The organism is Bradyrhizobium sp. Leaf396 (assembly GCF_001424605.1).
GTDB lineage: Bacteria > Pseudomonadota > Alphaproteobacteria > Rhizobiales > Xanthobacteraceae > Bradyrhizobium > Bradyrhizobium japonicum_C.
The window spans coordinates 112341-224236 of the sequence record NZ_LMQJ01000064.1 but is presented as its reverse complement, the minus strand read 5'-3'; the positions used below and the strand labels follow the sequence as shown (position 1 = coordinate 224236).

Below are 111896 nucleotides of genomic sequence, written 5' to 3'. Positions count from 1 at the left end.
GGTGTTGTTGCCCGACAGGCCGTTCGGAAGAACGAAGAGATTCGAAACCTGCGGGGTGCCGTACCCCGTAGCAACCCGTCCGCGGAACAGCCACTCGTTTTCGAGATTGTAGAGGAGCGCCAACTCCGGCGCGGCATTTTGAAACTGCCTGTCCGCCGACGTGAGAGTTGTGGTGGTGATGCCGGTGGGACCTGAGTATGCATAGGCCGTGTTTGTTCCCTTCAGCAGCGTCGTCTCCCAACCAACGGCAGCGACCGCCGTCAGCGAGGTCGTCAGCCTGAGCTCTTCCCTGGCACGCACACCATAATTGGTCGTTTCGCTGAGGAGATTGCTCGAGAGCCTGCCGAGCGTAGCATTGCCCCCAGGCATTACGTTCCGCGTGTCGCTCGACGCCGTCAGGGTGTTGAAGAACGCGCCGAAGAACGCGGTCGACTCCAGGCCGAAAATCTCTCCACGCTTGGTGAGATCACTCATGTAGTTGTACGATGGAAAATCTCCGATCGCTGCCGTCGTCCCGGTTGGCTGAGTGATGTTCCGGTCGTCGAAGACGAACTGATTGCGCCAAGTCAGCGTGTTGTCAAAATCGTGCTCCCATCGACCGCCGACGATGGTGCGGCGATCGTTGCGGCCTAGCCCGGCCTGGACGGCCGTTTCCGTGTCGGTTCCGGCGGTTGAGTTGAAACCATTGTTGAACAGCCTGACCGTACCGCATCCGGGCGCGGCGGTGGCGCCGGTCGCGCACCCCTGCTGGAAGGGGTTTAGGTAGTACTGGTTCAGCGACTGCCGGATCGGCAGCCGCGCACTGAGATCGTTGTTGATGATCTTGACCGTGAAGCGATCGTCCAGCGTTGCCTTGAGCGTGCCGAGGAAGTTGACGGTCTGCGTATTGAACCAGCTGTTGCCGATATAGCCGTCACCACGCACATCGCTTGCAAACAGCGAACCCTCGAAATTCCCGACCTTCTTGCCGGCTGCCAGGTAGTTGTTGAGATAGCCGTAGCTGCCGCCGTCGACGCCATATTCGACACCGTCGATCGTGCCGCCGGGCCGTGTCCGAAAATTCAGCGCACCGCCTGTTGCGTAGTTGCCATAGAGCGCCGAGGAAGGGCCGCGGATCACGTCGATCGCAGCATAGGCGTGGGGATCGATCAGGTCGCTCCGCGACAGTCCATCCGGCTGCGTGACGGGGAAGCCGTCTTCGAAGATCACGAGATTGCGGATGGCGAAGCCGTTCCGCGCGTTGGACCCCCGAATTGAGATGCCGAAATCGCGAGGACCGTTCCCCTGCTTGATCGAAATGCCCGGGCTGTCCCGCAAGACATCGCTGACCGAGAACGCGGGGCGATTGTCGAACTGGCTCCGATCGATCGTCGTCGCAGTCTGGCCGGCGGGCGATTGATTGAGGCCCTCCCGCGCCGCGCCGGCAGACATGGCCGGATTTTGGGCCGGCGCGCTGGCGGTCGGGTTCTGCGCGACGGGTCTCGCGGCGCGCCCGGCCGCAGCTGAGCGCAGCCGCGATGGCCGGGGCGCCGGCTTGGGGCGCGAAGCCTGCGGCGCCTCAACGGTGACCGTGGGAAGCGGTTCCGAGGCGCCTTGGGCAAGCGCGTCTGCACCGATCGAAGACACCAGCCCGCAAAGCACGGGCAAGCCCGCGCGGCTGATCGCACGAATGCGTAACATGTCTTGAATTCCTGACATCCGGCACATCGGCCGGTCCATTGAACACGCCACCGGCGCGGCAACGGCGCGCGCCAATGGTTCGGTTGGTCGCTACGTCAGGAAGACTGAGGCGGTGCGCGAGCTTGGGCGCTCGAACCCTCGTAGGCAGTGATGGCGGACGCATGCGCCGGATGCCACACCACACGCTCGGCATGGCGGACAGGAACCGCGAGTGCTTCATGCGTAGGCGAATCGAGCGTCGCGTTGGCCTGGGCCAGGCAGCACAGGGCGCACGCGCCGGCATGCGCAGTGGGCGCACTGGTCCGATCGTTCGGGCCGCCCTGCTCGCTCGCGCTGTGGCAGATGACGGCGGCAGAGAGCGGATCGGCAACAGCCTGACCCGCCACCAGGCAAGCGGCAATCGGCGCCAGCACCTGCATCACCAGGGCCAGCAGGACCAGAGGTAGGAACTTTTGCAGCCGTGCGCGCATCCGCCGAACCATTTGTTCGTGGCCTGACTAAACACCGCGATGGCACGCGAGTCGAGACCAGTTCCGCAGCCCACTTGGCCCAGGACAAATGTCGCGAGAGCTGCGGTCGGGGTCCCCAGCTGCGGGCCGAGGATCCGGCATGAGGCAGCCAAACGCCCCGCGCCATCCACAGATTTCTTATATCTGTCATATACTTAGTCGACTCGAAGCCCGATCATTTCGTCAACTGCTCTTATTTTGAACATTCGTTGCCGAAAATGATGACAAGTGAGAAAAGTTGATCTAGCATCCCTCTTGCTCAGGCTGGCCGCGAGGTCGAAGTCTGGTGGTCCAAGTCTCGGGAGGAGCCCCTGGCGCGCAAAACGCAGCGTCGCCCCGTCAATCAAGAGCAAATCTTAAGATCGGGGATAATAGGGTCGACACAATTTTCGAGCGGGGCCAGGGCCCCGCTCTTTTTTTGTCCGCGAGGCTGAAGTGACGATGAATGCCTCCTCCAATTCCAATCCGATCGAACTCAGCTTCGAACGCCGATCTCCCGCTCCTGGTCTATCAATCAACGCCCGCTCGACGAGCACCCGGAGGCGCAGCCGACGTTTCGGCACGGAGGGCAGCGATCCCGGTGAAAGGGAGCGATGCTCGCGCTGAGCATCGAGGACATCTTCGATTTCGCTGGCTTGCTCGGGATACGCTGCGCGAGCTTCCCGGCGATGAATGATCGAGCGAGATCGCACAAGGCTGGGACACATTGCTCGCCGACATCGACGACTTCGCCGCTGCTCCCGCCTGGCGCTTTGCGCTGCAACCAGCACAAGCTGCGGCGATGTCGCGGCTGATTGCAGATTGAGTGCCAACAACTCTTGTGCGAGACTTTCGGTGATCGGTCGCGCAGGCAATGACGCGCCGACGAGATAATACATGGGAGCGAGCGATGTCCGGGACGAAAGATTTCTCGACGACGAGGCGCGATCTTCTTCAGGCGGCAGCGACCGCCGGCGCCGCAACTGCCTTGCTCGGCAGCATGGGCATAACCCCCGCACTTGCAGCCGCAGTCGGACGAAGCGAGAAGCCGCTGAAGGCAGCGTTCTCCAATGCGGGCCTTCAGGCCACCTGGTGCGCGCAAGGCAAGCAGGCCGCGGAGTTCTGGGGTAAGCTCTTCAACGTTGAAGTCACATGGTTCGACGGCCAGCTCGACGCAGTGAAGCAGCGCGCGGCGATCGACAACATGGCCTCGCAGAAATGGGACTTCGTCGCAATCCAGGCCTTCGGCATCGGGACCCTCACCCAGCCGGTGCAGAAGATGATCGACGCCGGGACGCCGGTGATCGACATGGACACGCTGATCGCGCCGCTCGACCAGATCAACGTCCACTCCTTCCTCGCCCCCGATAACGAGTTCATGGGAGCCTCGGTCACGCAGGCGCTGTGCAACGCCATGGGCGGCAAGGGCAAGATCATCATGACGCAGGGCGCGCTCGGCCACACCGGCGCGCAAGGCCGCGCCAAGGGCTTCAACACGGTGGTCAAGCAATTTCCGGGCATCGAGGTGCTCGACACCCAGCCGGCCGACTGGGACGTCTCCAAGACCGCCCGCCTCTGGGAAACGTACCTGACCAAATACCCGCAGATCGACGCGGCGTTCTTCCACAATGACGACATGGCGCTCGCGGCCGCCAACATCATGAAGGCGCGGGGCCGCACCAATATCCTGATCGGCGGCGTCGATGCCATGCCGCCGGCGATCCAGGCGGTGAGCGAGGGCCGCATGTTCGCGACCGTGCGCAATCCGTCCTGCCGCATCCATGGCGGCGCGATCATTGCGGGCGTGTCGGCCGTGGTCGGCGGAGAGAAGAGCGGACAGGGCATCCCGAAGAACGTCGTCACCGATGGCCCGGTCGTCACCAAGGCCAACGCCGCCGGGATGCAGTGGATGCAGGATCACTTCCTGATCTAAGCCTCCAAGATCTGAACCTTCATGCCTGAGGGACAACAGCCCATCCTGGAACTGCAAGGCATCACGAAGAGCTTCGGCGGGGTCGAAGCGCTTCGTGGTGTGGACTTCGCGCTCTGTCCCGGCGAGATCCAGGGTCTCGTCGGCGAAAACGGCGCAGGGAAAAGCACGCTGATGAAGATCATCGCCGGCGTGCATACCGAGTTCTCCGGCCGCTTCCTGGTGGACGGCCGGGAGACACATTTCCGCTCCGCGCGCGATGCGCACGCGGCCGGCATTGCCATGGTGCACCAGGAACTCAGCGTTGCCCCCGACCTGACGGTTGCGGAGAACGTCTTCCTGGGCAACCAGCCGACCAACCGCCTCGGCCTCGTGCAATGGCGGCGGATGGCGCGTGAGGCAGGCGAGCAGCTCGCCCGCTTCGGCATCGACGTCGATCCGATGTCCAGGCTCGGCGACCTTCCGATCGGGCTGCAGCAGCTGATCGAGATCGCGCGCGTGCTGTTCTCCGGAGCCCGGATAGTGATCCTGGACGAGCCGACCTCCGCCCTCTCTCCGCCCGAGGTCGAGCGGCTGTTCGCGACGCTCAAGCGGCTGCGCGAGGAAGGCACCTCCATCGTCTTCATCTCGCACTTCATAGAGGACATCCTGCGCGTGTCGGACACCGTGACCGTGTTCCGCAACGGACGGAAGGTCGCGGAGACTGCGAGCGCCGCGACCAGCAAGAGCGCGCTGATCGAGGCCATGATCGGCCGCGGCGGCGAAGCGCTCGAGCACAGTTACGCCGACGACCTGATGCTACCGCGGCCGAGCGAGAGCGCAGTGATCCTGAAGGCCGAGCAATTGTCGCTCGGCCGCAGCCTCAACGATGTCTCCTTCGAGGCCCGCGCCGGCGAGGTGCTCGGCATCTACGGTTTCATGGGCTGCGGCCAGCAGGAGCTGTCGCGCATCCTGTTCGGCAAGCTGAAGCCGGACGGCGGCACACTCGCCGTCGAGGGTACGCCGAAGACCTTCGCCAGCACGGCGGCGGCGCGGCGTGCTGGCGTAGCACTGGTGCCCGAGAGTCGGCGCGACATGCTGTTTCACCAGGAGCCGGTCTACAAGAACATCTCGATCAGCATTCTCGACCGCATTTCGTCCCTGCTGCTCAAGCCAGGGCAGGAGCGCGACATCGCCAAACGCCAGGTCGAGCAGTTGCAGATCAGGCCGCCGGTGGTCGGTCTCGATCTTGGCATGCTCTCTGGCGGAAACCAGCAGAAGGTCGCCCTGGCGAAATGGCTGACCTATCCGCCGAAACTCCTGGTGCTGTGCGAGCCGACCCGCGGCATGGATGTCGGCGCCAAGAACGACGTCATCAACATCGTCCGCGACCTCCGCACAAAAGGGCTGGCGATCATCGTGCTGTCGACCGAGCCGGAAACGGTGCTGTCGCTGGCCGACCGCATCCTCGTGCTCAAGCGCGGCGCATTGGTGCGGGAGTTCAGGAACGAGCCGGTCAGCAAGGACCGCCTGCTAGAGGCGGCGTGACGGAGAAGCACATGAGCAGCGAGACGGCTTTGGCGACAGGACCACGGGCGCGGGGCCTCGCGCCCTTCTTGCGCTCGCAGATGCGCAACATCGCCCCGTTCCTGACGCTGATCTGCCTCTTCACCTTCTTCGCCTTCGCCAGTCCCTCCTTCGCCACGCTCGACAATCTCGGCAACATCCTGACGCAGGTATCGATCACCGGCATCATCGCCGTGGGCCTCACCTTCGTGATCCTCTGCGCCGAGATCGATCTTTCGATCGCCGCCATCGCCAACGTCACCGGCATCGCGGTGGCCTACTTCACGCTGCAGGAATCCTACGTCAACATCGCCAACGTGCCGCTGCCCGGCGCGGTTGCGATCCTGCTGTCGATCCTGCTCTGCGCCCTGCTCGGCCTTGTCAACGCGCTGGGGCTGACCGTGATCGGAATTCCCTCCTTCATCATGACCTTGGCGATGATGCAGATCGCCGCCGGCATCTCCGCGCTGTTGGTGCGCGGCCAGATCGCGTACAAGGTGCCAAGCCTGATCACGACTCTCGGCTCGGGCTCGATCGGCGGCATTCCTTGGCTGGTTATCATCGCCGCGCTGATGCTGCTCGGCGGCCATCTGGTGCTGACCTACACGCGCTTCGGCCGCTACGTCTACATGGTCGGGGGCAACCGCGAGGCCGCCGAATATTCCGGCCTCAACGTCAAGCTGATCCTCGGCGCGGTGATGGTGATCTCGGCGGTCTGCTCGGGCATCGGCGGCATGCTCGGCGTCGCCCATTTCGGCAGCGCGCAGCAGAACGAGTTCGACACCTACCTGCTCGACTCCATCGCCGCGGTCGTCGTCGGCGGCACCAGCCTGTTCGGCGGCCGCGGCGGCATCGGCAACACCATCGTCGGGCTTTTCGTTCTCGGTGTTCTCAACAACGGCCTCGACCACGTCAACATCGACAGCTTCTTGAAGATCCTGATCCGCGGCCTGATCCTGCTGGCCGCGCTGATCATCAATGTCTACGCGCAGCGCTTGAGGGAGAAAGCCGCGGAATAGACGGACGCCAAAGCAAAAGTGCGAAAACAACCCCATGCACAGTAGCCGGGCTCATGGAATCAATGGCTTGCCCGGCGCCTCGCGAGAACTGCGGATTTAGCGAAGTGAACTTTGACTCGTCGGGCAAAACAGGGTTATGTTGCCATCATGGCGGTTGCTCCGATCAGTCGTGGCTTACCCCGTGTGGCGGCAGGAGAGCGATCCGGCATCCTTACCGTCGCGTGGGGAGACGCGGAGCCACTCTCAGCCTTTCGTATCCTCGGCTTCTCGTATCGATGCCAGTCGCGAGAAGCGGAAATTGCAGTGGCTGGCGCCGCCCGCCAGCGTCCGTGTCCTTTCCAGGCGAATGCCTCGCGTGGCGTAGGCATCGAAGTCGAGGCCACAGATGTTCGGCAGAATCTCCGTGTCGCCATGGCGCGTTGCGAGCTTGCAGAAGCCGCAAGCCTTGTAGTCGATGCCGAATTCAAACTCGTCACCTGGCCCCGGCTCTACGAAATCGTAGACGAAGTCGTCCGGAAACTCCTTCTCATGGCTCTCCGTGGTGCTCCTCGCGGCCTGCTCGCGCAGCAACACCTGGTTTTCGGGCGACATGAACTGACGTCCCAAGGCAAGGCGCTCTGCTTCCGGCTCGGTGAGCAATTGTGCCGCGCAGGTTTCCCGCTCGATCTCACCGATCACCGGCACCGGCACGCCGTGGCGCCGGAGCACCCGGCTGATGGCCATGAAACCGGTCAGGCGCATGAAGAAATCGCTCATGCGGCTGGCTGCACCGCCGACATAGGGCATCTGGGTGAGGACGATCCCAAATTCGTCCATCACCTCCCGCCTGATCTCATGGACATCGGAGAGATGCGTGCGCTCGCGCAACATCGGCTCGGCAATGTCGAGGCGACCACGCATGGTCGCCTCCATTGCTTCCCGATGCTTCTGGTAGAAGGGATGGATCTCGGCCATTGAACACCTGACATGATGGCTCGTTGCGACAATCGGCCGTGCCGACTTTCACTCTGCGGCGATCGCCTCGATCTCCAGCAGCCATTTGCTGTCGACGGTTTGCGCAATCATGACCGTGAGCGCGGGTTCGTGTCCCGCCAGCATCCTGCGGCGAACAACGCGATTGGGCACGACCTGACCGAGATCCGTCAGGAAGGTGGTGACCTTGACCAGATGCCTGACGCCGAGGCCGGCAGCGGCGAGCACCTCGATGACGTTGCGCCAGGCCTGCTCGCATTGCGCTTCGAAACCTTCGGGCACGCTGCCGTCGGACGTCTCCGGCACTTGACCGCTGACAAACAACAGCCGTCGATGCTGACTGATTTCAAACCCCATGCTGTAACCACCGGCGGGAGCATGGACCGTTGCGGGATTGTGGCTGACAATGTGAGCGGCGGGCATAGGGTTTCTCCGGATTACGGGTCGACCGTAGCCGGCGGAAGCGCCGCGGCGCAAAGCATCATTCCTGCGATTCAGCGCAAGAAAATCTATTGCAAGGGCACAGTTCATCGGTGTCAAACTGCGTTGCGATGACCTACGCCCTTCCCCCGCTCAACGCGCTTCGCGCCTTCGAGGCTGCCGCCCGGCATCTCAGCTTCAAGCTCGCCGCGCACGAGCTGCACGTGACCCCGGCCGCCGTGGGCCAGCAGGTGAAGGCGCTGGAGGCTCGCCTCGGCGTCCAGTTGTTCGAGCGGCTGCACAAGCAGCTCATCCTCACCGCCGCAGGCCAGGCTTACCTGCCCGGAATATCCGAGGGCTTTCGCCACATCGCGGAGGCGACCTCGCAATTGAAGCCGGCAGGTGCAGTGCAGCTTCATCTGGGAGTTCACGGCGCCGTCGAGCTGCGCCGCCTGGGGTTGGCGGAGTTTCGCAGCGCGCATCCGGACATCGGCCTGCGGGTGCTGCAGCCCGCCGGCCTGCATGAACTCGTCGAGGGCAAGGTCGATCTGTTGATTGGCCGCGGTCTCAGCCACCATCCCGGTTATCGCTGCGACCGGATCGATGGGAGATCGGGCCTCGGTGATTGGCTGGTTGCGCCCGAAGGTGCCGCTGATTGCCCTGAGATCGTCAGCTTCCGCGAATGGCTGCGCTCTCTGCCGGCCGACATCCCGCGCCCAAGCCAGCTTCGTCCTCGTCTGGTCGACGTCGGCAGACGTTGAACTCTCAGCCGGACAGCTCCGGCATCCAGTCCCTCAGTTTCGCGCAGCTCCGGCGACGTCAGCGATCGTTGGAAACGCAATCATCGCCCGCGCCAGGCGCACTGCCCGCGCCTCGCAATCGCGCGCGCCTGGGGGTCATCGTTGTTGTGAGCAAAACTGAATTCATTGAGGATTTCGGACCGAAATGACTTTGAGCTACCGTCGCGCCGACATTTGACGCGCGGGCAAAACAGGGACAAGGATGCATCCTGGCGGGGGTAGCTAAGCTGCAGGATCGAAGCGTTCGGCGAGATCGCCGGTCCCACGCATTCAAACGTCACGACGGCGAGAGCGATTGGGTTCGAATATCCTGGGCGGTCTTCTGAAGCCGCACGAGATAGCGCTTCTTTGCGGCTGCCTCCGTGAGCGTGCCGGAAATCAAGTTGATGCTGACCGCGGCAACGACGCTGCCGGCTTGATCGCGGATTGGAACGGCAATGCCGCAAATGGCCGGATCGAGTTCGCCATCGACCCAAGCGTAGCCTCGCTCTCGCGTCAATTGCAGTTCATGCGCAAGACGCTTGGCATCCGTGATCGTGCGCGGTGTGACTGACTTAAGGGGCGTGCTTGCGAGATAGCGGTCTCGCTCGTCCAAGGGAAGGTTCGCCAGAAGGACACGCCCGAGCGACACGAGATGCGCGGGAAGACGGCTGCCGATGCCCAGATTGGCGGACAGAATGCGCCGCGCCGGAAGCCTGAGAGCGTAGACGATGTCGCTTTCATCGAGCACGGCAAGCGCGCAGGACTCGCCGATGTCGTTGCGCAGATCTTCGAGCGCCCGCTGAGCAAAGCCCCAGAACGGCAATGCGTTGAGATAGGACAATCCGAGACCCAACGCACGAGGCCGCAGGCGGAAGTAACGGCCGTCGGCTTCGCAATATTTCAACGTGACGAGGGTACTGAGCATGCGTCGCGCCGTCGCGCGGTTGAGTCCTGCATGAGCTGCAGCTTCCGAAAGCGTGTGACGGCCCGGTGATCGACCGAGCGCCTCAATCAAGGCAAAACCTCGTTCGATCGCGCGGACATAGCCGTCACTCTCCTTCGGCATTTTTCGCAGCCTCCTCTTGCGGAAGCAGACGGGCTTCGCGCATAGTAGTTCATAAACAGATAAATTCGTTCGCTAGGCGAACATACGGAAGGAGATGCGATGACGCAAGCGCCCACGTTCGAGACCGATTTCTGGAAAGACGCCAACTTGCGAAAGGTGTGGGACGAGATCGTGCCTGGCGAACCTCGCAAGACGATTCCGTACAAGCTGACGTTGGAAGCCATCCAGCTCTACTGCCGCTCGGTCGGGGAAGATCACCCGCTTTACTTCGACGAGGCTTACGCCAGGAAAACCCCGTATGGCGGCTTAATCGCCCCGCCGTCGATTCACATTCTGCTGATGTTCGCCTGCACGCCGAACGACGATTGGATGCGAACGCCGGGCACCATCAATGCCGGCCAGTCCTGGAGCTACAACAAGCCGGCTCGGCCTGGCGATATGATCACCCTGCATGCGCGCGCATTGGACAAGTTCATCAAGCGCGAGCGCCTCTTCGTCGTCCACGACAACGTGTTCTTCAATCAGCATGGCGAAGTCATCTGTTCTGGCCGCGGACAGACCATTCGTCCCGCCTGATTGCAGCGATAGACAAGGAAACTCGGCATGACCACCAGCTTCGACACTCTTTCCGTTGGCGACACGATCGACGGTCCGAAATTCGACGTGTCACGTGAATCGATCCGCCTGTTCTGCGATGGCTCGCTCGACTACAACCCTCTGCATCTCGACGACGACTACATGAGGAACAACTTCGGCAAGACTAATTTCGGCGGCATCATCATGCACGGCATGAACAATTTCGGGCTGATCACCCGCATGCTGACCGATTGGGCCTACCCAGCCGGCGCCATTCAGCGACGCTTGGAGACGCGCTGGCTCAAGCCGGTCAAGCCGGGCGACACCATTCAACCGGTGGGGGTGGTGAAGGCGAAGCAGACGACGCAGAAATCCCGCTGGGTGCTGATCGACGTACTGGTCCGCAATCAAAGAGCCGAACACGTCGCGGCGGGCGAAGCCATGGTCGAGTTTCCGCTGTCTGATTCGATCGCGGCCTGACGAGGCGCGCGGGCGGCGAATGCCGCTGCGCTCACCGCATCGGCACGTTTCGTAGCCGGTCGTCCGGCCCTGCCAAGCCTTGGCACAACAAAAAACGATGAGCGTCGTTCGAACGCTAGACGGGAGGAAAACATGAACTGGGTTGCAAGGAGCTGGCTCGCTCTGGTGCTGACGCTGCTATCGCTCTCGAATTCGCTTGGCGAGGCATCTGCCCAGCAGTTCCCGCCGAGCCAGATCAAAATCGTCGTGCCCTTCCCGGCCGGCGGCACCACGGACATTCTCGCGCGTTTCATCGCACAACAGCTTGGTGAGAAGCTTGGGGTACCGACCATCGTGGAAAATCGTGCTGGCGCGTCCGGTACCATCGGCTCCGAGATGGTTGCAAAATCACCGGCTGACGGCAGCGTGCTGCTCATCGCCGCCACCCACCACGTCATTAATCCGAGTCTGTTTCGCAAGCTGCCGTATGACACGCAAAGCGCATTCTCGCCGGTGGCGCTGGTCGCGAGGGCTCCCAATGCGCTCGTGGTCTCCAAGGATTTCCCCGCCAAGAATGTCGCCGAACTGATCGCAATGGCGAAGAAAGATCCCGGCAAACTGTCGTTTGGCTCCTCCGGCATCGGCGGCGCCAATCATTTGTCCGGAGAACTCTTCAAGCAAATGGCAGGCATCGACATCGTACACATCCCCTACAAGGGAGCGGCGCCGGCTATGAACGACCTGCTTGGCGGCCATATCCCGATCATGTTCGACACCCTGCCGACCGTGCTCCCGGCCGCCTCGGCTGGCAACATTCGCGTGCTCGCCGTTACCAGCATGACGCGCGCGGCGTCGCTTCCGGACGTGCCCACTCTCGATGAAGCTGGCGTCAAGAATTTCGAGGCGACGGCATGGTTCGGCATGTACATGCCCGCCGCGGACGGTAGCACTGCCTACTCTCGGATGGTCGAGGTCATGGGCGATCTTTTGGCCAGTCCGACCATCGCTGAGAAATTCGCAACGCAGGGAGTCACTCCCGGCACATTGGCGGGCACGAATTTCAGCCGGTTCGTACACGCCGAGATCAACAAATGGGCGGCCGTTGTCAAGGCGGCTAATGTGCCTCTCGAATAAGGCAAGAGGCAGAGCGGGGCGATCGTTGGCCCGTTGCGGTTCCAGCCAAACGATCCGGAGTCTTCCCCGCGGAAAGCCTGGATTGCTTCACTACGCTCGCAACGACGGACTGCAATGATGCGCCAGGGCGTCAGGACAGCTCCGGCATCCAGTCGCTCAGTTTTCGCGCAGCGCCGGCGACGTCAGCGATCGCCGGAAACGCCTTCGTCTCCATCATCATTGCCCGCGCCAGCCGCACCGCCCGCGCCTCGCAGGTCGCGCGCGCCTGCGGGTCTTCGATCAGCTCGAAGTCGATGTTGTGGGCGAGACCGAAGATGCGGCGGATGACCTTGGCCGCGGCGAAGCCGACCGTGTCGGCAAACAGGCGCTGCATGTAGGCCTGCCGTTCGGCTTCCAGCCGTGCCGCCCCCTTCTCGCCCGCGAAGAGCGAGACAGGATAGCCATCGCCTTCCGCGCCGGCGCGCCAGAGATCGAGGAACTTGCGGGCGAACTCATTCCAGACCTGCTCGACGGTCTCCAGCAGCCACGTCTCGAACGCACGGCGATCGCCCGGTGCGCGCTCATGGCCGCTTGATGCAAAGTAGGCCATCAGCAGGTTCGCCAGCACGGCGCCGACATCGAATCCCATCGGACCGTAGAACGCAAATTCAGGGTCGATCACCCTCGTCTCGTTCTCCGTCACCATGATGGAGCCGGTGTGGAGGTCGCCATGAAGCAGCGCTTCAGGGCTTGCCATGAACTTCAGCTTCAGGCGGGAGACCGCAATATGCAGGTCCATGTCTTCGCGCAGCTCAGCGGCCAAGCCGTCGAGATAGGGCGTAGTCCAGCGGTTCTGCTCGGCGATGCGGTAAGGATCGGTGAAGATCAGGTCCTCTGTGATCTTGCACAGCGCGTGGTTGCCGGCAAAGGCAGCAATGCCCTGCTTCTTCTCGGCTGCGGACAGCGCGAGGTCGGACGTGAAGAACAAGGTCTGCGCCATGAAGGTGGTGATGTCGTCCACGAACCGCGGATATTGCGTCGCCGCAACCAGCCCCTTGCGCATGATGATGTGCGGCTCGAGCAACTCCATCACGGTCAGGGCCAAGGGTTCGTTGTGATGCAGCAGCGACGGCACGAGACCGGGCGCGAGCTCGGCCTGCCGGGACAGAGCGAGATATTCGTAATGGGCCCGCGACAGCGGCAAGGGCCAGCTTTCGCCGACCAGCCGGACATAAGGCAGTGCCTGCTTCACGGCGATACCGGCGCGCGCCCCCTTGACGATAAAGACGAGGTTGAGATTGCCGTCGCCGACCTCCGTGATCTCCCAGGAGGACGGATCGCCGCCGAGCAGCGCCTTGAGCTCCAAAATCCCCGCGAGATAATCCCGCAGGTCGGCTTCATGTAGAATCCGATAATCCCCTGCCCGGTCCCCGGTCATGACGATCCCATCCCACCTATGGACCGGATCGTTACTCCCGACGCTGGGAAGCTCGAGCCGATCCCGGCCATTCTTTTGACCGGATCGTAATCGCAATCGACGCGGTCTGCCACCCGCCTGTCGCTGGGCGCACTCCAAGAGCAGCCACCACACCACACCGTCCGCGGATCGGCCCAGCAACGGCTCCATGCAGCGACCATCGTGGGGTCAGCGAGCTAGACGCGCTGGGACGCTTGGTCGCGAGCGGGCCGATCTAAAGGAACACAAGCGGGCCGAGACAGTTTTGCGTGTCTGACCTTTCGAAGGAGTTGCCAGATGCGCCGCGGAATGCCCTCCATGACTGCCCTTTTGGCCATGCTGGCCATTGCAGGATATCAGAACCGCGACAAACTGGCTGAGCTGATGAAGGGCGCAGGGGGTGGCGGCTCGTCCGCAGGCGGTCAGCAGCCGCTCGGAGGAATGCTCGGCAATCTCGGCGGCATGCTCGGAGCGGGCGGAATCGGCGGCCTCCTCAACGGCGGGATTGGCGAGCTCCTGGAGCGGTTCAACCAAAATGGGCAGGGCGAGGTCGCCGATTCATGGGTGAAGCCCGGGCCTAACAAGGACATTTCCTCCCAGCAGCTCAAAGAAGCCGTCGGCAGCGACGTCCTGGAGAAGCTTGCACAACAGACCGGGCTTTCTCAGGACGATATCGTCGCACGGCTGTCCCGCGAGCTTCCTTCCGCAATCGACAAATACACGCCTGACGGGCGTCTGCCCGAGGCATAGAAGCAGCGGCTCAACTCAGAAGAGGTCTACACATGAGTATTCTTTGGACCATCATCATTGGCTTTCTCGCCGGTGTGATCGCCAAGTTCATCATGCCGGGCGACAATGAACCTTCCGGCTTCATCCTGACGACCATCCTCGGCATCGTCGGCGCGTTCGTTGCCTCCTACCTCGGGCAAGCGCTGGGCTGGTATCGTCCAGGCGAAGGGGCCGGTCTGATCGGTGCGGTGGTCGGCGCCATCATCGTGCTGTTTGTCTACGGTCTCTTCGCCGGGCGGCAACGTCGAGCGATCTAGGACTGGCGCGAGCTGCTGGCAGGCCCGCTCTCAGCGGAATGCCTGCCGGACAGCTCGCGTCGCTGCGATGCCGCTGCTGTCGCGAACTTGCCGCGCCTCTCAAATGCGCTGCGCCAGCCAGATGGTGTGACCGCCGCAATCGGGGTCTTCTATCACGTACGACACCGTGCGGAATCCGTTGCGGTCGAGCAGCGATCGATACTCGGCGGGATCCAAGCTGGCATGATAGAGCGGCTCGCCGCCGAGCGCGCCGATCGCCTCGCCCCGGGCCGGACCGCTCGTGAACATCAGCGCCGCCTCAGGCCTTGCATGGTCGCGGAAGATCGGAAACATGCGGCGCTGGTCGTCGAAACAGAGGTGAAAGAAGCTATCCCAGGCAAGGATGCCGCAAAAATTCCGGCCCATCGCAAGCTGGCGCATGTCTGCGACGATCCATTCCTGCTCGGGGAAACGCCGTCGGGACGCATCAATCATGGCCGAAGAGGACTCCCGTGACGGGATGATCAAGCCCGATCAGATACTCCGCCAGCGGCTCCGCCGAGCCGCAGCCGAGATCGAGAACTGAGCCGGCAGGCGGCAGCAGCGCACGAAAACGGTCAAGCCAAGCTCGTTCGAACAGACTGCTTTGGGCGCGACTCTCGATCCAGTCCAAGGCCTTGCGCTGGTAGAGATCGATGATATCCGCTGCGGCTTCCGATGCCATCCAGGAGCTCCAGCGCTTCGGCCGAAGCTAGAAGGTTTCCCGCTCCAGGAAGCTGGAACCGATGTCGGCCTTTCTCTTGATGGGATCGTAATCACAATACACGCTGTCCGCCACCAGCGTGTAGCTGGCGTAGACGCTGTATTTGTCGGTCTTGACCGAATTCAGGCCGATCACCGAGGTGCTCTTGCCGCCGTTCCATTTGAACGGCGTCGAACTCTTCGCCTGCTCGCAGGCCATCACGGCCTCGTTGAAGACGTAGCCCTCGACGAAGGCCTTCAGGGTGCGAACCTGCACGGCCATTTTCCATTCGAAATAGCCGACGGCACCAAGTCCGGCGACGATCAGGACCAGAAGCGCGACCACGATACGCTGAAAAGTCATTGGTTTCCCCGAACAAACTAATCGCAAAATTCTAGGCGAGTAACGCGATCAAGCAAAGTCTATCGCCGAGCTACTCCACCTCTCCCCGACGGGGAGAGGTGACACTAGAACGGCATTCCCATCAATTTCGACAGGCGCTCGATCGAGAGGTAGCCGGCATGATAGGCCGCGACGCCGACCCCGTAGATGATCGCCGAGATGATCGTGGTCCAAATCAGCTTGCGGCCCATCCGCGTCAGGATCGGCGCGCCAGGATCGGTCCCGGGTGCGCCGACGCCATCTTCGTGCTGGCTGCGCACGCCGAACGGCAGCGTTACGAACAGCGCGACCCACCAGATGACGAAGTAGATCGCGAGCGCGGTGGAGATCTGGATGGCCATGGGGCGGCCTTACGCCTGCTCGATCTCGACCAGCGCGCCGGAAAAGTCCTTCGGGTGCAGGAACAGCACCGGCTTGCCGTGGGCGCCGATCTTCGGCACGCCGTCGCCGAGCACCCGCGCGCCCTCCTTCACCAAGGTGTCACGCGATGCGATGATGTCCACGACCTCGTAGCAGACATGGTGGATGCCACCGTCCGCATTGCGCTCGAGGAACTTCGCGATCGGCGAGGACTCACCAAGCGGCTCGATGAACTCGATCTTGGTGTTGGGCAAGGTCGCGAACACGGTGGTGACGCCGTGCTCGGGCAGCGGGACGGCCTCCGAAATCTCGGCCCCGAACGCCGCGCCATAGATCTTCGCAGCCTTGACGGCATCCCTGGTTGCGATCGCGACATGGTTGAGCCGGCCCAGCATCTTGTCTCCCTCCCCTTACACTGTCAGTACATGTACCAGACAGGGGGGCTTCTTGCCCCAATGTTCGTTGATCACGGCCCGGACCGCACGTCGCACCGACTCGGCCAGAGCATCCGGATCCCGCCGTCGCGCCCTTGGCAGCCCCTCGATCGTGGACATCACGGCGTCAAAGACGAGGTCGTCGAAAGTCTCGCCCGACCTGTTCTTCTCGGGGATGCCGACCAGATCGACTTCGGGCTCGTCGGCCAGCTCGCCCTGCCCGGTCATGGCGATGGCGACGAAGGCGCAGCCGGAAAAAGCCATGCGGCGCCGCTCGACCACGGCGCGGGACTTGGAGTCCTCCAAAATCGTGCCATCCTTGTAGAGACGGCCGGAAGGCACCTCGCCGACGATGCCGGGATCACCGGGACCGAGCTTGACGAGGTCGCCGTTGCGGCACACCAGCACGCGCGGCACGCCGGCGGCGCGCGCCAGCTTTGCGTGCTCGTGCAGGTGCAGGGCCTCGCCATGGACCGGAATCAGGAGCTGCGGCTTCACCCAGGAAATCAGGTCGCGCAATTCCTCGCGGCGGGGATGGCCGGAGACGTGGACCAGGGCGTCGCGGTCGGTGATGATCTCGACGCCCTGGAGCACCAGATTGTTGACGATCGAGCTGACGGCCTTCTCGTTGCCCGGAATGGTGCGCGAGGAAAAGATGACGCTGTCGCCGCGGTTGAGCGTGATCTCGGGATGGTCGTCGTTGGCGATGCGGGCCAGCGCCGCGCGCGGCTCGCCCTGGCTGCCGGTGCACAGCGCCAGCACCTTGTCCTGCGGAAGATGGCCGTAGACCTCGGGCGAGCGGAAATTCTGCACGTTCTCGAGATAGCCGGTCTCGCGCGCGACCTGCACCACACGCTCCATGGCGCGCCCGACCACGACGACCTCGCGGTCGGCAGCTTTCGCAGCGTCGGCCACGGCCTTGATGCGGGCGACGTTGGAGGCGAAGGTCGTCACCGCGACCCGCCCCTTGGCCGTCTTCACGAGCTCGATGATGGTCCGGGCGACGTCGGCTTCCGATGGCGAGCGGCCGTCGCGCACGGCATTGGTGGAATCGCCGATCAGGGCGAGCACACCCTGCTCGCCCAGTTCGCGCAGCCGCTTCTCGTCCGTCGGGGGCCCCAGGGTCGGGGTGGGGTCGATCTTCCAGTCGCCGGTGTGCAACACGATGCCGGCATCGGTGTGGATCGCCAGTGCATGCGCTTCGGGAATCGAATGCGCGACGGGAATGAACTCGACGTTGAACGGGCCGACATCGACGCGACCGCCTGATGGCACCACGGTGACCGGGATCTCGGGCGCGTTGCGCTCGGCAGCGCATTTGGCCTCGAACAGCGCAGCGCTGAACTTGGTGGCGTAGATCGGGCATTTCAGCTTGGGCCAGAGGTCGATGATGGCGCCGAAATGGTCCTCATGGGCATGGGTCAACACCAGACCCATCAAGTTCTTGCGCTCCTTCTCCAGGAAGGCGATGTCCGGCATGATCAGATCGATGCCCGGCAGATGCTCCTCGTCGCCGAAGGACACGCCGAGATCGACCGCGAGCCAGGCGCGCTGGTGACGGTTGCCCAGGCCGTAGATCGACAGGTTCATGCCGATCTCGCCGACGCCGCCGAGCGGCGCAAACACCAATTCTTCCGGCCTTGCCATCACGCAGCTCCCACGGAGGCAACGGGACCGAAGAACACCTCGCCCGCAGCCACCGGCACAAGGCGGCCTTCGGGGGTGCGAACGATCAGGCAGCCGGTGTCGTCGATAGTGTCAAAAACGCCTTCCAGCGTCATGGTTCCCGTGTGGATCGAGACCTTCTCACCGAGGCCGGCAGCGCGCTCCAGCCAGAGCTTGCGGATCTCGGCGAAGCCGCGGCCATTGTCCCAGATGCCGCGGAACTCGACCCAGGCATCCGAGAGGGCCGAAAACAGCTCCTCGGCGCTGATCTGCACGCCGAGCGCGGCCAGCGACACCGCCGGGGTCGGCGTGCCCTCGGGAGCGGCAACCACGTTGGTACCGATGCCGACGACGACAGCGAGGCCGCTCCCGACCGCCTCGGCCTCGAGGCCAATGCCGACCAGCTTCTTGCCGCCGGCGAGCACATCATTCGGCCATTTCAGGACGTAGCGGGGCCTGTCAGGACCGAACCGCAATGCGGCCTCGAGGCTCACCTTTTCCAGCGCCGCCTCTTGCGCCAGACCCGCCGCAAAACCGATCGTGGCGGCGACCGCAGGCGCAATGTCCAGGACTTCGAGGACGCTGGCTGCGAGATTGCCCCTCGGCGCGATCCAGGCGCGCTGGCGGCGGCCGCGGCCGGCGGTCTGCTCAGATGTCACGAACCACATCGGGCCGCGTTCGCCGGCGCGGGCGCGCTCGATCGCCTCGGTATTGGTCGAGCCGGTCCGATCGAACGCCGCGAGCTTGTAGCCCGCGGACAATGCGCGAGGACCGAGCGCGAAAGCCATCCTAGAACAGCGACTTTGCCGCGGCCGAGGCGACGCTCACCACGGGACCCGCAAACAACGCGAACAGCAGGTTGAACAGGCCCGCGACCGCCAGCACCGTCCGCACCTCGATGCGCACCGGATCGACCTGGCCGGCCGGCTCGTCGAAGTACATCGTCTTGACGATGGCGAGGTAGTAGTAAGCACCCACCACGCTGGTCAGCACGCCGATGACGGCGAGCGTGAACAGGTTCGCCTTGATGGCCGCGACGAAGACGTACCATTTGGCGAAGAAGCCGGCGAGCGGCGGAATGCCGGCGAGCGAGAACAGCAGCATCGCGAACATGAAGGCGAGCAGCGGATTGGTCCGCGACAGGCCGGCGAAATCGGTGATCTGCTCCACGGCTTGGCCGTTGCGCTTCATGGCGAGGATGATGGCGAACGAGCCGAGCGTCATCGCGACATAGATCACGATGTACATCAGCACGCCCTGCGCGCCCTCGACCGTGCCGGAGGCGAGGCCGACGAGGGCAAAGCCCATGTGGCCGATCGAGGAGTACGCCATCAGGCGCTTGATGTTGGTCTGGCCGATCGCGGCGAAGGAGCCGAGCGCCATCGAGGCGATCGAGACGAACACCAGGATCTGCTGCCATTGCGAGACGATGCCTGGGAATGCGGTCAGCGTGACGCGGGTGAAGACGGCGAGCGCGGCCACCTTCGGCGCGGACGCGAAAAAGGCGGTGACCGGGGTCGGCGCGCCCTCATAGACGTCCGGCGTCCACATGTGGAACGGCACGGCCGAGACCTTGAAGCAGAGGCCGACGAGCAGGAAGACGAGGCCGAACACCAGGCCGACATTCGAGACCGTCGCGGCCGCGGCAATCCCGGTGAAGCTGACCGTGCCGGTGAAGCCATAGACCAGCGAGGCTCCGTAGAGCAGCATGCCCGAAGACAGCGCGCCGAGCACGAAATACTTCAGGCCGGCTTCGGTCGACTTGGCATTGTCACGGTTCGAGGCCGCCACGACGTAGAGCGCGAGCGACATCAGTTCGAGGCCGAGATAGAGCGAGATCAGGTCGCCGGCCGAGATCAGCACCATCATGCCGAGCGTCGAGAGCAGCACCAGGATGGCATATTCGAAGATGCGGCGCGAGGGGTCGGACAGGAACTCGGTCGACAGCACCAGCGTCACCGCCGAGCCGATCAGGGCCAGGATCTTCATGAAGCGGGCGAAGTCGTCGACGATGAAGCTGCCGCCGAATGTGACCTGCTTGCCCGCGGGCTGCATGTAGACGAGCGCGCCGACCACGATCAGGAGCACCACCGCCAGAGAGGTGACGGTGCTGGTCGACCCCTGCCCGCGAAAGGCTCCGAGCATCAGAAGCGCCATCGCGCCGACCGCGAGCACGAGCTCGGGCAGCACCGGCGCCAGTTGATAACCTGCAATCACAAAGTTCATGGCGATATCCTGACCTGCCCGTTTACTGGAGCAGTGCGGCGGCCTTCACGGCCGTCACGGCGGAGTTGTAGTTGTTGACGAGTTGCTGGACCGAGGCGGCCGACATGTCGAGCACCGGCTTCGGGTAGACGCCAAACAGGATCGTCAGCGCGATCATCGGGAACAGCGTCAGGCACTCCCGGAAGGTGAGATCCTTCATGTTCGCCAACGACGGCTTGACCAACGCGCCGAACACGACCTTGCGGTAGAGCCACAGCGCATAGGCCGCCGACAGGATCACGCCGAAGCTGGCGAAGAACGCGGTCGGGATCGAGACCTTGAAGGTGCCGAGCAGCGTCATGAACTCGCCGACGAATCCGCTCGTGCCGGGCAGACCGACATTGGCCATGGTGAAAACCATGAAGGTCAGGGCATAGAGCGGCATCCGGTTGACGAGGCCGCCATAGGCCGCGATCTCGCGGGTATGCAGGCGGTCGTAGACAACGCCGACGCAGAGGAACAGCGCGCCGGAGACGATGCCGTGCGAGATCATCTGGAAGACGCCGCCGGCGACACCCTGCATGGTGCCGGCGAAGATGCCCATGGTGACGAAGCCCATATGCGCCACGGACGAGTAAGCGATCAGCTTCTTCATGTCCTCCTGCATCAGGGCCACCAGCGAGGTGTAGATGATGGCGATGGCCGACAGCGTGAACACCAGCGGCGCGAAGTCGTGCGAGGCCAGGGGGAACATCGGCAGCGAGAAGCGCAGGAAGCCGTAGCCGCCCATCTTCAGGAGGATCGCGGCCAGGACCACGGAGCCCGCGGTCGGCGCTTCGACGTGCGCGTCGGGCAGCCAGGTGTGCACCGGCCACATCGGCATCTTCACCGCAAACGAGGCGAAGAACGCGAGCCACGCCCAGGTTTGCAAACCGCGCGGCACGGCGGTGTGCATCAGGGTCGGGATATCGGTGGTGCCGCCGTTCCAGTACAGCGCCATGATGGCGAGCAGCATCAGGACCGATCCGAGCAGCGTGTAGAGGAAGAACTTGAACGACGCGTAGACCCGGCGCGGACCGCCCCAGACGCCGATGATGAGGAACATCGGGATCAGGCCGCCCTCGAAGAACAGGTAGAACAGCACGAGGTCGAGCGCCGAGAAGGTGCCGATCATCAGCGTTTCCAGGATCAGGAACGCCATCATGTATTCGCGGACGCGGTTGGTGATCGCCTTCCAGCTCGCGATGATGCAGAACGGCATCACTGCGGTGGTCAGGATCACCAGCGGCAGCGAGATGCCGTCGACGCCCATGTGGTAGGTGATGCCGGTGGCGAGCCAGTTCGCCTTCTCGACGAACTGGAAGTCCGGGTTGGCGGGATCGAAGCGCATGACCAGGATCACCGACACCGCGAAGGTGATCAGCGTGGTCCAGAGCGCGATCCAGCGCGAATTGCGCTTGGCTGCCTCGTCATCGCCGCGGCTGAGATAGACGATCAGCGCGCCGACCAGCGGCAGGAACGTCGTGACCGAAAGGATGGGCCAGGTTGTCATTTACTGGCCTCCAAAGCCGAACATGAACCAGGTGATCAGCCCGGCGGCGCCGATCAGCATGGCGAATGCGTAGTGATAGAGATAGCCGGTCTGGATCTTGACGACGTTGCGGGTGACATCAAGCACGCGCGCCGAGACGCCGTCGGGGCCGAGGCCGTCGATGATGAAGCCGTCGCCCTTCTTCCAGAGCTGGTATCCGAGCCACTTCGCCGGACGGACGAAGATGATGTCGTAGAGCTCGTCGAAGTACCATTTGTTGAGCAGGAACTGGTACAGCATCGGCTGCGTGTTCGCGAGCTCGACCGGCAGGTAGGGACGGCGGATGTAGAACAGGTACGAGACGAGGAAGCCCAGCACCATCATGACCGTCGGCAGGAAGGCGATGGTCTGCGGGATGTGGTGCATCTCCTCGATGATGTGCGGGTTCATCTTCAAGGACTCGCGGAAGAACTCCTCGATGCCGTGACCGGCGAACAGCTCCTTGAACGGCAGCCCTGCGACGAACGAGCCGACCGCGAGCACGCCGAGCGGGATCAGCATCCAGAGCGGAGCCTCGTGCGCGGCCTCGTAGTGATGCTCGTCATGCGGCTCGCCGTGGAAGGTCTTGAAGATCAGGCGCCAGGAGTAGAACGAGGTCAGGCCGGCGGCGACGATCGTCATGAGGAAGCCGTACACCGCGAACGGATTGTGCGAGGCATAGGCCGCCTCGATGATCGCGTCCTTGGAGAAATAGCCGGCTGTGAGCGGGAAGCCGGTCAGCGCCAGGGTGCCGACCACCATCACCGCATAGGTGTAGGGGATCTTCTTCCAGAGGCCGCCCATGTTGCGGATGTCCTGCTCGTGGTGCATCGCGTAGATCACCGAGCCGGAGCCCAGGAACAGCAGCGCCTTGAAGAAGGCGTGCGTGAACAGGTGGAACATGCCGACCGAATAGGCCCCTGCCCCCATCGCCACGAACATGTAGCCGAGTTGCGAGCAGGTCGAGTAGGCGACGATGCGCTTGATGTCGTTCTGGACGAGGCCGATGGTCGCCGCGAAGAACGCCGTGGTGGCGCCGAAGAACATCACGACGGCCTGCGCGTTCGGCGCGAGCTCGAACAGCGGCGACAGGCGCGCCACCATGAAGACGCCGGCGGTGACCATGGTCGCGGCGTGGATCAGCGCCGACACCGGGGTCGGACCCTCCATCGCGTCCGGCAACCAGGTGTGCAGCAGGAACTGCGCGGACTTGCCCATCGCGCCCATGAACAGCAGCAGGCAGGTCAGGGTCAGCGCATCGGCATGCCAGCCCAGGAAGTTGATGGTCTTGCCGGTGAGGCCGGGGGCGGCATTGAAGATCGTCTCGAAATCGGTCGAGCCGACAAGCATAAAGACCGCGAAGATGCCGAGCGCGAAGCCGAAATCGCCGACGCGGTTGACCACGAAGGCCTTGATCGCGGCGGCGTTCGCCGACGGCTTCTGGTACCAGAAGCCGATCAGCAGGTAGCTGGCCAGACCCACGCCTTCCCAGCCGAAGAACAGCTGCACGAGGTTGTCCGCCGTCACCAGCATCAGCATGGCGAAGGTGAACAGCGAGAGATAGCCGAAGAAGCGAGGCCGGTTCGGGTCCTCGTCCATGTAGCCAATGGAATAGAGGTGCACGAGCGAGGACACGGTCGTGACCACCACCAGCATCACGGCGGTGAGCGTGTCGACGCGGAGCGTCCACCAGACCTGGAGGTCGCCGGAGAAGATCCAGGGCAGCAGCTGGATCCTGTAGTCGTGGTGCATGAAGCCCACATCGACCAGCGTCATCCAGGATAGCGCGGCCGAGACGAACAGCAGGGTCGTTGTGATCAGCTCGGCGCCGCGCGAGCCCGCCGCGGGCGGCTCGGCCGGGCCATGACCGTGATCGTCATGCCCGTCGCCGGGCTCGTGATGGGTCTCGTGGATGACCGAGGCGTCCTGATTGATCGTATCGGATGCATGGGCAGGCGCATGCCCGTGGTCGCCGTGATGCTCGACCTCGTCGCCCGAGGGGTTGCGGGCATGCGCCCCGAACAGCGCGATCAGGCCGGCCAGAATGGCGCCCAGCAGAGGCAGGAAAACGATTGCCTGAACCATTTGAGAGCTCAGCCCTTCATCAGATTGACGTCCTCAACCGCGATCGAACCGCGGTTGCGGAAATAGACCACCAGGATGGCGAGACCGATCGCGGCTTCCGCCGCCGCGACGGTGAGCACCAACAGCGCGAAGACCTGGCCGACAATGTCGCCGAGGAAGGTCGAGAACGCCACGAGGTTGATGTTGACCGCGAGCAGGATCAGCTCGATCGACATCAAGATGACGATGATGTTCTTGCGGTTCAGGAAGATGCCGAGAATGCCGAGCGTGAACAGGATCGCGCCGACCGCCAGGTAGTGTCCGAGCCCGATCGTCATTTCACCCACTCCGCCGCATCGGCGTCCGAGAGCCCCTGCCCCGGCGCCACCTTGCGCATCGCCATCGCCATTTCGGGCGTGCGCGCGTTCTGAACGTTGATGTCCTGCCGCTTCACGCTGGCCTTGTGGCGCAGCGTCAGCACGATGGCGCCGATCATGGCAACCAGCAGCACCATGCCCGAGAGCTGGAAGTAGTGGATGTACTTCGTATAGAGCACGAGGCCGAGCGCCTCGGTGTTGCTGACATCGGCCGGGATCGCCGCCGTGATGGTCTTGGAGACGCCGGGATTGATGACCCAGAATCCGACAGTGAGCAGCAGTTCGAACAGGAAGATGCCGCCGATCACGAGGCCGACCGGCAGGTACTCGATGAATCCTTCGCGCAGCTGGAGGAAGTCGACGTCGAGCATCATGATCACGAACAGGAACAACACGGCGACCGCGCCGACATAGACGACGATCAGCATCATGCCGAGGAACTCGGCGCCCATCAGCACGAACAGGCCGGAGGCGTTGACGAAGGCCAGGATCAGGTACAGCACGGAGTGCACGGGATTGCGCGAGACAATCACCATCACCGCCGAGGCGACGCAGACGCCGGCGAAGAGATAGAAGAACAGCGCGGGAAGGATCATGCCCCCACCTCACCGGTACGGCGCGTCGAGCTCGATCGCTTTCGCGATCTCGCGTTCCCAGCGGTCGCCGTTGGCGAGCAGCTTGGCCTTGTCATAATAGAGCTCCTCGCGGGTCTCGGTCGCGAACTCGAAATTCGGGCCCTCGACGATGGCATCGACCGGGCAGGCCTCCTGGCAGAGGCCGCAATAGATGCACTTCACCATGTCGATGTCGTAGCGCACGGTGCGGCGGGTGCCGTCGTTGCGGCGCGGGCCGGCCTCGATGGTAATGGCCTGCGCCGGGCACACTGCTTCGCACAGCTTGCAGGCGATGCAGCGCTCTTCGCCGTTCGGATAGCGGCGCAGCGCGTGCTCGCCGCGGAAGCGCGGCGAGATCGGGCCCTTCTCGAACGGATAGTTCAGCGTCGGCTTCGGCTGGAAGAAGTAGCGCATGGCGAGGAAAAACGCCGAGACGAATTCCGACAGCAGGAGCGAGCGTGCAGTGGCGTTGATATTGATACCCATGACGGCCCTCACTTCGGCGCGATGCCGGCGAATTGCAGCACGCCGGCCACCACGATCACCATCGCGAGCGACAGCGGCAGGAACACCTTCCAGCCGAGGCGCATCAGTTGATCGTAGCGGTAGCGGGGCACGATCGCCTTCGCCATCGCGAACAGGAAGAACATGAAGAACAGCTTCAGCGAGAACCAGATAATCCCCGGCACCCAGTTGAAGGGCGGCAGGTCCACCGGCGGCAGCCAGCCGCCGAGGAACAAGATGGTGGCCATCGCGCACATCGTGACGATCGCGACATACTCGCCGAGCATGAACAGCAGGTAGGGAGTCGAGCCGTATTCGACCATGAAGCCGGCGACGAGTTCGGATTCCGCTTCGACGAGGTCGAAGGGCGGACGGTTGGTTTCCGCCAGCGCCGAGACGTAGAACACCACGAACATCGGAAACAGCGGCCAGACGTACCAGTTCAGGATCGTCAACTGCGGCAGCCCGATCAGGCTGGCAAGGCCACGGGTGTGCTGGGCCTCGACCACGGCGGTGAGGTTCAGCGTGCCGGCGCAGAGCAGCACGGTGATGATGACGAAGCCGATCGAGACCTCGTAGGACACCATCTGCGCCGCCGAGCGCAGCGCGGCCAGGAACGGGTATTTCGAGTTCGACGACCAGCCGGCCATGATGATGCCGTAGATCGACAGCGACGAGATCGCGAAGATGAAGAGGATGCCGACATTGATGTCGGCGATCACCCAGCCGAGATTGGTCGGGATCACCGCCCAGGCGGCCAGCGCGAGCACGCACGACACCAGCGGCGCCAGCAGGAACACGCCCTTGTTGGCCCCCGCCGGGATGATCGGCTCCTTCAGCACGAATTTGAGCAGGTCCGCGAAGGACTGCAGCAGGCCCCAGGGACCGACCACGTTCGGGCCGCGGCGGATCTGCACCGCCGCCCAGATCTTGCGGTCGGCAAGCAGGATGTAGGCGATCGCGACCAAAAGGACGACGAGCACCAGGACGCTCTGCGCGACCATGATGATCAGCGGCCAGAGGAACCCGGTCCAGAATGCGCTTTCGAAAAATTCCATCAGATCACGCTCACTCCGCTGCGGTCAGCATGTGCCCGGAGGCGAGGCGCGAGCACTCCGCCATGACGGCGGATGCACGCGCGACTGGATTGGTCAGGTAGAAGTCCTCGATCAGGGGCTTGAACGGCGCCTTCTCCGGCGTGCCGCCCTTCCCCGCCAGCTTCTTGATCTGGTCGGCGGAGCCGGCCTCGATCTGGTCGAGACGGATCAGATGCGGCACCGCCTTGAAGAGCGCCTGGCGCAGCTGAGCGAGCGAGTCGTAGCCGAGCTTCCTGCCGAGCGCCTCGGACAGCGCGCGGATGATCGCCCAGTCCTCGCGGGCTTCGCCCGGCGGGAACGCGGCGCGGCCGGTCATCTGCACGCGGCCCTCCGTATTGACGTAGATAGCGGACTTCTCGGTGTAGGCCGCGGCCGGCAGGATCACGTCGGCGCGATGCGCGCCGCGATCGCCGTGGGTGCCGATATAGACGACGAAGGTGCCGTCCGGCGCCTTGATCTCATCGGCCCCGAGCAGGAACAAGAGATCCAGCGTGCCGAACGTCGTCATCTGCGCGGCGTTCAACCCGCCGCCGGTCGCAGCAAAGCCGATGTCGAGCGCGCCGACGCGTGAGGCGGTCTCATGCAGCACGCCAAAGCCGTTCCAGCCGTCCTTGACCGCGCCGACGTCGAGCGCGAGCTTGGCAGCGGCGGCGAGAATGGCGGCGCCATCGTGGCGGGCAGCCGCGCCCGCGCCGACCATGATGATCGGATTCTTGGCGTTCTTCAGCACGTCCATGAAAGAGTGCTTGCCGGCCGCGAGCTCACCCAGCGTATCGGTGCCCGCGCCCAGGTGATCGTAATCGTAGGTCAGGTTGGGCCTGGCGCCGATCACGCCGACCTTGAAGCCGCCGGTGCGCCAACGCTTGCGGATGCGGGCGTTGAACACCGCCGCCTCTTTCCGCGGATTGGCGCCGATGATGAGCAGCGCATCGGCCTGCTCGACGCCTGCTAGTGTCGGATTGAAGATGTAGGAGCCGCGGCCGAGCGCGGGATCGAAGGCATCGCCGCCCTGCACCGCCAAATTGCCCGAGCCGTATTTGGCGAGCAGATCCTTCAGCGCGAACATCTCCTCGACGCCGGCGAGGTCGCCGGCGATGGCACCGATGCGCTTGCCGTCGGTGCGCGCCGCCTTGGCGGCGATTGCGGCGAAAGCTTCGGGCCAGGTCGCCGCGCGCAGCTTGCCGGCCTCGCGGATATAGGGCCTGTCGAGGCGCTGGGTGCGCAGGCCGTCGACGACGTGACGGGTCTTGTCGGAGATCCACTCCTCGTTCACGGCCTCGTTGATACGCGGCAGGATGCGCATCACCTCGCGGCCACGGGTGTCGACGCGGATCGCTGATCCCAGGCCGTCCATGACGTCGATCGACTGGGTCTTGCCGAGCTCCCACGGGCGCGCCGCAAATGCATAAGGCTTCGAGGTCAGCGCGCCGACCGGGCAGATGTCGACGAGGTTGCCCTGCAACTCCGAGGACAGCGCGTGCTCGAGATAGGTGGTGATCTCCATGTCCTCGCCGCGGCCGATCGCACCCATCTCGGGGGCGCCGGCGACTTCCGCCGAGAAGCGGACGCAGCGCGTGCACTGGATGCAGCGGTTCATGGAGGTCTTGACCAGCGCGCCGAGATATTTGTCCTCGACCGCGCGCTTGTTCTCCGCGAAGCGGCTGGTGTCGACACCATAGCCCATCGCCTGGTCCTGCAGGTCGCACTCGCCGCCCTGGTCGCAGATCGGACAGTCCAGCGGATGGTTGATGAGAAGGAATTCCATCACGCCTTCGCGTGCCTTCTTCACCATCGGCGAACGCGTGGAGATCTCCGGCGGCTCGCCCTTTGGCCCCGGACGGCAGTCGCGCACGCCCCAGGCGCAGCTCGCGACCGGCTTCGGGCCGCCCTTCACCTCGACGAGGCACATCCGGCAATTACCGGCGATCGACAGCCGCTCGTGATAGCAGAAGCGCGGAATCTCGGCGCCGGCCGCCTCGCACGCCTGGAGCAACGTGTATTCGGCAGGGACATCGATTTCTTTGCCGTCGATGATGAGCTTGGTCATGTCTCTTACTCCGCCGCGACCATGTTCACGGGATCGCGGACGCCGATATCGTCGACATCGGCCCTGTGCGAATACTGGTCGATGCGCGCTTCGATCTCGTGGCGGAAATGCGTGATCAGGCCCTGGATCGGCCAGGCCGCCGCATCGCCCAGCGCACAGATCGTGTGGCCTTCGATCTGCTTGGTCACCTCGAGCAGCATGTCGATCTCGCGCTTGTGGGCGCGGCCTTCGGCCATGCGGGTGAGGACGCGCCACATCCAGCCGGTGCCTTCGCGGCAAGGCGTGCACTGGCCGCAGCTCTCGTGCTTGTAGAAATAGGAGATGCGGGCGATGGCGCGGATCAGGTCGGTGGACTTGTCCATCACGATCACGGCCGCGGTGCCGAGGCCCGAGCGCAGCTTGCTCAAGGAGTCGAAATCCATCGGCGTGTCGATGATCTGCTCGGCCGGCACCATGCGCACCGACGAGCCGCCGGGGATCACCGCCTTGAGGTTGTCCCAGCCGCCGCGGATGCCGCCGCAATGCTTCTCGACCAGCTCGCGGAACGGAATGCCCATGGCTTCTTCGACGTTGCACGGACGCTCGACATGGCCGGAGATGCAGAACAGCTTGGTGCCGACATTGTTCGGACGGCCGATGCCGGCGAACCAAGCCGCGCCACGACGCAGGATGTCAGGGGCAACCGCAATCGACTCGACGTTGTTGACCGTGGTCGGGCAGCCGAACAGGCCGACATTGGCCGGGAACGGCGGCTTGAGGCGCGGCTGGCCCTTCTTGCCTTCGAGGCTTTCGAGCAGTGCGGTCTCCTCGCCGCAGATATAGGCGCCGGCGCCGTGGGCGACGTAGAGGTCGAACGGCCAGCCGTTGACGTTGTCCTTGCCGATCAGCTTGGCCTCATAGGCCTGGTCAATCGCGGCCTGAAGGCGCTCGCGCTCGCGGATGAACTCGCCGCGAACATAGATGTAGCAGGCATGCGCATTCATCGCGAAGCTGGCGATCAGGCAGCCCTCGACCAGCAGATGCGGATCGTGCCGCAAGATCTCGCGGTCCTTGCAGGTGCCGGGCTCGGACTCGTCGGCGTTGACGACGAGATAGCTGGGACGACCGTCGGTGGACTCCTTCGGCATGAAGGACCATTTCAGACCAGTCGGGAAGCCGGCGCCGCCGCGGCCGCGGAGCCCTGAGGCCTTCATCTCGTTGATGATCCAGTCGCGGCCCTTGTCGATGATGTTCTTGGTGCCGTCCCAGGCGCCGCGGCGCCGCGCGCCCTCGAGCCCCCAATCGTGGAGGCCGTAGAGGTTCTTGAAGATGCGGTCCTTGTCCTCGAGCATATCAGTGCTTTCCGATCAACGAATGGACTGCTTGTAGGCAAGTCCGGCGGCGCAGACGGCGAAGAACAGCGCCCAGAGCAGACTGGTCTCCTGCGATGCGTTCATGAAGAAGCGCTGCAGCAGGAACATGAACGTGGCCGCCACGACGGCGTGCATCGCGACAAATCCCCACTTCTTCATGGCACCGCTCCCCTGCATTGAAGGCGACGAGAGAGCACGCATCAGGTGGTCTCCTTCAGCGTGGTCGGTCCGGTGATCGGTGCCGAGAACTGGCGGCCATTCTGCGGACCGGGCTTCGGCGGATTGCCCGAAGCAAAACCGTCGAGCACCTTGCCGAAGCTTTCCTTGGTCAGATCCTCGTAGGTATCCTTGCCGATCAGCACCATCGGCGCGTTCACGCAGGCACCCAGGCACTCCACCTCTTCCCAGCTGAAATTGCCGTCCTTGGACAGATGGAAGGGCTCGTGATGGATACGGTTCTCGCAGACGTGGATCAGATCCTCGGCGCCGCGCAGGCGGCACGGCGTGGTGCCGCAGACCTGGACATGGGCCTTCTTGCCGACGGGAGCAAGCTGGAACATCGTGTAGAAGGTCGCAACTTCCAGCACGCGGATATAGGGCATGTCGAGCATGTCGGCGATGACGCGGATGGCGGCTTCCGACACCCAGCCCTCGTTCTGCTCCTGCGCCCGCCAGAGGATCGCGATGACGGCGGAAGCCTGGCGGCCGGCCGGATATTTCGCGATCTGCTGCTTGGCGAATGCAAGGTTCTCCTCCGTGAACGCGAAGCTCGCGGGCTGGACTTCCTTCGGTGCTAATCGGCGAACGGACATCTCTAATCTCTCACTGCATGCGGCGCGCGGTTTTCGCGTTCAGGGCATCGATCCTGTCCTGCCAGAACGCGCTTGCGGTGCCGAAAACGTTGTAGCCGACGTGGGTCGAGACCTTGATGCGGTCGAGGATCGACAGCTCGGTCACGGTTTCCATCCGCCTGCTGCGCGGATCGAACACGATCAGCTTCAGCGGGGTCTGTTCCAGGATGTAGCGCGACACCGCATGTGAGCGGTCGCTGCCGTGCTCCTCGCACATGATGACGCTGTCGGCCTGCAGCAGCCGGACGCCGCCCTTGATCGCCTCGATCTCGACGCCCTCGACGTCGAGCTTGATCAGGTACTTGCCACTGGTCGCAATCTTCCCGTCATCGATGAGGTCGTCGAGCGCGATGACCGGCACCTCCTCGCCGCCAGCGGACGGATCGCCAGCGATGCTGAAGGCCTCGTGCTTGGTGCCCGACAGGCGCGCGGTGCCGCGGGCCGAGCCGATGGCGCACTTCATCGTCTCGAAGCGGTCATTATTGACCCGCGCATTGTTGGCGAGCTTCGGATAATTCTGCCCCGACGGTTCGATCGCGATCGCCTTGTGCGCGCCGAACGGCTTGCTCGATACCAGCACCGACCAGTAGCCGTAATTGGCACCGCAATCGAGCAGCGTGTAATCGACGTCGACGGAGTCGGCGAACAGCAGCTCTAGTTCGTCCTCGTAGTGATAGGAGCGGTTGAGCAGCTTGCTCCAATATCCGTCACCGTAGGGAAATTCAAACACCGCGTCGGGATTGAGCCTGATCGCGATGTTGCGCTCGGGCAGCGTCCTGCGCAGCAAATTCGCACAAGCGATGTAGCCCATGTGCGAGAAGTGAGAGGAGATCTTCGATCCCGTCACCAGCGCCAAGGCAGCCGTCCGCTCCCACAGGTTGGCCCCTTCCAGGGCCCCCGAGGCGCGGTCAAACTGGATTGGCGCCTGCGCCATCACCGATCGACCTCTCCGAACACGATGTCGAGCGAGCCGAGGATCGCCGAGACGTCGGCGAGCAGATGGCCGCGGCAGATGTGATGCATGGCCTGGAGATGCGCAAAGCCCGGCGCGCGGATCTTGCACTTGTAGGGCTTGTTGGTGCCGTCGGCGACGAGATAGACGCCGAACTCGCCCTTGGGCGCCTCGACCGCGGCATAGACTTCGCCGGCCGGCACGTGGACGCCTTCGGTGTAGAGCTTGAAATGATGGATCAGCGCTTCCATCGAGCGCTTCATCTCGCCACGACGCGGCGGCGCGACCTTGTTGTCGGCGACGACGACCGGGCCTTTCCCGTCGGGCTCATTCAGCTTCTGGATGCACTGCTTCATGATGCGCACGGACTGGCGCATCTCTTCCATGCGGATCAGATAGCGGTCGTAGCAGTCGCCGTTCTTGCCGATCGGAATGTCGAAATCCATCTCGGCATAGCATTCGTAGGGCTGCGACTTGCGCAGGTCCCAGGCCGCGCCCGAGCCGCGCACCATGACGCCCGAGAAGCCCCACTCCCAGGCTTCCTTGAGCGAGACCACACCGATATCGACGTTGCGCTGCTTGAAGATGCGGTTGGCGGTGAGCAGCCGGTCGAGATCGTCGACCACCTTGAGGAAGGGATCGCACCAAGCCTCGATGTCGTCGACCAGCTTCTGCGGCAGGTCCTGATGCACGCCGCCGACGCGGAAGAAAGCTGCGTGCATGCGGCTGCCCGAGGCGCGCTCGTAGAATACCATCAGCTTCTCGCGCTCTTCGAAGCCCCACAGCGGCGGGGTCAGCGCGCCGACGTCCATCGCCTGCGTGGTGACGTTGAGCAGGTGCGAGAGGATGCGGCCGATCTCGCAATACAGCATGCGGATCAGCTGGCCACGGCGCGGTACCTCGATGCCGAGCAGCCTCTCGGCCGCGAGGCAGAAGGCATGCTCCTGGTTCATCGGCGCGACGTAGTCGAGCCGGTCGAAGTACGGGATCGCCTGAAGATAGGTCTTCTGCTCGATCAGCTTCTCGGTGCCGCGGTGAAGCAGGCCGATATGCGGGTCGACGCGCTCGACCACCTCACCGTCGAGCTCCAGCACGAGCCGCAGCACACCGTGTGCCGCCGGATGCTGCGGGCCGAAGTTGATGGTGAAGTTGCGCAGGTTCTGCGGTTGCTCGTTCATGATCAGCTCTTCGGCCCCGCTTTTTCATCCCCGGGCAGCGGGTAGTCCGCTCCTTCCCACGGCGAGAGGAAATCGAACTTGCGGAATTCCTGATTGAGGCGGACGGGCTCGTACACCACGCGCTTCTCCTGGTCGTCGTAGCGAACCTCGACGAAGCCGGTGAGCGGGAAGTCCTTGCGCAGCGGATGCCCCTCGAAACCGTAATCGGTGAGGATGCGGCGCATATCGGGATGACCGACGAAGAATACGCCGTAGAGGTCGTAGGCCTCACGCTCGAACCAATCCGCGCCGGGGAACACGTCGATCAGCGAGGGCACCTGCGTGGTCTCGTCGGCTTGCGCCTTGAGCCGGATCCGCGCATTCAGGGTCGGCGACAGGAAGTGGTAGATCACGTCGAAACGCTTCTCGCGATCGGGGTAATCCACCGCCGTGATGTCGGTGATGTTGACGAAACGGCAGTTCGGATCATCGCGAAGGTATTTGACCACCTCGACGATCTTGCTGGTCTCGATATCCACGGTCAGCTGGTTAAAGGCCACCGAGTGACCGGTGGCGGCGCCCGGAAGCGCGCTAACGATCGTCTGCCCCAGGGCGTCGAGCTTGGCGTCGTCCATGACGTAAGACCTTAGCGTTCGATGGTGCCGGTGCGGCGGATCTTCTTCTGCAGCAGCAGCACGCCGTAGAGCAGCGCTTCCGCCGTGGGGGGACAGCCCGGCACGTAGATGTCGATCGGCACGATGCGGTCGCAGCCGCGCACGACCGAGTAGGAATAGTGATAGTAGCCGCCGCCGTTGGCGCAGGAGCCCATCGAGATCACGTAGCGCGGCTCGGGCATCTGGTCATAGACCTTGCGCAGCGCCGGCGCCATCTTGTTGGTCAGGGTTCCCGCGACGATCATCACGTCGGACTGGCGCGGCGAGGCGCGCGGGGCAAAGCCGAAGCGCTCGACGTCGTAACGCGGCATGGACACCTGCATCATCTCGACGGCGCAGCAGGCGAGACCGAAGGTCATCCACATCAAGGAGCCGGTGCGCGCCCAGGTGATGAGGTCGTCGGTCGCTGCCACGAAGAAGCCCTTGTCGGACAGCTCGGAATTGACCTCGAGGAAGAACGGGTCATTGGCCCCGACCGGCTTGCCGGTCGACGGGTCCAGGATGCCCTTTGGGGCCGGCGCGACGACCGGACCTGTGGATGCGACGGGGTTCAATCCCATTCGAGTGCTCCCTTCTTCCATTCATAGGCGAACCCGACCGTCAGCACGGCGAGGAACACGACCATGGACCAGAAGCCGGTCGCGCCGAGCTTGCCGAAGGCCACCGCCCACGGGAACAGGAACGCCACTTCGAGATCGAAGATGATGAAGAGGATGGCGACCAGATAAAAACGGACGTCGAACTTCATACGGGCATCGTCGAAGGCGTTGAAACCGCACTCATACGCCGACAGTTTTTCCGGGTCCGGCTGCTGGAACGCAACGATGAAGGGCGCGATCAGCAGCACCAGACCAATCAGGCCCGCTACTCCTATAAAGACGACGAGTGGAAGATAGTTCTGAAGAATGCCGCTCATTGACGAGCCCTTTTTCCCGCAGCCTCGGGACAGCCACGGATTCGTCCGATTTGGAATTATTCTGAGCCTTAGCGCAGTGCACCAATGGGTGCAAGACACGCTCTTTTTAGGCCCTTTGCCGCCCCCGGCACGGCGAAAATCCCGGAATCACCCCGCGGCTGGTATGAAGCAGATCGCTGAGCCCAGCAAGGGCAGTCACGGTTTGGCAGGCCAGCAGTTCTGCGATTGCGGCACACCGGGCCGCGGCGGCTACCGGCCACGCGCTGGCCGGCCAAACGCCGGGGGTTCTTTGATGCGGCAGCGCCTTCAGCCGGCAGTGACCGCCGCGAGGTCCGATGCTGCCTTGGCGACACATCTGCCGGGACTTGTGGACCAGCGCGGACCAAAGCGGCCAATGATATCGCCGCAAGAGAAACAGCTATCCACAGCTGTGAGCGACCAGCAGAGCCGTGCGACGGGCCGGGCTCGTCCGGCGAATGCGCCGACAGGCGCCCCCGGCCGGGCCGCGAGCGCGGCGGCGACTTGGTCAGTCGCTCGCGCCGCGCTCGGATGAGCTTCGGGCCGGGGGGCATTGCCCATGAGCTCATCGATCTCCCGACGGAAGTCCGGCGGTGCCGGCCAGAGACGGGAACCAAGGTGCCCGATCAGTTGGTCGAGCTCTCAGAGTCTTGCCGCCGCACCCTTGCCTGCCCTCACCACTTGTAGGAAACGCTGGCGGTGACGCGCCGGCGGTCGCCGTAGAAACAGGACGAAGCCGACGCGCAGCTCGCGACATAGACCTTGTCGGTCAGGTTGATCACATTCAGCGCCGTGCGCCAGTTCTGCCATTCGTAATGAAGCGCGAGATCGCCGAGCACGACAGCAGGAACCTCGAGCGTGTTCGCGGTGTCGGCCCAGGACGAGCCGACGTAGCGGACGCCACCGCCGAAGCCGAACCCTGCGAGCGGTCCGTCCTTGAAGGTGTAGTCGGCCCAGCCTGAGACAAGGAGCTGAGGCGTGTTGGTCGGCGTCTTGCCGACCAGCGCCGGATTGAGATCCTTGCTGGTGAAGAGATGATAGGCCGTGAAGGCGCCAATAAACTTTAGCTCCCTCGTCGCATTGGCCACGGCTTCAAGTTCGACGCCGCGCGAGGTCACTTCGCCGGTCTGGTTCTGCAGGGTGGTGATCACCGGGTCGGTGGTCGGCACGTTCTGGCGCTTCAAGTCGAACACCGAAGCTGTGAAGTAGCCGTCAAATCCCCTGGGAGCGACCTTGACACCAATCTCGGCCTGCTGGCCGGTCTCCGGCCGGAACAGCTGGTTTTGGGCGTTGAGGCCGATGATTGGATTGTAGCTGGTTGCATAGGAGACATAGGGCGCGATGCCGTTGTCGAAATTGTAGATCAAGCCTGCCCGGCCGCTGAACCGGCTATCATTGTTATTGGCCAGCGCTGCCCCCGTGTCCCGGGCTTCCTGCGTGGTCTCGACCCAGTCATTGCGCCCGCTCAGCACCAGCGTGAAATTGCCGAGCTTCATCTGGTCCTGGAGGTAGGTGCCCGCCTGTTTCTGCGTGATCAGGAAGTTCCGGAACGGAGCGCCCGTGAGCGGGACATTGATGCCGTAAACCGGATTGAAGACATTGATCGAAGGGACGGTTCCGAAATTGAAGCTCTGGTAATCGTCGATCTGATAACCTTTGAGATCGACCCCGAACAGCATCGTGTGCCGCACCGGCCCCGTGTTGAAGCGATACTCCAGCTGGTTGTCGAGATTGGCCTGGTTCGCGGTGTTCTTCGCATACCAATTGTATCGGCCCATCGTCGCCGTATTGACGTTGTCCCAGCCGTTTCCGATGTAGCCGCGGTACGTCAAGTCGATGTGCGCAAACCGCGCATTCTGTCGGAACGTGAGGTCGTCGGTGAGATTGCGCTCGAACTGGTAGCCGAGCATCTCCTGTTCGCGCGTGAACTTGTCGACGGCGGGATCGCCGACGAAGAAGCTGGTCGGAATCTTGCCGAACGGCGCGTTGGTCACTGTTCCCTGATAGGGCAGGAAGTTGATGCCCCGCGTGTCCGTCCTTGAGGCCGACGCCAGCACCGTGAAACTCGTGTCGGCATCCGGCTTCCAGGTAAACGACGGCGCGATGAAGTAGTTGTTGTCAGGCGTGAAGTCGACTTGCGTGCCGCCGTTCCTGACCTCGCCGACGACGCGGTAGAACAGCTTTCCATCCTGCGGCTTCGTTGCGATCGGCCCGCCGAAGTCGAAGCCGATATAGGCGTTGCCGAAATTGTTGACGCCGGTCTCGATGTAGCGGATCGGCTCGGCGGGCGGCATCTTGCTGATGACGTTGACGATGCCGCTCGGGCTCGACCCGCCATAGAGTACGGCGGACGGACCGCGCAGCACCTCGACGCGTTCCATGTTGGACGGCGGCAACCGCCAGCTCGCATAGGAAGTATAGAACAGCTGCATGCCGTCGAGGAACAGCCCGATATCGTCGGACTTGAAGCCGCGGATCAGCCACCAATCGTTGCGCGTGTCCGCACCGAAAGTTCCGGCGCGCACGCCGGCTGTGTAGCGCAGCACTTCGTCGAGCTTGGTGGGCTTCTGGTCGCGGATCTGCTCGGCACCGATCACCGAGACCGATTGCGGCGTCTGCATGATCGGTGTGTTGGTCTTGGTGCCGGACGAACTGCGACCTGCGACATAGCCGTTCACCGGGCCCCGCGGCGTCTCGACGAAGCCGACATCGCGCTGCTGCCGCGGTCTGTTTCGCTCGGCGGTCTGCACGGACGACCGCGTCGCGCGGCGCTGCGGAGTCGCAGCAGCACGCCTCCGCCCTTCAGGAGCAGTGACGGTCACCGACGGCAGGTTCTGCGCGCCACTCTGCGCCGATGATTGTGCGAGCGATGCCTCCGGCATCAAGACCCAAGCGGATGCGGTCGCCAGCACGGCCGACCGCAGCATTCCAAGACTGTTCAACGCGCCACCCCAAAGCTGCATCTATCGTCATGCCGTCTGTCCCGAAACGGCATGCGCTTGCGATGACGCTTATGTGAGCGCGCGCGAATTCCCTAATTGAAAGCTTCTTAGAAATACTCTTAGAACCGATCCAATGCATCCGCGCGAGGCTGCGAGATCAGCATGCGCATTCGTCTCCGCCTGGGCCGCCGCGTCACGCTGTTCGCCCGAACCGTCCGCAAGATGCGGCTGATATCGGACCAGCGCCTGAAGCAGCGGGTTTCGGTCGCACGACATCCGCCAAGCAGGAGATGAAACCATTTTGCGGAACCGGCGAAACCATCCGGAAACAGATCGTCCGTAGAAGAGGAGCCATAGACGGCGGCGAAGCCCGTCGGGAGGCTCAGATGAACCACTCAATTCACTCTGCTGATCGTGCGACCCACCTGAAGATCGTGGTGGTGGCGCTGGTGGCGGGTACCCTCGTGGCCGGCTTCGGTATCGCAGCCCGCACCCATGCCGACTACAGCCAGACGGCCCAGTCCACCCAGGTAATCAAGGCCGGAAAGCCGGTGGTGGTGACCAGCGCGGCGACCTCGGAAATTCGCTGAAGCACCCTGTTCCGGGCTGACCATTGGCCGCCTCCCGGGCGGCCTTTTCGTTTTCCAGAGCAAGTGTTGGCCGGGACGGGCTGGCGAAGCGCAACGTCCTTGACTTCACCATGTCCCCCCTTTAAGTCCCCCCTCGTTCCGCGCGCGTCCAGCGAACCACGCGGGAGTAGCTCAGTTGGTTAGAGCGCCGGCCTGTCACGCCGGAGGTCGCGGGTTCGAGCCCCGTCTCTCGCGCCATTTTGGCAATCCCATCATAGTCTTAGCCTGATTTCTTCGGCGCGCATGCATCTTCGCGCGTCATTGCGGTGCCAAGCGGGAACTCTCGGCATAGTCAGCTCGCGCTGGAATCGTCTACCCCTTCCAGGACTTAATGGGTCTCCCCACGCGTTCCGGCTTTTCCGGGGCTTCCCTGCCATTGGATTGAGGAGGCAGTCATGGCCAAGAAGGATTCGGCAAAGAAGACAGCCGCGCCTGCCACCGTCACGCTCAAGCAGCTCGCCGCTGACATCGCGGAGCGCCGGGACCTGTCGAAAAAGCACGCCGAGGCCGTGCTGACGGACATGGTCGAGCTGATCGTGAAGCACCTCAAGAAGGGCGACCGGGTCCGCATCGTCGGCCTCGGCATCTTCCAGGTCCGCAAGCGCGCCGCCCGCACCGGCCGCAATCCTGCCACCGGCGAAGCGATCCACATCAAGGCAACCAGGAAGGTCGCCTTTCGTCCGGTCAAGGAGCTGAAAGAGGCGATCTGACCGCTTACACTTCGTTAAGGCTGATCAAACCTCCGTCCGGCCGCATCCGGCTCGCTTTTCTGATATACCGCCAGCTTCCCCAAAGACCCGGCGGTTGACCAGAAATGTCCTCCCTCTCCTTTACGCACACCGTGACCGAGCGCTTCCTGCGCTACGTCACCATCGATACCCAGTCCGATCCGGAATCCCCCACCTCGCCATCCACCGAGAAACAGAAGGATCTCGGCCGCGTGCTCGCTGCCGAGCTGAAGGCCATGGGCGTTGAGGACGCGCATCTCGACGAATACGGCTATGTCTACGCAACGATCCCGGCGAACACCGACAAGAAGGTGCCGGTGATCTGCTTCTGCTCGCACATGGACACTTCGCCGGATGTCACCGGCAAGGACGTCAAGCCGCAGGTCGTGAAGAATTATCGCGGCGGCGACATCACGCTGCCGGGGGACAGCAGCCAGGTGATCCGCTTCGCCGAGCACCCCGCACTGAAGAACCAGATCGGCAACGACATCATCACCACCGACGGCACGACGCTTTTGGGGGCCGACAACAAGGCCGGCGTCGCCGAGATCATGGATGCCGCGCATTTCTTCATCAACAATCCCGACGTGAAGCACGGCACCATCAAGATCCTGTTCACGCCGGACGAGGAGATCGGCCGCGGCGTCGACAATGTCGACCTGAAGAAGCTGGGCGCCGATTTCGGTTACACCATGGACGGCGAGAGTGCGGGCTGCGTCGAGGACGAGACCTTCTCGGCCGACGGCGCCACCATCACCATCAATGGCGTCAGCGCCCATCCCGGCTACGCCAAAGGCAAGATGGAGCACGCAATCAAGATCGCGGCGGCCATCATCGAACGCCTGCCGAAGGAAGGCTGCTCGCCGGAGACGACCTCGGGCAAGCAGGGCTTTCTGCACCCCATCGGCATCGAGGGCGCGCTCGAACAGGCGACGCTCTCCTTCATCGTGCGCGACTTCACCGAGGAAGGTCTCAAGGAGAAGGAGGTCCTGCTCGAGACCATCGTCAAGGACGTGATGAAGGATTATCCGCGCTCGACCTACAAGTTCGAGGTCAAGGAGCAGTACCGCAACATGAAGCAGGTGATCGACCGTCACCCGCACGTTCTCGAATACGCCATCGAAGCCATCCGCCGCGCCGGCCTGCGCCCGATGCGCACAGCGATCCGCGGCGGTACCGACGGCTCGCGGCTGTCCTTCATGGGCCTGCCCTGCCCCAACATTTTCGCCGGCGAGCATGCGTTTCATTCGCGGCTCGAATGGGTCAGCCGGCAGGACATGGAAAAGGCGGTGCAGACCATCGTGCATCTGGCGATGATCTGGGAGGAGCGGGCCTGAAGCTTCCCCGCAACCTTATGGCCGGGCTGGGCCCGGCCATTTGTGTTGGAGCTTACGGCACCGGCATCGCCCGCGGATTGCGGTGGAAGCGATTGGAGCTCGCCATCCAGTTCGGCAGCGGGTCTCCATCACGATGCCGTCCGCCGGCGACGGCTGCAGCCCAGGCGACCGCGGCACCGATAAGGGTCGCGGCTGCGATCGAGAACGCCACGATGATCGAATTGCGCCGTGCACGGTTGATGGCGGTCCTGGAGTCTGCGATCACCGCATCGACCCGCCGCTCGGCGTCCGGGGCCGCCAGTCCCGTCGCAGCTGCGACCTGTTGCACAAGGTAGGTGCGGTCATCGGCGCTCACGCCGCTGTGGCTTGACGACGTCATCAGAATGCGTCCCGCTTCCGCCCGCGCGTCCCTGAGATCGAGGTTTGGGGCGCGACGCGGGGCGCGGAACAGCTTGTCGAGCTCATAGCTCAACAAAGGCTCGGCCGCGGAAGCGTTGCTCGCTGAGCTGCGCATCGGCGAACGGTCGATCGCGGCGGCCCCGAGAAGAGCGAGCAGAGCGGCGCCAGCCAGCACCGCCAGGGCCCAGGCGGTCAGCCCGTGCAGGCCGTCTCGCCGCTCGCCATCGTCTTCGATCGTTGCGAGCGCGGGCGCCGGACGGGTCGTCCGGCCAGCGATGTAACCGCCGAAGCCGAAGCTGACGATCGCCTGAATGATCAGATACAGTCCGGAGAGCAACGCGAGCGCGGCCGAGGCGTCGCGCCATGTCGGCGAGGCCGAACTGACACCCAGGCCGACGGCCACTCCGAAGCCGATCAGGATGAAGGACATAGCGCCAGCCGCGAGAGCACCAGCGAAGACCGAACTCCACTGGATTGCACGAGGCGTCTCACTCACCAGGCCGCCTTCCATGATCTCTTCGCGCATGAGAGTTTCAACCGTCATCGCGGCGCTCTCAGCGCAGGCCGAAGAATGACAGGATCGCCATGATGACGACGATCAAGCCGATCAGATAAATCAGTCCGTCCATAGTCCATCCTCCTCAGTTTCTTCTGGTCGCTAATCGCGAGGTAAGAGGAACGTTCCAAATTGGACATATCGGCGGGAACGAAGTGGCGGGATGAGGGTTACCTGCTCGAGTCCCGAGGATAGAGATTGTGAGCACGAAGGCCTCAGCCGGTCAGACCGGCTGGGGCCTTTCCGTGCTGCGTCCGCCTCGACCTGTCCTATGTTAACGACGGCGGGGCCGTGATCATCAAAGATGCGATCGGGGTGGAACCTCAGATCAGGAGAGGCGCGTGGATCGCAGAACGGCGTGCCTGCACCAGGCGAATGCATTCCGGGAGAAGGCCATTGCCGATCCCGAGCACCACGATCAATGGATCGACGAAGCGATCAAATGGCTCGAACGGGCCATGGAGGCGAGCTGTCGCGCCGTCATTACCGTGCCGGCAGACGATGGCGGCGCCGTAGCCGAGCCGGTCGCCACCGAAGTCACGGATGCCATGCCCTCACAGCGGCGCGTCATTGCCCGCCAGTGAGAGACAGGGCGCCAATATGCGCTGCGGCAATTGTCCCTGGGACGTAACAATGTTGCGGGTCGACACTGTTCCCGCCGTTATGCTACGTCGTGCCAAGACCGCAACCAGAGTGACGTCGTGCGCGCGAACCGCCAGCCCTCAGGAACTTGCCGTCCGCGCACCTGGCGCGGATTGCTCTCCGTGCTGATCGCGGTTGTCTATCTGCTCGCAGGGGCGCTGCATGGCGCACACGACATCGACGTCACCACGCCGGGGGGCGGTTCGGAGATCGCGGCGGTCCTAGATGACGCCACGGGCGGCAGCGATCACAAGGCCATCGGCGGACATCATTGCCATGGCTGCTTCTCCCTGGCGGTAACACAGCCGGTGCCACCGACCACATCGACGCTGCTTGTGTCGGCAACTCGCCCGCAACATGCATCCCGGCTGGCCGGCATCATCCCCGATACCGACTCTCCCCCTCCCAAGCAGATTGCCTGAACGGATTGGTCGGGCGTTCCGCGCCCATTAGGTTCATCCTTCACAGGTCGGTTTCATGTTTCGCAGGGGAATGGCCGCGCGCGTGGCGCTCGCGGCGGCGTGTCTGATCGTTGGATCGGCACTTGCACCGTCTCACGCCCAGACTTTGACGATGCGCAGCGCGCTGTCGCGCGCGCTGGCCGCGAGCCCGCGGCTGACCGCGGCTGAGCGCGACATCGGCATTGCCACCGGCCAGCGCATCCAGGCCGGTGCCCTGCTCAATCCGGAACTGTCCTATGAACAGGACGATTCATTCGGCTCCGGCAGGTATCGCGGAACGCGGTCGGCGGAGACCACACTGCAGATCAGCCAGGCTTTCGAGCTGTTCGGCAAGCGCGAAGCGCGGATTGCGGCCGGAGTAGCTGGCGTCGAGGTCGCCGCGATACAGCGCAAGGCGATCCGGCTGGAGGTGCTGTCGGAGACCGCGATCGCCTTCCTCAGCGTGCTTGGCGCACAGCGGCGCATCCAGATCCTCGATGAGCAGATTGCCGCAATCGACCGGCTGACGCCGCTGCTGCGCCGCCGCGTCGAGGCCGGCGCCTCCTCGCCGGCCGAGACCGGGCGCGCCGAGGTCGCCTCCGCCCTCGTGAAGGCCGATCGCGAGCGCTTCAAGGCGAGTCTGGCCAGCGCCCGGCGCGAGCTTGCGGTGCTGATGGGCGATCCCGCCGCCAAGTTCGGCGAGGTCTCCGGCCGACTCGACACCACCGGACGGCCGCCCGCGTTCCAGGCGGTGATCGCCGCCATCGACGCCAACCCGCAGCTGGTGCGCTGGACCGCGGTTTACGCACAGCGCAATGCCGAGCTGCTGCTGGCGCGCCTCAGGCCCTATCCGGACGTGCGCATCGGGGCCGGCTGGCGCCACTTCCACGAAACGGGCGACGATGCAGCGCGGCTGACACTCTCGGTGCCGATCCCCGTGTTCGACCAGAACCAGGGCAACATCCTTTCGGCACAGGAAAGCCTCGCCAAGACCAGGGCCGAGCGCGAGGCCAATCGCAACACGCTGATCGTGATCGCCGGCCGCGCCTATGACTCGCTTCACGGCTCGCTGCGCGAGCTCGCGGTGCTGCGCGAGACCGCCATTCCCAAGGCGGTCGAAGCCTCCGAGGCGATCTCGCAAGGCTACGGCCAGGGCCGCTTCACCCTGCTCGAGGTGCTCGACGCCCAGGCCAGCGTCACCCAGGCCCGGCTGCGCGAGCAGGAGGCGCTGCAGAATTTCCATGCCGGCGTTGCGATCATCGAGGGCCTCGTCGGCAATCCATTCACGCTGGCGCGGGAGAGCGCACGATGAGGACGTTCTCGACCATCGTCGTTGCCATCGTTGCGGCCGCACTCGGCGCTTACGGCTATTCCCTGCTCGCACCGGGCAAGCTCGCTCACACCGAACCGGCCGAACATTCCGAACACAAGCAACCGAACGACCGTGTCGAGCAGGACGAGCACGGCGCCGACCGCATCCGCATCTCCGACGTCAAGCTTGCAGCCGCAGGCGTCACGCTGGCCGAAGCCGCCGGCGCCACGCTGACCGACACCCTCGCTTTCAATGGCATCCTGCGCGCCAACCAGGAAGCCGTGGTGCAGGTGACCCCGCGCTTTCCGGGCGTGGTCAAATCCATCCTGAAGCGCATCGGCGACAGGGTCGCCAAGGACGATCTGCTCGCCGCGATCGAGAGCAACCAGAGCCTCACCGTCTACGAGCTGAAGGCGCCGATCGCCGGCACGATCATCGAACGGCAGATCTCGCTCGGCGAGTATGCCTCCGAGCAGAAGCCGGCCTTCGTCGTCGCGGACCTCTCCACCATCTGGGTCGATCTGTCGATCTACCGGCAGGACTTGAGGCGCGTCCGCCTCAATGACGAGGTGCTGATCGATCCCGATGACGGCCGCGGCGAGATCAAGGGCACGATCTCCTACATGGCGCCGATCGGCAGCAGCGAGACCCAGACGGCGCTGGCGCGCGTCGTGCTGCAAAATCCTGACGGACGCTTGCGGCCCGGCCTGTTCGTCACGGCGCGGCTGATCCTCGCCGAACGCAACGTCGCGGTTGCCGTGCGCCGCAGCGCGATCCAGACGCTGGACAACAAGACCATCGTGTTCGTCCGCGAGGACGGCGACAAGATCGAGGCACGCCCCGTCGAAACAGGGGATTCAGATCCGCGACACGTTGAGATCAAGGCCGGCCTCGCGGCCGGCGAGCACTACGTTGCGGAGAACAGCTTCGTCGTGAAGGCGGAGATGGGCAAGGGCGAGGCCGAGCATGATTGAGCGTCTGATCGCCCTCTCGCTGCATCAGCGCTGGCTGGTCCTCCTGCTCGCGCTGGGCGCCCTCGCCTTCGGCGCATGGAATTTCCAGCGCCTTCCGATCGACGCCGTGCCTGACATCACCAACGTCCAGGTCCAGATCAACACCCGCGCGCCCGGCTATTCGCCGCTCGAGACCGAGCAGCGCATCACCTTCCCGGTCGAGACCGCGATGGGCGGCCTGCCCAAGCTCGACTACACCCGCTCGCTGTCGCGCTACGGCCTCAGCCAGGTGACGGTGGTCTTCAAGGACGGTACCGACATTTACTTCGCGCGTCAGCTCGTCGGGGAACGGATCCAGCAGGTGAAGGACCAGCTGCCGGCGAGCGTCGAGGTTGCGATCGGGCCGATCTCCACCGGGCTCGGCGAGATCTTCATGTACACCGTCGAGGCCAAGCCGGGCGCCAAGACGCAAGCCGGCCACGATTATTCGTTGACCGATCTGCGCACCGTGCAGGACTGGATCATCCGGCCGCAGCTTCGCAACGTGCCTGGGGTGATCGAGGTCAACACCATCGGCGGCTTCGAGCGGCAGTTCCACGTGCTGCCGGATCCGGGCAAGCTGATGGCCTACCGGCTCGGCTTTCGCGACGTCATGACGGCGCTCGCAGCCAACAACGCCAATGTGGGCGCCGGCTATATCGAGCGCAACGGGGAGCAATACCTGGTTCGCTCTCCCGGCCAGGTCGGCAATATCGCCGAGATCCAGGACATCGTCATCGGCTCGCGCGGCGGCAATCCCGTCAGGATCAGGGACGTCGCGACTGTCAGGGAAGGCCGCGATCTGCGCACGGGCGCCGCGACGCGCAATGGCGAGGAGACCGTGCTCGGCACCGCCATGCTGCTGATCGGCGAGAATAGTCGCACCGTGGCAGGCCGCGTCGCAGCCCGGCTCGAAGACATCGCCAAATCGCTGCCCGAGGGCGTCGTGACGCGGACCGTCTACGACCGCACCGATCTGGTCGAGGCCACAATCCGCACCGTCCGGAACAACCTGCTTGAAGGCGCGGCGCTCGTGGTCGCCGTGCTGTTCCTGATCCTCGGCAATATCCGCGCCGCGCTGGTGACGGCCTGCGTCATTCCCCTGTCCATGGCCATGACCATCACCGGCATGGTCGAGGCCAAGGTCAGCGCCAACCTGATGAGCCTGGGCGCGATCGACTTCGGCATCATCGTCGACGGCGCGGTGATCATCGTCGAAAACTGCCTGCGCATGCTGGCCGTAGCTCAGCGCGAGAAAGGGGGGCTGCTCACGACCGCCGAACGGTTGCGGGCCATCCTGCGCGGGTCGAGCGAGGTCATCAAGCCGAGCCTGTTCGGAACGCTGATCATCGCGGTGGTCTATCTGCCGGTGCTGACGCTGACCGGTGTCGAAGGCAAGATGTTCACCCCGATGGCACTGACCGTGCTGATGGCACTCGGCGCTGCGGTGCTGTTCTCCATCACCTTCGTGCCGGCGGCCGTTGCGATTTTCGTGACCGGCAAGGTCTCCGAGCACGAGAACCTGTTCATGCGCGCGGCGAAGCGCGCCTATCTGCCCCTGCTCCGCTTTGCCATCGACAATCGCGCCGCGGTCGCCGTCATGGCCGTGGCCATCGTGCTCGCGAGCGGCATCGCCGCTTCGCGCATGGGCGGCGAGTTCATTCCGAGCCTGGACGAAGGCGACGTGGCGCTGGCCTCGATCCGGATTCCCGGTACCAGCCTCACCCAATCGCTGGACCTGCAAAAGGCGCTGGAGAAGCGCGTCATGCAGATTCCCGAAGTGAAGGAATTCTTCACCCGCATAGGCACCGCGGAGATCGCGACGGACCCGATGTCGCCGGCGCAGACCGACGGATACGTGATGCTGAAACCGCGCGCCGAATGGCCCGATCCGCACAAGTCGAAATCGGCGGTGATCGAGGCGATCGACCATGCCGCGGACGAGATTCCCGGCAGTGCCTATGAACTCTCCCAGCCGATCCAGTTCCGCGTCAACGAGCTGATCTCGGGCGTGCGCACCGACGTCGGCGTCAAGATATTCGGCGACGATCTCGACATCCTGCAAGGCGCCGCAAAACAGGTGGAGGGCGCGATCCGCGGCATCCGCGGCGCCAGCGACGTCAAGATCGAGCAGGTCGCGGGCCTGCCGATCCTCACCGTCCGCCTCGACCGTCAGGCGCTCGCCCGCTACGGCCTCAGTGTCGCCGAAGTGCAGGGCATCGTCGAGATCGCGGTGGGCGGCAAGTCGGCCGGCAAGCTGTTCGAGGGCGATCGCCGCTTCGAGATCGTGGTCCGCCTGCCCGAGCACCTGCGCGGCAATCTCGAGGCGATAAGGGCCATCCCGATTCCGCTGCCGCCCGGTGAGGACGCCGGCTCCGGCACGGCCATTCGTACCGCGCTGGCCGCTTCGCCCCTCACGCAGATGCGCTATGTGCCGCTCTCGTCGGTCGCAACAGTCGATGCGACGCCGGGGCCCAACCAGATCAGCCGAGAGAACGGCAAACGGCGCATCGTCGTGACCGCCAATGTCCGTGCCCGCGATCTCGGCTCCTTCGTCGCCGAGGCCGAGGCGGCCGTGGCCGAGAAGGTCAAGCTGCCGCCGGGCTACTTCATCGGCTGGGGCGGACAGTTCGAGCAGCTTGTCTCCGCGACCAAGCGGCTGGCGATCGTCGTGCCGGTGGCCTTGTTGCTGGTGTTCCTGCTGTTATTCATGGGCATGGGGTCGGCGGCGGATGCGGCGCTGGTGTTCTCCGGCGTACCGCTGGCACTGACGGGTGGTGTCGCCGCACTCCTGCTGCGCGACATTCCCTTGTCCATCAGCGCCGGGGTCGGCTTCATCGCACTGTCGGGTGTCGCCGTGCTCAACGGCCTCGTCATCATCGTCTTCATCGAGCGGCTGCGCGGCGAGGGGCGGTCCGTCGTGGATGCCGTGCGTGAGGGCGCGCTGACGCGGTTGCGGCCGGTGCTGATGACCGCTCTCGTGGCCTCCCTCGGCTTCGTGCCGATGGCGCTCGCCACCGGCGCCGGCGCCGAGGTGCAGCGGCCGCTCGCGACCGTGGTGATCGGCGGCATCATCTCATCGACTGTGCTGACGCTCCTGGTGCTTCCGGCGCTCTACGTGCTGTTCCGCCGTGACGTCGCAGGCGAAACGCCTACAATGGCGCCTGATTTGGCAGCATCCGCGGAGCGCTAGAGGTGGCCGATCACGACCATCACGGGCATCACCAACATAATCATGCAAGCCATTCGCATGGTCATGGCCAAGCTCATGGGCACGTCCATACGCCCGCGAGCTTCGGCAAGGCGTTCGCGATCGGCATTACGCTCAACATCGCGCTGGTGGTGGCCGAGGCGACTTACGGCTATATCGGCAACTCCACCGCTTTGCTGGCGGACGCCGGCCATAATCTGTCCGACGTGCTTGGCCTGGTCGTGGCCTGGGGCGCCTCGATCGCGGCGAAGCGCGCGCCGAGCGGCCGCTTCACCTATGGCCTGCGCGCCTCCACCATCCTCGCGGCGCTGGCGAACGCGGTCTTCCTGCTGGTCGCGACCGGCGCAATCGGCTGGGAGGCGATCCTGCGCCTGCAACACCCCGAGCCGGTTGCGGGCATCACGGTGATGGTGGTCGCGGGCATCGGCATCCTCATCAACGGTTTTACCGCCCTGCTGTTCGCGCGCGGCCGCAAGGACGACATCAACATCGAGGGCGCGTACCTGCACATGGCCGCGGACGCCGCGGTCTCGCTCGGCGTCGTGGTCTCGGCGGCGCTGATCATCTGGACCGGCTGGCTGTGGCTCGACCCCGTCACCAGCCTCGTCATCTGCGCCACCATCCTCTGGAGCACGACGAGCCTCTTGCGGGGCTCCATCGACATGTCGATGGCAGCCGCACCCAGGGGCACCGACCTCGCCGCGATCAGGGCGTTTTTGCTCGCGCGTCCCGGCGTCTCAGGGATCCACGATCTCCACGTCTGGCCGATCTCGACCACCGAGACGGCGCTGACCTGCCATCTCGTCATGCCCGCAGGCAGCGGCGACGCATTCCTGGTGGAGACGGCGCAGATCCTGAAGACGACCTATCGCATCGGCCACACCACGCTTCAGGTCGAGACGCACCCCGAAAATGGCTGCGCGCTGGCGCCGGATGATGTGGTGTGAGGGGCGCGCTGGCGCCTCCACGCTGTCATCGCGAGCCAACGGGTCCGGGCGAAGCCCGGCCCGATGACAGGCTCCGCGAAGCAATTCAGACTGCCTCCGCAGAGACAGTCTGGATTGCTTCGTCGCAAGTGCTCCACGCAATGACGCGGAGAGAGCGCCGTGTCCTACGCGGCCTTCGCCGTCACGATCCAGATCGCACCCTGCAACTCAACCGACCGGTCCTTCAGGAACGGCGCGAGCGTCTCGCGGATCGAGGCCTTGGCGGCCTCGTAGGTCTCCGGCGGATGGCCCTGAAGCGCGCGGCTGGCGGGGCCGATCTGCAGCGAGCCGTCCACGGCGGCATCGAGGCCGCCGCCGATCGCGATATCCATCGGAAGATTGCGCGGCTCCATTGCCACATCCACGAAGCCCGCGCCTTTAAGGATGCGCATCACGCGCTCCTCCGATGCGAAGGCGAACGGGCCCGGCTCTTCGGGACCAACCGGCGGCATTTTCGGCACATGCTTGTAGACCGCCATCAGCGGCGCCATCATCCACGGGTTCTCCTTCGGCTCGCGCCAGCAGGCAAACGCGAGGCGCCCGGACGGCTTCAGTGCGCGACGCAGATTGGTGAAGGACGCGATGGGATCGGCGAAGAACATCACGCCGAAGCGCGAGGCGAGCAGATCGAAGCTCGCCGACTCGAACGGATACACCGTCGCATCCGCCAGCACGAAGTCGAGCGGCAGGCTCTTTGGCGTAAGCGCGCGCGCCTGCGCCAGCATCGGTTCGGACACATCGAGGCCGAGCGCGAATCCGTCGGGTGCCACCGCCTTCGCGAAGGCGAAGGTCGTCGCGCCGGAGCCGCAACCGACATCGAGGACGCGCTCACCCGGCTTCGGCCTCGCGCGCTCGATCAGCACGTCGGCAATGGGGCCAAGCAGGCTCTCCTGCGCTGTATGGCGATCGGCCCAGCGCTGTCCGCTCGGGCCGTTCCAATAGGCGATCTGGTCGGCGTTCTGCTCGTGTCCGCTGGGCTGTTGCATCGGCTTCCTCAATCACTTTCCCGGCGGTGATATCACGTTGGAGGCCAGCAAAGCGGTCAAATGAGCCGGATCTGCGCGTTGCCGCCCCTTGCTCCTCCCCCCGCCGGAGAGCTAAAGAGGGCGCTTGGGGCGGTTAGCTCAGCTGGTTAGAGCATCTCGTTTACACCGAGAGGGTCCGCGGTTCGAATCCGTGACCGCCCACCAGCCTTCGCCTGCTACGGCTGGGCATGCCAGCCGGGACGCTCATTGGTGCAAAGCTGGCGAAGACTGCCATGCCCCAGCCGTTTGGCGAAGGTGGGCTTTTCACAAGCGCCTCAATCCTGCGGCCTGCCCGGCAGCAACGGCACGGCGTCGATCCACACCGCAGCCGACTGGCACCAGATCTGCCGCACCGGCCGCAACTGGTCACGCTGACGGATGCTGCCCCAGCGGATGCCCCAATCGTCGACCTGGTCGCCCTCGCCGCTGGTGAACAGCGGGGAACCGCACTCGCCGCAAAAATGCTGGAAGCGCATCCGGCCGTTGTCGCCGCGCTTGCCGTAGACCTTGGGCGTGCCGGCGGTCAGCTTCACGTCGGCCTTGGCACAGATCGCGGTCACGCGGAACGGCGAGCCGGTCAACGCCTGGCAATCGGTGCAATGGCACACCGAGACCTGCTCCGGATCGATCTCGGCCTCATACGTGATCTTCCCGCAATGGCATTGGCCGTCGATGTGCATTGCCTCCTCCCTTCCCCCAAACAAAAACGGCGCCCGAAGGCGCCGTCTTATCATCATTTCGAGCTTCGATCTCAGTGAGCGGTCAGGCCGCCGGCGGCTTCATCCCCGTCCGGCTTCACCGTCACCTTGGTGTCCTCTTCCCAGACGATCGGTGTGGGCTTCTTCACCAGAGCCTTGGCGACGACGTCGTCGAGGCGAGAGACCGGGACTATCTCCATGCCGCCCTTGATCGCATCGGAAATCTCCGTGAGATCCTTGGCGTTGTCCTCGGGGATCAGCACCGTCTTGATGCCGCCGCGGGCCGCAGCCAGCAGCTTCTCCTTGAGGCCGCCGATCGGCAGCACGCGCCCGCGCAGCGTGATCTCGCCGGTCATCGCGACATCGTGGCGGACCGGGATGCCGGTCATGACCGAGATGATCGCGGTGGCCATGGCAACGCCGGCGGACGGGCCGTCCTTCGGCGTCGCGCCCTCAGGCACGTGCACGTGGATGTCGCGCTTGTCGAACAGCGGCGGCTCGACGCCATAGTTGATCGCGCGCGAGCGGACATAGGAAGCCGCCGCGGAGATCGACTCCTTCATCACGTCGCGCAGATTGCCCGTGACCGTCATCTTGCCCTTGCCGGGCATCATGACGCCTTCGATGGTCAGCAGCTCGCCGCCGACATCGGTCCAGGCAAGGCCGGTGACGATGCCGACCTGGGGCTCGCTCTCGATCTCGCCGAAGCGGTACTTCGGCACGCCGAGGAACTCTTCCAGAGTTTTCTCGGTGACCTTGACCGACTTCTTCTTGGAGATCATCAGCTCCTTCACCGCCTTGCGGGCGAGTGTGGAGAGCTCACGCTCCAGGTTGCGCACGCCCGCTTCGCGGGTGTAGCGGCGGATCAGCAGCAGCAGCGCGTCGTCGTCGATCGAGAACTCCTTGGAGTCCAGGCCATGCTTGGACACCGCGTTCGGGATCAGATGCTTGCGCGAGATCTCGACCTTCTCATTCTCGGTGTAGCCCGCGATCCGGATGATCTCCATGCGGTCCATCAGCGGCCCGGGAATATTGAGCGTATTCGCGGTCGTGATGAACATCACGTTGGACAGATCGTAGTCGACCTCGAGATAGTGGTCGTTGAACGTCCCGTTCTGCTCGGGATCGAGAACCTCGAGCAGCGCCGAGGACGGATCGCCGCGGAAATCGGCGCCCATCTTGTCGATCTCGTCCAGCAGGAACAGCGGATTGGACGACTTCGCCTTCCGCATCGACTGGATGATCTTGCCGGGCATCGAGCCGATATAGGTGCGGCGATGGCCGCGGATCTCGGCTTCGTCGCGCACGCCGCCGAGCGAGACGCGCACGAATTCGCGCCCGGTCGCCTTCGCGATCGACTTGCCGAGCGAGGTCTTGCCGACGCCGGGAGGGCCGACGAGGCACAGGATCGGACCCGTCAGCTTGTTGGCGCGCGACTGCACCGCAAGATACTCGACGATACGTTCCTTGACCTTCTCCAGCCCGTAGTGATCGGAATCCAGTATGGCTTGCGCCTGCTCCAGATCCTTCTTCACCTTGGACTTCTTGTTCCACGGGATCGACAGCAACCAATCCAGATAATTGCGCACGACAGTCGCTTCCGCGGACATCGGCGACATCTGGCGCAGCTTCTTCAATTCATGCTGCGCCTTCTCGCGCGCTTCCTTGGAAAGCTTGGTCTTGGAGATCTTCTCTTCGAGATCGGCGAGCTCGTCGCGACCGTCGTCGTCGCCGAGTTCCTTCTGGATCGCCTTCATCTGCTCGTTGAGATAGTACTCGCGCTGGGTCTTCTCCATCTGGCGCTTGACGCGCGAGCGGATGCGCTTCTCGACCTGCAGCACCGAAATCTCGCTCTCCATCAGCCCCAGCACCTTCTCCAGGCGCGTGGTCACGGACAGCGTCTCCAGGATGCCCTGACGATCGGCAATCTTGACGGCGAGATGCGAAGCCACGGTGTCGGCGAGCTTGGCGAAATCGGTGATCGCCTGCACGACGCCGACGACCTCGGCCGAGATCTTCTTGTTGAGCTTCACGTAGCTCTCGAAGTCGGACACGACCGAACGCGCCAGCGCTTCCGCCTCGACCGACTTCGCATCGGTATCGGCGAGCGCGACGGCAGTCGCCTCGTAATAGTCGGCGCGATCGGTATATTTCGCCACGCGCGCACGCTCGAGCCCTTCGACCAGCACCTTCACGGTGCCGTCCGGAAGCTTCAAGAGCTGGAGCACGCTGGCGAGCGTCCCGGTCTCGTAGATGGCGTCGGGCGCCGGATCATCGTCAGACGCGTTCTTCTGCGTCGCGAGCATGATCAGCGCGTCGTTCTTCATCACCTCTTCCAGCGCGCGGATCGACTTCTCGCGGCCGACGAAGAGCGGAACGATCATGTGCGGGAAGACGACGATGTCGCGCAGCGGCAACACGGGATAAGCGTGCGTTTCGCCATGGACGATGGTTGGCCGGGGTTTGGGATTGGTCATGGCCTTTTCCTTTTGCTTTGCCCCCTCGCACGCAGCCCGCTGATCATGCGCAACCGCCACAAGGTGCCGAGGTGATCCGCAGAACCGGTCGGTCCGTTTGCGGGTTGGACCGGCTTGCCGGAACGGAACTGAGGCGAATCTTGAAGAGAATTTTCGCTCGCCGCCGACATTAGGTGGCTATCGACCCGGGGGGTGTCAAGTCATTGAAAAACGCGCGCCATCAGGCGCTTACGCAACGCGACAAGCGACGCAACACCGGCTGCGGAGATTCAGTTCCGCAGCCCATTTTGGCAAGGCAATTGGCGCATTCCAGCGCCGCCAGATCAGGCGCTGGCGTTCTCGACCGCGCGATCGGACCGATCGGCGTAGATGTAGAGCGGACGCGCCGTTCCTTCCACGACTTCGCGGGAAATCACGACTTCTTCCACACCTTCCAGGCCCGGCAGGTCGAACATGGTCTCGAGGAGGATCGCTTCGAGGATCGAGCGTAGCCCGCGCGCGCCGGTCTTGCGCTCGATCGCCTTACGGGCGACCGCGCCAAGCGCCTCGTCGGCGAAGGTCAGCTCGATGTTCTCCATCTCGAACAGGCGCTGGTACTGTTTCACCAGCGCGTTCTTCGGCTCTGTGAGAATCTTCTTCAGCGAGGTCTCATCGAGATCTTCGAGCGTCGCCACGACGGGCAGACGGCCGACGAACTCGGGGATGAGGCCGTACTTCAGGAGGTCCTCGGGCTCGACGTGACGGAAGATCTCGCCGGTACGGCGGTCCTCCGGCGCGAGCACTTGGGCGCCGAAACCGATCGAGGTCGACCGACCGCGCGCCGAGATGATCTTCTCGAGGCCGGCGAAGGCGCCACCGCAGATAAACAGGATGTTGGTGGTATCCACCTGCAGGAACTCCTGCTGCGGATGCTTGCGACCGCCCTGCGGCGGGACCGAAGCCACCGTGCCTTCCATGATCTTGAGCAACGCCTGCTGCACGCCCTCACCCGACACGTCGCGCGTGATCGAGGGATTGTCGGACTTGCGGCTGATCTTGTCGATCTCGTCGATGTAGACGATGCCGCGCTGGGCGCGCTCGACATTGTAGTCGGCGGCCTGGAGCAGCTTCAGGATGATGTTCTCGACGTCCTCGCCGACGTAGCCCGCTTCGGTCAGCGTCGTCGCGTCCGCCATGGTGAACGGCACGTCCAGGATGCGCGCGAGCGTCTGGGCAAGCAGCGTCTTGCCCGAACCGGTCGGACCTATCAGCAGGATGTTCGACTTCGCGAGCTCGACGTCGTTGTGCTTGGTCTGATGGTTGAGGCGCTTGTAGTGGTTGTGCACCGCGACCGACAGGACCTTCTTCGCATGGCTCTGGCCGATCACGTAGTCGTCCAGCACCTTGCAGATTTCCTTCGGCGTCGGGATGCCGTCGCGCGACTTGACCAGCGAGGACTTGTTCTCCTCGCGGATGATGTCCATGCAGAGCTCGACGCACTCGTCGCAGATGAAGACCGTGGGACCCGCGATCAGTTTGCGGACTTCGTGCTGGCTCTTGCCGCAGAACGAGCAATACAGCGTGTTCTTGGAGTCGCTCGTGCCGACCTTACTCATTCATGTCTCCGTCCGCGGTTCGATCCCGTTCCGCTCGATCGCCCCATTCCGACACGATGGCCGGCATGAAGCTTAAGTAGAGCAAATTCCGTACCAAAAAAGACCTACGCTTACTACACCGTGCGAATCACGGTCACTCGATTCTCCCGCGATCATAGCCGATCAGTCGTAGCCAACCATGCTGTCACCCGACTATCAAGAATTCGCTAATCGGGGTTCGCCGGCTACCCGTGACAATACCGTGATTTCCGGTCTTGGCACGGGCGAAGTGATCGAAATCACCCCGGCGTTGCTGGATTGCCACGAAAAACAAGCACGAAAGCGGAACTTTCCGTTGCCGCGGGGCGCAAAACCGCATTTTGCGACGCGCGCAAGCGACCTAACGTGAACACCGCCCTGACGGGTCCACGGCAACCTGAGAGATCGTCGTGACGACCCAGTAGTGCTACGGGGATTTCGTCGCCGCCGGCTCCTCGGCGCGCTTGTCGATCACCCTGTCGACCAAGCCGAACTCCTTGGCATCGTTCGCGGTCAGGAACTTGTCTCGTTCCAGCGCATCCTCGATCGACTTGTAGGTTTGACCGGTGTGCTTCACGTAGATCTCGTTGAGCCGCTTCTTCAGATTCAGAATTTCCTGGGCGTGCAGCATGATGTCCGTGGCCTGGCCTTGGAACCCGCCCGAGGGCTGATGCACCATGATCCGCGCATTCGGCAGGGAGAAGCGCATGTCCTTCTCGCCGGCGGCGAGCAGCAGCGAGCCCATCGAAGCCGCTTGGCCGGTGCAGAGCGTCGAGACCGGTGGGCGGATGAACTGCATGGTGTCGTAGATCGCAAGGCCCGACGTCACCACGCCGCCCGGCGAGTTGATGTACATCGAGATTTCCTTCTTCGGATTTTCCGCCTCAAGGAACAAGAGCTGCGCGACGATCAGCGTCGACATGCCGTCCTCGACGGGGCCGGTCACGAAGATGATGCGCTCTTTCAGCAGGCGCGAGAAAATGTCGTAGGCGCGCTCGCCACGGTTGGTCTGCTCGACCACCATGGGCACGAGGTTCATGTAGGTTTCAACCGGATCGCGCATGAGTCACCTAGGGTTTCGGAGACGGACATCGCCGGGACTGGCTGCCAGTTGTGCTGGTTCTGCCGGAAGGGCGGATGGACGTCCTGTGATGCAGGAACTTGGTAGAGGTAGAAGGCGTACCGACAGATATAGCCCAATTCGCGCCTGACAAGTGCGGAGCGCATTAAGGCTTAATCCGACAGGGCAGTTGAAGCTGATTCGCACAAAGAGGCCCAGCCGGCCATCTGGCCAGCTGGGCCCCTTCGCTGATCATCCTTAATGGCGGGCTATCTCAAACCCTCAGGCTGCGGTCTTTTCCGCGTCGTCGTCCTTGTAGAGGTCCTCACGCGAGACCTTCTTCTCGGTCACGTTGGCGAGCTCCAGGATGAAGTCGACGACCTTGTCCTCGTAGATGGGTGCACGAAGCTGGGCCAGCGCCTGGGCATTGTTGCGGTAGAAGTCCCAGACCTCCTTCTCGCGGCCGGGCATCGAGCGCGCGCGCTCGATCACGGCGCGGCCGACCTCGTCGTCGGTCACGGTGATCTTGTTCTTCTCGCCGATCTCGGAGAGCACGAGACCGAGCCGCACGCGGCGGTCCGCGATCTTGCGATACTCTTCCTTCGCCTTGTCCTCGGTGGTGTCCTCGTCGGCAAAGGTCTTGCCGGCGGAGTCCATCTCGGCCTTGACCGAGTTCCACATCAGATTGAACTCCTCATCGACCAGCGAAGGCGGCGCCTCGAAGCGATGCGCCTCGTCCAGGCGGTCCAGCAGCGCGCGCTTGACCCGCTGGCGCGTCGCAGTCGCGAACTCGGCGGTCAGCCGCTCGCGCGCGGCTTCCTTCAGCTTGTCCAGCGATTCCAGGCCGAGCGACTTGGCGAACTCGTCGTCGATCGCCAGATCCTGCGGCGCCTCGATCAGGGTCGCGGTGGTCTCGAACTCCGCCGGCTGGCCGGCCAGCTTCTCGTTCATGTAGTTCTTCGGGAACGACACCTTCAGCGTGCGCGTCTCGTTGGCGCCGATCCCGATGAGCTGCTCCTCGAAGCCCGGGATGAAGGTGTTGGAGCCGATCACGACCTGGATGCCCTCGCCGGTGCCACCCTCGAAGACTTCGCCGTTGATGCTGCCCTTGAAGTTGATGGTGACGCGGTCGCCCGACTCCGCCTTGGCGCCCTCGCCCTTGGCGGCGTAGGTGCGGTTGGAATCGGCGATGCGCTTGATCGCGTCGTCGACATCGGCGTCGGTGACATCGGCGACAGGCTTCTCGACCTGGAAGCTCTTGAAGTCGGCGAGTGCGATCGCCGGCACCACCTCGATGGCGACGGTGTAGGTCAGATCGGTCTTGCCGCTCAGCAACTCCTCGACGTCCTTCTGCTCCGTCGGCATGGTGATCTTCGGCTCGGTCGCGAGGCGGAAGCCGCGTTCGGAGAAGAGCTGCGTGTTGGTGTCGCGGATGGTCTGGTCGATGGTTTCGGCCATCACGGAGCGGCCATAGACCTTCTTCAGGTGCGCCACGGGCACCTTGCCCGGACGGAAGCCGTTGATCCGGACCTTGTCCTTGAGGTCGACGAGCTTGGCGCCGGCCTTGGCATCGAGATCAGACGCGGGAACGCTGATCTTGAACTCGTGCTTCAAGCCTTCCGAGAGGGTTTCTGTGACCTGCATGGCGTCCAATCTTCTTTTCGCTCGGTCCCGGCACGCATGCGTCGGGACGCTGTCATTAATCGATCCGGCGCGAGGCAACGCCTCACCACCGGTGGTTCATCGGACCGGCTCCCGACGGAAGATCATCCGCAGAAAGCAGGTCTCGTAATCCGTGCAAACGCGATAAGCGCTTGGTGCGGGCGGAGGGACTCGAACCCCCACAACTTTCGTCACTGGAACCTAAATCCAGCGCGTCTACCAGTTCCGCCACGCCCGCGTTAATTTGCATCAAGACCGGCCGCGATGCCGCGGGCGGCCGGGCTTATAGCATGTGCCTGACTGTTCGCAGCAAAAAAATGGCCGGTTGGAGGCGCACTTCAAGTAGGCATGATGGCTGGACTTATCCAGCGCGGCGTGGTCCGGATCGGTCATGACAACGCGGTTCTCGAACCCTCACCGGCGTGCGGTTCTGGCTGGGCTCGCAGCATCCGCGGCCGGCTTGGCGGCGGGCGGCGCAACCCCGCCGGTAACCGGCCGGCTCGCGCTTCAGGCCAGGGCATCAACCTTGGCCCTCAGGCCCGGCCAATCGGCGACTCCGATATGGGAACTGGCCGCAGCAAGCCAGCTCGGAGACGTCCGTCTCAAGCGGGGCGATCGCTGCGAGCTGGTGTTTCGGAACGACCTTCCTGTCCCGCTTGCGCCGGTCTGGTACGGCCTCAACAGCGGGGCCGCATCGGACTCGCTGCGAGGACACACCCCCGCCGCGCCCAATTCGGCCGAAACATCAACTGTTTCAATACCCAATGCTGGGACGCTCGTAGCCGACTTCCGCCTCTTCGAGGACGGCCTGAAGCTGCCGGCACGGTCGCTTGCGATCGTCGCCGGCGAGACTGGCCCCATTGCCGTTGATCGTGACGAGATCCTGTTGATCGAGGAATGGCGCCTGCGGCCGGATGGCACCGCGGTTCCGCCGGGCCAGGATCCGAAGGATGCCGCATCGCTCTACACCGTCAATGGCAGATCCTCATTCGAACTCTCAGCTGTGGCCGGCGAGCGGCTCCGGCTGCGCTTCATCAACGGCTCGCAACGTTCTGTTATAGCGGTCAAATTGGAGAGCCATGAGGTTCAGGTCATGGCCCTCGACGGTCAGCCAGCCGAGCCGTTTCCGGCGCGGAATGGTGCTCTGGTGCTCGCCGCGGGCGGACGGGCCGACGCCTTCGTGGATGTCGCCAGATCGGCCCCCTTCCTGCTGCACGACGGCAAGGAGGCGCGCCAGGTCGGTAGCCTCACCGTCTCCGGCAGCCAGGGCCGGCGCGCGCGTCTGGGGCCGCCGCAGCCACTCCCTTCAAACGACCTTCCCGAGAAGCTCGACCTGCGGGGATCCCTGCGGTTCGATGTCGCGCTCGGTGCAGCGGACGCCGGTTGGACGCGGCCGGCAAGCTTCTCGACCGAGTCTTCCCCCGCCTTCCGCGCCAAGGCCGGACGAACCGTCGTGCTGGCGCTGAAAAACCCCGCGCCGATCACGACCGTCTTCCACCTGCACGGCCACCCCTTCCGCCTGCTCGACAAGCTTGACGATGGCTGGAAGCCTTACTGGCTCGACACGCTCGCGATCGAGCCCGGCCAAACCCAGCGCATTGCGTTCGCCGCAAGCTCCCCCGGACGATGGCTGATCGAATCCGTCATGGCTGACTGGTCCGCGCCGCGGCTGGTGCGGTGGTACGCGGTGGACTAGCCCTCAATATTCGATGCCGAGCGCGTCATAGATGCGCCGATGCACGGCCGGCAGCGTCTCGGTCAGGTCCTCCGCGATCAGGCCCGGTCCGGCCTCGCTTGCCGCTGCGCCGTGCATCCAGACGCCGATGCTGGCAGCTTCGAAGGCAGGCACGCCCTGCGCCAGGAGCCCTGCGATAATGCCGGACAGCACGTCGCCGGCGCCGGCCGTGGCGAGCCAGGGCGGCGCATTGACGGCGATGGTGGCGCGACCGTCCGGAGCGGCGATGGTGGTATCCGGGCCCTTCAGGAGCACGACGGCGCCGGAGCGCTCGGCTGCGGCGCGCACGCGCTCGAGCTTGGAGCGGCCGGGATGCTTGTTGCTGAGATCGGAGAACAGGCGCGGAAACTCGCCCTCGTGCGGCGTCAGCACCACCGCACTGTTCTGCGAGGACTTGATCGATTCGAACAGGCGCTCGGGGGTCGCTGCAAAGCTCGTCAGCGCATCGGCATCGAGCACCAGGTGACGCTGCGCGCCAAGCGCGGTGTGAACGAGGTCGCAGGTGCGCTCACCGATGCCAACGCCGGGGCCGATGACACAGGTGTTGTAACGCTTGTCGCCGAGCAGCTCGCCAAACTCGACCGCGCTGTCGACGGCGCGGACCATCACCGCCGTCAGCGCGGCCGCATTGATGGCGAGTGCATCGCGCGGGCTCGCCAGCGTCACGAGGCCGGCGCCCGCGCGCAGTGCCCCGCGCGCGGCAAGCCGCGCCGCGCCGGTCGCGGCCGCATCGCCGGAAACGGCCAGCACGTGGCCGCGCGCGTATTTGTGGCCGTCGATGCGCGGCACGGGAAAGGCGGCGCCCCAGAAATCCGGATCGTTCTCGAAGGTCTGAGGTGCGATCTCATTCAGCACCTGCGCGTCGATGCCGATCTCGGCCACGCGCACGCGGCCACAATGGATCCGGCCGGGGAGAAGCAGATGCGCAGGCTTCTTGCGAAAGAAGGTGACGCTCTCGGTGGCGTTCACTGCCGCGCCCATCACGGCTGCGCTGGTGCCGTTGATGCCGCTCGGCAGATCCACGGCGAGCACCGGGGCGCCGTTGGCGTTGATCGCCTCGATCATCGCACGCGCCTCGCCTTCGACGGGACGGCTGAGGCCAGCGCCGAACAACGCATCGACGATCAGCGCCGGCCTTCCGATCGCCTGCGGATTGAACGGTAGCACCGGGTGCTTCCAGCCGCGCGCTGCGGACGCCGCATCGCCCTGGAGCTGGTCACGCTCGCTCATCGAGATCACCGAGACTTCGCGCCCCTGAGCGGCGAGCTCGGCGGCTGCCACGAACCCGTCGCCGCCGTTGTTGCCGGGGCCGGCCACGATGAGGATCGGCCCCTCCTCCACCAGCGCATGGGCGGCCTCCGCGACCGCCTGCCCCGCGCTCAGCATCAGCTCGAAACCGGGCGTGCCGGCCGCAATGGCGAGCTGGTCGGCGCGCTGCATCTCAGCGTTGGTCAGAACTTCCATGCCACTTCCTAGTACAAACGCCTCTTCAACAGGCATCTTCTATGCCGGCCCCGCCACAAGAACATCAAACTGCACATATATTGAACCGTTTGCCTATTTCGTAGTCTTCGGTATTTTGTGCAAATCGGCACCACCACCAGGGATGCACGTTAAAAGGCTGATAACGTTCTCATAATCAGGGCATTTGCAACTTGGCATAGACCCTGCTTTCGAGGAAGCCGCTCGGTCGGTCGCACCATTGGGATCTTACAGGGTGTGGCCGGTCGCTGTCGCCGGACTGGTCAGGGATGCCGGCATAGAGAAGACAAGATCGTGCGTTGAGAAATGCGCGTCCTGACGAAGACGTTGCTATTTGATCGAGAGGCCGGGAGTCGCGCAGTGAAGAAAATCGAAGCCATCATCAAGCCATTCAAGCTCGACGAGGTGAAGGAAGCGCTTCAGGAAGTCGGCCTTCAGGGCATCACCGTCACCGAGGCCAAAGGCTTTGGCCGGCAGAAGGGCCACGCCGAACTCTACCGCGGCGCAGAATACATCGTCGACTTCCTGCCGAAGGTAAAAATCGAGATCGTGATCGGCGACGATCTGGTCGAGCGCGCCATCGACGCGATCCGCCGCGCGGCGCAGACCGGCCGCATCGGTGACGGCAAGATCTTCGTGTCCAACATCGAAGAGGCGATCCGTATCCGGACCGGCGAATCCGGGCTGGACGCTATCTGAGCCGGGTGCTATCCCGCATTTTGCGACACTCCGACAAGAGATAAGGCTGCCTCGGCGGCCTGATTTCATTTGTGCGGTCGCGCAAAACTCGCCCAAGCGAGAGAAATTTTTGCTCATCTGGAAACCGATCCGCAGAGCCAAAAGGGGTATGCATGAAGACCGCCAAAGACGTCCTGAAATCGATCAAGGACAACGACGTCAAGTACGTCGACCTGCGCTTCACTGATCCGCGCGGCAAGTGGCAGCACGTCACGTTCGACGTCAGCATGATCGATGAAGACATCTTCGCCGAAGGCACGATGTTCGACGGCTCCTCGATCGCTGGCTGGAAGGCGATCAACGAATCCGACATGTGCCTGATGCCCGATCCGGTGACCGCGACGATCGATCCGTTCTTCGCCGAGACCACCATGGTCATCACTTGCGACGTGCTCGAGCCGACCACCGGCGAGCCCTATAACCGCGACCCCCGCGGCATCGCCAAGAAGGCGGAAGCCATGGTGAAGTCGATGGGTGTGGGCGACAGCGTGTTCGTCGGCCCCGAAGCCGAGTTCTTCGTGTTCGACGACGTGCGCTATTCGGCCGACCCGTACAAGACCGGTTTCCGGCTCGACTCCTCGGAACTGCCGACAAATTCCGATACCGAATATGAAGGCGGCAATCTCGGTCACCGCATCCGCACCAAGGGCGGCTATTTCCCGGTTCCGCCGCAGGACTCGGTGCAGGACATGCGCTCGGAGATGCTCGGCGCCATGGCCAAGATGGGCGTCAAGGTCGAGAAGCATCACCACGAGGTCGCTTCCGCCCAGCACGAACTCGGCATGAAGTTCGACACGCTGACTCTGATGGCCGACCACATGCAGATCTACAAGTACTGCATCCACCAGGTCGCGCATATCTACGGCAAGACCGCCACCTTCATGCCGAAGCCGATCTATGGCGACAACGGCTCGGGCATGCACGTGCACCAGTCGATCTGGAAGGACGGCAAGCCGGTGTTCGCCGGCAACAAATATGCGGACCTGTCGGAGACCTGCCTCCACTACATCGGCGGCATCATCAAGCACGCCAAGGCAATCAACGCCTTCACCAACCCCTCGACCAACTCCTACAAGCGTCTGGTCCCGGGCTATGAGGCCCCCGTGCTGCTCGCCTATTCCGCGCGCAACCGCTCGGCCTCCTGCCGCATCCCCTACACCGCTTCGCCGAAGGCCAAGCGCGTGGAGGTGCGCTTCCCCGATCCGATGGCCAACCCCTATCTCGGCTTCGCCGCGATGCTGATGGCCGGCCTCGACGGCATCAAGAACAAGATCGATCCGGGTCCGGCGATGGACAAGGACCTCTACGACCTGCCGAAGGAAGAGCTGAAGCAGATCCCGACCGTCTGCGGCTCGCTCCGCGAGGCGCTGGAGAATCTCGACAAGGACCGCGGCTTCCTCAAGGCTGGCGGCGTGTTCGACGACGACTTCATCGACGCCTATATCGAGCTGAAGATGACCGAAGTCGCGCGCTTCGAGATGACCCCGCATCCGGTCGAGTTCGAGATGTACTATTCGGGCTGATCGGCCCGAACTTCATCCGACAAGCAAAAGGCGCTTCCGCGAGGAGGCGCCTTTTCGTTTTGAGTCGAACGCCGTCACGCCACCGATGAACTCGTGTCAGCTGCATGCCGTGCGCGACCGGTGCAGACCCTTGCCCTCCATCCACCAGCTTTCGTTCTCCGTCCGACTCCACTTTGTTCTCAAAGAACAAATCAGAGCCGTAAAAAGCAGCACGGACCAAATCCTACTGATTGGTTTATTCCGCGGAAGTTCGCCGAAGCGAATGGTGATCGTGCGAACGGAGAGCCGATACAGTCCATCTCCTCGGCCCAAGCTTAGAGGAGTTCGCCGCAAGAGCTCCTGCAGTGATGGCGCGGCAAGAGCTGCCCCACTCGCGAGCTGCTCTACGCCGCCGCCTTCTGCCGCGCGACCAGCGCCTCGCCGAAGGCCTCGAACAGCTTGCGGTTGACCGGATTGTGCTGCGGATCGTATTCCGCATGCCATTGCACGCCGAGCGCAAAGGTCGGAGCTTCGGCGATGCGGATCGCCTCGATGGTGCCGTCCTCGGCGATGCCCTCGATCAGCACGCGTTTGCCGGGCTCCAGGATGCCCTGGCCATGCAGCGAATTGACCCGGATCTTCTCACAGCCGAGAATTTTGGCGAACGCGCCGGCTGGCGTGAGGTCGACGTCATGGCGGTCGGCGAACACCACGGTCGGATCGGGATGAATCTCGCCGTTCTCGAGCCTGGGCATGCGGTGGTTCATGCGGCCCGGTATCTCGCGAATCTCGGGATGCAGCGAGCCGCCGAAGGCGACGTTCATCTCCTGCAGGCCACGGCAGATGCCGAACAGGGGGATGCTGCGGGCGACACAGGCAACCGAGAGCGCCAGCGCCACCTCGTCCCGGTGGATGTCGTAGGGCTCGTGCTTCTCGCAGGGGTCGACGTTGAAACGGGTCGGATGCACGTTGGCCCGGGCCCCGGTCAGGATGATGCCGTCCACGGTGTCGAGCAGCGCCGGGATATCGGTGATATCAGGGGAGCCAGCGAACATCAGCGGCAAGCCGCCGGAGACTTCGGCAACAGCGCGCAGGTTTCGCTCGCCGACCATCTGGACCTGAAATCGATTTTCGACGCGATGGGCATTCCCGATCACGCCGACGACCGGCTTTCTCATCTGTCGTTCTGAGCCTCCGGGTAAGAAGATTCTGAAAACATGCCCCTCGCACGGAACAAATTCAACAGAGGGGATCGCGGGACGGCAATGCTATTTTCGCGCAAAGGCCTCCCGGGCTACGCTCGGCTCCATCGCCGGCAACCCAGCAGCCTGCAGGGCGACCGCCGCAGGGGCATCCGGCACGGCCAACCAGGGCAATTTCGCGTGAAGTCCGCGTGTCACGGGCTCTCCGAGAGCACCACCGATGTCGATCGGCCAGAACCCATTGGGCACGACCTCGGCGGAGAAACCGCGGATCGCGTAGCCATCGCCCAGGACTGCCTCTGCGTGGCGGCCATCGACGAGGCGCGCGCTCGCAGGGTCCTTGAGATCACCGAAGCTCACGAGCACGGGGATCAACTCCCCCTGTACCGGGACGATTCCGGTCTGCCGGCTCATGTCCTTGAACGACACGCGGCTGCCGCGTGCGGCACCGTAGGCGCGGAGCGCCAAATAGTTGATGTCGTCGAAATCAAGCTTGGCGCCTTGCTGGTGCGCCAGCAATGCCACGAGGTTCTTGCCTTGGCCGAGGTCGACGAACACAGCCTCCCCGCGCGTCGTGGTGCGGCCGCTGCGGTTGTAGTTGCGATCGGGCACGACGGCGAGAATGCCCGACCCGGTCTTGATCCCGTCTGGCGTCGTCACTTCGACCGTCAGGCGAAACTTGTGGTCCGGCCGGTTGATCCGGATCTGGTCGCCGCCGACGAGCAAAGCCAGAAGCCCGAGCAGACCTGCCCATTTGCTGATGAAACCCAAGCGCTCGCATCCTTTCAACCTTACCGCTCTGCACCGTTCGCGCGGCAGCGTCAAACCGGCCTGTTGCCGCTCTTGATCGGAAGCGCGTTTGTCGAAAGAGTGCCGGACGCAGGCCTGCGCGAAAGGACACGACGTGACGATTCTCAGAGATGAACGCCCCCCGACCCGCAGTGACCTCGCCCGAGATCAGGCTTGGGCGATTGCGGTCGGAGGCATCGGCGTCGTGCTTTTCACGGCGCTGCTCGCTTTCAGCTGGTATTTCGCGGCCACCCTGCTCCTGATCTTCACCGGCATGCTGCTCGGCCTCGGCCTCAACGCGCTGGTCAATGCGCTCGGCCGCCGGGTTCGCCTGCCCCACACCGTCCGGCTTGCGATCGTCTGTGTCGCGCTCGCCCTGGTGCTTGCCGGCATCGCCTATCTCGGCGGCGCGACCATCGCCGAGCAGGCCTCGCTGCTGAGCAAGACCATCAAGTCGCAGATCGCGAATGTGAGGTCCTTCCTCGAGACCCACGGCATCGACACCAGCTTCTTCGATTTCGGCAATGCCACCTCGGATGCCTCGGCCACGACTTCGTCGGAGGCGACCGCCGCGCCAGCGGCTCCCTCGCGCGCTCCCCTGCCCAGTGCCGGCGCGCTGGCTTCCGGCGGCGGCGCGATCGTGAGCCAGACCTTCAAGCTGCTGCTCGGCACCATTCACGGCGTGGGCAACGTCTTCATCGTGCTGTTTCTCGGCCTTGCCTTCGCGGCCCAGCCCCGCGTCTATCACGACGGCCTGCTGTTCCTGGCGCCGGTGAGGCACCGCACGCGTGTCGCCCTCGTCATCGACCGCATAGCGGAGACGCTGGAGCGCTGGCTGACCGCGCAGTTCATCGTCATGATAGCGGTCGGTGTCGTGACCTGGATCGGGCTTGCCATCATCGGCATTCCCGGCGCGTTCATCCTGGGAATCCAGGCGGGCCTGCTCGCCTTCATACCCACCGTCGGAGCCATCATCGGCGGCGTCATCGTGGTGCTGGCAAGCCTTGCCTCGGGCTGGATCCCCGCCTTGTCGGCCTTTCTCCTCTTCATGGGCGTGCATGCCATGGAGAGCTACCTGCTGACGCCGATCATGCAGCGGCAGGCGCTCGATATCCCGCCGGCCACGCTATTCGCGTTCCAGATCCTGCTCGGCGTCGTGTTCGGAATCTGGGGCCTGGCGCTGGCCCTGCCGCTGGTCGCCATAGCCAAGGTTATCATCGACCACTTCAAGACCTATGAGGCGCCGGCCCTCGCCGAGGCGGCCTGACTCCGGTCAGGTCGTCAGAACGACCTCTGTGTGCTCGACCTCCGGAGGTGCAGCAAAATACTGGCCGACAAGGCCGCGCCACTCGGTGAAATTCTCCGAACCGCGGAAATCGACGGTGTGGTTCTCCAGCGTCGCCCACTTCACCATCAGCCGGTAGCGCTGCGGCTTCTCGATCGATTTGTGCAGCTCGAAGCCGTGAAAGCCCTTGGAGCGGCCGAAGGCCGCCTTGGCCTTGGCCACGGCAGCTTCAAAGTCCTTCTCGCTGCCCGGCTTGACGTCGATTTGCGCGATCTCGGTGATCATCGGTTCCCACCCTTTGTTGTTGGATCGGCGTGTCTACCGCAGACGGCAGAAAAGAAAAAGGCGCCGCAACGGCGCCTTGGTCCTGCTCACGCCGTTGCTGGACGTGGCTGCGATGCACCGGTTCGCGCGGCGCTCTGGCGGCGCCAGTTCTCCAGCGACAGCGGCAGCTCCTCCGCCGCCTCGACGCGGTTACGGCCGCCGCGCTTGGCCTGGTAGAGCGCGGTATCGGCCGAGGCAAGCAGCACCTCGAGCTCGGTGCCGGCGGGACCTCCGGCGACACCGATGCTGACGGTGGTATCGACCGGGCCTTCATCGACAACGACGCCGGAGTTTTCGAACGCCTCGCGCACGCGCTCGGCGACCAGCACGCCCTCCTCCAGCGAGCAGGGCAACAGCGCTGCGAACTCCTCGCCGCCGATGCGGCCCGAGAGGTCCGAGATGCGCAGGCTGCTGACCACGACGGTCGAGAACAGCTTCAGCATCTCGTCCCCGGCGGGATGGCCGAAGCGGTCGTTGATCGACTTGAAGTGGTCGATGTCGAAGATCATCACGGTCACCGGACGCCCGGCCTTGGCCTCGCGCTCGATCACGCGCGCGCAGGCTTCCGAGAAGCCGCGGCGGTTGAGCATGCCCGTGAGCGGATCGGTGGAAGCTGCGGTCCGGTGCGCGGTCACGGTGCGCTCGGACACGAGCATGAAGATGACGAACACGGTGCCGACGGCATAGAGGATAAGCTCGACCGCGAACACTGTGACCCAGATGCTCTGGGAGAAGCTTGCATCGTGCGGGCGCAGGAAGCTGCCGATCAGGATCGGCAGCATCAATACGCAACCATGCATCACCGGCATCACCAAGGCCGGCCAGCGTCGTTGAACGCTCTTGCGACGTTCGGTCCAGAGCTCGCTGGCGGTCAGCGCTGCATACACCGAGACGATGCCGGCGCCGACGAGCATGCGCAGCATGGATGCAGCCGGATCGAGCAGCGTCGCAGCAGCGACCCAGGCGAGCGCGCCGAGCACGAGACCGGGCCAGTTCGGCTTGCGGCCGTGGAAGACGCGCGCGGCGTTCCACACCATGCCGCAGGCGACGAAGCCGACGGCGTTCAGCGCCAGGTAAATGTGCGGGCCCAGCCTGTCGCCAGCCGCAGTCCATAGCGCGACGGCGGCGGCACCGAGAAGATAGGCGGTGCCCCACCATCTCAGCGCCGGGCTGTTCTCCTGCCTGCCGAAAAACACCATCATGGCGCCGAGCAGCGCGGCAACCATGGTCGCGACCAAATAGAGCGTGATGCTATCGAGCGACATCATGTCGGCCCCCTCTACAACATAGCAGTTACGCGATCGGCACATCCGATTTGCGCGCCCTTCCATAGGCGACGCTATGTCCGGCGGGTTCCATTCAGGTTTTCGCGCGGGGACAACTTTTCGGGAAACACGCCATCAATTTGCATACAAACGAACAGCAAAAAGGGCGCTGAAATCAGCGCCCTTTTGCATCTCATTGAAGCCGCTTTCGCGGCGAATCCGACGAAAGCGATTAACGCTTCGAGAACTGGAAGGACCGGCGGGCCTTGGCCTTGCCGTACTTCTTGCGCTCCACCACGCGCGAGTCGCGGGTGAGGAAGCCGCCCTTCTTGAGCACGCTGCGCAGCTCCGGCTCGAAATAGGTGAGCGCCTTGGAGATGCCGTGACGGACCGCGCCGGCCTGGCCGGAGAGGCCGCCGCCGGCGACGGTGCAGATCACGTCGTACTGGCCCGAACGCTGGGCTACCGAGAATGGCTGCTCGATCATCATGCGCAGCACGGGACGGGCGAAATAGACTTCGACCTCGCGCGAGTTGACGGTGACCTTGCCGGCGCCCGGCTTGATCCACACGCGTGCGACCGCGTCCTTGCGCTTGCCGGTGGCGTAGGCGCGGTTGAACTTGTCGACCTTCTTCTCGTGCTTGGGCGCCTCAGGCGCGGCCGCCGTCTTGAGCTGCGAGAGCTGGTCGAGCGATTGGATGGATTCGGCCATGTTATGCGGCCCTCGTGTTCTTGCGGTTCAACTTGGCGATGTCGATCTTCTCGGGCTGCTGCGCCTCGTGCGGATGATCGGCCCCGCCATAGACACGTAGGTTACCCATCTGCACGCGACCGAGCGGACCACGCGGGATCATGCGCTCGACGGCCTTCTCGAGCACGCGCTCGGGATGACGGCCCTCGAGGATCTGGCGCGCGGTGCGCTCCTTCACGTGGCCGACGTAACCGGTGTGCTTGTAGTAGGTCTTCTGCTCGCGCTTGCGACCGGTGAGGACTGCATGCTGCGCGTTGATGATGATGACGTTGTCGCCGCAATCAACGTGCGGGGTGTAGGTCGGGAGGTGCTTGCCGCGCAGGCGCATGGCGACGATGGTGGCGAGACGGCCGACGACCAGACCCTTGGCGTCGATCAGCACCCACTTCTTCGTCACCTCAGCCGGCTTTGCCGAAAAGGTTTTCATGTCAGAGTTTCCGTGGACGGGGAGCATCGGCGCGAACACCGCGCCGGACTGGGCGGTTTTCTAGAGAAGAGATGGCCAATGGTCAATGGTCAAGGTCGCAAATTAAGACTGCAATATCAATAGCTTGCCATTAAGGTGTCATATTACCTGCAAAAAGCTCAAACATTTGGAATGGAATAGGTCGAGGTGACATGCGCGATCGGATCGGGTGACGTTCCGGATAACAGGTTCACTTCGCCGACCGCCAGACGCTTGCCGAGCTTGAGCAGCCGCGCCTCGGCCAGCACGTCCTGCCCCGGCTGGCCCTTCCGCAGGAAATTGATGTTGAGATTGGTGGTGACGGCGAGCCCGATCGGTCCGATCGCGGAGAGCAGCACCACGTACATCGCGAAATCGGCAAGCGCCATCAGCGTCGGGCCTGACACGGTTCCGCCCGGCCGCAGCATTCGTTCGCTGTAGCGCTGGCGCAGAAGGCTGGTCTGGCCGTCCGCGCTCTCGATGGTGATGTCGTCACCGCTGAAGGCCTGGGGAAATTCGTCACGGAGGAACCGCTCCAGCTCCGCCACGCTCATTTTCGCTAACGCCATGCCGCTTCCCACCCTCGCTTCACTTGCCCTGTTACATTAAGTTAGCTGTGTCATCCAACTGCAATCATTTAGCGGAAATCGCGTCAATGTCCGTCCAGGTCGCCCGCGCCCCCTCCCCACAACCGCAGATCCTGCTGCGCGAGACGATCGGCAGCATCGCGGTCCTGACGCTCAACCGTCCGGCCGCGCGCAACAGCCTGTCTGAGGCGATGATCGCCGGCCTGCATGCCGAGCTCAACGAGATCGGCAATGACAAGGCGATCCGCGGCGTCGTGATCGCGGCCAACGGTCCTGCTTTCTCGGCCGGCCACGACATGAAGGAACTCACCGCGCACCGCGCCGACCCCGATCGCGGCCGCGCTTTCTTTGCCGAGATGATGAATGCCTGCAGCGCGATGATGCAGGCGATCGTGCACCTGCCAAAGCCGGTGGTCGCTGCCGTCCAGGGCATCGCTACCGCTGCCGGCTGCCAGCTCGTGGCGAGCTGCGATCTCGCGATCGCGTCCGACGCAGCAACTTTTGCGACGCCCGGCGTCGACATCGGCCTGTTCTGCTCGACCCCCATGGTGGCGCTGTCGCGCAACGTGCCCCGCAAGCAAGCAATGGAGATGCTGCTGACGGGCGAGCCGATCCCGGCCGCACGCGCCCGCGAGATCGGGCTGATCAATCGCATCGTCGACGTGGGCAGCGAGCGCGATGCGGCAATCGCGCTGGCGCAGAAGGTCGCGCTCAAATCCGCCTACACGATCAAGCTCGGCAAGGAGGCGTTCTATCGCCAGGCCGAGATGAGCCTTGCAGACGCCTATCGCTATGCGGCAGAGGTGATGACCGAGAACATGATGGCACGCGACGCCGAGGAAGGCATCGGCGCGTTCATCGAGAAGCGCACGCCCACATGGCGGGATGAGTGACAACAAGAAAAGACAAGCGATGAACCACGACGCCTATCCCGACAATTACATCCGCGGCATCCTCAACAGCGTGAAGTCGATCGCGATGGTCGGCGCCTCGCCGGTCAATGTGCGGCCGAGCTATTTCGCTTTCAAGTATCTGGCGCAGCGCGGTTATGACATGATTCCGGTCAATCCTGGCCATGTCGGCAAGGAATTGCTTGGAAAGCCGTTCGTCGCCTCGCTCTCCGACTTCGGCCGCCCCATCGACATGATCGACATTTTTCGCAACTCCAGCCACATCATGCCTGTGGTCGAAGAGGCACTCACGCTCGACCCGCTGCCGAAGGTGATCTGGATGCAGCTTGGCGCGCGCGACGATGCCGCAGCGGCGAAAGCGGAATCGGTCGGTATCAAGGTGGTGATGAACCGCTGCCCCAAGATCGAATATGGCCGCCTGTCGTCCGAGATCTCCTGGATGGGCGTGAATTCACGCACGCTCAGCTCCAAGCGCCCCCCGGCGCCGACCCAGGGCATGCGCCTGTCCCTCAATCGAATGAGCGTCGGCGGCGGCGACACCGCGGCATCCGATCGTGCGGCGAAAAACAAGAGCGAGCAAAGCTGACGCAATCGCGAAGGATTCATTTCGCGAACGCGACAATGCGTAGCAAGATCGTTCCGATGTGAAGCGCCGCCTTGACGGCAGGCGCGGCGCCGATCAGCATGCCGCCCGATTTTCAGGCCACCAAGAACAGGACGCCCTCAATGAGCGATCGCCTTCCGGGATTTTCAACGCTTGCCGTGCATGCCGGTGCACAGCCCGATCCTACCACCGGGGCGCGCGCAACTCCGATCTATCAAACGACGTCCTTCGTCTTCAACGATGCCGACCACGCCGCTTCGCTCTTCGGCTTGCAGGCGTTCGGCAACATCTATACCCGCATCGGCAACCCGACCAATGCCGTCCTGGAAGAACGTGTCGCCGCGCTCGAAGGCGGCACGGCTGCGCTTGCCGTGGCCTCGGGCCACGCCGCACAAGTCGTGGTGTTGCAGCAATTGCTGCAGCCGGGTGACGAGTTCATCGCCGCGCGAAAGCTCTATGGCGGCTCGATCAACCAGTTCACACACGCATTCAAGAGCTTTGGCTGGAACGTGGTGTGGGCCGATCCCGATGACATTTCAAGCTTTGAGCGGGCGGTGACGCCGCGCACGAAAGCGATCTTCATCGAGTCCATCGCCAATCCCGCCGGCAGCATCACCGACATCGAGGCGATCTCGACGGTGGCGCGCAAGGCAGGCGTGCCTTTGATCGTGGACAACACGCTGGCCTCGCCCTACCTCATCCGGCCGATCGATCATGGCGCCGACATCGTCGTGCACTCGCTGACCAAGTTCCTGGGCGGCCACGGCAACTCCCTCGGCGGCATCATCGTCGATGCCGGCACCTTCGACTGGTCCACGGGCGGCAAATATCCGATGCTCTCGGAGCCGCGCCCCGAATATCACGGTATCCGGCTTCAGGAGACCTTTGGCAATTTCGCCTTCGCGATCGCCTGCCGCGTGCTCGGCTTGCGCGATCTCGGCCCCGCGCTTTCGCCGTTCAACGCCTTCATGATCCTGACCGGCATCGAGACGCTGCCGCTGCGCATGCAGAAACATTGCGATAATGCAAAGGCCGTCGCCGAATTCCTTGCCGGCCATCCGGCGGTGGCCTCGGTGAACTATGCAGGTCTGCCGAGCGACAAGTATCACCAGCTCGCACGCAAATACGCTCCAAGGGGCGCGGGCGCGGTGTTCACTTTCAGCCTGAAGGGCGGCTATGACGCTGGCGTCAATCTGGTGTCGAAGCTGCAGCTGTTCTCGCACCTCGCCAATGTCGGCGACACCCGCTCGCTGGTGATCCACCCCGCCTCGACCACCCACAGCCAGCTCGACGATGCCGCCAAGATCAAATCCGGCGCCGGCCCCGACGTGGTGCGGCTCTCGGTCGGCATCGAGGACAAGGAAGACCTGATCGCTGATCTGGAGCAGGCGCTGGCGGCGTAGCTGTTGTCGTTCCGGGGCGCGAAAGGCGCGAACCCGGAACCTCGAAGTGATGCGAACGACCTCTGAATTCCGGGCACGGTGCTTTGCACCGCCCCGGAATGACTGGCGATGACATTTGTTCGGGCACCGACCCGGTTAACAGTCATTAACCATACATCCCGCATACATCGAGCTTGGATCGCCCTTTTGATTCGGAGCCTGTGATGCTGCGCTGGATGGTGCCTGCCCTTGCGACGATGCTGACGGTTTCGAGCGCGCTCGCTGCCGACCTGCCGGCCACGCCGAAGCGGCGCGCGGCCATGCCGCCGCAGGATCCGCCGCAGGTCTACGTCGAAACCGATCCGGATGCGCTGATCTCGCCCGCCTATGGCATCGGCAGCTACATCCGCAACCTGCCGGGGACACCGCTGCTGCCCGGCTCCCACACGTTGCCGGGCTATTACGGCCGCCCGTGGAGCTACGATTATCAGGGCTCGTATTACGGTGGAAAGCAGGTCGACTATTTCTGGCGCCTGCCCTATGCGTGCGGCGTCTACGGCTATTGCTGATTCAATCAGCCAGGCTGGCCGATGGGAACCGCCCGCGGCTGCGCTTCGGCGGATTGCCGCCAGGCCAGACGCTCCAATTGGATCACGGAAAGCGCCAGCACCACGATCGCGACCGCCTGATGCGCGAGCGCGAGACCGATCGGAACCTGGTGGAGCAGTGTCAGGATGCCGAGCACCGCCTGCAGGGTCACCGCCGCAAACAGCCACAACGCGCCGCTCGCAGCCGCGCCTGCACGCGAGCGCACCGCGTCGATTGCGTGCAACGCCGCCAGTGCGAACAATAGGTAGGCGGTCATGCGGTGCTCGAACTGAACCGTCAGCACGTTGTCGAACATGTTGCGCCACCACGGCGTCTCGAACCACAGCCGCTCGGCGGAGGGAATGAAGGCGCCGTCGATCTCGGGCCAGGTGTTGTAGGCACGCCCGGCGCGCAGGCCCGCGACCAGCGCGCCGAAATAGATCTGTACGAACGTTACGACGAGGAGCAGCGCGCTGGTGAAGCGCAGCCGTGCAGGCGCTGCGGCCCGTGGCCGCTCGTTGAGCCGCCGCACCGTCCAGACGATGCCGGCGAAGATCACGAGCGCCAGCACCAGATGCGTCGCAAGCCGATATTGCGACACTTCCGTGCGTTCCGTCAGGCCCGAGGCCACCATCCACCAGCCGACCGCGCCCTGAAGACCACCGAGCGCGAACAGGAGCCACAGCCGACGCTTCAATTCACCGGACAGGCCGCCGCGCCACAGGAAAAACAGGAACGGCAAGAGATAAGCGACACCGATGAAACGTCCGAGCAGCCGGTGGCTCCATTCCCACCAGAAGATCTCCTTGAACTCCGAGAGGCTCATCCCTGCATTGAGCTCGCGATATTGAGGGATTTTCTTGTAGGCTTCGAACGCCTCAATCCATTGCGTCTCGGTGAGCGGCGGAACACTGCCCGTCACCGGCTTCCATTCGACGATCGAAAGGCCCGACTCCGTGAGCCGCGTCGCGCCGCCGACCAGCACCATCAGCGCGATCAGCCCGGCCACGGCGATCAGCCACGCGCGCACGGCGCGATGCGGTTCGGACGGTGCGGACATCATCGTCATTCGGGGCGAAAACCAAGCTTGAACCGGACTGCGCGCCCCTTATAGTCCCCCGCTTCCGCAGTGCAAGTTACGCGAAAGCCGCAAGCCCGCCATGACGATCCGCACCCGAAAGTTCCTCGGCGCCATCCTGCTCCTGGTGCTGGCCACCGTCTGGGCCCTGCTCGGCATGGCGCTGGCGCAGATGCCGTGGATCGCCGAGTCTGGCTGGCGGCAGGCGATCTATTACGTCGTGGTCGGGCTGGGCTGGGTCTTGCCGGCGATGCCTATCGTGAGCTGGATGCAGCGTCCCGACCGTATCAAGTCTGGCTCCTAGCGCTCCGCGTCGGCTTCACCGTCGCAAAGGCGACGCCCGATGCCAGGACACGCAGCATGCGCAGCGACCGCACCCGGCCGTCCCAGGAAATCCGCGGCAGCGCGCGCAGATTGGTGCGTCCCTCCGCTTCCACGACACCCGGGATCGCCGTCACGGCACTGGCAAAACCGGCCTCCTCCGCCATCACGACGTGGCTGCGCCGAAACGAGGCGCGATCGCCGAACGGAAAGGCGAAATGCGTGACTTCGCGGCGGAAAGCGGCTTCCGCAACGGCCTTCCCCATCATCATCTCTCGCAGTGCAGCTGCGTCCTTCATGTTCGCCAAGACGGGGTAATTCACCGTCGCGCTGCCGATCGTGACGAGCGGATCCGCAGCCAATTTCGTCAGATCCTCCCAATCCATCGACGCTGCGCGCGAGAGCGCCGCGAGGTCGACCCGGTAGCGCGTGCAGAGATCGGCAATGGCGGCCGACAGATCCGCCGGCGGCAGCGAGCGGAGCCAACTCTCCAGATGCGAAAACAGCGCCTGCTTCTCGGCATTGTCGGTTACGGTGAAACGCTGCTCCTTCTCGCCCATCATCAGGCTGATGCGGCTCTCGCGCGCGATCACCTGCTCCAGCCCTGACCACCAGGCCTCGCCGACGCCGTCTGGAAACGCGGTCGGCACATAGATCGTGAAGGGCACGGCGTGGCGCACCAGCACGGGATAGGCGAAGTTGATGAGGTCCTTGCTGGCGCCATCGAAGGTCAGCGCCACAAAGCGCCCCTTCTCCGGCAGCGTCACGGCGCGGTGGCATACCTCGTCCATGCCGAGGAAATCGTACCTCCACCGCTTCAGCGCGCGAATGGCGCGATCGAGAAATTGCGGCGTGATCTCGCTCGCGCGCGATGGCTGAAACCCGCCCCGCCGCCGCGGCCGCACGTGCTGAAAGCGCAGAATGGCGCCGGCCCCGCGACTGCGCAGCACGGCTTGGCCGGTGAACCAGGCCAGCTCGAGGCGCAGACGCTCCAGCCATCTGTCGTCGGATACCAAAATCCCGCCCTTCGCGCGCGCCGCCGCCGTTCCCTCTCCCTGTCATTACCCTTTGTTGACCTTTCTTTGCAAAGGTCGGCCACAGGCCGAAATACGTATTATCGATTTCTCGACAGGTTTCGCGAATGACCATGGCTGCGGCGATGCAAAGCCGGACGGCAGAAGCGCCATCGCGGTCAAAAGCGAGACGTATCGCTCATGTCGATATCGTCATCGATCTCGCCGAGGCCGAGGCCGTCTGGCGCGCCTTCGAGGAGCCCGGCCATCTCTTCACGCCCTATCAGCGCTTCGACCTGCTCAGCGCCTGGCAACGACTGGTCGGCGAGCGCGAGGGCGCGCGACCCTTCATCGTGATTGCCCGCGACGCCGAGCACCGGCCGCTCCTGCTGCTCCCGCTCTGCCTGCGCCAGAGCCATGGCGTCCGCACGGCCTGCTTCATGGGCGGCAAGCACACGACCTTCAATATGGGCCTGTGGGATGCCGAATTGGCGGCGCAGGCCGGCGTCGCCGATCTCGACGCCCTGCTTGCGGCGCTGCGCGAGCGTGTCGACGTGCTCGTGCTGACGCAGCAGCCGCAGCGCTGGCACGACCGGACGAACCCGTTTGCGTTGCTGCCGCGGCAGAGCGCGATCAACGGCTGCCCGCTGCTGACGATGGAGCCCGGCGGCCCGGCGGCATCGCGGATCAGCAATTCGTTCCGCCGCCGTCTCAAGAGCAAGGAAAAGAAGCTACAGGCCCTCACCGGCTATCGCTATCACCTGGCCACATCAGATGCCGACGTCACCCGCCTGCTCGACTGGTTCTTCCGCGTCAAGCCGGCGCGGATGGCCGAGCAGAAGCTGCCGAACGTCTTCGCCGAGCCTGGCGTCGAACAGTTCATCCGCAGCGCCTGTCTTGCGCCACGTGGCGAAGGCCGCGTCATCGACATTCACGCGCTCGAATGCGACGATGAGGTGATCGCGATCTTCGCCGGCGTCGCCGATGGCCAGCGCTTCTCGATGATGTTCAACACCTACACGATGTCGGAGCACGCCCGCTACAGCCCCGGCCTCATCCTGATGCGCTACATCATCGATCGCTACGCCGAGCGCGGCTACCGCTCGCTCGACCTCGGCATCGGCTCGGACGACTACAAAAGGATGTTCTGCAAGGACGACGAGGACATCTTCGACAGCTTCGTGCCCCTGACCTCGCGCGGCAGGCTCGCCGCGATGGCAATGTCCTCACTCAGCCACGGCAAGCGGCTGGTGAAGCAGAACCAAATGCTGTTCGACCTGGCCCGCCGGCTGCGGCAGGCGTTCGGATAGCCGTCACCAGCTCTTTTGCGCTCTCCATCCACTTTCGCGCTGCCCCTTGCCCTCCCGTCGAGGACCCTGGAGAGGGAGTGTAAGACGCAGCGCGTAGGAGACCGACGGCTGGCGCGCTCGCCTACGCCGCCACGACGCGCGGCGTCTCCACCGCATCGGACGGCTGCACCGGCTTGCTCAGCATCGTCACGTCGCTGAAGCCGACCGCCCTCAGCTGCTCGCACATCAGCGCGCGCGCGTCCGGTACCATCGACGCATCCGGCACCACGACGGCGCGGGCATGCGCCGTCAGCAGCTCGGCCGGAAGATCGGAGGCACTACCGGCATCGATCAGCACGTGATCATAGGCGCGCAGCAGCGCGTCGATGGCAAGCGCCACGCGCGGGGATTGCAGCAAGCTGCGGTCGAAGCCGGGACGGCCGGCCATGACCAGATGCAGCCGCGACAGCTTGTCCCGGGTGATGATTTGCGCGAACGACGCCTCGCCCTGCATCAGCTCGGCAAGCCCCGGAGCCGAAGCATCGACGGACGCCGCGGCAAGGCTCGGCGAGGACGCCGCGAGATCGACCACGACGACGCGCGCGTCGCGCGAAAGGTGCCGGGCAAGTGTCAATGTCGATAGAGTGATCGCTGCGCCGGGCGCGGTGCCGAGCACGGTGACCTTCCTGGCCTCAGCACCCGCCCTGCGCAATTTGTCGGCCAGACGTTCGATCTCGTCGAACTCGCTGACATCCTTGTCGCTCCCAATCTCGGGCTGCAACGGCGCGGGCTCGGGCAAAGCAGGCTCGACGATCGGGTCGATGGCAGCATCGACGGCAGCAGCGACGGGCGGCTGGACCGATGGCTCCCGCCGCACCGGCGCCCGCGCCGGCGCAATCGCGGCCAACGTCCGCGGCGCGGTCTGACGCAGCAGCTCGCCGGTGACGACGGTGCCGGACGACAGCAGCAGCGTCGCGATCGTCGCAATGAGCACGATCGGCAGCTTCTTCGGATAGGCCGGCGTGTTCGAGACGATGGCGCGCGAGATGATGCGGCCATCGGTCGGAGCGGTGTCGATGGTTTCGCGGGTGTTGGCTTCGCGGTACTTGGCGAGATAGGTTTCCAGCAGGTCGCGCTGCGCCTTGGCCTCACGCTCCAGCGCGCGGAGCTGGACGTCCTGGCCGTTGGTGGATGCCGCCTGCTTCTTCAGTTGCTCGAGGCTCGTGGTCAGACCATCGACCCGCCCGCTGGCGATCCGGGCGTCGTTTTCGAGCGAGCGCGAGATCTTGGCGGCTTCGTCGCGGATCTGGTTGTCGAGGTCGCCAAGCTGCGCCTTCAGCTCCTTGATCCGCGGATGATTGCCGAGCAGCGTGGACGACTGCTCCGCAAGTTGTGCGCGCAGCGTCACCCTCTGCTCCGACAGCCGGCGCATCAATTCGGAGTTCACGACCTCGGATGCCTCGATCGGCTTGCCGCTCTGGAGCATTTCCTTGATCAGCCGCGCCTTGGATTCCGCGTCCGCCTTCATCGACCGCGCATTGTTGAGCTGGGTGTTGACCTCGCCCATCTGCTGGTTCGACAACGTCGTGTTATTGGTCCCGACGAACAGGCTGGACTTTGAACGGAAGTCCTCAACCTTGGCCTCGGCCTCGGAGACCTTCTTGCGCAGGCTCTCGATCTCGCCGGCGAGCCACTGGCTGGCGTTCTTGGCCTGCTCCTGGCGCACGGCCTGCTGCAGCACGAGATAGCCGTCGGCGATCGAATTTGCGACGCGGGCGGCAAGCTCGGGATCGGCCGACTGGAATTCGACCACGATCACGCGCGACTTGTCGACCGCGTAGGCCTGGAGGCGCTCGTAATAGGCATCGAGCACGCGTTCTTCCGGCGTCATCGCGAACGGATCGCGACCGATACCGATGAGCGCGGCAAGCGATTTCAGCGGCGAGATGCCCTGCAGCACCGGGTCGAATTCGGGTCGCTCGGCGAGCTTATTCTTCTTGATGATCTCTCGCGCGAGATCGCGTGACAGAACGAGCTGCACCTGGCTGGTGACGGCCTCGGCGTCGAGTGCCTGCCGCTCCTCGGCGCGATCGCTGTTCGGGCGCAGGAACACGTTCTCGCGGCCGTCGATCAGGATGCGGGCTTCGGACTTGTAGCGCGGCGTGATGAGATTGACGACGCCGAGCGATGCGACGAGCGCCACGACCGTCGGCACGACGATCCAGCCGCGCTTGCGCGCCAAGACCGCGCCAAGCGCATGCAGGTCGATATCGCCGGACTCGACCTGCGCCTGCTTCACGACGAAGGGCGCGGGATTCGCTTCAACCTTGTCGGCTTCGATCTCGGCTTCGATCTCGGCTTCGATTTTGGGCGCGGCTGCGGGCTTCGACTTCGAGACCGCGCGCGCGATCACCGCCTTGTCCTTGCCGGCACGCCAGAACGCTAAACGCATCGAACACTCCCGCAGGGCAACGCTGCGACTCTACCTCAACCGGCGCGATTACACTCCATTAAGGTTGCCGCTGGGTTAATCGCGACCATCCGGCACCTGGAGCACACCCGCTCGTCACTGTTTGTTAACCACGAGGCCGCTTAATCCCACTCGATTATCTCGCGAAAATTGTTCGGCATTCGCCGTCGAGCTGGTTTTGATCATGCCCCCCTCTCCAGACCGGCCGCTTCGCATCCTGCACGCCGTGCGTGCTCCGGTCGGCGGAATCTTCCGCCATATTCTCGACGTCGCCAATGGCCAGGTCGACCGCGGCCATCATGTCGGCATCCTCGCCGACAGCCTTACAGGCGGCGAGCGCGCCGACAAGGCGCTGGCCGAGCTCGCGCCTCGGTTGAAGCTCGGCGTGCATCGGCTCGCGATCCGCCGCGAGCCTTCGCCGGACGATTTGCTGGTCTGGCTGCGGATGAGGCGCCTTATCGCCAAGCTCAAGCCCGACGTGATGCACGGCCACGGCGCCAAGGCCGGCGCCTTCATCCGCATGCGGCGGCGCTCGGACGATACCATTCGCATCTACACGCCGCATGGCGGCTCGCTGCACTATCCGTTGAACACCATCAAAGGCGAGTTCTACGCGCGCCTGGAACGCGCGCTGATGGATTCGACGGATCTGTTCCTGTTCGAGAGCGCCTTTGCCCGCGACACGTATCAACGCATCGTCGGTACGCCCAAGGGCGTGGTGCGTTGCGTCTTCAATGGTGTCACGCCGGAGGAGTTCGAGCCCGTGGTAACGGCCGACGATGCCACCGACCTCTGCTATGTCGGCGAGTTCAGGCACATCAAGGGCGCGGACCTGTTGGTCGACGCCCTCGCACGACTGCACGAAGGCGGCAAGAAGGTGACGCTGACGCTCGGCGGCGACGGCGAGGAGACAGCGGCGCTGAAAGCGCAGGTCGAGAGGCTCGGCCTCACCAATGCGATCCGCTTCATCGGCCACGTCAAGGCGCGCTACGGCTTTTCCAAGGGGCGGTTGCTCGTCGTGCCCTCGCGCGGCGATTCCATGCCCTATGTCGTGATCGAGGCGGGTGCCGCGGGCATTCCCATGATCGCGTCCCGCATCGGCGGTATCCCTGAAATCTTCGGTGCCGACAGCCCTGCGCTGTTCGCGCCGAGCAATCCCGACGCGATGGCCGAGGCGATCGCCGCGGCGCTGGACGATCCACAGACGACCGCGCAGCGCGCACTCTCGTTGCGCGAGCGCATCTCGATGCATTTCTCCCAGCAGGCGATGGTCGAGGGCGTGCTCGCCGGCTATCGCGACGCCTTCATCAATCATTAACCATCCTTAAGGCCGCTTTAGAAAATCTTCCGATTTGTTCGATAGTCGAAGTGCCAGGGGATACTTGCCCGCGCACTCAAGGCCGTGCCGCGGGCCGTGGAATGGACGTGGACGCCAGTGGAACCGCTCAACGCACGCTCGATGCTCGACGCCGCGACCAGCGCCGCGGCGAAGCCTGCTGACCAGCCCTTCGTGGAACGCCGCCGGCGGCTCTCACCCGCCGCGCTCGAAGTCGTGAACCAGAAGGTCGCCCGCGCCTATTCACCGATCGTGATCGCCGGCTTCGTCCGTCTCGCCGACTTCGCGCTGCTGAGCCTCGTCGGCATTGCGCTTTATGTCGGTTACGTCATGCCGCTTGCCGGCGCCTTCAGCTGGGTCTATCCCGCCCAGGTTATTGCGGTCGCCGTCGCCGCCGTGGTCTGCTTCCAGGCCGCAGACATCTATCAGGTGCAGCTGTTCCGCGGACAGCTCCGGCAGATGACGCGGATGATCTCGTCCTGGTCGTTCGTCTTCCTGCTCTTCATCGGCATCTCGTTCTTCGCCAAGTTCGGCAACGACGTGTCCCGACTCTGGCTTGCCGCGTTCTATTTCCTCGGGCTCGCGGCGCTGATCGCCGAACGCCTGGTGCTGCGCTCGCTGGTGCGCCGCTGGGCGCGCCAGGGCCGGCTCGACCGCCGCACCATCATCGTCGGCTCCGATAGCAACGGCGAGCAGCTGGTGGAAGCGCTGAAGGCGCAGGAAGATTCCGACATTCACGTGCTCGGCGTGTTCGACGACCGCAACGACAGCCGAGCGCTCGACACCTGCGCCGGCGCGCGCAAGCTCGGCAAGGTCGACGACATCGTCGAATTCGCCCGCCGCACCCGCGTCGATCTCGTGCTGTTCGCGCTGCCGATCTCGGCGGAAACGCGCATCCTGGAGATGCTGAAGAAGCTGTGGGTGCTGCCGGTTGACATTCGCCTGTCCGCGCACACCAACAAGCTGCGCTTCCGTCCCCGCTCCTATTCCTATCTCGGCGAGGTGCCGACGCTCGACGTGTTCGAGGCGCCGATCACCGACTGGGACCTGGTGATGAAATGGCTGTTCGACCGCGTCGTCGGCAGCCTGGCGCTGCTTGCCGCCCTGCCGGTGATGGGCCTCGTCGCGCTGGCGGTGAAGCTCGACAGCCCAGGCCCGGTGCTGTTCCGCCAAAAGCGGTTCGGCTTCAATAACGAGCGTATCGACGTCTACAAATTCCGCTCGATGTACCATCATCAGGCGGATCCGACCGCCGCCAAGGTCGTGACCAAGAACGATCCGCGCGTCACGCGCGTCGGCCGCTTCATCCGCAAGACCAGCCTCGACGAGTTGCCGCAGCTCTTCAACGTGGTCTTCGCCGGCAACCTCTCGCTGGTCGGCCCGCGTCCGCATGCGGTGCAGGGCAAGCTCCAGAGCCGTCTGTTCGACGAAGCCGTCGACGGCTATTTCGCCCGCCACCGTGTCAAGCCCGGCATCACCGGTTGGGCCCAGATCAACGGCTGGCGCGGCGAGATCGACAACGAAGAGAAGATTCAGAAGCGCGTCGAGTTCGACCTATATTACATCGAGAACTGGTCGGTGCTGTTCGACCTGTACATTCTCCTGAAAACGCCGATCTCGCTGCTGACCAAGAACGAGAACGCGTATTGAGTTTCCGTCATGCCCCGCCTTGTGCGCAGATGCGCACTGGGCGGGGCATCCAGTACGCCGCATCGCCAGCCGTTTCCTCCAAAGCGAGCCGCGGAGTACTGGAATCGCCCGGTCAGGCCGGCGACGACAGCAGTGCTTGTGGTGTACCAGTTTTGCGTAGGCGTATGGGCGTGTGATGGCGTATGCGGCGACAGCCGGCGAGATGAATACAGCAGTCCGCGCTGCGCCCGGCGTGCTGGCTCTCCAGCGCGCGATGGTGTGGCTGGTGGGCGCCTCCGGCGCGATCGTTTTCATCGAGCCGAGTCCCTACGAGATCGCAACGCTGCTGGCGGCGGTCGTCTTCTTCGCCACCGGCCTGCGGCTGAAGCTCGTTCTGATGCCGCTGGTGCTGATGCTGGTTCTACTCAATGTCGGCTACACGATCAGCGCGATCCCGCTATTCGATAAGCCCGCGGTGGTGACCTGGATCGCGACCTCGTGGTACATGGCGGTGACCGTGCTGTTCTTCGCGATGGTCATCTCGGAAGACACGACGGCGCGGCTGGACATGCTCCGCCGCGGCCTCGTGGTCGGCGCTTTGGTCGCCTCGCTGTTGGCGATCGCGGGCTACTTCCACCTGATCCCCGGCGGCAATGATCTCCTCACGCTCTACGGACGCGCGCGTGGCACGTTCAAGGACCCGAACGTGCTCGGCGCCTTCCTGATCCTGCCGGCGCTGTTTGCGCTCCAGAGCGTGGTCTCAGACAAGTTCGGCAAGGCGTTCCGCAACGTCATCGCCTTCGGCATCATGTCGCTTGCGATCCTGCTCGCCTTCTCCCGCGCCGCCTGGGGCGGCTTGGTGCTGACCTCCGGCTTCATGCTGGCATTGATGGTGCTGACCAGCCGCACCAATGCGCAGCGCTCGCGCATCATCATCATGGCGATCGTCGCGGCCGTGCTGGGGCTGGCGTTGATTGCGGTGCTGCTGTCGTTCGACGCCACCGCCGAAATGTTCAAGCAGCGCGCGAGCTTCGACCAGAGCTACGATGAGGGCCGCTTCGGCCGGTTCGGCCGGCACATCCTGGGGGCGGAGATGGCGCTCGACCTGCCGTTCGGCATCGGCCCGCTGCAATTCCACCGCTTCTTCCCCGAGGACACCCACAACTCCTACCTCAACGCCTTCATGTCCGGCGGCTGGCTCTCCGGCGTGTGCTATCCCGCGCTGGTCTTCACCACCGTCATCATGGGCTTCAGGCACATCTTCGTCCGTGTGCCGTGGCAGCGCGCCTATCTCGCGGTGTTTGCCGCCTTCCTCGGCACGGTCGGCGAAAACTTCGTGATCGACACGGACCACTGGCGGCACTTCTGGATGATGCTGGGCGCGATGTGGGGCATGATCGCCGCCGCGCAGGCCTACAAGATCAGGGCCGTCGAAGACGCCTGTCCTATTTCTCCACCTTGAACGTCAGCCCTGCATGGTCCTGCAGCCGTTTGATCAGCTTGTGCTGCATTGCCGCTCCCGGCGTCCAGAAGCCGCCCGGAACGTCGGTTGAGTCACGCAGGAGGCAGATCGCGCATTCGGAGATCATCTTGGAGGTTGAGCCGTACCCGGGATCGCGGTCGCCGGTGACGCCCGCGCGCACCTGGCGGCCGTCGGGCGCGATCGCGAGGTAAAGCAGATCGAACAGGCCGTTCTCGCGCTCTTCCTTCGACGGCCCCTCGCCGGGCTTGGGCGCATTCGGGCCGGTCTTCTCGGCATTGGCCGCCATCACGCGCTTGGCGTTAGCCTCGCCTTTTTCGCCCGGACCGGTCAGGACCATCTCGTCGTAGACGAAGTCCTTGCCGTAGGGAAAGCCCATCAGCATGTTGGAGCGGTGGACGTTGCGGGTGTTGATCAACGCCATCATGAACGGTGCGGCCCAGGATTGCAGATCCTCCTCGTAAGCTGCCCTGTTGCCCTTGGGCTGCTTCGGGCCGGTGAATCCCGGCGTCAGCGCGAAATGATCGTTGAGGATGGCGACGAGGCTGAGATCCTTGGCGACCGCATCGAAGGTCGCCTTCGCGCTCGCCGCGGTGCCGCCGGACAGCGTGCCGCGCATGTCCCGCACGCGGCCCTTCACGCGCGCGGCCGGCGCGCCGAACACGCGCTTGGCCTCCTCCTGCACGAAGAACGTGCCGAGCTCGAACGGCACGGAATCGTAGCCGCATGAGAATACGATGCGCGCGCCGCTCGCCTTGGCCGCCGCCTCGTACTTGTCGATCATCTGCCGCATCCAGACCGGCTCGCCGCAGAGATCGAAATAATCCACACCCGCAGCGACACAGGCCGCGAGCAGATCCTCGCCGTAGAATTGGTACGGCCCGACCGTCGTGATCACCGACCTGGTCTGCGCCACCATTGCCTTGAGCGATGTAGCGTCAGATGCGTCGGCCACGAGCAGCGGCGTATCGGCAGGCGCGCCGATGGCGTCACGTACCGACTTCAGCTTGTCGAGGCTGCGGCCCGCCATCGCCCATTTGAGCGCCTTGTCGTCCTTGTAATGCGTCGCCAGATATTCCGCGACGAGCTGGCCGGTGAAGCCGGTCGCGCCATAGACGACGATGTCGAATTTCGCAGAGCTCATAATCGGCCTTTACTTCTTCGCGTAACTCACGCCCATGCCGGCGCGGACGTCGCTTTGAATGCCATAGGGCGGGATCGGATAGCGCAGGCCGTTCTTGGCCAGCGCCTTCATGCCTTCGATCGCCTTGGCGAGATGCGACGGCTTCAAGGCCATCAGCATCTCCTCATCCGGCACGCCGCCATAGCGCCGTTCGGCATAGCATGGCAAGGACAGGCTGGGCTCCCCGGTCTTGAGCGCCCGCCCCCAGGAATCGGCGCAAGCGGTCTCGCCCACCACGCCCCATTCGAACTTCTTGTAGCCGGTATATTGCAGCCCGTTGATCAGGATGATCATCTGCCCGGGCGTCGCGTAGACGAGACAGATGTCCGGCGGATCCAGCCGGCCGCCCGCCAGCGGACTGACGGCGAGCGCCTGATATTGCCCGAACGGAACCACATCCAGTGCCTCCTGGCGCCTGCGCGCGTCCTCGGCCGTGCCGTGCCAGACCCCGACATAATTTTCGCCGGCGAGCCACTTCTCGTCCTGCGGCGCAAGGCCAATGACTGCGCGGCACTGTGCGCCGACGAGATCGTCTGCGGTGATGCCGACGGTCCATCCCAGGCGCGCGGCCATGCTCACGATCTGGTCGGTGGTGTGAATTGCGCTCGGGCGGCGGATCTTCGGGATCGCCTCCATCTCTGCGACCGTTGCAAACAGCTTCATCCCGATCACGTTCGTCTTCAGCCGCAGCAGGCTGTTGAGATCGGCGACGAGGCCGGCAAGATCGATGCTGTCTGCGCTCTGCTGTTGCATGGCTTCCTCCCGGCCGGCGACCGCGCGCCGTGTGTTCTTGTCTTGACGGCTTCGTTCTAGTCCTTGCCCGGTCCCGGAAGCAACTCGCCGGTCCTTCCCATCAAACGGTAAGCCACGAGGCCGATCCACTCGCGGACGGCGACATCGGTTCGACGAAGACCGTCCGTGCCCATGTTTGTGAACGAGAGCAGGTCGTCGCGTCCCCCCATCCGCCAGTCCACCGGATACGCCTCGACGTCAAAGCCGGCCTTGCGGAAGATCCCCATCGAGCGCGGCATGTGGAAGGCCGACGTCACCAGAAGCCAGCGCTCGCCCGGCATTGGCGATACCAGTTTCCTGGTGAAGATCGCATTCTCCCAGGTGTTGCGGGAGTCGCGCTCGAGGATCAGGCGTTCCTTCGCGATGCCGAGATTCTCAAGGATGGGCGCGGAATAGTCGGCCTCCCTCGCCTCGGTCGAAACCAGGTTCGCTGTGCCCCCGGTGAAGACGATTCGTGCGTTGGGATAGCGGCGGGCGAGCTCGGCCGGCGCAAACAGGCGATCGGCCGCGTGCGCGACGACCGGCGTGCGGTGCGCCGCCGAGAGGTCGGTGTCGACCGAGCCGCCGAGCACGATGATGCCGTCGGGCGCGCCTCGCGACGGGTCCCACGACGGAAAGCGTGACTCCAGCGGGTAGATCAGGAGATTGCCGAGCGGCGAGAACGCAGCGAGCGCCAACAGCACCAGCGTGGTCACGGCAAGCCGGCGGCCGAGCGTGGCAAAGCGCGTCGCCATCAGCACGACGGACAGGATGCCAAGCTCGACCAGCAGGTTGATCGGTAGCAGCGCGGTGCCCAAGGTCTTGGAAAGGACGAAAAACAGTGGAGCCTCGCTCAAATCACCTGGCCTAATTCACACGGCCTGCCGGTGCGGGCTTGACCGGCCCTGCCATCTTCAGAAATCTTCTTGAAAGAGGATCGATCGCCGGGTCAAGCCCGCGGCCGATGAAACCAACCGGACGCGGCAAATGACCCATCATCACCTGCATTCGAGCCCCGAAACCTGCCATTGGGGCTTCTTCGAAGCTGCGCTCAGGCCCGTCCTCACCGTCAAGAGCGGCGACGAGGTGACGGTCGACACCATCAGCGGCGGTCCGGACATGCTGCCCGACCAGAGCAAGTTTCACATTCCACCCGAGATGCACGAGGTTCATGCGAAGAACGAGCGGATGCTGCCCGGTCACATCCTCACCGGCCCGATCGCGGTCGAGGGTGCCGAGCCCGGCGACGTGCTCGCGGTCGAGATCCTCGAGGTCCAGATCCGGCAGGACTGGGGCTGGAACATGATCAAGCCGCTGGCCGGCACCCTGCCCGACGATTTCCACGAGACGCGCATCCTCAACATCCCGCTCGACCGGACGCGGATGGTCGGCCGCATGCCGTGGGGGCTGGACCTGCCGCTCAAGCCGTTCTTCGGCGTAATGGGCGTTTCGCCGCCGCCAGCCTGGGGCCGCATCTCCTCGCTGATCCCGCGTGCGATGGGCGGCAATCTCGACAACAAGGAGCTGGGTGCGGGTGCGACGCTGTACCTGCCGGTCTTTGTGCCAGGCGCGATGTTTTCCTGCGGCGACGGTCATGGCGTGCAGGGCGACGGCGAAGTCTGCGTTACTGCGATCGAGACCGCGCTGCAGGGCCGCTTCCGCCTGACGCTCCGCAAGGACCTGAAGCTCGACTATCCCCGCGCCGAGACAGCGACGCACTACATGACCATGGCGATGGATCCCGATCTCGACCAGTGCGTGGTGCGCGCGCTGCGTGACATGATCGCGCTGCTCGGCGAGAGGCGGAATCTGTCGCGCGAGGATGCCTACATGCTGTGCAGCCTGGCCGCCGATCTCAGGGTGACCCAGACCGTCAACGGCGCCAAGGGTATCCACTGCATGATCGAAAAGGCGATCGTGCACGGCTGAGCCGCCTGGCCCTTCCCTGACCTGCCGACACCGACCCGCGCCTGCCGCCCCGCGCGACGCGTTGCGTCGTGCCCGATTTTTCGTGCGATTCCAATGCGCTAATGAACCAACCCGGCCTGGATTTGACTTCCACCCCCGAACCTAAATAGAGTCTTAATCGTTACTTTTATGTACCCGAGTAAGAGGCTAGCGTTCGGGCCATGGCCACCGAAAAAGCCGAGACTGACCGCATTCCCGTGACCTTGGCGCTCTCGACCATCGCCTACCTGGAGAAGCTGGTGAGACAGGGCACCCACGGCACCAGCGTTCCCGGCGTCGCACGGACATTGATCGAGGAAGGCATCCGTCTCGCCATCAAGGACGGGCTTTTGTCGATCCGCGACAATGGCAGGACGTAAGCGCGCGCCGGACGTGAGGCGGACGGATCTCAATCAGGCGGATGGCCGATATCTCCAACCTGGGACCGTTACACATGCCTGCTCTCTCACCGACCTGGACCGACGAACGAATCGAGCTTCTGAAACGGCACTTCGAGGCCGGCCTCTCCTGCCGCGAGATCGCCGCCGACATCGGGGTCAGCCGCAACGCCGTAATCGGGAAGCTGTCCCGGCTGAATCTGACACGCGGCCGGACGGCCGACGACCGCAAGGTCCAGGACAGAGGCTTCGGGCCGCAGCGTGCACCGCGGGCGGTCCCGCGGCTGCAATATGAGATGCTCGCGACGATCTATGGCGAGACCGACGCAGCCGCGGTTGCAGGTCCGATCGACGAGGCCAATCGCTGCTCGCTGCTGGAGTTGTCCGAGAACCGCTGCCGATGGCCGATCTCGACGCCGGGCGAAGACGATTTCTGCTTCTGCGGCAACAGCGCTCCCGACGGCCAGCCCTACTGCGCGGGTCATAGCCGCCTCGCCTACCGGCCGCATGCGCGCGCCCGCATGATGATGCGCGGCTGAAGCACCACACCAAACGAAAAAACCTCCGGCGGGGCATCACCGGAGGTTTTGGAGGCTTAGCGTGAAGCTAAGAGCCGCAACTTTCGTATTTGGCTGAGAGCTATATAGCTTAGTAACTCAGGTAAGTAAATAATTCGAAGACGATCAAAGCGCATGGCTCGTCTTCGTCGTCTGCACAGGCCAACGTTTCCCCAGCGCCCGCGCTTCGCGAAAAGCCCCGGCGGTTTTCCGCCGGGGCCTGGTCGCATCTTAGGCTCTTACCAGTTGCGCTGAGCGCGGAGCAGCAGCGTGAAGCTGTCCTGATCCTTCAGCTCGTAGACAGCCGCCGGCTTGGCAGTGGCTGCGTTCCCGCCGTAGGCGACCGTGCCCGAGTACTTCTGGTCGATCCGGCTCCAGTTGAAGTCGCCCGAGAAAGTCAGGTTCTTGACCGGAGTCCAGCGGGTGATCACGCCAACCTGGGCAATGTCAAAGTCCGGATTGCAGGTACCGGTCAGAGCCAAAGCCGCCATGCCTGCACTGCCACAGATCAGCCCCTTGGCGGTGCTGCCGTAACGGACGGCACCGTACGCACCGTAAAGCGCCGTGTTCCAGTACGGATTCCAGTTGTGCGTGAATGCGCCGCGCATACCGTACGTCTTCGTGAGTTCAAGGCCGGTGCCGGCTCCGAAGACTGCATCTGAAACGCCAGCGAAACCGACGCTCTGGTAAGCGCCGTTGCCGCTGCCGCTGAACATCGAGTAGCTGGTCGCCGCAAGGCTCTGGAAGTTGTAGCGGCTGGCACCCTCGGTGTAGACGCCCTGGATGTTGACCACGTCACCTGCGCCGGTCGGGATGTTCTTGATCGACAGAGCCAGTGCAGCGGCCCACCCCCATTTGTCGGACGGCCCGCCGGTCGTTTCGTTGCCGCCATAATATCCGGCGTGGTTGTTGTGGGCCGCCACCGAAGCCTGGAACAGACCCCAAGCCTGATCGACGCGCACCATACCGACGATATCAGGTGAACGCGAACCGCCGATGTCATTGAGACCGTACGCGCCACCGAGGATTCCGGCAGCCGTCGCTCCCGAAGTGTTCCAGATGTTGGTCTGGTAGTAGGCGGTCTGATCCTGTGCCGAAATCGAGGCCGTGATGCCCTGGCCAAAGTCCGCAGTGTAAGTGAACTGGTTCACGCCGGTAACGGTGCCACCGCCGCCGACCAGCTGGTCGAAGTTGTTGCCCGGATAGTTCGTCCACGGCGCATCGAACTGCGACACCGCCTTACCCATCGTAAAGCCTGCGAACTGGATGAAGGCGTAGTAGACGCCGAGTGCGCCGCCGGCGACGGAGCCCGAACCGCTCGTTCCGGACGGAGCCGAATCATAGGCGGTCGAGCCGCCGGTCAATCCAGTGCCGGTACCGCTGTAGCTGCCCGAGGTCCAGGTGAACACCGCATCGAAATAAGTACGGACGACGCCGTACTCGGTCGCGGTGCGCGTGTCGATGTTGAGGTCCGCGCGAGACCGCATGGAGTAGTAGTTGGTCAGACGGTTGTGTGCGCCCGCCACGCCGCTGAACTGACCGTTGTAGTGGCCGCCGGAGTTGAGCGCGACTTCAGCGCGCAGGTAACCGCCCAGCTTGACGCAGGTGTCGGTGCCCGGGATGTAGTAGAAGCCGGCACCGTACAGCGAGCAGATCTTGACGTACTCGACCGCCTTCGCCTTGACGGGCAGATCGGCTGCCTGCGCTCCGCCCACGGCGATCAGACCCGCCGCTGAGCCGAGCAAAAGGCTCTTCACCAATTTCATATCAAACCTCCAAGTTGTCATTCACGGCGAGGCGGGCCGTCAGCCCCCCAAACCCCGCCTCTCAAAACCCGCTCAGCCGCTTCGCGCCTTCCGACACCCGCTTGAACGCGAGGGACTTGAGCGATCCACCTGCAACGGAACGGTCGAGAATCCCCCACCGTCGGCGCGCACTATGCATGCGCGCATTTGCTAATCAAAATAGTTTATAAAATCAGGTTTCTGATTTACGGATGGCTGTGGTACGGCGGCAACAACGAGCCTGACCTCGTCGCCTGAGTGCATCATATTTGGCAGTTTTGTAACAATTTGTCGGCTCTGCACTTGCATCAGGGCAGAGTTGCGTGAACTATTGTCTCAAGACGGCAAGAAGCCAGATCACGGGAGCGCCGCTGTGTCCGCGACGAGAAAAGAAGGAGCGCGCCTGCGCACCATCGGCAATCTGGACATCATCAGGCGCTTCACTTGGGAAATATCTTCGATCAACATGTATCTTGAGGAGCTGCGTCAGTTCTGGGCCCGAACGCTCGGCATCAGCGGGCCGCAATGGCTAATCCTGATGGCCATCTCCGACCTCGACAAGGACGAGGGCATCCCGGTCAACGTCGTCTCCAAGCTCCTCCACGTCGACCCGTCTTTCGTGACCACCCAGTCCAAGCTGCTCGAAAAGAAGGGCCTGCTGCGCCGTCGCCCGTCGCCGACCGACGCCAGGGTGGTCAGGCTGTCCCTGACAGAGAAGACGCAGAAGCACCTGGCGAGCCTCCACGAGCAGTACAAGACCATCCGGGAATTCGTCTTCCAGGAATTCGACGAGGCCGAGCTTACCGAATTCACGGCCAAGCTCGCGACGCTGAAGACCCGTCTCGAAAAGGCCTGCGTCCGCCTGAGCCTGGACTTTTGACCCCTGCGCTTCTGACGCGGGCCGCTAGATGCGCCTGGCGGCGCCGAGCCGCGATTCGAGCCAGTCGAAGATGTATTCGTTGGCCAGGCTCGGATTGTCCGCATGGGCCTGCGCCGCGCCGGTCTCGGCCGCAGTGAACACCTTCAGCATGACGTCCGCACTTCCGAGCCGGGCGCTCTGGACGATCTGACGCGCCCGATCAGCCTTCAACCAACCGTCCTCGCCGAGCGTGATCAGCACCGGGCAGTCGGCGCTGGAAGCCATCAGCGGCGCATGGGGCACCGGGACGATGCTGACGTCGCTCACCGCGAAGCGACTGGCAAAAAAGGCCCGCTCGTGCAGGTCCCACAGGCCGCCGTCGCAGACGGCGGCGGCCAGCCGCGGCTCCTGCAACACCGCGCGTGCCACGAAGGATGAGCCCCAGCCATCGGCGATGATCCCGATGCGCGCGAAGTCGACGTCAGCACGCGTCTCCAGATAGTCCATGACCCCGGGGATCGCGCTCTCGAGATCCCGGCGCTGCAACAGCGCATCGAGATAGTCGTCGCGCTGGTCGCCGAAGAGATCGAGCGCCAGCATCGAGAAGCCGCGCTCGCGGGCATGCGGCACGAGCTTGAACAGAAACTCTTCCTTGCGGTGGCCGGGCTCGCCGATGCAGATGACGGTCGGAGCCGACCCGTCTGCCGAGGGCGCAGGAAGGAAGTAGCCCTGCAACGAATGCCCCTCGAGCCAGGGTATGGTCACCACTTCGCCGGCCGGGCTGCGCGCGGCGAGATAACGGCGAGCGCATTCCTGCATCGCCAGCACAGCAACCCAGCGGCGCTCATCCGCGGGGTCGAGCGGCATCGCCGCGGCACCATAGTAGTTCATCGCGCGCAGCCAGTTGCGCTGCGCGCTCGCCAGATGGCCCTCCGCAAACGCCGTCTCGGCACGCTGCCGGTTGGTTTGCGCCAGCTTCTTCCATTCGCGGTGCCAGGACCGGTCGTCGCCGCGCTTCAGCTGCCGGGCGATCATCAGGCACTCTGCGATCGTGGCGCCGCCCTCCTGGGCCGCCGTGAGCAGCCGCGTGAACTCAGCGGAAACGTCCTCTCGTTCCGGGCAGAAGGTCCAGTCGTCGGAGAGGCATGCGGGCATCGTCGGGAGCTACGCTCTATCATCGCGCTACCCTGATGGACTAAACCATTTCAGTTAGCCGACCAAGCGGCCGTGCGCCCGATGAGCGGCGTTTCAGATCACCATCGCTTGAACACGGCATGTCGCATGCGTGACATACCGATGGGTCATAGAGTGGGCGAACATCGGCGAAAGAACATTGGCAGGAGGTGGCACGCAAAATTGCGGTCGCATCTCTTGCCATGACGCTCATCATACCCATATTCGCGCTCGCCCGAAGGCGGTCTCAACCAAGCCGCCAGCCGACCTCCTGAGTAAAGCTTTCATAGAAGGCGCGGTCGTAGGCCTGCTCCGGCGTGGCGCGCACGCGCTCGTCGAGGCGCTTGGCGTCCTCGCCGACGAGAATGCGCCAGCGCTCGGCCTTGACCCCATCGAGAATGATCTTCGCGGCCTCCGCGGCCGTCGTCGGCGCATCCTCCAGGAAGCTGCGGGCGCGCTCGGCGAATACCGCCTGGATGTCCTCGTCCGACATCTTGTCGGCATCCGGCACGCCGGCCGCGACCATGCGTTTGCGAGTCAACGCCACCTCGTCGGCATTAAGCCGCTCCGAGCCGTCGGCGCTCTGCACCTTGCGCGAGTTCGAGACGATCGAGGTGCCGATGTGACCGGGCATCACCACCGAGCACTTGACGTGGGGCGCGTGCAGGCGAAGGTCGTTGATCAGCGCTTCGGTGAATCCCTTTACCGCGAACTTGGCCGAGCTATAGGCGGTGTGCGCCTGGTTCATGCCGATCGAAGCCCAGAAGCCGTTGACGCTCGCGGTGTTGACGATGTGGGCCTCGTCCGCGGCGACCAGCATCGGCAGAAAGGTGCGCACGCCGAGATAGACGCCGCCCCAGCAGATGTTGAAGGTTCGCTCCCACTGCTCGCGCGTATTGGTGAAAAGGCTGCCGCCGCCACCGATGCCGGCATTGTTGAACAGCAGATGAACCCTGTCCGTCTGCTGCTGCTCGGCGAGTTCGTCGCGAAAACGCTTCAGGTGGTCCTCTATCGCGACATCGGCGACATGCGTCGTGACGCGCAGGCCCTGCGGCAGCTTCTCGGCCTCACAGAGCCGTTTGGTCTCGGCCATCGCAGCCTCCGAGACGTCGCACATCGCGACGTTGCAGCCTTCGGCCACGAGCTGACGCGCGAGCTCGCGCCCCATTCCCGTGCCGCCGCCGGTGATGACCGCGATCTTTCCAGCAAAATCCTTCATGGGACTTCGGTCCCTCCCGTTGTCGGTGTGTTTCTTTCGGGCTGCCCGCGCTGTTGCGCCATCGCAAATGTAGCAGCGCCGCATCCGCAGGTAAAAGCGGATCGAAGACCATTCGGCGCCTGTTATTTCGGGCAGCGGATTATCGACCGCTCTGGCAATCACCACGCGGTCCGCGCATGCGAGGCAACCACGCCCGCGGCACGTTCCGTAGTTCTCCGGCTTCGGTTTATTGGCAAATATTTACGATCCGAATCGTCAAATGGACTCCGGACGCCGGGGCGAGTGGGCCAGGCCAGCGTGTTATTTGCTTATTTGCGTGTCACGCGCTCTGGCACTCCGCTTGCATCCTCGTCGTGGTCAGAAACAACCGATGAGGTGACAAGAATGTTCGTGACCGTCGTTGCCGTACTCTGCCGGCTCGGTGCAGCCAGTTCAGGCAGTTGCGTCGAGGAAATCGTGACCGACAGCAACATGACGCCCGAGATTTCGATGATGCAGTGTGCGGTCGGAGCACAGGCCCCGCTCGCGAAATGGATGGGCGAGCATCCGATCTATCGCGCCAACTGGCGTCTCGAGCGCTACAAATGCGTGCCGGGTCACTACGAGATCAAGGGCCACGCCTGACGGCCCGCAAAACTACCGATCCGTCAACGACGGAGAAGAGGAAACGCCCCGGAGGCCGCCTCCGAGCCACACAGCGTCAGTCGTGAAGAGACGACGCGCTCCGTGACAACGCTCACGCATCTCTCCCATGCCGCTACCGCTTGCAATCACCCGCGCGCGCCGTCCGTCCGGCGACGGCATCACCGCGTAATCGTGCGGCTGGTCACACATTAGATTCAGCTCGACCGGCACGCCAACCGGCAATGCAGAGCCCGCGAGTGTCGTACAATTCAAATTGCGCACGCCGGACTGCCGACGCACCTCACGAATTGCGTGTCGACAAGCTTGCATGATCCGTATGACAGGACATTGCCGTGATACGACAACATGACCAGCCAGCCCCGGACGTTAAGCCGACAGCGATGGGAAGGCGTCGGGATCAACCGTCATTCGGTGAGGCGCACCCTGACAATGCTCCCGTTCTGCGCGACCAGTTGCGACGATTCGGAAAACATCATCCGACGAATGACATATCTACGGTGCATGGGGTTTGTTTCGGTTTGGTGGCTGACCGCCGAAGCGCTGGCGCTGCTGATCGCGCACGCATCCGGCTCGGGCGGGAGCACGCCCCACGCCGATCGTCCATCCACCCGACAGATGCTTTGAGAAAAATGGTCGGAGCGAGAGGATTTGAACCTCCGACCCCTAGTCTCCCAGACTAGTGCGCTAACCGGGCTGCGCCACGCTCCGAATGCCGTTCCATTAGCTAGGATCGCCGCTTTGCGCAAGGCGAGCGATGCCATTTTGGTGTTGCCTTCCCGAAGCTTCCGGAACTTGCCCGCAAAAGCCGGCGAAAAGCGCCCTACCCGTCCTTCAGCGCCTGATCCAGCATCTCGCGGCAGGCGACGAGATCGGCGAGCGCGCGGCCCAGCCGCTCCCGGTCCAGCGCGCTGGGGCCGGCGGCCGCAGCGGTGGCGCCGCCCTTGCGGAAGGTGGTGAGGATCTCCTCGTCGTCGATCTCCGAGAAGCGGAAGTCGATGCCTTCTTCTTCGTCCCCCTGGAAATCGTCATCGTCGGTGTCGGTAATCCCCTTGATCGGCGCCTCGTCGTCGGGCTCCATCAGGCTCGCGCCAATGGCATCCTCGATGGCGCCGAACGAGACCGCGGCGGCGCTGTCGGCGAGGCCCTGCACCGATTTGACGCCGTGCTCCTTCAGGATCCGCTGCACGCCGCGAATGGTGTAGCCCTCGCCGTAGAGCAGCCGGCGGATGCCCTTGAGCAGGTCGACGTCGTCGGGACGGTAATAGCGGCGCCCGCCGCTGCGCTTCATCGGCTTGATCTGCGAGAAGCGGGTCTCCCAGAACCGCAGCACATGCTGCGGAATGTCGAGTTCCTGCGCTACCTCGCTGATGGTTCGGAACGCATCCGGCGCCTTGTCCAAAGGCCAGTCCTTTCCGAAAGGGGGTTACGCCTCTTCTTTAGCCTTGCTGGCGTCGCCGTTGGTGCGGTGCTGGTTGTTGATCCGCTGTTTCAGAATCGCCGACGGCTTGAACACCATGACACGGCGCGGCGAGATCGGCACCTCGGTGCCGGTCTTCGGGTTGCGGCCGATCCGCTGGCCCTTCTTGCGCACCATGAAGGAGCCGAACGAGGACAGTTTCACCGTCTCGCCCTTCTCCAGGCAGTCGGTGATCTCCTTCAGCACGAGTTCCACGAAGGCGGACGATTCCGTGCGCGAAAGGCCCACCTTCTGGTAGACGGCTTCGCACAGATCAACTCGCGTTACGGTTTTGCTGGTCTCGGTCATCGCCCTGCCCCACATCACGGCGAACAATTGTTGTCTGAAATTATGAGGTTACGATACGACGGTCAACAGCGCTCATCAATGCAGACGCATCGATAATCGCGGCCAAATCCGGCAAAATTTTATCGACTGTTGCTACCAGCGCACGAGGGCGGAGCCCCAGGTGAAGCCGCCGCCCATGGCCTCCAGCAGAACCATGTCGCCCTTCTTGATGCGCCCGTCCTTGCGCGCCACCGATAGCGCCAGCGGGATCGAGGCCGCCGACGTGTTGCCGTGGCGGTCCACGGTCAGCACCACCTTCTCCGGTGCGATGTGCAGCTTGTGCGCGGAGGCGTCGATGATTCGCTTGTTGGCCTGGTGCGGCACGAACCAGTCGATGCTGTCGGCATTCAGCCCGGTCGCCTCGAAGGCGTCGACGATCACATCGGTGATCATGCCGACCGCATGCTTGAAGACCTCGCGGCCCTCCATGCGCAGATGACCGACGGTCTGGGTCGAGGACGGCCCGCCATCGACGAACAGCTTTGACTTGTGGCGGCCGTCGGAGCGCAAGTGCGTGGTGACGACGCCGCGGTCGGTCGCGGGATCGCCCGGCTGCTCCTGCGCCTCCAGCACCACGGCTCCGGCGCCGTCGCCGAACAGGACGCAGGTGCCACGATCATTCCAGTCGAGGATGCGCGAGAACGTCTCGGCGCCGATCACCAGCGCGCGCTTGTAGGCGCCGGTGCGGAGGAAGTTGTCGGCGGTGGCGAGCGCAAACACGAAGCCCGAGCACACGGCCTGTAGGTCGAAGGCCGCGCCGTGATTGATGCCGAGGCCGTGCTGCACGGCGACCGCCGTTGCAGGGAACGTGTTGTCGGGCGTCGAGGTCGCCAGCACGATCAGCTCGATCGACTGCGCGTCAAGGCCGGCATCGCTGAGCGCGGCCTGCGCCGCCTTGAGCGCCAGATGCGAGGTGAACTCGCCCTCGGCCGCGATGTGCCGCTCGCGAATGCCGGTGCGTTGCACGATCCACTCGTCGGAGGTGTCGATGCGCGCCGCCAATTGGGCGTTGGTCACCACCTGCTCCGGCAGATAGGAGCCGCAGCCGAGCACGACCGAACGAATTTGAGTCACGAAACAGCCTCCTGCGCGGCCTGCACCGAACTGAGTGCACCGCCCTCGCGGTTGAGCATCTGATTGATCTTGTTCAGGAGATCGTAGTGAGCCATCTCATAGCCAACATCGATCGCATAGGCAAAGCCTTCGGCGTTGGTTCCGCCGTGGCTCTTGACCACCACCCCCCTCAGTCCCAGCAGCACGCCGCCATTGGACTTGTTGGGGTCCATCTTGTCGCGCAGGGCTTGGAAGGCGCTGCGGGCGAAGAGATAGCCGAGCTTGGATAGCCAGCTCCGCTGCATCTCATTACGGAGCAATTCCGCCATCTGCCGCGCGGTTCCCTCGGCGGCCTTGAGCGCGATGTTACCGCTGAAGCCCTCGGTGACGATGACGTCGGCGAGGCCCTTGCCGATGCCGTCGCCCTCGACGAAGCCGATATAGTCGAGCTCCGGCAGGTTCCTCGCGCGCAGGATTTCGCTGGCTTCGCGGATCTCCTCGTGCCCCTTGATTTCCTCGGCGCCGATATTGAGCAGACCGACCGTGGGCCGCTTCTTGTTGAACAGCACGCTCGCCTTGGCCGCCCCCATCACCGCCATCGACACCAGGTGGTGGGCATCGCCGCCGAGCGTGGCGCCGAGGTCGAGCACGACGGACGCCCCGCGCTTGGTCGGCCAGATCGCGGAGATGGCCGGCCGGTCGATGCCCGGCAGCGTCCGCAGGTGGAAGCGGGCCATCGCCATCAGCGCGCCGGTATTGCCGGCGGAAATCGCGACATCCGCCTCGCCCTTCTTGACCGCATCGATCGCGAGCCACATCGAGGAGGTCTTGCGGCCGCGCCGCAACGCCTGGCTCGGCTTGTCCTCCATGCTGATGGCGACGTCGGTATGGATAACCTTGGAGGCGGCTTTCAGCTTCGGGTGCCTGTCGAGCTCGGGCTCGATCTTGGCGCGGTTTCCGACCAGCAGGAACTCGATATCGGGATGCCTGCCAAGCGAGATGGCGGCGCCGGGAACGACCACGGCAGGGCCGACATCGCCCCCCATGGCGTCCAGCGCGATGCGAACCTTGCTTGGCATGTAAGTCCTGGAAACCTGGTCTGGTGCGGTCTGGAGCTAGCGGGGCCGCGAAATGGGGTCGCCACGGAGTTGGCGATCGGCCAAGCGCCACGCCGCACCCGGACCGGGCCGCGACAATAGCGTTTTGTACCCCCGAAACAACCTCTTGCCCCCAGCCTTTTGGGCCGATCCGGGAGCGGGCGCATGAACGGGCGAGAAACCCATCACAATCAATCGGATAGTGCCGTCCTTCAAACCATCGCGGCAAACGGCTCATGCTCCACCCCAAGCCGCCCGGCGCGGAAATGCTTGGCTATTTGCCCTTCTTCTTGTCCTGGAGCGCCTTCAGCGCCGCGAAGGGATGGTCCTCCGGATCGGGGGCGCTGACCTCCGCCTCGAACACGGCCCCTTCCTTGCGCGGATAGGGATCGATCGTCAGGAACAGGGCGTCGGTGGCGAGTCGGCCGAGGTCGATGATGCCGCCCGTAATCGGCTCGGGAGGATCGGCGACCTCCGGCGCCTGCCGGTCGTCCTGCCCCTCCTCGATTAGGTCGGCCAAGCGGCGCGCCTCCGCCTCAGGGGCGAACATCAGGTCGACCTCCTCCTCGATCTCGCTCTCGATCGGCTCCAGCGAGACGACGCAGGTCTGGCCGATTCGGCCGCGGACCAGCCCCGTGACCTGGACCCGCCCACCGCTTTTCGGCACCACATCGAAACTGGCATGGGCCGACAGTATCTCGCGGAGGCCCGCGAGCTCGGCCATGGCCTGCCGCTCGGCAGCTGATGCCACAAGCTCACGATGCAGGCCCCCGTCAGGGATCTGCGCAACGATGACGGGCGATCGCCAGGGATCGGGCGGGGATCCGGCATTCGGTCGGCTCATGGCGTGACATCCTCTGGAAGCGCCGGAGGGAATTTGAAGCTTGCGCGCAGCAGCGCGGCCTCGTCGGTCCGGCCGAGATCGGCTTCCGTGGCTTGGGCATAGGCCGAGAGCCTGTGCGCCCGATCCATGCCGGTCCCATTCAAGATATTCTTGCAGATCGCCGATGCCAGCGCCTCGCCGCCGCTTTCCATGGCTGTATCGTAGGCTTGGACGCGGCCGTAGAAGGCCTCGCCAAAGGCCCGCATCCGCTTCGGCACAGTCTGGTCGCCCACCCCCATCTCGCGCAGGTTGTCGTCCATGTCCTCACAGAAGCGGTCGAATAGCGCCTGAGACAGCTCGGTGCCGCCCTGGGCTGTGCGCAGGCGACGCAGCAGCAACCACAGATGCAGCAGCAACAGGTCGAAACGCCCGTTAACCGTATCGGGCACGCCCAAGTCCCGGTAAAATATGGGTTCTCGCGCCTGCGTCACGATCATGCCATAGATGGCTTCAATGGTGCCCGGCGGGGTTAGCCGGGGTTTCCTGAAGTGATTGAACGGCCAAAGCATTGTGGTTTCCGCAAGCGGGCGCGCGCGTGTTGCATTCAGAGCCTCCGCCCGGTACTTCAGCGCCTCGCGCGACGCAAGGGGACGGAATCAGTTCCGCTATGACGACAATGAACCAGACCAGCCTGCGCGCGAACAAGCGGCACGGCCTCCATGCATGCTCGCGCGGCCTGCGCATATTCGCGGCTGCGGCTCTCGTTGGCGTCGCGCTTGCCGGCTGCACCGGTGAGCAATTCCAGAAGGGTTACATCCTGCCGCCCGGCGCGCTCGAGCAGATCCCGATCGGCGCGAGCCAGGATCAGGTGCTGATCGTGATGGGCACTCCCTCCACCGTCGCGACCCTTGACGGCGAAGTTTTTTACTACATCTCGCAGCGGTCGGAGCGCCCTGTTGCCTTCATGAACCAGAAGGTCGTCGACCAACGCGTCATCGCGATCTATTTCGACAAGAACCGGCGCGTGCGCCGGCTTGCGAACTACGGTCTCCAGGACGGCAAGATCTTTGACTTCATCAGCCGCACCACGCCCACGTCGGGCCAGGAGATGAGCTACCTTACGCCGCTGTTCAAGCTGCTCAGCTTCAACTGAGTCGGTCGAGGCTTGCGGGCGAAGCGACTAGCGCTTCGCAAAAGGGTGCGCGTCCGAAAAGAGGCTCAACAGCCGGCCTAATTCCACCGCAAGGTAAATAACGCAGGCCTGCGGCGTCCTGCCGCTCTCCGCGCAGCGCTTGCGCTCGCGCGCGACTTGCGGTCGCACGTGCTGTTCCCTACGGTCCCGGCAGCAAGAAGCAGGGAGTGGATTCGTGCCCAAGAAACGTCAGAACACTTTGTTGTCCCGCCGTCGCGTGCTCACCGGTGCTGCAGGCCTTGCAGCCGCAGCGATACTGCCGCGATCGAGCCTTGCCGACTGGAAGCCTACCGAAAACGTGCGTCTCATCGTGCCGGCGGCGGCCGGCGGCTCGACCGACGTGATGGGTCGGCTTCTGGCCGCGCATCTGCAGACGGCTTGGGGCCAGTCCGCGGTCGTGGAAAACCGCTCCGGTGGTGGCGGCACGATCGGCACGGCCGAGGCCGTGCGCGCCAAGCCCGACGGTCACACCATCCTGATCGGCAACCCCGGTCCGAACGCGATTGCCTACAGTATCTTCAAGAACCTCAGCTACAAGCCGGACCAGCTCCAGCCGGTCTCGAACATGATCCGGATCCCGAATATCGTCTCGGCACATCCCAAGACCGGCATCAAGTCGATCCCGGAGCTGATTGCCTACTTGAAGGCCAATCCGGACAAGCTCAGCTACGCCTCATCAGGCGTCGGCCAGAGCCCTCACCTCACCGGCGCCTGGTTCCTGCAGCTCACCGGGCTGAAGATGACGCACATCCCGTTCCGCGGTGCCGGACCGGCGCTCCAGGCAGCCCTCGCCGGCGACATTCAGATCCTGTTCGACAATCTGTATCCGAGCCTGCCGCAGGTGCAGAATGGCACGCTGAACGGTCTCTGCGTCACGACGCCCGAGCGCAGCGAGCTTGCGAAAGACCTGCCGACCATGCGCGAGAGCGCGCCCGAGCTGGCGAACTTCGACGTCTCGTCGTGGTTCTCGGTGTTCCTGCCGAAGGGCGTTTCGCCCGAAGTGCTCAACGCGCTCAATCTCCAGGTCAAGGCGATGCTGGAACGCGACGACGTCAAGAAGCAGATCGCCGCCATGGGCGCCCGCGCCGATTACGGCACGCCGCAGCAATTCGCCGCCTTCTTGGACGCCGAGACGAAGAAGTTCGCCGGCATCATCCAGAAGGAAGGGCTGCAGATGGACGTGCAGTAGCGTTCAACGGAACGCTACCGCATCCTTCGTCATTGCGAGCGCAGCGAAGCAATCCAGACTGCCTCCACGGAAAGACACTGGATTGCATCGTCGCAGAGCTCCTCGCAATGACGAGGTGGGAGCATACAACCCGACAAACAAAAACCCCGCGGCTCGCGCCGCGGGGTTTTCTCTTTTCTTCGACCCTGCTCAGTGCGCCAGGATCGCCAACAGCAGCAAGGCCACGATGTTGGTGATCTTGATCATCGGATTCACCGCGGGGCCCGCAGTGTCCTTGTAGGGATCGCCGACGGTGTCGCCCGTGACGGCCGACTTGTGCGCATCAGAGCCCTTGCCGCCGAAATGGCCATCCTCGATGTACTTCTTGGCGTTGTCCCAGGCGCCGCCGCCCGAGGTCATCGAGATCGCGACGAACAGGCCCGTGACGATCACGCCGAGCAGCATCGCGCCCACCGCCGAGAACGCCGCCGACTTGCCGGCCGCGCCGCCGCCCGCGATCGCGTAGATCACGAAATAGACGACGATCGGCGACAACACCGGAAGCAGCGAGGGGATGATCATCTCCTTGATCGCCGCCTTGGTGAGCAGGTCGACCGCCTTGCCGTAGTCAGGCTTGTCGGTGCCCTGCATGATGCCCGGCTTTTCGCGGAACTGACGCCGAACCTCCTCGACGATCGCGCTGGCTGCGCGGCCCACGGCCGTCATACCCATTGCGCCGAACAGATACGGCAAGAGGCCGCCGAACAGCAGGCCCACCACGACGTAGGGGTTGTTGAGCGAGAAGTCCGGATTGACGCCGGCGAAGTACGGATGCTGCGCGGAGCCGGCAACGAAGTACTTGAGGTCCTCGTTGTAGGCCGCGAACAGCACGAGAGCACCGAGGCCGGCGGATCCGATCGCGTAACCCTTGGTCACGGCCTTGGTGGTGTTGCCGACCGCATCGAGTGCGTCGGTCGATTTGCGCACCTCCTTGGGCAGTCCCGCCATCTCGGCAATGCCGCCGGCGTTGTCGGTGACGGGACCGAAGGCGTCGAGGGCGACGATCATGCCGGCCAGCGCCAGCATGGTGGCGGTCGCGATCGCGATGCCGAACAGCCCGGCGAGGCTGTAGGTCACCAGGATGCCGGCGATGATGACGATCGCAGGCAGCGCGGTCGCTTCCATCGAGATGGCGAGGCCCTGGATCACGTTGGTGCCGTGGCCGGTCACCGAGGCCTGGGCGATCGACTTCACCGGACGATAGTCCGTACCCGTGTAGTATTCGGTGATCCAGATGATCAGCGCGGTGACGATGAGGCCGACGACGCCGCATTCGAACAGCGCCATGCCGGTGTAATCGACGCCCTCGAGCTTGCCGAAGCCGATCAGATAATAGATCACCAGCGCGATACCGATCAGCGACAGGATGCCGGTTGCGATCAGCCCCTTGTAGAGCGCCCCCATGATCGACTGGCTCGGCCCGAGCTTGACGAAGAAAGTGCCGATGATCGAGGTGATGATGCAGATGCCGCCGATCGCGAGCGGCAGCGTCATCATGCTGGCGAGGATCGGGGTCTTGGCGAAGAAGATCGCCGCGAGCACCATGGTGGCGACCGCGGTCACCGCATAGGTCTCGAACAGGTCGGCGGCCATGCCGGCGCAGTCGCCAACGTTGTCGCCGACGTTGTCGGCGATGGTGGCCGGGTTGCGCGGATCATCCTCGGGAATACCGGCTTCGACCTTGCCGACGAGGTCGCCGCCGACGTCAGCACCCTTGGTGAAGATGCCGCCGCCGAGACGGGCGAAGATCGAGATGAGCGAGGCGCCGAAGCCGAGGGCCACCAGCGCGTCGACGACGAGACGGCTGTCGGGCGCAAGCTTCAGCCAATGGACCAGGAAGGCGAAATAGATGGTCACACCGAGCAGCGCCAGACCCGCCACCAGAAGCCCGGTGATGGCACCCGCCTTGAATGCAAGCTCGAGGCCGCCGGCAAGCGACGTCGTGGCGGCCTGGGCCGTGCGCACATTGGCGCGGACCGAGACGTTCATGCCGATGAAGCCGGCGGCGCCGGACAGGATCGCGCCGATGGCGAAGCCAATCGCGACATAGAGCCCGAGGAAATAGGCAAGCAGCACGAAGATGACGATGCCGACGAGACCGATCGTGGTGTACTGGCGCCGCAGGTACGCCTGTGCGCCTTCGCGCACGGCTCCTGCGATCTCCTGCATGCGCGGCGACCCCGCATCCGCGCTCAACACCGAAGACGTCGCCCAAACCGCGTAGGCAACGGAAAGCACTCCGCAGAGCACTATCAACCATAATGCTGTCATTTGATTTATGCCTCAGATCCTTGATGTACCCCCGGCGCCTTTTGTTGTCCGTCGTGCGACGCGGCGCCTTGATTTCGAACAAGGCCGCCCCTTGCCCAAAAGGGGCGGCCCCAATCGGTCGCAACCTTGCCAAAATCAAATTGAGGGTGCAACGCCGTATAAGGCGGAAAACGCCGATCTCGGCAGGTATTTAGCACCAAGCGCCGAGAACCAAGATGCCGGTTTGGAGCAATTCCTAGAAGTGGCTGTAGGATAGACGCGCCAAGGACAGTTCCTGGCCCTGCTCGTCCAGGAAGCGCGGCCGCTCGTGCCCCTCAATGATCGTGCCGATCGCAGTCACGGCAACCCCGACGGCCCGCCCTGCGGCGATCAACGCATCGCTTTGCGCCGACGGAACGGTGCACAGCACCTCGTAGTCGTCGCCCCCCGCAAGCAGCGTCTCGACGCAAATGATGTTGCGGGCGAGCAGGCCGACCGCTGCAGCCGAGAGCGGCACGCTTGCCACGTCCACCGAAGCCGAGACTCCGGATGCTGCGCAGAGTTTCGTGAGATCGCCCGCGAGGCCGTCAGAGACGTCCATCGCTGCGGTCGCGAAATCGAGCACGGCCTGCGCCAGCAAATTCCGCGGCTGCGGTACCCGATAGCGTGAGACCAGAGCTTCCCTTGCAGCGGCATCAGACGTGAGCACCGCGGCAGCGGCGCCGCTCTTGAGCACGTCGAGGCCGAGCGCGGCGTCGCCGATCGTTCCCGTCACCAGGATGCGGTCTCCCGGCCTGGCACCGGTGCGACCAACCATCCGTCCCCGCGGTACGCGGCCGAAGGCGGTGATCGAGATCATCTGCGGGCCCGGCGTCGATACCGTGTCGCCGCCGAGCAGAGGACAGACGAAGTTCCTCGCGTCCTCGCCCAGCGCGTCCGCAAAGGGACGGAGCCAGGCATCCTCTTGGCTGCGCAGCGCCAGCGTCAGGACGAAACCTGCAGGCCGCGCGCCTTTGGCGGCAAGATCGGACAGGTTCACCCGTAGCGCCTTGCGGGCGATGGTTTCAGGCGGATCGTCGGCGAGATAATGCACGCCCTCGACGACGGCGTCGGTGGTGACGACGATGTCCTCGCCCGATGAGGACAGGACTGCGGCGTCATCGACCAGCCCGAGCGCGCCGGGGTCGGTCGCGATCGGCTTGAAATAGCGCGCGATGAGGGAGTCCTCGGCGGAGGGACTTTGTGGAGTGGTCATCGATGTCAGCCCTTGTCCTCCGCTGTCATCGCCCGGCCGGTGTGCTATGCGCACCAGGACCGGGCGATGACGGCGGAATGTCTGACCTACCCCCGCCCAAACTCGTCACCGCGGAACTGGCGGCCAATCTGGTCCAGCACGGCGTTCACCATGCCGGTCTCCTCGCGGTCGACGAAGGCATTGGCGACGTCGACATATTCGGACACGACGACGCGGGCCGGTACGTCCTTGCGATTCTGGAGTTCATAGGCTCCCGCACGCAGCACGGCGCGCAGGATGGCTTCGATCCGCTTCAAGGGCCAGCCCTTCGACAGCGCCTCGTCGATCAGCGGATCAAGCTTCTTCTGGTCGCGCACGACGCCGGAAACGACGTCGCGGAAGAACGCAGCTTCCGCCGGGAGGTAAGTGTCGCCCTCGACCTCGTTGCCGAGCCAGTGGCTCTCGAACTCGGCAAAGATGTCGTTGATGCCGGCACCGGCGATATCCATCTGGTACAGCGCCTGCACGGCGGCGAGCCGCGCCGCACCGCGCCGGTTCGCCTTCTTCTCCTGAGTGCCTGCCGGCTTCTTGCTGTTGTCGGCCATGTTCAGGCCTGCGCCAGGCGGCGTTTGATGCGCAGCATCGCCAGGGCGGCACGCGCGGCATCGCCGCCCTTGTTCAGTTCGCTGGCGCGCGCCCGCGCCCAGGCCTGCGCCTCGGTATTGACCGTGAGGATGCCGTTGCCGAGCGGCAGTTTTCGCGCCACGGCAAGATCCATCAGGGCCCGCGAGGATTCCTGCGAGACGATCTCGAAGTGAATGGTGTCGCCGCGGATCACGCAGCCGAGCGCGATCACTGCATCATAGGCCCTGCCGCTCGCTGCAGCGGCATCGACCGCGATGGCGATTGCAGCCGGGATTTCAAGCGCACCGGGAACCGTGATCACGTCATGGGTCAGGCCGGCCGCCTTCAGCTCGGCCACCGCGCCGTCCAGCAGTGCATCCTGGAGATCGTCGTAGAACCGCGCCTCGACGATCAGCGCGCGGGCGCCGGAAATGTCGGTCTGGTCCTTCAGGGGTGCGCGCCGCGCGTCTGCCATGGTCAACCTATTCTGTCATTGCCGGGCCTGACCCGGCAATCCATCGGGCAAGCCCCTCTTAAGAGGATGGATGCGCGGGTCAAGCCCGCGCATGACGAACTTCATGCGCCCGTCACTTCATTTCCGTCAGCCGCGCCGCGTAACGGGCCATCAGGTCGACCTCGATATTGACCTCGTCCCCCGCCTTCCAGGCGCCGATCGTCGTGACCGTCAGTGTGTGCGGGATGATCAGCACCGAAAACGTCACGTCTGCAACCGTATTGATCGTCAGGGACACGCCATCAAGCGTGATCGAGCCCTTGGTGGCGATGAACCGCGCCAGCTCGCGCGTGGTCGAGAGCTCGAACCGCGCCATATCGGGCAGGTCCTGCCGGCTCACGATGGTCGCGATGCCGTCCGCGTGGCCGGCAACGATATGCCCGCCGAGCTCATCGCCGATCTTCAGCGCGCGCTCGAGGTTGAGCTTTGTACCGACCTTCCAGTGCTTTGCCGTGGTCAGCGCCAGCGTCTCGGCAGCCGCATCGACGTCGAACCACGTCCTGCCGTCGGCAACGCCGGAGGCAACCACCGTCAGGCAGACGCCGTTACAGGCGATCGAGGCGCCGTCCGCGATGGTGGTCCGGTCATAGCGGCAGGCAATGCGCAATCGATGCAGCTGCCCCTGCGCCGTTGGCGTGAAGCGGATGATCTCGCCGATATCGGTGACAATGCCGGTGAACATTACGCGCGCTCATAGATGGTGAGAATATCCTTGCCGAATGTCTCGCTAGCATGAACCTTGTAGGCCTGCGACTGCGTGATTTTCGACAGGGGCAATGCATCGAGCGCATCCACGCCGCCAGGGCCTACCTCTTCCGCGCCGCGGAACAGCCAGATCTCGTCGACGAGATCGGCCGCAATGAATGACGACGCAACGCGGCTGCCGCCCTCGACCATCAGACGGGTGATGCCTTTCTCCGCCAGCGCATTCAGCACGGCCGGCAGGCCAAGTCCCGATGCGCTGCCGGACGGCATGCGCATGATCTGCGCGCCTGCCGCGCCGAGGCGCGTTGCGGCCGCAGCTTCGGCGAGTTCTGAACCGATCACCCAAAGCGGCGTTTCGCGCGCGGTACGAACGAGCCGGCTCGACGCCGGAATGCGCAGGCTCTGATCGAGCACCACCCGCACCGGTGAGCGCGCCGCCATGCCCGGCAGGCGGCAGTTGAGGAGCGGATCGTCCGCCAGCACGGTGCCGATACCGACCAGGATCGCATCGCTCTGCGCGCGGAGGAGATGCACGCGGTCGCGTGCCGCCTCGCCCGTGATCGCGACCGGCTTGCCGCCAGCAGCGCCGATCTTGCCGTCGGGCGAAACCGCGAGCTTGAGGATCACATGCGGACGCTTGTCCCGGATGCGACGGAAATGGCCGGCATGGTCGAAGGCAGCCTCCGCCGCGCAAAGACCCACATCCACATTGATGCCGGCGGCGCGCAGACGCGCATGCCCCTGGCCTGCGACCTCGGGATTGGGATCCTCGATCGCCGCCACCACCCGCTTGATGCCCGCTGCGATCACCGCATCGGCGCAAGGCGGCGACTTGCCGAAATGCGAGCACGGCTCCAGGGTGACGTAGAGCGTGGCGCCGCGCGCCGACTCGCCCGCGCGCCGAAGCGCCTCGGGCTCGCCATGCGGCCGTCCTCCGGGCTGCGTCCAGCCGCGGCCGACGATGACGCCGTCCTTGACAATGACGGCGCCCACGGCCGGATTGGGCCAGGTCCGTCCCTGCCCGCGCTTACCCAGCGAGAGTGCCAGCTCCATGAATCTGCGATCGGCGTCCTTGGCCTCGCGGGCCTTCTGCGCGAACTGATCTTCCAGGATGCGGAAGATCATTTGCGGATCGCGGCGAGCCGCGCTTCCTCCTCGCCGGAGAGCTCGCCGAGCACGTCGGCGAAATCCTTGGCCTCGCGAAAATTGCGGTAGACGGACGCAAACCGCACATAGGCGACGTCATCGAGCGTGCGCAGATGCTCCATCACGGTCTCACCGATCACCTCCGACGAGATCTCGGCCTCGCCCCCGGTCTCGAGTTCGCGTACGATGGTGGAGACCATCTTTTCCACCCGCTCCGGCTCGACCTGCCGCTTGCGCAGCGAGATCTGAACCGAGCGCATCAGCTTGTCGCGGTCGAACGGCACGCGACGGCCGTTGCGCTTGATCACCGTGAGCTCGCGCAGCTGCACGCGTTCGAAGGTGGTGAAGCGGAAGTTGCAGGCGACGCACACGCGCCGCCTGCGGATCACGGACGAGTCCTCGGTCGGACGCGAGTCCTTCACCTGCGTATCGAGACTGTTGCAGTTCGGGCAGCGCATCCGTTGGACCCTGCGCTACTGGTAGATCGGGAAGCGGTCGGTGAGCGCCTTGACCCGCTCCTTGATCGCGGCTTCCACCAGCGGCGCCTTGCCGTCGGAAGACTGCGCGATCGCGTTGAGGACCTCGGCGATCATGCCGCCGACCTGCTGGAATTCGGCTACCCCGAACCCGCGGCTGGTCGCGGCCGGCGTGCCGAGCCGAATGCCCGACGTGACGAAGGGAGATTCCGGATCGAACGGAATGCCGTTCTTGTTGCAGGTGATGGCCGCGCGGACCAGCGCCTTCTCCGAGACATTGCCCTTCAGGCCCTTCGGCCGCAAATCGACCAGCATCAGGTGATTGTCTGTGCCGCCCGAGACGATATCGAGGCCGTGGCCCTTCAGGGTCTCGGCCAATGCTTTGGCGTTCTCGACGACGTTCTTGGCATAGACCTTGAAGTCCGGTCGGAGGGCTTCGCCGAAAGCCACCGCCTTGGCGGCGATCACGTGCATGAGTGGGCCGCCCTGCAGGCCCGGGAAGATGGCAGAGTTGAGCTTCTTGGTCAGGGTTTCGTCATTCCACAGCATGAGGCCGCCGCGCGGACCGCGCAGCGACTTGTGCGTCGTGGTGGTGGTGACGTGCGCGTACGGCACGGGCGAAGCATGGACGCCGCCGGCGACGAGCCCGGCGAAATGCGCCATGTCGACCAGCAGATACGCGCCGACGCTGTCCGCGATCTCGCGGAAGCGCTTGAAATCCCAGGCACGCGAATAGGCCGAGCCGCCGGCGATGATCAGCTTCGGCTTCACCTGCTCGGCCTGCTTGGCCACCGCATCCATGTCGATGATCTGGTCCTCGCGGCGCACGGTGTAGTGTGCGGCCTTGAACCACTTGCCGCTCATGTTGACGGGCGAGCCGTGGGTGAGATGACCGCCGGCCGCGAGATCGAGACCCATGAAGGTGTCGCCGGGCTGCAGCAGCGCCAGGAACACCGCCTGGTTCATCTGGCTGCCGGAGTTCGGCTGCACGTTGGCGAAGTTCGCGCCGAACAGCTTCTTGGCACGATCAATCGCAAGGTTTTCGGCGACGTCGACCCACTCACAACCGCCGTAATAGCGCGCGCCCGGATAACCTTCCGCATATTTGTTGGTCATCACCGAACCCTGCGCTTCCAGCACGGCCCGGCTGACGATGTTCTCGGAGGCGATCAGTTCGACCTCGTGGCGCTGACGGCCGAGTTCGCCCCTGATGGCGGCGGCGATCTCAGGGTCCGCCTGCTCCAGCGAGGCGGAGAAAAACGAATCGGGCGCGGAGGCGGTCTTGGGTGCGGTCATCTTGCGAATATCTCCACCGCCGCAGCCTCTTGGCGGGCAACGGACGGGTCTGGTGTGGCGATCGGAAGCGGCGAGCGCGATCTACCACATTGCCCGCCCCCGGCCAAGCATTTGCGGGTCGGGCCTGATATTTATGCAAGATATGGTGGGATTGGAGGACTTTCGCTGCGGAGCGGTCCTATGGAACCGCTCGTCTGAAACGGAAGTGCAAGCGTTTGGGCCTCGCCTTTCGGCAGGCACTAAGCCGGCTGGCCTCTCTTTACAGCCCCGTATAACCCGCCTTAACCGGGTCCACACTGCCGTCGAGCTGGCGCAAGTATGTCAGGCCGCACACTGTCAACCTGTGGGTGTCCGTTTCGCCGGCCTCCATCAGGATGTTGAGGTAGTTCGTGACCTTGGCCCGCGCCTCCACGCTGGCCGCCGCAGTGCGGTTGGCGAGCAGGTCGTAGGTCTGCATGATGCGGTCGATGGCGGCTTCCATGGCACCCTCTGGTTCGTCGCTGTTCTGGGAGTTTTGATCAGGCAACCGCGCGGGCCTCGGACTGCGTCTCGAACCAAGTGATCGCCTTGTTGGCGAGCCTGATCTTGTTGAATTCGCCGTGCTGGATCAGCTTGACGACAATCCCGAGCAGGCGTTCGTCGGTGACGAGAGAATCGGGAATCGCCCCGGACCGGCGAAGGTAGTTCGCAGCGATCGCGTAGGCCTCGCTTACGAGTTCCACGTTCATCGCCTGCAGCCCGCGCTCGACCAACATCGCACCCTCCGGTTGGAAGGAACAACGACGAGGCAAGGATCTGGTTCCCCGCCCCGAGCCAATTTTTTCGCAGTGCGAAAGCGTCGGTTCCTTGTCCCGGATCGGGCGAGCCGATCGACTACCAGCTCACCCGCGCGCCGGCCTTGCCCGAGTAGGTGCGCGACACATCGTTGGTGTAGGTGGCCTCTCCGGCGGCAAACAAGGTCAGGCGGCCCATTTGCCAGTCGACCCCTGCGCTGCTGTACCCGCCTGCCACGCTGCTGCGCTCGGGGGTCGCTACGATGAAGTTCTGCCCCAGCAAAACGACATCGAGCAGACCACCCGCGCTGCGCTGCTGGGCAAGCGCCCCCGCAGCAACTCGGGTCGTGACCCGGTTTCCGTTGGCCAGCGTCCTGGTGTTGGCGAACGTGATCTCGGCCCGCTCCTCCCAGGCCTGAAAGTCGCGTCCGGCGGCGCTCAAGTTGGCAGCGCCCGCGCCCGTCTCGGCATAGCCGCCAAAATGCGCGGCCACGTAGCGCACCTTCACCGCCGGCGTGACCGTGAAGCCGCGCCCATCTACATCCAGGCGGCGCCCGAACATCAGCGCCGGATTGACGAACCAGCCGCCATAGGACGCCGTTGCCGTCGCAAAGGCGAGACCGCCGCCGATGTTGCGCACGCTGGAATTGTCGAGGCTTCCGCCGATCACGGAGAGATCCAGGAATGTGCCGCCCCAGGTCTTGCGGCCATAGGCGCCGCCGAACACGGCGTCGGTGCTGGTGCTTCCGGCGTTGAAATACAGATTCGTCTTGTTGCTGCTGCCGCCCGCGAGCATCCCTAACCTGAGGTCGGAACTGATCAGCCGCTCGTAGCCGACCGCGCCGCCATAGCCGGTCGTGGTCCCACCGATCAACGCGCCGCTGTTGTCCTGCAGGCGCTGGCCGCCAAAGGCCTTGGCCCAGACCACATTCCCGTCGCCGTAATTTGTGCTTGCCCCCTTGAACGCAGGCGTCGGGGCATATCCCAGGGCGCCCGAGGGAAAACTGGCGAATGCATCGAACGGCGACGCCGCCGGTTCGGGTGCGGCAAACGCACTGGCGGTGGCCGCACCCGTCGCGAACACGGGCGCATCAGGCAGGACCGAGCCGATCCATCCGGTGATGTCCATGATCGCGCGGTTCTGCGCGCCGAAGCTGGAGAGGTCGGCGACGATGATCTGGTTCGACGTGACGACGTAAGGATTGCCGGCGGTGGTCACGGTCGAGAGCGTCTTGTCAAAATTGGCGGTGTTCAGGATCCAGCTTCCGAGACCGAAAGTGACAGTGTCGGCGCCCCCGGTGAAATCGACCACGCCGCCGAAGCGTGCGCCGGGCAGCACGGTCAGGCTGTCGGATTGCGCTGGCGTCGTCGCGCCGAACTGGATCGCCGTCCCGCCCTCGCCGATGATCGTGCCGGAATTGACCACGGTGCCCGTCGTCCCGGACAAAATGCCGATGCCGGAAGGCCCTTTGCCCGTGATCGTCCCGAAGTTGACCGTGTTGATGCTGCCGTTGAAGGTGCGAATGCCCGCGCCGCTCCCTGTGATCGCGCCCGAATTCGTGACGATCACATCGAACGAGGCCTGCACGCCTGCCGAATGCTCACCGATGATCGTGCCAGAATTGGTGACTGTGGCGTACTGGGAACCAATGCCCTCCCAATAGCCGCGGATCAACCCGGAATTGGTGACGGTGACGT

111 protein-coding genes and 4 tRNA genes (2 of these 115 cut by a window edge) are annotated in these 111896 nt (G+C 64.2%); 42 read left to right on the top strand and 73 right to left on the bottom strand.

Going from position 1 to position 111896, the window contains the following annotated elements:
* Window positions 1-1680, bottom strand: partial view of a TonB-dependent receptor family protein gene (locus tag ASG57_RS32410; RefSeq protein WP_057198904.1) — the 5' portion only. Its footprint begins 726 nt before the window's first position; the window shows 1680 of its 2406 coding nt (coding positions 1-1680); it begins with the start codon at window positions 1678-1680; the stop codon falls past the left edge of the window.
* 95 nt (window positions 1681-1775) lie between these two features.
* A complete protein-coding gene (locus ASG57_RS32405; RefSeq protein ID WP_024341259.1) occupies window positions 1776-2150 on the bottom strand; it encodes a DUF2946 family protein in 375 nt (124 codons plus the stop codon).
* Window positions 2151-3078: 928 nt separating this feature from the next.
* On the opposite strand from ASG57_RS32405, the gene ASG57_RS32400 reads away from it, so the two are divergent.
* Genes ASG57_RS32400 through ASG57_RS32390 form a run of 3 tightly spaced genes read left to right on the top strand, consistent with a single transcriptional unit; the run spans window position 3079 to window position 6662 of the window.
* The gene (locus tag ASG57_RS32400) at window positions 3079-4101 is read left to right on the top strand and encodes a sugar ABC transporter substrate-binding protein (protein WP_024341258.1); all 1023 of its coding nucleotides are present in this window, start codon (window positions 3079-3081) and stop codon (window positions 4099-4101) included.
* Window positions 4102-4122: 21 nt separating this feature from the next.
* Window positions 4123-5625: a sugar ABC transporter ATP-binding protein gene (locus tag ASG57_RS32395; RefSeq protein WP_057198903.1), complete on the top strand. Its 1503-nt coding sequence runs from the start codon at window positions 4123-4125 to the stop codon at window positions 5623-5625.
* An 11-nt stretch (window positions 5626-5636) separates the two neighbouring features.
* Entirely contained in the window at window positions 5637-6662 is a 1026-nt protein-coding gene (locus ASG57_RS32390; RefSeq protein ID WP_024341256.1) for an ABC transporter permease, read from the top strand.
* A gap of 243 nt (window positions 6663-6905) precedes the next feature.
* Here the strand turns inward: ASG57_RS32390 and ASG57_RS32385 are convergent, their stop codons facing one another.
* Together ASG57_RS32385 and ASG57_RS32380 are read right to left on the bottom strand one after the other, a co-directional pair.
* Window positions 6906-7616, bottom strand: coding sequence for an L-2-amino-thiazoline-4-carboxylic acid hydrolase (locus ASG57_RS32385; protein WP_057198902.1), 711 nt, complete (start codon window positions 7614-7616; stop codon window positions 6906-6908).
* A gap of 48 nt (window positions 7617-7664) precedes the next feature.
* Entirely contained in the window at window positions 7665-8165 is a 501-nt protein-coding gene (locus tag ASG57_RS32380; RefSeq protein WP_156402893.1) for a RidA family protein, read from the bottom strand.
* 20 nt (window positions 8166-8185) lie between these two features.
* On the opposite strand from ASG57_RS32380, the gene ASG57_RS32375 reads away from it, so the two are divergent.
* On the top strand, window positions 8186-8815 hold the full coding sequence (locus tag ASG57_RS32375) for a LysR family transcriptional regulator (RefSeq protein ID WP_024341253.1): 630 nt from the start codon (window positions 8186-8188) through the stop codon (window positions 8813-8815).
* Between the two features lie 316 nt (window positions 8816-9131).
* Here ASG57_RS32375 and ASG57_RS32370 read toward each other — a convergent pair whose 3' ends face one another.
* Window positions 9132-9902, bottom strand: coding sequence for an IclR family transcriptional regulator domain-containing protein (locus ASG57_RS32370; protein WP_024341252.1), 771 nt, complete (start codon window positions 9900-9902; stop codon window positions 9132-9134).
* A 99-nt stretch (window positions 9903-10001) separates the two neighbouring features.
* Between ASG57_RS32370 and ASG57_RS32365 the strand changes: the two genes are divergently transcribed.
* From ASG57_RS32365 to ASG57_RS32355, 3 genes are all read left to right on the top strand, one after another.
* On the top strand, window positions 10002-10478 hold the full coding sequence (locus ASG57_RS32365; protein WP_024341251.1) for a MaoC family dehydratase: 477 nt from the start codon (window positions 10002-10004) through the stop codon (window positions 10476-10478).
* Between the two features lie 27 nt (window positions 10479-10505).
* On the top strand, window positions 10506-10958 hold the full coding sequence (locus tag ASG57_RS32360) for a MaoC family dehydratase (RefSeq protein WP_024341250.1): 453 nt from the start codon (window positions 10506-10508) through the stop codon (window positions 10956-10958).
* A 132-nt stretch (window positions 10959-11090) separates the two neighbouring features.
* Complete coding sequence (locus tag ASG57_RS32355; protein WP_024341249.1) at window positions 11091-12071, top strand: tripartite tricarboxylate transporter substrate binding protein; 981 nt, start codon at window positions 11091-11093, stop codon at window positions 12069-12071.
* A 130-nt stretch (window positions 12072-12201) separates the two neighbouring features.
* Here the strand turns inward: ASG57_RS32355 and mtnK are convergent, their stop codons facing one another.
* On the bottom strand, window positions 12202-13488 hold the full coding sequence (gene mtnK, locus ASG57_RS32350; protein WP_024341248.1) for an S-methyl-5-thioribose kinase: 1287 nt from the start codon (window positions 13486-13488) through the stop codon (window positions 12202-12204).
* 315 nt (window positions 13489-13803) lie between these two features.
* On the opposite strand from mtnK, the gene ASG57_RS32345 reads away from it, so the two are divergent.
* Together ASG57_RS32345 and ASG57_RS32340 are read left to right on the top strand one after the other, a co-directional pair.
* Window positions 13804-14256: a YidB family protein gene (locus ASG57_RS32345; protein ID WP_024341247.1), complete on the top strand. Its 453-nt coding sequence runs from the start codon at window positions 13804-13806 to the stop codon at window positions 14254-14256.
* Window positions 14257-14288: 32 nt separating this feature from the next.
* Window positions 14289-14552 (top strand): GlsB/YeaQ/YmgE family stress response membrane protein, encoded by a 264-nt coding sequence (locus ASG57_RS32340; protein WP_024341246.1) that lies wholly within the window; start codon window positions 14289-14291, stop codon window positions 14550-14552.
* 99 nt (window positions 14553-14651) lie between these two features.
* Here the strand turns inward: ASG57_RS32340 and ASG57_RS39885 are convergent, their stop codons facing one another.
* From ASG57_RS39885 to ASG57_RS32230, 24 genes are all read right to left on the bottom strand, one after another.
* A complete protein-coding gene (locus tag ASG57_RS39885; RefSeq protein WP_349510074.1) occupies window positions 14652-15026 on the bottom strand; it encodes a class I SAM-dependent methyltransferase in 375 nt (124 codons plus the stop codon).
* Complete coding sequence (locus ASG57_RS39880) at window positions 15019-15255, bottom strand: class I SAM-dependent methyltransferase (RefSeq protein WP_349510073.1); 237 nt, start codon at window positions 15253-15255, stop codon at window positions 15019-15021. The genes ASG57_RS39885 and ASG57_RS39880 overlap by 8 nt, the downstream gene beginning before the upstream one ends.
* 27 nt (window positions 15256-15282) lie before the next feature.
* On the bottom strand, window positions 15283-15636 hold the full coding sequence (locus tag ASG57_RS32330) for a hypothetical protein (RefSeq protein WP_057198900.1): 354 nt from the start codon (window positions 15634-15636) through the stop codon (window positions 15283-15285).
* Between the two features lie 104 nt (window positions 15637-15740).
* Window positions 15741-16016, bottom strand: coding sequence for a DUF1467 family protein (locus ASG57_RS32325; RefSeq protein WP_024341243.1), 276 nt, complete (start codon window positions 16014-16016; stop codon window positions 15741-15743).
* Window positions 16017-16025: 9 nt separating this feature from the next.
* Entirely contained in the window at window positions 16026-16430 is a 405-nt protein-coding gene (mce, locus tag ASG57_RS32320) for a methylmalonyl-CoA epimerase (RefSeq protein ID WP_024341242.1), read from the bottom strand.
* Window positions 16431-16445: 15 nt separating this feature from the next.
* Window positions 16446-18116: a ribonuclease J gene (locus ASG57_RS32315; RefSeq protein ID WP_024341241.1), complete on the bottom strand. Its 1671-nt coding sequence runs from the start codon at window positions 18114-18116 to the stop codon at window positions 16446-16448.
* Window positions 18116-18922, bottom strand: coding sequence for a biotin--[acetyl-CoA-carboxylase] ligase (locus ASG57_RS32310; RefSeq protein WP_024341240.1), 807 nt, complete (start codon window positions 18920-18922; stop codon window positions 18116-18118). Before ASG57_RS32310 ends, ASG57_RS32315 begins: the two co-directional genes overlap by 1 nt.
* 1 nt (window position 18923) lies before the next feature.
* Window positions 18924-20360: an NADH-quinone oxidoreductase subunit NuoN gene (gene nuoN, locus ASG57_RS32305; RefSeq protein WP_057198899.1), complete on the bottom strand. Its 1437-nt coding sequence runs from the start codon at window positions 20358-20360 to the stop codon at window positions 18924-18926.
* Between the two features lie 22 nt (window positions 20361-20382).
* On the bottom strand, window positions 20383-21891 hold the full coding sequence (locus ASG57_RS32300) for an NADH-quinone oxidoreductase subunit M (RefSeq protein WP_024341238.1): 1509 nt from the start codon (window positions 21889-21891) through the stop codon (window positions 20383-20385).
* Entirely contained in the window at window positions 21892-23994 is a 2103-nt protein-coding gene (gene nuoL / locus ASG57_RS32295; RefSeq protein WP_057198898.1) for an NADH-quinone oxidoreductase subunit L, read from the bottom strand.
* An 8-nt stretch (window positions 23995-24002) separates the two neighbouring features.
* On the bottom strand, window positions 24003-24311 hold the full coding sequence (gene nuoK, locus ASG57_RS32290; protein ID WP_015685769.1) for an NADH-quinone oxidoreductase subunit NuoK: 309 nt from the start codon (window positions 24309-24311) through the stop codon (window positions 24003-24005).
* Window positions 24308-24946, bottom strand: coding sequence for an NADH-quinone oxidoreductase subunit J (locus ASG57_RS32285; RefSeq protein ID WP_057198897.1), 639 nt, complete (start codon window positions 24944-24946; stop codon window positions 24308-24310). The genes nuoK and ASG57_RS32285 overlap by 4 nt, the downstream gene beginning before the upstream one ends.
* Before the next feature lie 9 nt (window positions 24947-24955).
* Window positions 24956-25444, bottom strand: coding sequence for an NADH-quinone oxidoreductase subunit NuoI (gene nuoI, locus ASG57_RS32280; RefSeq protein WP_024341235.1), 489 nt, complete (start codon window positions 25442-25444; stop codon window positions 24956-24958).
* 14 nt (window positions 25445-25458) lie between these two features.
* Window positions 25459-26526, bottom strand: a complete 1068-nt coding sequence (nuoH, locus tag ASG57_RS32275; protein WP_029674295.1) for an NADH-quinone oxidoreductase subunit NuoH — start codon at window positions 26524-26526, stop codon at window positions 25459-25461.
* Window positions 26527-26536: 10 nt separating this feature from the next.
* Window positions 26537-28612 (bottom strand): NADH-quinone oxidoreductase subunit NuoG, encoded by a 2076-nt coding sequence (gene nuoG / locus ASG57_RS32270; RefSeq protein WP_057198896.1) that lies wholly within the window; start codon window positions 28610-28612, stop codon window positions 26537-26539.
* Window positions 28613-28617: 5 nt separating this feature from the next.
* Window positions 28618-29943 carry an NADH-quinone oxidoreductase subunit NuoF gene (gene nuoF, locus ASG57_RS32265; RefSeq protein ID WP_024341232.1) on the bottom strand — a complete coding sequence of 442 codons (1326 nt, stop codon included), beginning with the start codon at window positions 29941-29943 and terminating at the stop codon, window positions 28618-28620.
* A 15-nt stretch (window positions 29944-29958) separates the two neighbouring features.
* Window positions 29959-30165 carry a hypothetical protein gene (locus tag ASG57_RS36370; RefSeq protein WP_024341231.1) on the bottom strand — a complete coding sequence of 69 codons (207 nt, stop codon included), beginning with the start codon at window positions 30163-30165 and terminating at the stop codon, window positions 29959-29961.
* Window positions 30165-30776 (bottom strand): NADH-quinone oxidoreductase subunit NuoE, encoded by a 612-nt coding sequence (gene nuoE / locus ASG57_RS32260; RefSeq protein WP_024341230.1) that lies wholly within the window; start codon window positions 30774-30776, stop codon window positions 30165-30167. The genes ASG57_RS36370 and nuoE overlap by 1 nt, the downstream gene beginning before the upstream one ends.
* Before the next feature lie 10 nt (window positions 30777-30786).
* Window positions 30787-31749, bottom strand: coding sequence for an FkbM family methyltransferase (locus tag ASG57_RS32255; RefSeq protein WP_057198895.1), 963 nt, complete (start codon window positions 31747-31749; stop codon window positions 30787-30789).
* Window positions 31749-32945 carry an NADH-quinone oxidoreductase subunit D gene (locus ASG57_RS32250; RefSeq protein ID WP_024341228.1) on the bottom strand — a complete coding sequence of 399 codons (1197 nt, stop codon included), beginning with the start codon at window positions 32943-32945 and terminating at the stop codon, window positions 31749-31751. The genes ASG57_RS32255 and ASG57_RS32250 overlap by 1 nt, the downstream gene beginning before the upstream one ends.
* A 2-nt stretch (window positions 32946-32947) precedes the next feature.
* Entirely contained in the window at window positions 32948-33559 is a 612-nt protein-coding gene (locus tag ASG57_RS32245) for an NADH-quinone oxidoreductase subunit C (protein ID WP_024341227.1), read from the bottom strand.
* A gap of 11 nt (window positions 33560-33570) precedes the next feature.
* Window positions 33571-34158, bottom strand: coding sequence for a NuoB/complex I 20 kDa subunit family protein (locus tag ASG57_RS32240; protein WP_057198894.1), 588 nt, complete (start codon window positions 34156-34158; stop codon window positions 33571-33573).
* Window positions 34149-34514 carry an NADH-quinone oxidoreductase subunit A gene (locus ASG57_RS32235; RefSeq protein WP_008136158.1) on the bottom strand — a complete coding sequence of 122 codons (366 nt, stop codon included), beginning with the start codon at window positions 34512-34514 and terminating at the stop codon, window positions 34149-34151. Before ASG57_RS32235 ends, ASG57_RS32240 begins: the two co-directional genes overlap by 10 nt.
* Window positions 34515-35206: 692 nt before the next feature.
* Window positions 35207-37459, bottom strand: coding sequence for a TonB-dependent siderophore receptor (locus ASG57_RS32230; protein ID WP_057198893.1), 2253 nt, complete (start codon window positions 37457-37459; stop codon window positions 35207-35209).
* Window positions 37460-37636: 177 nt separating this feature from the next.
* Between ASG57_RS32230 and ASG57_RS39770 the strand changes: the two genes are divergently transcribed.
* The 5 genes from ASG57_RS39770 to pepT all read left to right on the top strand — a co-directional run bounded on the left by ASG57_RS39770 (window position 37637) and on the right by pepT (window position 40168).
* Window positions 37637-37768: a hypothetical protein gene (locus ASG57_RS39770; protein ID WP_283806213.1), complete on the top strand. Its 132-nt coding sequence runs from the start codon at window positions 37637-37639 to the stop codon at window positions 37766-37768.
* 92 nt (window positions 37769-37860) lie between these two features.
* On the top strand, window positions 37861-38064 hold the full coding sequence (locus tag ASG57_RS32225; protein WP_024341224.1) for a hypothetical protein: 204 nt from the start codon (window positions 37861-37863) through the stop codon (window positions 38062-38064).
* Between the two features lie 160 nt (window positions 38065-38224).
* Window positions 38225-38301 (top strand) — tRNA-Asp (locus ASG57_RS32220).
* A gap of 197 nt (window positions 38302-38498) precedes the next feature.
* Window positions 38499-38813, top strand: a complete 315-nt coding sequence (locus ASG57_RS32215) for an HU family DNA-binding protein (RefSeq protein WP_024341211.1) — start codon at window positions 38499-38501, stop codon at window positions 38811-38813.
* 104 nt (window positions 38814-38917) lie between these two features.
* Window positions 38918-40168, top strand: a complete 1251-nt coding sequence (pepT, locus tag ASG57_RS32210; RefSeq protein WP_024341210.1) for a peptidase T — start codon at window positions 38918-38920, stop codon at window positions 40166-40168.
* Window positions 40169-40220: 52 nt separating this feature from the next.
* Here the strand turns inward: pepT and ASG57_RS32205 are convergent, their stop codons facing one another.
* A complete protein-coding gene (locus ASG57_RS32205) occupies window positions 40221-41111 on the bottom strand; it encodes a hypothetical protein (protein ID WP_024341209.1) in 891 nt (296 codons plus the stop codon).
* Window positions 41112-41464: 353 nt separating this feature from the next.
* Between ASG57_RS32205 and ASG57_RS32200 the strand changes: the two genes are divergently transcribed.
* The 6 genes from ASG57_RS32200 (at window position 41465) to ASG57_RS32175 (ending at window position 48667) form a co-directional block, all read left to right on the top strand.
* Window positions 41465-41707, top strand: coding sequence for a hypothetical protein (locus tag ASG57_RS32200; RefSeq protein ID WP_024341208.1), 243 nt, complete (start codon window positions 41465-41467; stop codon window positions 41705-41707).
* Window positions 41708-41824: 117 nt separating this feature from the next.
* Window positions 41825-42187 carry a hypothetical protein gene (locus ASG57_RS32195; RefSeq protein WP_024341207.1) on the top strand — a complete coding sequence of 121 codons (363 nt, stop codon included), beginning with the start codon at window positions 41825-41827 and terminating at the stop codon, window positions 42185-42187.
* 55 nt (window positions 42188-42242) lie between these two features.
* Window positions 42243-43517 (top strand): divalent metal ion exporter subunit IhpA, encoded by a 1275-nt coding sequence (gene ihpA / locus ASG57_RS32190; protein ID WP_057198892.1) that lies wholly within the window; start codon window positions 42243-42245, stop codon window positions 43515-43517.
* Entirely contained in the window at window positions 43514-44491 is a 978-nt protein-coding gene (gene ihpB, locus ASG57_RS32185; protein WP_057198891.1) for a divalent metal ion exporter adaptor subunit IhpB, read from the top strand. Before ihpA ends, ihpB begins: the two co-directional genes overlap by 4 nt.
* Entirely contained in the window at window positions 44484-47702 is a 3219-nt protein-coding gene (locus ASG57_RS32180) for an efflux RND transporter permease subunit (protein ID WP_057198890.1), read from the top strand. Before ihpB ends, ASG57_RS32180 begins: the two co-directional genes overlap by 8 nt.
* Before the next feature lie 2 nt (window positions 47703-47704).
* Window positions 47705-48667, top strand: coding sequence for a cation diffusion facilitator family transporter (locus ASG57_RS32175; protein ID WP_057198889.1), 963 nt, complete (start codon window positions 47705-47707; stop codon window positions 48665-48667).
* A gap of 164 nt (window positions 48668-48831) precedes the next feature.
* Here ASG57_RS32175 and ASG57_RS32170 read toward each other — a convergent pair whose 3' ends face one another.
* On the bottom strand, window positions 48832-49692 hold the full coding sequence (locus tag ASG57_RS32170; RefSeq protein ID WP_057198888.1) for a class I SAM-dependent methyltransferase: 861 nt from the start codon (window positions 49690-49692) through the stop codon (window positions 48832-48834).
* Window positions 49693-49819: 127 nt separating this feature from the next.
* Here ASG57_RS32170 and ASG57_RS32165 point away from each other — a divergent pair.
* Window positions 49820-49896, top strand: a tRNA-Val gene (locus tag ASG57_RS32165).
* 110 nt (window positions 49897-50006) lie between these two features.
* Here the strand turns inward: ASG57_RS32165 and ASG57_RS32160 are convergent.
* From ASG57_RS32160 to clpX, 3 genes are all read right to left on the bottom strand, one after another.
* Window positions 50007-50411: a GFA family protein gene (locus ASG57_RS32160; protein WP_057198887.1), complete on the bottom strand. Its 405-nt coding sequence runs from the start codon at window positions 50409-50411 to the stop codon at window positions 50007-50009.
* Between the two features lie 71 nt (window positions 50412-50482).
* Window positions 50483-52906 carry an endopeptidase La gene (gene lon, locus ASG57_RS32155; protein WP_024341200.1) on the bottom strand — a complete coding sequence of 808 codons (2424 nt, stop codon included), beginning with the start codon at window positions 52904-52906 and terminating at the stop codon, window positions 50483-50485.
* Window positions 52907-53229: 323 nt separating this feature from the next.
* A complete protein-coding gene (gene clpX / locus ASG57_RS32150; RefSeq protein ID WP_008547851.1) occupies window positions 53230-54501 on the bottom strand; it encodes an ATP-dependent Clp protease ATP-binding subunit ClpX in 1272 nt (423 codons plus the stop codon).
* 178 nt (window positions 54502-54679) lie between these two features.
* On the opposite strand from clpX, the gene ASG57_RS38260 reads away from it, so the two are divergent.
* Window positions 54680-54889 carry a hypothetical protein gene (locus ASG57_RS38260; RefSeq protein ID WP_156402883.1) on the top strand — a complete coding sequence of 70 codons (210 nt, stop codon included), beginning with the start codon at window positions 54680-54682 and terminating at the stop codon, window positions 54887-54889.
* Window positions 54890-54946: 57 nt separating this feature from the next.
* Here ASG57_RS38260 and ASG57_RS32145 read toward each other — a convergent pair whose 3' ends face one another.
* The 3 genes from ASG57_RS32145 to ASG57_RS32135 form a co-directional block, all read right to left on the bottom strand.
* The gene (locus ASG57_RS32145; protein WP_024341199.1) at window positions 54947-55582 is read right to left on the bottom strand and encodes an ATP-dependent Clp protease proteolytic subunit; all 636 of its coding nucleotides are present in this window, start codon (window positions 55580-55582) and stop codon (window positions 54947-54949) included.
* Between the two features lie 279 nt (window positions 55583-55861).
* Window positions 55862-57223, bottom strand: a complete 1362-nt coding sequence (gene tig, locus ASG57_RS32140; RefSeq protein ID WP_057198886.1) for a trigger factor — start codon at window positions 57221-57223, stop codon at window positions 55862-55864.
* Between the two features lie 171 nt (window positions 57224-57394).
* Window positions 57395-57479 (bottom strand) — tRNA-Leu (locus tag ASG57_RS32135).
* A 153-nt stretch (window positions 57480-57632) separates the two neighbouring features.
* Between ASG57_RS32135 and ASG57_RS32130 the strand changes: the two genes are divergently transcribed.
* Window positions 57633-58937, top strand: coding sequence for a multicopper oxidase family protein (locus tag ASG57_RS32130; protein WP_057198885.1), 1305 nt, complete (start codon window positions 57633-57635; stop codon window positions 58935-58937).
* 3 nt (window positions 58938-58940) lie between these two features.
* On the opposite strand, the gene ASG57_RS32125 is transcribed toward ASG57_RS32130, so the two are convergent.
* On the bottom strand, window positions 58941-60440 hold the full coding sequence (locus tag ASG57_RS32125) for an NAD(P)H-hydrate dehydratase (RefSeq protein ID WP_057198884.1): 1500 nt from the start codon (window positions 60438-60440) through the stop codon (window positions 58941-58943).
* Between the two features lie 378 nt (window positions 60441-60818).
* On the opposite strand from ASG57_RS32125, the gene ASG57_RS32120 reads away from it, so the two are divergent.
* Both ASG57_RS32120 and glnA read left to right on the top strand, forming a co-directional pair.
* Complete coding sequence (locus tag ASG57_RS32120) at window positions 60819-61157, top strand: P-II family nitrogen regulator (protein ID WP_007603495.1); 339 nt, start codon at window positions 60819-60821, stop codon at window positions 61155-61157.
* A 152-nt stretch (window positions 61158-61309) separates the two neighbouring features.
* Window positions 61310-62719, top strand: a complete 1410-nt coding sequence (gene glnA, locus ASG57_RS32115) for a type I glutamate--ammonia ligase (protein WP_024341195.1) — start codon at window positions 61310-61312, stop codon at window positions 62717-62719.
* Window positions 62720-63102: 383 nt separating this feature from the next.
* Here the strand turns inward: glnA and ASG57_RS32110 are convergent, their stop codons facing one another.
* Together ASG57_RS32110 and ASG57_RS32105 are read right to left on the bottom strand one after the other, a co-directional pair.
* Window positions 63103-63876: a gamma-glutamyl-gamma-aminobutyrate hydrolase family protein gene (locus ASG57_RS32110; RefSeq protein ID WP_024341194.1), complete on the bottom strand. Its 774-nt coding sequence runs from the start codon at window positions 63874-63876 to the stop codon at window positions 63103-63105.
* A 90-nt stretch (window positions 63877-63966) separates the two neighbouring features.
* Window positions 63967-64671: a hypothetical protein gene (locus tag ASG57_RS32105; protein WP_057198883.1), complete on the bottom strand. Its 705-nt coding sequence runs from the start codon at window positions 64669-64671 to the stop codon at window positions 63967-63969.
* 133 nt (window positions 64672-64804) lie between these two features.
* Between ASG57_RS32105 and ASG57_RS32100 the strand changes: the two genes are divergently transcribed.
* Window positions 64805-65956 (top strand): AI-2E family transporter, encoded by a 1152-nt coding sequence (locus ASG57_RS32100; RefSeq protein ID WP_057198955.1) that lies wholly within the window; start codon window positions 64805-64807, stop codon window positions 65954-65956.
* 6 nt (window positions 65957-65962) lie between these two features.
* Here ASG57_RS32100 and ASG57_RS32095 read toward each other — a convergent pair whose 3' ends face one another.
* The 5 genes from ASG57_RS32095 to ASG57_RS32075 all read right to left on the bottom strand — a co-directional run bounded on the left by ASG57_RS32095 (window position 65963) and on the right by ASG57_RS32075 (window position 69328).
* Complete coding sequence (locus tag ASG57_RS32095) at window positions 65963-66259, bottom strand: antibiotic biosynthesis monooxygenase family protein (protein ID WP_024341191.1); 297 nt, start codon at window positions 66257-66259, stop codon at window positions 65963-65965.
* Between the two features lie 86 nt (window positions 66260-66345).
* A complete protein-coding gene (locus ASG57_RS32090; RefSeq protein ID WP_024341190.1) occupies window positions 66346-67566 on the bottom strand; it encodes a GGDEF domain-containing protein in 1221 nt (406 codons plus the stop codon).
* A gap of 229 nt (window positions 67567-67795) precedes the next feature.
* The gene (rpsI, locus tag ASG57_RS32085; protein ID WP_018642439.1) at window positions 67796-68275 is read right to left on the bottom strand and encodes a 30S ribosomal protein S9; all 480 of its coding nucleotides are present in this window, start codon (window positions 68273-68275) and stop codon (window positions 67796-67798) included.
* Window position 68276: 1 nt separating this feature from the next.
* The gene (rplM, locus tag ASG57_RS32080) at window positions 68277-68741 is read right to left on the bottom strand and encodes a 50S ribosomal protein L13 (protein ID WP_018642440.1); all 465 of its coding nucleotides are present in this window, start codon (window positions 68739-68741) and stop codon (window positions 68277-68279) included.
* Window positions 68742-68899: 158 nt separating this feature from the next.
* Window positions 68900-69328: a PaaI family thioesterase gene (locus tag ASG57_RS32075; RefSeq protein WP_024341189.1), complete on the bottom strand. Its 429-nt coding sequence runs from the start codon at window positions 69326-69328 to the stop codon at window positions 68900-68902.
* A gap of 86 nt (window positions 69329-69414) precedes the next feature.
* On the opposite strand from ASG57_RS32075, the gene ASG57_RS32070 reads away from it, so the two are divergent.
* The 4 genes from ASG57_RS32070 (at window position 69415) to ASG57_RS32055 (ending at window position 72812) form a co-directional block, all read left to right on the top strand.
* On the top strand, window positions 69415-70239 hold the full coding sequence (locus ASG57_RS32070; protein WP_057198882.1) for an enoyl-CoA hydratase: 825 nt from the start codon (window positions 69415-69417) through the stop codon (window positions 70237-70239).
* Between the two features lie 19 nt (window positions 70240-70258).
* On the top strand, window positions 70259-70843 hold the full coding sequence (locus ASG57_RS32065) for a CoA-binding protein (RefSeq protein WP_024341187.1): 585 nt from the start codon (window positions 70259-70261) through the stop codon (window positions 70841-70843).
* Window positions 70844-70983: 140 nt separating this feature from the next.
* Window positions 70984-72264 carry an O-acetylhomoserine aminocarboxypropyltransferase gene (locus tag ASG57_RS32060; RefSeq protein WP_024341186.1) on the top strand — a complete coding sequence of 427 codons (1281 nt, stop codon included), beginning with the start codon at window positions 70984-70986 and terminating at the stop codon, window positions 72262-72264.
* 203 nt (window positions 72265-72467) lie between these two features.
* Window positions 72468-72812, top strand: coding sequence for a hypothetical protein (locus tag ASG57_RS32055; RefSeq protein ID WP_024341185.1), 345 nt, complete (start codon window positions 72468-72470; stop codon window positions 72810-72812).
* 5 nt (window positions 72813-72817) lie between these two features.
* On the opposite strand, the gene ASG57_RS32050 is transcribed toward ASG57_RS32055, so the two are convergent.
* Complete coding sequence (locus ASG57_RS32050; RefSeq protein WP_057198881.1) at window positions 72818-73900, bottom strand: COX15/CtaA family protein; 1083 nt, start codon at window positions 73898-73900, stop codon at window positions 72818-72820.
* A 91-nt stretch (window positions 73901-73991) separates the two neighbouring features.
* Between ASG57_RS32050 and ASG57_RS32045 the strand changes: the two genes are divergently transcribed.
* On the top strand, window positions 73992-74213 hold the full coding sequence (locus tag ASG57_RS32045) for a DUF2842 domain-containing protein (protein WP_024341183.1): 222 nt from the start codon (window positions 73992-73994) through the stop codon (window positions 74211-74213).
* On the opposite strand, the gene ASG57_RS32040 is transcribed toward ASG57_RS32045, so the two are convergent.
* Window positions 74197-75246, bottom strand: coding sequence for a polysaccharide deacetylase family protein (locus ASG57_RS32040; protein WP_057198880.1), 1050 nt, complete (start codon window positions 75244-75246; stop codon window positions 74197-74199). The genes ASG57_RS32045 and ASG57_RS32040 overlap by 17 nt on opposite strands.
* A gap of 125 nt (window positions 75247-75371) precedes the next feature.
* Between ASG57_RS32040 and ASG57_RS32035 the strand changes: the two genes are divergently transcribed.
* The gene (locus ASG57_RS32035; RefSeq protein WP_024341181.1) at window positions 75372-76553 is read left to right on the top strand and encodes a GNAT family N-acetyltransferase; all 1182 of its coding nucleotides are present in this window, start codon (window positions 75372-75374) and stop codon (window positions 76551-76553) included.
* Window positions 76554-76674: 121 nt separating this feature from the next.
* Here ASG57_RS32035 and ASG57_RS32030 read toward each other — a convergent pair whose 3' ends face one another.
* Window positions 76675-78984: a GumC family protein gene (locus ASG57_RS32030; protein ID WP_057198879.1), complete on the bottom strand. Its 2310-nt coding sequence runs from the start codon at window positions 78982-78984 to the stop codon at window positions 76675-76677.
* A 202-nt stretch (window positions 78985-79186) separates the two neighbouring features.
* On the opposite strand from ASG57_RS32030, the gene ASG57_RS32025 reads away from it, so the two are divergent.
* From ASG57_RS32025 to ASG57_RS32015, 3 genes are all read left to right on the top strand, one after another.
* The gene (locus ASG57_RS32025) at window positions 79187-80320 is read left to right on the top strand and encodes a glycosyltransferase family 4 protein (RefSeq protein WP_024341179.1); all 1134 of its coding nucleotides are present in this window, start codon (window positions 79187-79189) and stop codon (window positions 80318-80320) included.
* 117 nt (window positions 80321-80437) lie between these two features.
* Window positions 80438-81988, top strand: coding sequence for an undecaprenyl-phosphate glucose phosphotransferase (locus ASG57_RS32020; protein WP_057198878.1), 1551 nt, complete (start codon window positions 80438-80440; stop codon window positions 81986-81988).
* Window positions 81989-82163: 175 nt separating this feature from the next.
* A complete protein-coding gene (locus ASG57_RS32015; protein ID WP_057198877.1) occupies window positions 82164-83429 on the top strand; it encodes an O-antigen ligase family protein in 1266 nt (421 codons plus the stop codon).
* Here ASG57_RS32015 and ASG57_RS32010 read toward each other — a convergent pair.
* From ASG57_RS32010 to ASG57_RS32000, 3 genes are read right to left on the bottom strand one after another with little or no spacing between them, the layout of a single operon-like run.
* Window positions 83413-84591, bottom strand: a complete 1179-nt coding sequence (locus ASG57_RS32010) for a saccharopine dehydrogenase family protein (RefSeq protein WP_057198876.1) — start codon at window positions 84589-84591, stop codon at window positions 83413-83415. The genes ASG57_RS32015 and ASG57_RS32010 overlap by 17 nt on opposite strands.
* A gap of 9 nt (window positions 84592-84600) precedes the next feature.
* Window positions 84601-85383 carry a DUF169 domain-containing protein gene (locus ASG57_RS32005; RefSeq protein ID WP_057198875.1) on the bottom strand — a complete coding sequence of 261 codons (783 nt, stop codon included), beginning with the start codon at window positions 85381-85383 and terminating at the stop codon, window positions 84601-84603.
* Between the two features lie 56 nt (window positions 85384-85439).
* Window positions 85440-86207 carry a YdcF family protein gene (locus ASG57_RS32000; RefSeq protein WP_057198954.1) on the bottom strand — a complete coding sequence of 256 codons (768 nt, stop codon included), beginning with the start codon at window positions 86205-86207 and terminating at the stop codon, window positions 85440-85442.
* Between the two features lie 181 nt (window positions 86208-86388).
* Between ASG57_RS32000 and ASG57_RS31995 the strand changes: the two genes are divergently transcribed.
* The 3 genes from ASG57_RS31995 (at window position 86389) to ASG57_RS31985 (ending at window position 88285) form a co-directional block, all read left to right on the top strand.
* Window positions 86389-87330: an acetamidase/formamidase family protein gene (locus tag ASG57_RS31995; RefSeq protein ID WP_057198874.1), complete on the top strand. Its 942-nt coding sequence runs from the start codon at window positions 86389-86391 to the stop codon at window positions 87328-87330.
* 200 nt (window positions 87331-87530) lie between these two features.
* Complete coding sequence (locus ASG57_RS31990) at window positions 87531-87728, top strand: hypothetical protein (protein ID WP_024341172.1); 198 nt, start codon at window positions 87531-87533, stop codon at window positions 87726-87728.
* 74 nt (window positions 87729-87802) lie between these two features.
* Entirely contained in the window at window positions 87803-88285 is a 483-nt protein-coding gene (locus ASG57_RS31985) for a GcrA family cell cycle regulator (protein WP_024341171.1), read from the top strand.
* Window positions 88286-88542: 257 nt separating this feature from the next.
* Here the strand turns inward: ASG57_RS31985 and ASG57_RS31980 are convergent, their stop codons facing one another.
* On the bottom strand, window positions 88543-90069 hold the full coding sequence (locus ASG57_RS31980; RefSeq protein WP_024341170.1) for a porin: 1527 nt from the start codon (window positions 90067-90069) through the stop codon (window positions 88543-88545).
* A gap of 391 nt (window positions 90070-90460) precedes the next feature.
* On the opposite strand from ASG57_RS31980, the gene ASG57_RS31975 reads away from it, so the two are divergent.
* Window positions 90461-90967: a MarR family winged helix-turn-helix transcriptional regulator gene (locus ASG57_RS31975; RefSeq protein WP_024341169.1), complete on the top strand. Its 507-nt coding sequence runs from the start codon at window positions 90461-90463 to the stop codon at window positions 90965-90967.
* A gap of 24 nt (window positions 90968-90991) precedes the next feature.
* Here the strand turns inward: ASG57_RS31975 and ASG57_RS31970 are convergent, their stop codons facing one another.
* Complete coding sequence (locus ASG57_RS31970) at window positions 90992-92101, bottom strand: alpha/beta hydrolase family protein (protein ID WP_024341168.1); 1110 nt, start codon at window positions 92099-92101, stop codon at window positions 90992-90994.
* A gap of 265 nt (window positions 92102-92366) precedes the next feature.
* The gene (locus tag ASG57_RS31965; protein WP_057198873.1) at window positions 92367-93338 is read right to left on the bottom strand and encodes an SDR family NAD(P)-dependent oxidoreductase; all 972 of its coding nucleotides are present in this window, start codon (window positions 93336-93338) and stop codon (window positions 92367-92369) included.
* A gap of 384 nt (window positions 93339-93722) precedes the next feature.
* Here ASG57_RS31965 and ASG57_RS31960 point away from each other — a divergent pair, with 384 nt between their 5' ends.
* A complete protein-coding gene (locus tag ASG57_RS31960; protein WP_024341166.1) occupies window positions 93723-93962 on the top strand; it encodes a hypothetical protein in 240 nt (79 codons plus the stop codon).
* A gap of 651 nt (window positions 93963-94613) precedes the next feature.
* Here the strand turns inward: ASG57_RS31960 and ASG57_RS31955 are convergent.
* From ASG57_RS31955 to ASG57_RS31925, 7 genes are all read right to left on the bottom strand, one after another.
* Window positions 94614-94691 (bottom strand) — tRNA-Pro (locus ASG57_RS31955).
* Between the two features lie 112 nt (window positions 94692-94803).
* Complete coding sequence (locus ASG57_RS31950; protein WP_024341165.1) at window positions 94804-95382, bottom strand: MerR family transcriptional regulator; 579 nt, start codon at window positions 95380-95382, stop codon at window positions 94804-94806.
* Between the two features lie 24 nt (window positions 95383-95406).
* Window positions 95407-95748, bottom strand: coding sequence for an integration host factor subunit alpha (locus ASG57_RS31945; RefSeq protein WP_024341164.1), 342 nt, complete (start codon window positions 95746-95748; stop codon window positions 95407-95409).
* Window positions 95749-95880: 132 nt separating this feature from the next.
* Window positions 95881-96861 (bottom strand): beta-ketoacyl-ACP synthase III, encoded by a 981-nt coding sequence (locus ASG57_RS31940; protein ID WP_024341163.1) that lies wholly within the window; start codon window positions 96859-96861, stop codon window positions 95881-95883.
* A complete protein-coding gene (gene plsX / locus ASG57_RS31935) occupies window positions 96858-97919 on the bottom strand; it encodes a phosphate acyltransferase PlsX (RefSeq protein WP_024341162.1) in 1062 nt (353 codons plus the stop codon). The genes ASG57_RS31940 and plsX overlap by 4 nt, the downstream gene beginning before the upstream one ends.
* A gap of 292 nt (window positions 97920-98211) precedes the next feature.
* On the bottom strand, window positions 98212-98781 hold the full coding sequence (locus tag ASG57_RS31930) for a YceD family protein (protein WP_057198872.1): 570 nt from the start codon (window positions 98779-98781) through the stop codon (window positions 98212-98214).
* Window positions 98778-99329: a ubiquinol-cytochrome C chaperone family protein gene (locus ASG57_RS31925; protein ID WP_024341160.1), complete on the bottom strand. Its 552-nt coding sequence runs from the start codon at window positions 99327-99329 to the stop codon at window positions 98778-98780. The genes ASG57_RS31930 and ASG57_RS31925 overlap by 4 nt, the downstream gene beginning before the upstream one ends.
* Before the next feature lie 98 nt (window positions 99330-99427).
* On the opposite strand from ASG57_RS31925, the gene ASG57_RS31920 reads away from it, so the two are divergent.
* On the top strand, window positions 99428-99913 hold the full coding sequence (locus ASG57_RS31920; RefSeq protein WP_057198871.1) for an outer membrane protein assembly factor BamE: 486 nt from the start codon (window positions 99428-99430) through the stop codon (window positions 99911-99913).
* Between the two features lie 214 nt (window positions 99914-100127).
* Window positions 100128-101141, top strand: a complete 1014-nt coding sequence (locus ASG57_RS31915; protein WP_024341158.1) for a Bug family tripartite tricarboxylate transporter substrate binding protein — start codon at window positions 100128-100130, stop codon at window positions 101139-101141.
* Between the two features lie 189 nt (window positions 101142-101330).
* On the opposite strand, the gene ASG57_RS31910 is transcribed toward ASG57_RS31915, so the two are convergent.
* The 11 genes from ASG57_RS31910 to ASG57_RS31860 form a co-directional block, all read right to left on the bottom strand.
* On the bottom strand, window positions 101331-103451 hold the full coding sequence (locus tag ASG57_RS31910) for a sodium-translocating pyrophosphatase (protein ID WP_024341157.1): 2121 nt from the start codon (window positions 103449-103451) through the stop codon (window positions 101331-101333).
* Window positions 103452-103686: 235 nt separating this feature from the next.
* Window positions 103687-104685, bottom strand: coding sequence for a thiamine-phosphate kinase (gene thiL / locus ASG57_RS31905; protein WP_057198870.1), 999 nt, complete (start codon window positions 104683-104685; stop codon window positions 103687-103689).
* Window positions 104686-104771: 86 nt separating this feature from the next.
* Window positions 104772-105269, bottom strand: coding sequence for a transcription antitermination factor NusB (nusB, locus tag ASG57_RS31900; protein ID WP_024341155.1), 498 nt, complete (start codon window positions 105267-105269; stop codon window positions 104772-104774).
* A 2-nt stretch (window positions 105270-105271) separates the two neighbouring features.
* The gene (gene ribH, locus ASG57_RS31895; protein ID WP_057198869.1) at window positions 105272-105763 is read right to left on the bottom strand and encodes a 6,7-dimethyl-8-ribityllumazine synthase; all 492 of its coding nucleotides are present in this window, start codon (window positions 105761-105763) and stop codon (window positions 105272-105274) included.
* A 112-nt stretch (window positions 105764-105875) separates the two neighbouring features.
* Window positions 105876-106484, bottom strand: a complete 609-nt coding sequence (locus ASG57_RS31890) for a riboflavin synthase (protein ID WP_057198868.1) — start codon at window positions 106482-106484, stop codon at window positions 105876-105878.
* The gene (gene ribD, locus ASG57_RS31885; RefSeq protein WP_057198867.1) at window positions 106484-107632 is read right to left on the bottom strand and encodes a bifunctional diaminohydroxyphosphoribosylaminopyrimidine deaminase/5-amino-6-(5-phosphoribosylamino)uracil reductase RibD; all 1149 of its coding nucleotides are present in this window, start codon (window positions 107630-107632) and stop codon (window positions 106484-106486) included. The genes ASG57_RS31890 and ribD overlap by 1 nt, the downstream gene beginning before the upstream one ends.
* Window positions 107629-108111 (bottom strand): transcriptional regulator NrdR, encoded by a 483-nt coding sequence (nrdR, locus tag ASG57_RS31880; protein ID WP_011087793.1) that lies wholly within the window; start codon window positions 108109-108111, stop codon window positions 107629-107631. The genes ribD and nrdR overlap by 4 nt, the downstream gene beginning before the upstream one ends.
* Before the next feature lie 15 nt (window positions 108112-108126).
* Window positions 108127-109425 carry a serine hydroxymethyltransferase gene (gene glyA, locus ASG57_RS31875; protein ID WP_057198866.1) on the bottom strand — a complete coding sequence of 433 codons (1299 nt, stop codon included), beginning with the start codon at window positions 109423-109425 and terminating at the stop codon, window positions 108127-108129.
* A 259-nt stretch (window positions 109426-109684) separates the two neighbouring features.
* The gene (locus ASG57_RS31870) at window positions 109685-109906 is read right to left on the bottom strand and encodes a hypothetical protein (protein WP_024341150.1); all 222 of its coding nucleotides are present in this window, start codon (window positions 109904-109906) and stop codon (window positions 109685-109687) included.
* Window positions 109907-109943: 37 nt separating this feature from the next.
* Window positions 109944-110180: a hypothetical protein gene (locus ASG57_RS31865; protein ID WP_024341149.1), complete on the bottom strand. Its 237-nt coding sequence runs from the start codon at window positions 110178-110180 to the stop codon at window positions 109944-109946.
* Window positions 110181-110298: 118 nt separating this feature from the next.
* Window positions 110299-111896: the 3' portion of an autotransporter outer membrane beta-barrel domain-containing protein gene (locus ASG57_RS31860; protein WP_156402878.1), read on the bottom strand. The gene runs 988 nt beyond the window's last position; only the last 1598 of its 2586 coding nucleotides appear in the window; its start codon lies off the right edge, out of view; its stop codon occupies window positions 110299-110301.

Coding starts and splice junctions, on each gene's coding strand:
- ASG57_RS32405 (WP_024341259.1), bottom strand. CDS start 2,150: ATGCGCGCACGGCTGCAAAAGTTCCTACCTCTGGTCCTGCTGGCCCTG.
- ASG57_RS32400 (WP_024341258.1), top strand. CDS start 3,079: ATGTCCGGGACGAAAGATTTCTCGACGACGAGGCGCGATCTTCTTCAG.
- ASG57_RS32395 (WP_057198903.1), top strand. CDS start 4,123: ATGCCTGAGGGACAACAGCCCATCCTGGAACTGCAAGGCATCACGAAG.
- ASG57_RS32390 (WP_024341256.1), top strand. CDS start 5,637: ATGAGCAGCGAGACGGCTTTGGCGACAGGACCACGGGCGCGGGGCCTC.
- ASG57_RS32385 (WP_057198902.1), bottom strand. CDS start 7,616: ATGGCCGAGATCCATCCCTTCTACCAGAAGCATCGGGAAGCAATGGAG.
- ASG57_RS32380 (WP_156402893.1), bottom strand. CDS start 8,165: ATGAACTGTGCCCTTGCAATAGATTTTCTTGCGCTGAATCGCAGGAAT.
- ASG57_RS32375 (WP_024341253.1), top strand. CDS start 8,186: ATGACCTACGCCCTTCCCCCGCTCAACGCGCTTCGCGCCTTCGAGGCT.
- ASG57_RS32370 (WP_024341252.1), bottom strand. CDS start 9,902: ATGCCGAAGGAGAGTGACGGCTATGTCCGCGCGATCGAACGAGGTTTT.
- ASG57_RS32365 (WP_024341251.1), top strand. CDS start 10,002: ATGACGCAAGCGCCCACGTTCGAGACCGATTTCTGGAAAGACGCCAAC.
- ASG57_RS32360 (WP_024341250.1), top strand. CDS start 10,506: ATGACCACCAGCTTCGACACTCTTTCCGTTGGCGACACGATCGACGGT.
- ASG57_RS32355 (WP_024341249.1), top strand. CDS start 11,091: ATGAACTGGGTTGCAAGGAGCTGGCTCGCTCTGGTGCTGACGCTGCTA.
- mtnK (WP_024341248.1), bottom strand. CDS start 13,488: ATGACCGGGGACCGGGCAGGGGATTATCGGATTCTACATGAAGCCGAC.
- ASG57_RS32345 (WP_024341247.1), top strand. CDS start 13,804: ATGCGCCGCGGAATGCCCTCCATGACTGCCCTTTTGGCCATGCTGGCC.
- ASG57_RS32340 (WP_024341246.1), top strand. CDS start 14,289: ATGAGTATTCTTTGGACCATCATCATTGGCTTTCTCGCCGGTGTGATC.
- ASG57_RS39885 (WP_349510074.1), bottom strand. CDS start 15,026: ATGATTGATGCGTCCCGACGGCGTTTCCCCGAGCAGGAATGGATCGTC.
- ASG57_RS39880 (WP_349510073.1), bottom strand. CDS start 15,255: ATGGCATCGGAAGCCGCAGCGGATATCATCGATCTCTACCAGCGCAAG.
- ASG57_RS32330 (WP_057198900.1), bottom strand. CDS start 15,636: ATGACTTTTCAGCGTATCGTGGTCGCGCTTCTGGTCCTGATCGTCGCC.
- ASG57_RS32325 (WP_024341243.1), bottom strand. CDS start 16,016: ATGGCCATCCAGATCTCCACCGCGCTCGCGATCTACTTCGTCATCTGG.
- mce (WP_024341242.1), bottom strand. CDS start 16,430: ATGCTGGGCCGGCTCAACCATGTCGCGATCGCAACCAGGGATGCCGTC.
- ASG57_RS32315 (WP_024341241.1), bottom strand. CDS start 18,116: ATGGCAAGGCCGGAAGAATTGGTGTTTGCGCCGCTCGGCGGCGTCGGC.
- ASG57_RS32310 (WP_024341240.1), bottom strand. CDS start 18,922: ATGGCTTTCGCGCTCGGTCCTCGCGCATTGTCCGCGGGCTACAAGCTC.
- nuoN (WP_057198899.1), bottom strand. CDS start 20,360: ATGAACTTTGTGATTGCAGGTTATCAACTGGCGCCGGTGCTGCCCGAG.
- ASG57_RS32300 (WP_024341238.1), bottom strand. CDS start 21,891: ATGACAACCTGGCCCATCCTTTCGGTCACGACGTTCCTGCCGCTGGTC.
- nuoL (WP_057198898.1), bottom strand. CDS start 23,994: ATGGTTCAGGCAATCGTTTTCCTGCCTCTGCTGGGCGCCATTCTGGCC.
- nuoK (WP_015685769.1), bottom strand. CDS start 24,311: ATGACGATCGGGCTCGGACACTACCTGGCGGTCGGCGCGATCCTGTTC.
- ASG57_RS32285 (WP_057198897.1), bottom strand. CDS start 24,946: ATGATCCTTCCCGCGCTGTTCTTCTATCTCTTCGCCGGCGTCTGCGTC.
- nuoH (WP_029674295.1), bottom strand. CDS start 26,526: ATGGAATTTTTCGAAAGCGCATTCTGGACCGGGTTCCTCTGGCCGCTG.
- nuoG (WP_057198896.1), bottom strand. CDS start 28,612: ATGACCAAGCTCATCATCGACGGCAAAGAAATCGATGTCCCTGCCGAA.
- nuoF (WP_024341232.1), bottom strand. CDS start 29,943: ATGCTCGAGGACAAGGACCGCATCTTCAAGAACCTCTACGGCCTCCAC.
- ASG57_RS36370 (WP_024341231.1), bottom strand. CDS start 30,165: ATGCGTGCTCTCTCGTCGCCTTCAATGCAGGGGAGCGGTGCCATGAAG.
- nuoE (WP_024341230.1), bottom strand. CDS start 30,776: ATGTCCGTTCGCCGATTAGCACCGAAGGAAGTCCAGCCCGCGAGCTTC.
- ASG57_RS32255 (WP_057198895.1), bottom strand. CDS start 31,749: ATGGCGCAGGCGCCAATCCAGTTTGACCGCGCCTCGGGGGCCCTGGAA.
- ASG57_RS32250 (WP_024341228.1), bottom strand. CDS start 32,945: ATGAACGAGCAACCGCAGAACCTGCGCAACTTCACCATCAACTTCGGC.
- ASG57_RS32245 (WP_024341227.1), bottom strand. CDS start 33,559: ATGGACGACGCCAAGCTCGACGCCCTGGGGCAGACGATCGTTAGCGCG.
- ASG57_RS32240 (WP_057198894.1), bottom strand. CDS start 34,158: ATGGGATTGAACCCCGTCGCATCCACAGGTCCGGTCGTCGCGCCGGCC.
- ASG57_RS32235 (WP_008136158.1), bottom strand. CDS start 34,514: ATGAGCGGCATTCTTCAGAACTATCTTCCACTCGTCGTCTTTATAGGA.
- ASG57_RS32230 (WP_057198893.1), bottom strand. CDS start 37,459: ATGCTGCGGTCGGCCGTGCTGGCGACCGCATCCGCTTGGGTCTTGATG.
- ASG57_RS39770 (WP_283806213.1), top strand. CDS start 37,637: ATGCGCATTCGTCTCCGCCTGGGCCGCCGCGTCACGCTGTTCGCCCGA.
- ASG57_RS32225 (WP_024341224.1), top strand. CDS start 37,861: ATGAACCACTCAATTCACTCTGCTGATCGTGCGACCCACCTGAAGATC.
- ASG57_RS32215 (WP_024341211.1), top strand. CDS start 38,499: ATGGCCAAGAAGGATTCGGCAAAGAAGACAGCCGCGCCTGCCACCGTC.
- pepT (WP_024341210.1), top strand. CDS start 38,918: ATGTCCTCCCTCTCCTTTACGCACACCGTGACCGAGCGCTTCCTGCGC.
- ASG57_RS32205 (WP_024341209.1), bottom strand. CDS start 41,111: ATGACGGTTGAAACTCTCATGCGCGAAGAGATCATGGAAGGCGGCCTG.
- ihpA (WP_057198892.1), top strand. CDS start 42,243: ATGTTTCGCAGGGGAATGGCCGCGCGCGTGGCGCTCGCGGCGGCGTGT.
- ihpB (WP_057198891.1), top strand. CDS start 43,514: ATGAGGACGTTCTCGACCATCGTCGTTGCCATCGTTGCGGCCGCACTC.
- ASG57_RS32180 (WP_057198890.1), top strand. CDS start 44,484: ATGATTGAGCGTCTGATCGCCCTCTCGCTGCATCAGCGCTGGCTGGTC.
- ASG57_RS32170 (WP_057198888.1), bottom strand. CDS start 49,692: ATGCAACAGCCCAGCGGACACGAGCAGAACGCCGACCAGATCGCCTAT.
- ASG57_RS32160 (WP_057198887.1), bottom strand. CDS start 50,411: ATGCACATCGACGGCCAATGCCATTGCGGGAAGATCACGTATGAGGCC.
- lon (WP_024341200.1), bottom strand. CDS start 52,906: ATGACCAATCCCAAACCCCGGCCAACCATCGTCCATGGCGAAACGCAC.
- clpX (WP_008547851.1), bottom strand. CDS start 54,501: ATGAGTAAGGTCGGCACGAGCGACTCCAAGAACACGCTGTATTGCTCG.
- ASG57_RS38260 (WP_156402883.1), top strand. CDS start 54,680: ATGCTGTCACCCGACTATCAAGAATTCGCTAATCGGGGTTCGCCGGCT.
- ASG57_RS32145 (WP_024341199.1), bottom strand. CDS start 55,582: ATGCGCGATCCGGTTGAAACCTACATGAACCTCGTGCCCATGGTGGTC.
- tig (WP_057198886.1), bottom strand. CDS start 57,223: ATGCAGGTCACAGAAACCCTCTCGGAAGGCTTGAAGCACGAGTTCAAG.
- ASG57_RS32130 (WP_057198885.1), top strand. CDS start 57,633: ATGACAACGCGGTTCTCGAACCCTCACCGGCGTGCGGTTCTGGCTGGG.
- ASG57_RS32125 (WP_057198884.1), bottom strand. CDS start 60,440: ATGGAAGTTCTGACCAACGCTGAGATGCAGCGCGCCGACCAGCTCGCC.
- glnA (WP_024341195.1), top strand. CDS start 61,310: ATGAAGACCGCCAAAGACGTCCTGAAATCGATCAAGGACAACGACGTC.
- ASG57_RS32110 (WP_024341194.1), bottom strand. CDS start 63,876: ATGAGAAAGCCGGTCGTCGGCGTGATCGGGAATGCCCATCGCGTCGAA.
- ASG57_RS32095 (WP_024341191.1), bottom strand. CDS start 66,259: ATGATCACCGAGATCGCGCAAATCGACGTCAAGCCGGGCAGCGAGAAG.
- ASG57_RS32090 (WP_024341190.1), bottom strand. CDS start 67,566: ATGATGTCGCTCGATAGCATCACGCTCTATTTGGTCGCGACCATGGTT.
- rpsI (WP_018642439.1), bottom strand. CDS start 68,275: ATGGCCGAATCCATCCAATCGCTCGACCAGCTCTCGCAGCTCAAGACG.
- rplM (WP_018642440.1), bottom strand. CDS start 68,741: ATGAAAACCTTTTCGGCAAAGCCGGCTGAGGTGACGAAGAAGTGGGTG.
- ASG57_RS32075 (WP_024341189.1), bottom strand. CDS start 69,328: ATGGCGTTAGCGAAAATGAGCGTGGCGGAGCTGGAGCGGTTCCTCCGT.
- ASG57_RS32070 (WP_057198882.1), top strand. CDS start 69,415: ATGTCCGTCCAGGTCGCCCGCGCCCCCTCCCCACAACCGCAGATCCTG.
- ASG57_RS32065 (WP_024341187.1), top strand. CDS start 70,259: ATGAACCACGACGCCTATCCCGACAATTACATCCGCGGCATCCTCAAC.
- ASG57_RS32060 (WP_024341186.1), top strand. CDS start 70,984: ATGAGCGATCGCCTTCCGGGATTTTCAACGCTTGCCGTGCATGCCGGT.
- ASG57_RS32055 (WP_024341185.1), top strand. CDS start 72,468: ATGCTGCGCTGGATGGTGCCTGCCCTTGCGACGATGCTGACGGTTTCG.
- ASG57_RS32050 (WP_057198881.1), bottom strand. CDS start 73,900: ATGACGATGATGTCCGCACCGTCCGAACCGCATCGCGCCGTGCGCGCG.
- ASG57_RS32045 (WP_024341183.1), top strand. CDS start 73,992: ATGACGATCCGCACCCGAAAGTTCCTCGGCGCCATCCTGCTCCTGGTG.
- ASG57_RS32035 (WP_024341181.1), top strand. CDS start 75,372: ATGACCATGGCTGCGGCGATGCAAAGCCGGACGGCAGAAGCGCCATCG.
- ASG57_RS32030 (WP_057198879.1), bottom strand. CDS start 78,984: ATGCGTTTAGCGTTCTGGCGTGCCGGCAAGGACAAGGCGGTGATCGCG.
- ASG57_RS32025 (WP_024341179.1), top strand. CDS start 79,187: ATGCCCCCCTCTCCAGACCGGCCGCTTCGCATCCTGCACGCCGTGCGT.
- ASG57_RS32015 (WP_057198877.1), top strand. CDS start 82,164: ATGGCGTATGCGGCGACAGCCGGCGAGATGAATACAGCAGTCCGCGCT.
- ASG57_RS32010 (WP_057198876.1), bottom strand. CDS start 84,591: ATGAGCTCTGCGAAATTCGACATCGTCGTCTATGGCGCGACCGGCTTC.
- ASG57_RS32005 (WP_057198875.1), bottom strand. CDS start 85,383: ATGCAACAGCAGAGCGCAGACAGCATCGATCTTGCCGGCCTCGTCGCC.
- ASG57_RS31995 (WP_057198874.1), top strand. CDS start 86,389: ATGACCCATCATCACCTGCATTCGAGCCCCGAAACCTGCCATTGGGGC.
- ASG57_RS31990 (WP_024341172.1), top strand. CDS start 87,531: ATGGCCACCGAAAAAGCCGAGACTGACCGCATTCCCGTGACCTTGGCG.
- ASG57_RS31985 (WP_024341171.1), top strand. CDS start 87,803: ATGCCTGCTCTCTCACCGACCTGGACCGACGAACGAATCGAGCTTCTG.
- ASG57_RS31980 (WP_024341170.1), bottom strand. CDS start 90,069: ATGAAATTGGTGAAGAGCCTTTTGCTCGGCTCAGCGGCGGGTCTGATC.
- ASG57_RS31970 (WP_024341168.1), bottom strand. CDS start 92,101: ATGCCCGCATGCCTCTCCGACGACTGGACCTTCTGCCCGGAACGAGAG.
- ASG57_RS31965 (WP_057198873.1), bottom strand. CDS start 93,338: ATGAAGGATTTTGCTGGAAAGATCGCGGTCATCACCGGCGGCGGCACG.
- ASG57_RS31960 (WP_024341166.1), top strand. CDS start 93,723: ATGTTCGTGACCGTCGTTGCCGTACTCTGCCGGCTCGGTGCAGCCAGT.
- ASG57_RS31945 (WP_024341164.1), bottom strand. CDS start 95,748: ATGACCGAGACCAGCAAAACCGTAACGCGAGTTGATCTGTGCGAAGCC.
- plsX (WP_024341162.1), bottom strand. CDS start 97,919: ATGCCAAGCAAGGTTCGCATCGCGCTGGACGCCATGGGGGGCGATGTC.
- ASG57_RS31930 (WP_057198872.1), bottom strand. CDS start 98,781: ATGAGCCGACCGAATGCCGGATCCCCGCCCGATCCCTGGCGATCGCCC.
- ASG57_RS31925 (WP_024341160.1), bottom strand. CDS start 99,329: ATGCTTTGGCCGTTCAATCACTTCAGGAAACCCCGGCTAACCCCGCCG.
- ASG57_RS31920 (WP_057198871.1), top strand. CDS start 99,428: ATGACGACAATGAACCAGACCAGCCTGCGCGCGAACAAGCGGCACGGC.
- ASG57_RS31910 (WP_024341157.1), bottom strand. CDS start 103,451: ATGACAGCATTATGGTTGATAGTGCTCTGCGGAGTGCTTTCCGTTGCC.
- thiL (WP_057198870.1), bottom strand. CDS start 104,685: ATGACCACTCCACAAAGTCCCTCCGCCGAGGACTCCCTCATCGCGCGC.
- nusB (WP_024341155.1), bottom strand. CDS start 105,269: ATGGCCGACAACAGCAAGAAGCCGGCAGGCACTCAGGAGAAGAAGGCG.
- ribH (WP_057198869.1), bottom strand. CDS start 105,763: ATGGCAGACGCGCGGCGCGCACCCCTGAAGGACCAGACCGACATTTCC.
- ASG57_RS31890 (WP_057198868.1), bottom strand. CDS start 106,484: ATGTTCACCGGCATTGTCACCGATATCGGCGAGATCATCCGCTTCACG.
- ribD (WP_057198867.1), bottom strand. CDS start 107,632: ATGATCTTCCGCATCCTGGAAGATCAGTTCGCGCAGAAGGCCCGCGAG.
- nrdR (WP_011087793.1), bottom strand. CDS start 108,111: ATGCGCTGCCCGAACTGCAACAGTCTCGATACGCAGGTGAAGGACTCG.
- glyA (WP_057198866.1), bottom strand. CDS start 109,425: ATGACCGCACCCAAGACCGCCTCCGCGCCCGATTCGTTTTTCTCCGCC.
- ASG57_RS31870 (WP_024341150.1), bottom strand. CDS start 109,906: ATGGAAGCCGCCATCGACCGCATCATGCAGACCTACGACCTGCTCGCC.
- ASG57_RS31865 (WP_024341149.1), bottom strand. CDS start 110,180: ATGTTGGTCGAGCGCGGGCTGCAGGCGATGAACGTGGAACTCGTAAGC.